The organism is Clostridium sp. (genome assembly GCF_050717635.1).
In the GTDB taxonomy this organism is placed as follows: Bacteria; Bacillota; Clostridia; order Clostridiales; family Clostridiaceae; genus Clostridium_AD.
Map to the genome: position 1 here is coordinate 115,343 of NZ_JBOITO010000013.1, position 115,343 is coordinate 230,685.

The 115,343-nt window shown below is 30.6% G+C and carries 107 protein-coding genes, 1 tRNA gene and 3 riboswitches (2 of these 111 running past the window's edge); of the genes, 74 read left to right on the plus strand and 34 right to left on the minus strand.

The window, feature by feature from the left end; genetic code table 11:
* The 8 genes from clpP to ACREWB_RS06535 form a co-directional block, all read left to right on the plus strand.
* Positions 1 to 517 carry the 3' portion of an ATP-dependent Clp endopeptidase proteolytic subunit ClpP gene (gene clpP, locus ACREWB_RS06500; RefSeq protein WP_291643603.1) on the plus strand. It extends 68 nt beyond the left edge of the window, so 517 of the gene's 585 nt are visible here — the last part of the coding sequence; its start codon lies beyond the left edge, outside the window; its stop codon occupies positions 515 to 517.
* Positions 518 to 536: 19 nt separating this feature from the next.
* Positions 537 to 1,829 carry an ATP-dependent Clp protease ATP-binding subunit ClpX gene (clpX, locus tag ACREWB_RS06505; RefSeq protein ID WP_431546650.1) on the plus strand — a complete coding sequence of 431 codons (1,293 nt, stop codon included), beginning with the start codon at positions 537 to 539 and terminating at the stop codon, positions 1,827 to 1,829.
* Positions 1,830 to 2,041: 212 nt separating this feature from the next.
* The gene (gene lonB, locus ACREWB_RS06510; RefSeq protein WP_431546651.1) at positions 2,042 to 3,724 is read left to right on the plus strand and encodes an ATP-dependent protease LonB; all 1,683 of its coding nucleotides are present in this window, start codon (positions 2,042 to 2,044) and stop codon (positions 3,722 to 3,724) included.
* Between the two features lie 206 nt (positions 3,725 to 3,930).
* On the plus strand, positions 3,931 to 6,264 hold the full coding sequence (gene lon, locus ACREWB_RS06515; RefSeq protein WP_431546652.1) for an endopeptidase La: 2,334 nt from the start codon (positions 3,931 to 3,933) through the stop codon (positions 6,262 to 6,264).
* Positions 6,254 to 6,850 carry a ribosome biogenesis GTP-binding protein YihA/YsxC gene (gene yihA, locus ACREWB_RS06520; RefSeq protein WP_431546653.1) on the plus strand — a complete coding sequence of 199 codons (597 nt, stop codon included), beginning with the start codon at positions 6,254 to 6,256 and terminating at the stop codon, positions 6,848 to 6,850. The genes lon and yihA overlap by 11 nt, the downstream gene beginning before the upstream one ends.
* Positions 6,851 to 7,124: 274 nt before the next feature.
* Positions 7,125 to 7,520: a hypothetical protein gene (locus ACREWB_RS06525; RefSeq protein WP_431546654.1), complete on the plus strand. Its 396-nt coding sequence runs from the start codon at positions 7,125 to 7,127 to the stop codon at positions 7,518 to 7,520.
* A 43-nt stretch (positions 7,521 to 7,563) separates the two neighbouring features.
* Positions 7,564 to 7,713, plus strand: coding sequence for a hypothetical protein (locus tag ACREWB_RS06530; protein WP_431546655.1), 150 nt, complete (start codon positions 7,564 to 7,566; stop codon positions 7,711 to 7,713).
* A 197-nt stretch (positions 7,714 to 7,910) separates the two neighbouring features.
* Positions 7,911 to 8,750, plus strand: coding sequence for a hypothetical protein (locus ACREWB_RS06535; protein ID WP_431546656.1), 840 nt, complete (start codon positions 7,911 to 7,913; stop codon positions 8,748 to 8,750).
* 116 nt (positions 8,751 to 8,866) lie between these two features.
* Here the strand turns inward: ACREWB_RS06535 and ACREWB_RS06540 are convergent, their stop codons facing one another.
* A complete protein-coding gene (locus ACREWB_RS06540) occupies positions 8,867 to 9,253 on the minus strand; it encodes a bactofilin family protein (RefSeq protein WP_431546657.1) in 387 nt (128 codons plus the stop codon).
* Positions 9,254 to 9,507: 254 nt separating this feature from the next.
* Positions 9,508 to 10,464 (minus strand): VCBS repeat-containing protein, encoded by a 957-nt coding sequence (locus tag ACREWB_RS06545; protein ID WP_431546658.1) that lies wholly within the window; start codon positions 10,462 to 10,464, stop codon positions 9,508 to 9,510.
* A 103-nt stretch (positions 10,465 to 10,567) separates the two neighbouring features.
* Between ACREWB_RS06545 and ACREWB_RS06550 the strand changes: the two genes are divergently transcribed.
* Complete coding sequence (locus ACREWB_RS06550) at positions 10,568 to 11,821, plus strand: ABC transporter substrate-binding protein (RefSeq protein WP_431546659.1); 1,254 nt, start codon at positions 10,568 to 10,570, stop codon at positions 11,819 to 11,821.
* A 52-nt stretch (positions 11,822 to 11,873) separates the two neighbouring features.
* On the opposite strand, the gene perR is transcribed toward ACREWB_RS06550, so the two are convergent.
* Positions 11,874 to 12,284, minus strand: a complete 411-nt coding sequence (perR, locus tag ACREWB_RS06555) for a transcriptional regulator PerR (protein WP_431546660.1) — start codon at positions 12,282 to 12,284, stop codon at positions 11,874 to 11,876.
* 171 nt (positions 12,285 to 12,455) lie between these two features.
* Between perR and ACREWB_RS06560 the strand changes: the two genes are divergently transcribed.
* The 14 genes from ACREWB_RS06560 to ACREWB_RS06625 all read left to right on the plus strand — a co-directional run bounded on the left by ACREWB_RS06560 (position 12,456) and on the right by ACREWB_RS06625 (position 28,321).
* Positions 12,456 to 13,832, plus strand: coding sequence for a PhoH family protein (locus tag ACREWB_RS06560; protein WP_431546661.1), 1,377 nt, complete (start codon positions 12,456 to 12,458; stop codon positions 13,830 to 13,832).
* A gap of 166 nt (positions 13,833 to 13,998) precedes the next feature.
* Entirely contained in the window at positions 13,999 to 15,024 is a 1,026-nt protein-coding gene (locus ACREWB_RS06565; RefSeq protein WP_431546662.1) for a phosphodiester glycosidase family protein, read from the plus strand.
* A gap of 28 nt (positions 15,025 to 15,052) precedes the next feature.
* Positions 15,053 to 16,081: a hypothetical protein gene (locus ACREWB_RS06570; protein ID WP_431546663.1), complete on the plus strand. Its 1,029-nt coding sequence runs from the start codon at positions 15,053 to 15,055 to the stop codon at positions 16,079 to 16,081.
* A gap of 222 nt (positions 16,082 to 16,303) precedes the next feature.
* The gene (locus tag ACREWB_RS06575; RefSeq protein WP_431546664.1) at positions 16,304 to 18,109 is read left to right on the plus strand and encodes a 5'-nucleotidase C-terminal domain-containing protein; all 1,806 of its coding nucleotides are present in this window, start codon (positions 16,304 to 16,306) and stop codon (positions 18,107 to 18,109) included.
* Positions 18,110 to 18,391: 282 nt separating this feature from the next.
* Positions 18,392 to 19,045: a site-2 protease family protein gene (locus tag ACREWB_RS06580; RefSeq protein WP_431546665.1), complete on the plus strand. Its 654-nt coding sequence runs from the start codon at positions 18,392 to 18,394 to the stop codon at positions 19,043 to 19,045.
* On the plus strand, positions 19,046 to 20,149 hold the full coding sequence (locus tag ACREWB_RS06585; RefSeq protein WP_431546666.1) for a sensor histidine kinase: 1,104 nt from the start codon (positions 19,046 to 19,048) through the stop codon (positions 20,147 to 20,149).
* A 112-nt stretch (positions 20,150 to 20,261) separates the two neighbouring features.
* Complete coding sequence (locus ACREWB_RS06590) at positions 20,262 to 20,894, plus strand: response regulator (RefSeq protein WP_431546667.1); 633 nt, start codon at positions 20,262 to 20,264, stop codon at positions 20,892 to 20,894.
* 112 nt (positions 20,895 to 21,006) lie between these two features.
* Positions 21,007 to 21,942 carry an ABC transporter ATP-binding protein gene (locus ACREWB_RS06595; RefSeq protein WP_431546668.1) on the plus strand — a complete coding sequence of 312 codons (936 nt, stop codon included), beginning with the start codon at positions 21,007 to 21,009 and terminating at the stop codon, positions 21,940 to 21,942.
* A gap of 26 nt (positions 21,943 to 21,968) precedes the next feature.
* Complete coding sequence (gene sagH / locus ACREWB_RS06600) at positions 21,969 to 23,096, plus strand: SagH family ABC transporter permease subunit (protein WP_431546669.1); 1,128 nt, start codon at positions 21,969 to 21,971, stop codon at positions 23,094 to 23,096.
* A gap of 1 nt (position 23,097) precedes the next feature.
* The gene (locus tag ACREWB_RS06605) at positions 23,098 to 24,255 is read left to right on the plus strand and encodes an ABC transporter permease (RefSeq protein ID WP_431546670.1); all 1,158 of its coding nucleotides are present in this window, start codon (positions 23,098 to 23,100) and stop codon (positions 24,253 to 24,255) included.
* Positions 24,256 to 24,391: 136 nt separating this feature from the next.
* Complete coding sequence (gene trmB / locus ACREWB_RS06610) at positions 24,392 to 25,045, plus strand: tRNA (guanosine(46)-N7)-methyltransferase TrmB (protein WP_431546671.1); 654 nt, start codon at positions 24,392 to 24,394, stop codon at positions 25,043 to 25,045.
* Between the two features lie 172 nt (positions 25,046 to 25,217).
* Positions 25,218 to 26,387, plus strand: a complete 1,170-nt coding sequence (locus ACREWB_RS06615) for a permease (protein WP_431546672.1) — start codon at positions 25,218 to 25,220, stop codon at positions 26,385 to 26,387.
* 48 nt (positions 26,388 to 26,435) lie between these two features.
* Complete coding sequence (locus ACREWB_RS06620) at positions 26,436 to 27,284, plus strand: TIGR03943 family putative permease subunit (RefSeq protein WP_431546673.1); 849 nt, start codon at positions 26,436 to 26,438, stop codon at positions 27,282 to 27,284.
* Between the two features lie 122 nt (positions 27,285 to 27,406).
* Complete coding sequence (locus ACREWB_RS06625) at positions 27,407 to 28,321, plus strand: transposase (protein WP_431546674.1); 915 nt, start codon at positions 27,407 to 27,409, stop codon at positions 28,319 to 28,321.
* Positions 28,322 to 28,643: 322 nt separating this feature from the next.
* Here ACREWB_RS06625 and asd read toward each other — a convergent pair whose 3' ends face one another.
* Positions 28,644 to 29,738, minus strand: coding sequence for an aspartate-semialdehyde dehydrogenase (gene asd, locus ACREWB_RS06630; protein WP_431546675.1), 1,095 nt, complete (start codon positions 29,736 to 29,738; stop codon positions 28,644 to 28,646).
* A gap of 266 nt (positions 29,739 to 30,004) precedes the next feature.
* On the opposite strand from asd, the gene speD reads away from it, so the two are divergent.
* The 11 genes from speD (at position 30,005) to ACREWB_RS06685 (ending at position 42,363) form a co-directional block, all read left to right on the plus strand.
* The gene (gene speD / locus ACREWB_RS06635; protein WP_431546676.1) at positions 30,005 to 30,820 is read left to right on the plus strand and encodes an adenosylmethionine decarboxylase; all 816 of its coding nucleotides are present in this window, start codon (positions 30,005 to 30,007) and stop codon (positions 30,818 to 30,820) included.
* A 320-nt stretch (positions 30,821 to 31,140) separates the two neighbouring features.
* The gene (locus tag ACREWB_RS06640) at positions 31,141 to 32,292 is read left to right on the plus strand and encodes a glucose-1-phosphate adenylyltransferase (RefSeq protein ID WP_431546677.1); all 1,152 of its coding nucleotides are present in this window, start codon (positions 31,141 to 31,143) and stop codon (positions 32,290 to 32,292) included.
* Positions 32,293 to 32,317: 25 nt separating this feature from the next.
* Complete coding sequence (gene glgD / locus ACREWB_RS06645) at positions 32,318 to 33,427, plus strand: glucose-1-phosphate adenylyltransferase subunit GlgD (RefSeq protein WP_431546678.1); 1,110 nt, start codon at positions 32,318 to 32,320, stop codon at positions 33,425 to 33,427.
* A 28-nt stretch (positions 33,428 to 33,455) separates the two neighbouring features.
* Positions 33,456 to 34,889, plus strand: coding sequence for a glycogen synthase GlgA (glgA, locus tag ACREWB_RS06650; protein WP_431546679.1), 1,434 nt, complete (start codon positions 33,456 to 33,458; stop codon positions 34,887 to 34,889).
* A 45-nt stretch (positions 34,890 to 34,934) separates the two neighbouring features.
* Complete coding sequence (locus ACREWB_RS06655) at positions 34,935 to 37,367, plus strand: glycogen/starch/alpha-glucan phosphorylase (protein WP_431546680.1); 2,433 nt, start codon at positions 34,935 to 34,937, stop codon at positions 37,365 to 37,367.
* A gap of 171 nt (positions 37,368 to 37,538) precedes the next feature.
* Positions 37,539 to 37,640: riboswitch (purine riboswitch) on the plus strand.
* Between the two features lie 84 nt (positions 37,641 to 37,724).
* Positions 37,725 to 38,246, plus strand: coding sequence for a xanthine phosphoribosyltransferase (locus ACREWB_RS06660; RefSeq protein WP_431547158.1), 522 nt, complete (start codon positions 37,725 to 37,727; stop codon positions 38,244 to 38,246).
* 473 nt (positions 38,247 to 38,719) lie between these two features.
* Positions 38,720 to 39,895: a 30S ribosomal protein S1 gene (gene rpsA / locus ACREWB_RS06665; RefSeq protein WP_431546681.1), complete on the plus strand. Its 1,176-nt coding sequence runs from the start codon at positions 38,720 to 38,722 to the stop codon at positions 39,893 to 39,895.
* A gap of 18 nt (positions 39,896 to 39,913) precedes the next feature.
* Positions 39,914 to 40,303, plus strand: coding sequence for an HNH endonuclease signature motif containing protein (locus ACREWB_RS06670; RefSeq protein WP_431546682.1), 390 nt, complete (start codon positions 39,914 to 39,916; stop codon positions 40,301 to 40,303).
* Positions 40,304 to 40,543: 240 nt separating this feature from the next.
* Positions 40,544 to 40,804, plus strand: a complete 261-nt coding sequence (locus ACREWB_RS06675; RefSeq protein ID WP_431546683.1) for a DUF3892 domain-containing protein — start codon at positions 40,544 to 40,546, stop codon at positions 40,802 to 40,804.
* 248 nt (positions 40,805 to 41,052) lie between these two features.
* Positions 41,053 to 41,901 carry a DegV family protein gene (locus ACREWB_RS06680; RefSeq protein WP_431546684.1) on the plus strand — a complete coding sequence of 283 codons (849 nt, stop codon included), beginning with the start codon at positions 41,053 to 41,055 and terminating at the stop codon, positions 41,899 to 41,901.
* A gap of 6 nt (positions 41,902 to 41,907) precedes the next feature.
* A complete protein-coding gene (locus ACREWB_RS06685; RefSeq protein WP_431546685.1) occupies positions 41,908 to 42,363 on the plus strand; it encodes a PadR family transcriptional regulator in 456 nt (151 codons plus the stop codon).
* A 93-nt stretch (positions 42,364 to 42,456) separates the two neighbouring features.
* On the opposite strand, the gene ACREWB_RS06690 is transcribed toward ACREWB_RS06685, so the two are convergent.
* From ACREWB_RS06690 to ACREWB_RS06700, 3 genes are all read right to left on the minus strand, one after another.
* Entirely contained in the window at positions 42,457 to 43,482 is a 1,026-nt protein-coding gene (locus tag ACREWB_RS06690; RefSeq protein WP_431546686.1) for a PTS sugar transporter subunit IIC, read from the minus strand.
* Positions 43,483 to 43,688: 206 nt separating this feature from the next.
* Positions 43,689 to 44,300, minus strand: a complete 612-nt coding sequence (locus ACREWB_RS06695) for a DUF4397 domain-containing protein (RefSeq protein ID WP_431546687.1) — start codon at positions 44,298 to 44,300, stop codon at positions 43,689 to 43,691.
* Positions 44,301 to 44,516: 216 nt separating this feature from the next.
* Positions 44,517 to 45,458: a magnesium transporter CorA family protein gene (locus ACREWB_RS06700; protein ID WP_431546688.1), complete on the minus strand. Its 942-nt coding sequence runs from the start codon at positions 45,456 to 45,458 to the stop codon at positions 44,517 to 44,519.
* 244 nt (positions 45,459 to 45,702) lie between these two features.
* Between ACREWB_RS06700 and ACREWB_RS06705 the strand changes: the two genes are divergently transcribed.
* From ACREWB_RS06705 to ACREWB_RS06730, 6 genes are all read left to right on the plus strand, one after another.
* On the plus strand, positions 45,703 to 46,251 hold the full coding sequence (locus ACREWB_RS06705) for a manganese efflux pump MntP (RefSeq protein WP_431546689.1): 549 nt from the start codon (positions 45,703 to 45,705) through the stop codon (positions 46,249 to 46,251).
* 17 nt (positions 46,252 to 46,268) lie between these two features.
* Entirely contained in the window at positions 46,269 to 47,729 is a 1,461-nt protein-coding gene (locus ACREWB_RS06710) for an aminoacyl-histidine dipeptidase (RefSeq protein WP_431546690.1), read from the plus strand.
* A gap of 212 nt (positions 47,730 to 47,941) precedes the next feature.
* On the plus strand, positions 47,942 to 48,367 hold the full coding sequence (locus ACREWB_RS06715; protein WP_431546691.1) for a Fur family transcriptional regulator: 426 nt from the start codon (positions 47,942 to 47,944) through the stop codon (positions 48,365 to 48,367).
* A 15-nt stretch (positions 48,368 to 48,382) separates the two neighbouring features.
* Complete coding sequence (locus ACREWB_RS06720) at positions 48,383 to 48,781, plus strand: DUF6762 family protein (protein WP_431546692.1); 399 nt, start codon at positions 48,383 to 48,385, stop codon at positions 48,779 to 48,781.
* Between the two features lie 109 nt (positions 48,782 to 48,890).
* A complete protein-coding gene (locus ACREWB_RS06725; protein WP_431546693.1) occupies positions 48,891 to 49,949 on the plus strand; it encodes an HD-GYP domain-containing protein in 1,059 nt (352 codons plus the stop codon).
* A gap of 64 nt (positions 49,950 to 50,013) precedes the next feature.
* Complete coding sequence (locus tag ACREWB_RS06730) at positions 50,014 to 51,021, plus strand: rhomboid family intramembrane serine protease (RefSeq protein WP_431546694.1); 1,008 nt, start codon at positions 50,014 to 50,016, stop codon at positions 51,019 to 51,021.
* Between the two features lie 43 nt (positions 51,022 to 51,064).
* Here ACREWB_RS06730 and ACREWB_RS06735 read toward each other — a convergent pair whose 3' ends face one another.
* Positions 51,065 to 52,822, minus strand: coding sequence for an ATP-dependent metallopeptidase FtsH/Yme1/Tma family protein (locus ACREWB_RS06735; RefSeq protein WP_431546695.1), 1,758 nt, complete (start codon positions 52,820 to 52,822; stop codon positions 51,065 to 51,067).
* A 307-nt stretch (positions 52,823 to 53,129) separates the two neighbouring features.
* Here ACREWB_RS06735 and ACREWB_RS06740 point away from each other — a divergent pair, with 307 nt between their 5' ends.
* From ACREWB_RS06740 to ACREWB_RS06755, 4 genes are all read left to right on the plus strand, one after another.
* Entirely contained in the window at positions 53,130 to 54,053 is a 924-nt protein-coding gene (locus tag ACREWB_RS06740) for a ribonuclease H family protein (RefSeq protein ID WP_431546696.1), read from the plus strand.
* 91 nt (positions 54,054 to 54,144) lie between these two features.
* A complete protein-coding gene (locus ACREWB_RS06745) occupies positions 54,145 to 54,321 on the plus strand; it encodes a YtxH domain-containing protein (RefSeq protein ID WP_431546697.1) in 177 nt (58 codons plus the stop codon).
* A 212-nt stretch (positions 54,322 to 54,533) separates the two neighbouring features.
* A complete protein-coding gene (locus ACREWB_RS06750) occupies positions 54,534 to 55,832 on the plus strand; it encodes a helix-turn-helix domain-containing protein (protein WP_431546698.1) in 1,299 nt (432 codons plus the stop codon).
* 25 nt (positions 55,833 to 55,857) lie between these two features.
* On the plus strand, positions 55,858 to 57,135 hold the full coding sequence (locus ACREWB_RS06755; RefSeq protein WP_431546699.1) for a helix-turn-helix domain-containing protein: 1,278 nt from the start codon (positions 55,858 to 55,860) through the stop codon (positions 57,133 to 57,135).
* A 51-nt stretch (positions 57,136 to 57,186) separates the two neighbouring features.
* Here ACREWB_RS06755 and ACREWB_RS06760 read toward each other — a convergent pair whose 3' ends face one another.
* The 3 genes from ACREWB_RS06760 to ACREWB_RS06770 are packed head-to-tail and all read right to left on the minus strand — an operon-like array spanning position 57,187 to position 60,485.
* Positions 57,187 to 57,912, minus strand: a complete 726-nt coding sequence (locus ACREWB_RS06760; RefSeq protein ID WP_431546700.1) for a type 1 glutamine amidotransferase — start codon at positions 57,910 to 57,912, stop codon at positions 57,187 to 57,189.
* A 35-nt stretch (positions 57,913 to 57,947) separates the two neighbouring features.
* A complete protein-coding gene (locus tag ACREWB_RS06765) occupies positions 57,948 to 59,306 on the minus strand; it encodes a MurT ligase domain-containing protein (RefSeq protein ID WP_431546701.1) in 1,359 nt (452 codons plus the stop codon).
* A 15-nt stretch (positions 59,307 to 59,321) separates the two neighbouring features.
* Positions 59,322 to 60,485 carry a CapA family protein gene (locus ACREWB_RS06770; RefSeq protein WP_431546702.1) on the minus strand — a complete coding sequence of 388 codons (1,164 nt, stop codon included), beginning with the start codon at positions 60,483 to 60,485 and terminating at the stop codon, positions 59,322 to 59,324.
* 119 nt (positions 60,486 to 60,604) lie between these two features.
* On the opposite strand from ACREWB_RS06770, the gene ACREWB_RS06775 reads away from it, so the two are divergent.
* The 6 genes from ACREWB_RS06775 to ACREWB_RS06800 all read left to right on the plus strand — a co-directional run bounded on the left by ACREWB_RS06775 (position 60,605) and on the right by ACREWB_RS06800 (position 68,011).
* Positions 60,605 to 62,236 carry a tetratricopeptide repeat protein gene (locus tag ACREWB_RS06775; protein WP_431546703.1) on the plus strand — a complete coding sequence of 544 codons (1,632 nt, stop codon included), beginning with the start codon at positions 60,605 to 60,607 and terminating at the stop codon, positions 62,234 to 62,236.
* 291 nt (positions 62,237 to 62,527) lie between these two features.
* A complete protein-coding gene (gene pckA, locus ACREWB_RS06780; RefSeq protein ID WP_431546704.1) occupies positions 62,528 to 64,096 on the plus strand; it encodes a phosphoenolpyruvate carboxykinase (ATP) in 1,569 nt (522 codons plus the stop codon).
* 195 nt (positions 64,097 to 64,291) lie between these two features.
* Positions 64,292 to 65,398: a transglutaminase domain-containing protein gene (locus tag ACREWB_RS06785; protein ID WP_431546705.1), complete on the plus strand. Its 1,107-nt coding sequence runs from the start codon at positions 64,292 to 64,294 to the stop codon at positions 65,396 to 65,398.
* Positions 65,399 to 65,732: 334 nt separating this feature from the next.
* Positions 65,733 to 66,830, plus strand: a complete 1,098-nt coding sequence (locus ACREWB_RS06790) for a 6-phosphofructokinase (protein ID WP_431546706.1) — start codon at positions 65,733 to 65,735, stop codon at positions 66,828 to 66,830.
* A 203-nt stretch (positions 66,831 to 67,033) separates the two neighbouring features.
* Positions 67,034 to 67,816 (plus strand): serine hydrolase, encoded by a 783-nt coding sequence (locus tag ACREWB_RS06795; protein WP_431546707.1) that lies wholly within the window; start codon positions 67,034 to 67,036, stop codon positions 67,814 to 67,816.
* A gap of 118 nt (positions 67,817 to 67,934) precedes the next feature.
* Positions 67,935 to 68,011 (plus strand) — tRNA-Ile (locus ACREWB_RS06800).
* A 71-nt stretch (positions 68,012 to 68,082) separates the two neighbouring features.
* Here the strand turns inward: ACREWB_RS06800 and ACREWB_RS06805 are convergent.
* A complete protein-coding gene (locus ACREWB_RS06805) occupies positions 68,083 to 68,961 on the minus strand; it encodes a ComEC/Rec2 family competence protein (RefSeq protein WP_431546708.1) in 879 nt (292 codons plus the stop codon).
* Positions 68,962 to 69,075: 114 nt separating this feature from the next.
* Between ACREWB_RS06805 and ACREWB_RS06810 the strand changes: the two genes are divergently transcribed.
* The gene (locus ACREWB_RS06810; protein ID WP_431546709.1) at positions 69,076 to 69,801 is read left to right on the plus strand and encodes a lysophospholipid acyltransferase family protein; all 726 of its coding nucleotides are present in this window, start codon (positions 69,076 to 69,078) and stop codon (positions 69,799 to 69,801) included.
* A 45-nt stretch (positions 69,802 to 69,846) separates the two neighbouring features.
* On the opposite strand, the gene ACREWB_RS06815 is transcribed toward ACREWB_RS06810, so the two are convergent.
* Both ACREWB_RS06815 and ACREWB_RS06820 read right to left on the minus strand, forming a co-directional pair.
* Complete coding sequence (locus ACREWB_RS06815) at positions 69,847 to 71,295, minus strand: NADP-dependent glyceraldehyde-3-phosphate dehydrogenase (RefSeq protein ID WP_431546710.1); 1,449 nt, start codon at positions 71,293 to 71,295, stop codon at positions 69,847 to 69,849.
* A 96-nt stretch (positions 71,296 to 71,391) separates the two neighbouring features.
* On the minus strand, positions 71,392 to 71,700 hold the full coding sequence (locus ACREWB_RS06820) for a hypothetical protein (RefSeq protein ID WP_431546711.1): 309 nt from the start codon (positions 71,698 to 71,700) through the stop codon (positions 71,392 to 71,394).
* A 59-nt stretch (positions 71,701 to 71,759) separates the two neighbouring features.
* On the opposite strand from ACREWB_RS06820, the gene ACREWB_RS06825 reads away from it, so the two are divergent.
* Positions 71,760 to 72,200: a hypothetical protein gene (locus tag ACREWB_RS06825; RefSeq protein WP_431546712.1), complete on the plus strand. Its 441-nt coding sequence runs from the start codon at positions 71,760 to 71,762 to the stop codon at positions 72,198 to 72,200.
* Between the two features lie 75 nt (positions 72,201 to 72,275).
* On the opposite strand, the gene ACREWB_RS06830 is transcribed toward ACREWB_RS06825, so the two are convergent.
* The 5 genes from ACREWB_RS06830 to ACREWB_RS06850 all read right to left on the minus strand — a co-directional run bounded on the left by ACREWB_RS06830 (position 72,276) and on the right by ACREWB_RS06850 (position 75,559).
* On the minus strand, positions 72,276 to 72,497 hold the full coding sequence (locus ACREWB_RS06830) for a DUF378 domain-containing protein (protein ID WP_431546713.1): 222 nt from the start codon (positions 72,495 to 72,497) through the stop codon (positions 72,276 to 72,278).
* An 81-nt stretch (positions 72,498 to 72,578) separates the two neighbouring features.
* Positions 72,579 to 72,962: an aspartate 1-decarboxylase gene (gene panD, locus ACREWB_RS06835; protein ID WP_431546714.1), complete on the minus strand. Its 384-nt coding sequence runs from the start codon at positions 72,960 to 72,962 to the stop codon at positions 72,579 to 72,581.
* A gap of 1 nt (position 72,963) precedes the next feature.
* Positions 72,964 to 73,809 (minus strand): pantoate--beta-alanine ligase, encoded by an 846-nt coding sequence (gene panC / locus ACREWB_RS06840; protein ID WP_431546715.1) that lies wholly within the window; start codon positions 73,807 to 73,809, stop codon positions 72,964 to 72,966.
* A gap of 65 nt (positions 73,810 to 73,874) precedes the next feature.
* Positions 73,875 to 74,702: a 3-methyl-2-oxobutanoate hydroxymethyltransferase gene (panB, locus tag ACREWB_RS06845; RefSeq protein WP_431546716.1), complete on the minus strand. Its 828-nt coding sequence runs from the start codon at positions 74,700 to 74,702 to the stop codon at positions 73,875 to 73,877.
* Positions 74,699 to 75,559, minus strand: a complete 861-nt coding sequence (locus tag ACREWB_RS06850) for a Rossmann-like and DUF2520 domain-containing protein (protein WP_431546717.1) — start codon at positions 75,557 to 75,559, stop codon at positions 74,699 to 74,701. Before ACREWB_RS06850 ends, panB begins: the two co-directional genes overlap by 4 nt.
* A gap of 312 nt (positions 75,560 to 75,871) precedes the next feature.
* Here ACREWB_RS06850 and ACREWB_RS06855 point away from each other — a divergent pair, with 312 nt between their 5' ends.
* From ACREWB_RS06855 to ACREWB_RS06870, 4 genes are all read left to right on the plus strand, one after another.
* Positions 75,872 to 76,294, plus strand: coding sequence for a hypothetical protein (locus ACREWB_RS06855; RefSeq protein WP_431546718.1), 423 nt, complete (start codon positions 75,872 to 75,874; stop codon positions 76,292 to 76,294).
* A gap of 160 nt (positions 76,295 to 76,454) precedes the next feature.
* Positions 76,455 to 77,351 carry a helix-turn-helix transcriptional regulator gene (locus ACREWB_RS06860; RefSeq protein ID WP_431546719.1) on the plus strand — a complete coding sequence of 299 codons (897 nt, stop codon included), beginning with the start codon at positions 76,455 to 76,457 and terminating at the stop codon, positions 77,349 to 77,351.
* A gap of 67 nt (positions 77,352 to 77,418) precedes the next feature.
* Positions 77,419 to 77,859, plus strand: a complete 441-nt coding sequence (locus ACREWB_RS06865) for a GyrI-like domain-containing protein (RefSeq protein ID WP_431546720.1) — start codon at positions 77,419 to 77,421, stop codon at positions 77,857 to 77,859.
* Between the two features lie 35 nt (positions 77,860 to 77,894).
* Complete coding sequence (locus tag ACREWB_RS06870) at positions 77,895 to 78,650, plus strand: YoaP domain-containing protein (protein WP_431546721.1); 756 nt, start codon at positions 77,895 to 77,897, stop codon at positions 78,648 to 78,650.
* A gap of 650 nt (positions 78,651 to 79,300) precedes the next feature.
* Here ACREWB_RS06870 and ACREWB_RS06875 read toward each other — a convergent pair.
* Together ACREWB_RS06875 and ACREWB_RS06880 are read right to left on the minus strand one after the other, a co-directional pair.
* A complete protein-coding gene (locus ACREWB_RS06875; RefSeq protein ID WP_431546722.1) occupies positions 79,301 to 79,519 on the minus strand; it encodes a hypothetical protein in 219 nt (72 codons plus the stop codon).
* 258 nt (positions 79,520 to 79,777) lie between these two features.
* Positions 79,778 to 82,801: a vitamin B12-dependent ribonucleotide reductase gene (locus ACREWB_RS06880; RefSeq protein ID WP_431546723.1), complete on the minus strand. Its 3,024-nt coding sequence runs from the start codon at positions 82,799 to 82,801 to the stop codon at positions 79,778 to 79,780.
* Positions 82,802 to 83,187: 386 nt separating this feature from the next.
* Here ACREWB_RS06880 and ACREWB_RS06885 point away from each other — a divergent pair, with 386 nt between their 5' ends.
* From ACREWB_RS06885 to ACREWB_RS06895, 3 genes are all read left to right on the plus strand, one after another.
* Positions 83,188 to 83,694, plus strand: coding sequence for a gamma carbonic anhydrase family protein (locus tag ACREWB_RS06885; protein WP_431546724.1), 507 nt, complete (start codon positions 83,188 to 83,190; stop codon positions 83,692 to 83,694).
* Between the two features lie 105 nt (positions 83,695 to 83,799).
* Positions 83,800 to 84,297: a free L-methionine (R)-S-oxide reductase MsrC gene (gene msrC / locus ACREWB_RS06890; RefSeq protein WP_431546725.1), complete on the plus strand. Its 498-nt coding sequence runs from the start codon at positions 83,800 to 83,802 to the stop codon at positions 84,295 to 84,297.
* Between the two features lie 20 nt (positions 84,298 to 84,317).
* Entirely contained in the window at positions 84,318 to 85,160 is an 843-nt protein-coding gene (locus ACREWB_RS06895) for a CvfB family protein (RefSeq protein WP_431546726.1), read from the plus strand.
* 54 nt (positions 85,161 to 85,214) lie between these two features.
* Here ACREWB_RS06895 and ACREWB_RS06900 read toward each other — a convergent pair whose 3' ends face one another.
* Genes ACREWB_RS06900 through ACREWB_RS06910 form a run of 3 tightly spaced genes read right to left on the minus strand, consistent with a single transcriptional unit; the run spans position 85,215 to position 89,007 of the window.
* Complete coding sequence (locus ACREWB_RS06900) at positions 85,215 to 87,878, minus strand: cation-translocating P-type ATPase (protein ID WP_431546727.1); 2,664 nt, start codon at positions 87,876 to 87,878, stop codon at positions 85,215 to 85,217.
* A gap of 55 nt (positions 87,879 to 87,933) precedes the next feature.
* Positions 87,934 to 88,470 (minus strand): chromate transporter, encoded by a 537-nt coding sequence (locus ACREWB_RS06905; protein WP_431546728.1) that lies wholly within the window; start codon positions 88,468 to 88,470, stop codon positions 87,934 to 87,936.
* Positions 88,471 to 89,007, minus strand: coding sequence for a chromate transporter (locus ACREWB_RS06910; RefSeq protein WP_431546729.1), 537 nt, complete (start codon positions 89,005 to 89,007; stop codon positions 88,471 to 88,473).
* A 204-nt stretch (positions 89,008 to 89,211) separates the two neighbouring features.
* On the opposite strand from ACREWB_RS06910, the gene ACREWB_RS06915 reads away from it, so the two are divergent.
* Complete coding sequence (locus ACREWB_RS06915) at positions 89,212 to 89,634, plus strand: YaaR family protein (protein WP_431546730.1); 423 nt, start codon at positions 89,212 to 89,214, stop codon at positions 89,632 to 89,634.
* 58 nt (positions 89,635 to 89,692) lie between these two features.
* Here ACREWB_RS06915 and ACREWB_RS06920 read toward each other — a convergent pair whose 3' ends face one another.
* The gene (locus tag ACREWB_RS06920) at positions 89,693 to 91,603 is read right to left on the minus strand and encodes an NAD(+) synthase (protein ID WP_431546731.1); all 1,911 of its coding nucleotides are present in this window, start codon (positions 91,601 to 91,603) and stop codon (positions 89,693 to 89,695) included.
* A gap of 513 nt (positions 91,604 to 92,116) precedes the next feature.
* Between ACREWB_RS06920 and ACREWB_RS06925 the strand changes: the two genes are divergently transcribed.
* Positions 92,117 to 92,554: an NfeD family protein gene (locus ACREWB_RS06925; protein ID WP_431546732.1), complete on the plus strand. Its 438-nt coding sequence runs from the start codon at positions 92,117 to 92,119 to the stop codon at positions 92,552 to 92,554.
* A 35-nt stretch (positions 92,555 to 92,589) separates the two neighbouring features.
* Positions 92,590 to 93,564 carry an SPFH domain-containing protein gene (locus tag ACREWB_RS06930; RefSeq protein ID WP_431547159.1) on the plus strand — a complete coding sequence of 325 codons (975 nt, stop codon included), beginning with the start codon at positions 92,590 to 92,592 and terminating at the stop codon, positions 93,562 to 93,564.
* A gap of 17 nt (positions 93,565 to 93,581) precedes the next feature.
* Here ACREWB_RS06930 and ACREWB_RS06935 read toward each other — a convergent pair whose 3' ends face one another.
* A complete protein-coding gene (locus ACREWB_RS06935) occupies positions 93,582 to 94,184 on the minus strand; it encodes a flavin reductase family protein (protein WP_431546733.1) in 603 nt (200 codons plus the stop codon).
* Positions 94,185 to 94,423: 239 nt separating this feature from the next.
* On the opposite strand from ACREWB_RS06935, the gene ACREWB_RS06940 reads away from it, so the two are divergent.
* The 3 genes from ACREWB_RS06940 to ACREWB_RS06950 all read left to right on the plus strand — a co-directional run bounded on the left by ACREWB_RS06940 (position 94,424) and on the right by ACREWB_RS06950 (position 98,499).
* On the plus strand, positions 94,424 to 96,790 hold the full coding sequence (locus ACREWB_RS06940; protein WP_431546734.1) for a YcdB/YcdC domain-containing protein: 2,367 nt from the start codon (positions 94,424 to 94,426) through the stop codon (positions 96,788 to 96,790).
* A gap of 101 nt (positions 96,791 to 96,891) precedes the next feature.
* Complete coding sequence (locus ACREWB_RS06945; protein WP_431546735.1) at positions 96,892 to 97,254, plus strand: hypothetical protein; 363 nt, start codon at positions 96,892 to 96,894, stop codon at positions 97,252 to 97,254.
* 312 nt (positions 97,255 to 97,566) lie between these two features.
* Positions 97,567 to 98,499: an alpha/beta hydrolase gene (locus ACREWB_RS06950; RefSeq protein ID WP_431546736.1), complete on the plus strand. Its 933-nt coding sequence runs from the start codon at positions 97,567 to 97,569 to the stop codon at positions 98,497 to 98,499.
* Between the two features lie 54 nt (positions 98,500 to 98,553).
* Here ACREWB_RS06950 and ACREWB_RS06955 read toward each other — a convergent pair whose 3' ends face one another.
* The 7 genes from ACREWB_RS06955 to ACREWB_RS06985 all read right to left on the minus strand — a co-directional run bounded on the left by ACREWB_RS06955 (position 98,554) and on the right by ACREWB_RS06985 (position 105,937).
* Positions 98,554 to 100,323 (minus strand): NADH-dependent [FeFe] hydrogenase, group A6, encoded by a 1,770-nt coding sequence (locus ACREWB_RS06955; protein WP_431546737.1) that lies wholly within the window; start codon positions 100,321 to 100,323, stop codon positions 98,554 to 98,556.
* A 21-nt stretch (positions 100,324 to 100,344) separates the two neighbouring features.
* Positions 100,345 to 102,240 carry an NADH-ubiquinone oxidoreductase-F iron-sulfur binding region domain-containing protein gene (locus tag ACREWB_RS06960; protein WP_431546738.1) on the minus strand — a complete coding sequence of 632 codons (1,896 nt, stop codon included), beginning with the start codon at positions 102,238 to 102,240 and terminating at the stop codon, positions 100,345 to 100,347.
* Positions 102,241 to 102,263: 23 nt separating this feature from the next.
* Positions 102,264 to 102,743, minus strand: coding sequence for an NADH-quinone oxidoreductase subunit NuoE family protein (locus ACREWB_RS06965; RefSeq protein ID WP_431546739.1), 480 nt, complete (start codon positions 102,741 to 102,743; stop codon positions 102,264 to 102,266).
* Positions 102,744 to 102,965: 222 nt separating this feature from the next.
* Complete coding sequence (locus ACREWB_RS06970; protein WP_431546740.1) at positions 102,966 to 103,997, minus strand: hypothetical protein; 1,032 nt, start codon at positions 103,995 to 103,997, stop codon at positions 102,966 to 102,968.
* Between the two features lie 91 nt (positions 103,998 to 104,088).
* Positions 104,089 to 104,451: an HsmA family protein gene (locus tag ACREWB_RS06975; protein ID WP_431546741.1), complete on the minus strand. Its 363-nt coding sequence runs from the start codon at positions 104,449 to 104,451 to the stop codon at positions 104,089 to 104,091.
* A 150-nt stretch (positions 104,452 to 104,601) separates the two neighbouring features.
* The gene (locus ACREWB_RS06980; protein ID WP_431546742.1) at positions 104,602 to 105,618 is read right to left on the minus strand and encodes a DUF2812 domain-containing protein; all 1,017 of its coding nucleotides are present in this window, start codon (positions 105,616 to 105,618) and stop codon (positions 104,602 to 104,604) included.
* Positions 105,611 to 105,937 carry a PadR family transcriptional regulator gene (locus tag ACREWB_RS06985; protein WP_431546743.1) on the minus strand — a complete coding sequence of 109 codons (327 nt, stop codon included), beginning with the start codon at positions 105,935 to 105,937 and terminating at the stop codon, positions 105,611 to 105,613. The genes ACREWB_RS06980 and ACREWB_RS06985 overlap by 8 nt, the downstream gene beginning before the upstream one ends.
* 289 nt (positions 105,938 to 106,226) lie before the next feature.
* Between ACREWB_RS06985 and ACREWB_RS06990 the strand changes: the two genes are divergently transcribed.
* The 7 genes from ACREWB_RS06990 to ACREWB_RS07020 all read left to right on the plus strand — a co-directional run bounded on the left by ACREWB_RS06990 (position 106,227) and on the right by ACREWB_RS07020 (position 112,358).
* Positions 106,227 to 107,720 carry a YjjI family glycine radical enzyme gene (locus tag ACREWB_RS06990; RefSeq protein ID WP_431546744.1) on the plus strand — a complete coding sequence of 498 codons (1,494 nt, stop codon included), beginning with the start codon at positions 106,227 to 106,229 and terminating at the stop codon, positions 107,718 to 107,720.
* Positions 107,713 to 108,549, plus strand: coding sequence for a YjjW family glycine radical enzyme activase (locus ACREWB_RS06995; protein WP_431546745.1), 837 nt, complete (start codon positions 107,713 to 107,715; stop codon positions 108,547 to 108,549). Before ACREWB_RS06990 ends, ACREWB_RS06995 begins: the two co-directional genes overlap by 8 nt.
* 192 nt (positions 108,550 to 108,741) lie before the next feature.
* Positions 108,742 to 109,200 carry a hypothetical protein gene (locus ACREWB_RS07000; protein ID WP_431546746.1) on the plus strand — a complete coding sequence of 153 codons (459 nt, stop codon included), beginning with the start codon at positions 108,742 to 108,744 and terminating at the stop codon, positions 109,198 to 109,200.
* A gap of 17 nt (positions 109,201 to 109,217) precedes the next feature.
* Positions 109,218 to 111,017 carry an oligoendopeptidase F gene (gene pepF, locus ACREWB_RS07005; protein WP_431546747.1) on the plus strand — a complete coding sequence of 600 codons (1,800 nt, stop codon included), beginning with the start codon at positions 109,218 to 109,220 and terminating at the stop codon, positions 111,015 to 111,017.
* 336 nt (positions 111,018 to 111,353) lie between these two features.
* Positions 111,354 to 111,656 (plus strand): DUF2089 family protein, encoded by a 303-nt coding sequence (locus tag ACREWB_RS07010; RefSeq protein ID WP_431546748.1) that lies wholly within the window; start codon positions 111,354 to 111,356, stop codon positions 111,654 to 111,656.
* A 1-nt stretch (position 111,657) separates the two neighbouring features.
* Positions 111,658 to 111,981 carry a hypothetical protein gene (locus ACREWB_RS07015; RefSeq protein ID WP_431546749.1) on the plus strand — a complete coding sequence of 108 codons (324 nt, stop codon included), beginning with the start codon at positions 111,658 to 111,660 and terminating at the stop codon, positions 111,979 to 111,981.
* A gap of 56 nt (positions 111,982 to 112,037) precedes the next feature.
* Positions 112,038 to 112,358: a hypothetical protein gene (locus ACREWB_RS07020; RefSeq protein ID WP_431546750.1), complete on the plus strand. Its 321-nt coding sequence runs from the start codon at positions 112,038 to 112,040 to the stop codon at positions 112,356 to 112,358.
* A gap of 119 nt (positions 112,359 to 112,477) precedes the next feature.
* Here the strand turns inward: ACREWB_RS07020 and lplA are convergent, their stop codons facing one another.
* Positions 112,478 to 113,458 carry a lipoate--protein ligase gene (lplA, locus tag ACREWB_RS07025; RefSeq protein WP_431546751.1) on the minus strand — a complete coding sequence of 327 codons (981 nt, stop codon included), beginning with the start codon at positions 113,456 to 113,458 and terminating at the stop codon, positions 112,478 to 112,480.
* Positions 113,459 to 113,665: 207 nt separating this feature from the next.
* Positions 113,666 to 113,769, plus strand: a riboswitch (glycine riboswitch).
* 3 nt (positions 113,770 to 113,772) lie between these two features.
* A riboswitch (glycine riboswitch) is annotated at positions 113,773 to 113,846 on the plus strand.
* Positions 113,847 to 113,936: 90 nt separating this feature from the next.
* On the opposite strand from lplA, the gene gcvT reads away from it, so the two are divergent.
* Positions 113,937 to 115,061 carry a glycine cleavage system aminomethyltransferase GcvT gene (gcvT, locus tag ACREWB_RS07030; protein ID WP_431546752.1) on the plus strand — a complete coding sequence of 375 codons (1,125 nt, stop codon included), beginning with the start codon at positions 113,937 to 113,939 and terminating at the stop codon, positions 115,059 to 115,061.
* On the plus strand, positions 115,062 to 115,343 hold the 5' portion of the coding sequence (gcvH, locus tag ACREWB_RS07035) for a glycine cleavage system protein GcvH (RefSeq protein WP_431546753.1). Its footprint extends 102 nt past the window's final position; only the first 282 of its 384 coding nucleotides appear in the window; it begins with the start codon at positions 115,062 to 115,064; its stop codon lies beyond the right edge, outside the window.

Genomic DNA, 115,343 nt, shown 5'->3' on the forward strand with positions numbered 1-115,343 from the left:
GTTATTAAAAGAAAGGATAATTTTTCTAGGAGAAGAAGTAAATGATGTAACTGCTAGCTTGATTGTTGCTCAATTACTGTATTTAGAGTCTGAAGATCCTGACAAAGACATTTATTTATATATAAATAGCCCAGGCGGTTCAATTACGTCAGGAATGGCTATTTTTGACACAATGCAGTATATAAAACCACAAGTTTCAACTATATGTACTGGTATGGCAGCATCAATGGGGGCTTTCTTATTGGCTGCTGGAGAAAAGGGAAAAAGATTTGCATTGCCAAACAGTGAAATTCTCATACATCAGCCACTAGGAGGATTTCAAGGTCAAGCAACAGATATTGATATACACGCAAAAAGAATTCTTAAAACTAAAGAATCATTAAATCGGATACTTAGTGAAAGAACTGGCCAAACAATTGAGAAAATTCAACATGATGTTGAAAGAGATTACTTTATGAGCTCACAAGAGGCTATGGAGTATGGATTAATAGATGAAGTTATAACTAAAAAGAAATAACATTAATTGAGGTGAAAATATGCCAAAGTTTGACGAAAAAAAACAATTGAAATGTTCCTTTTGTGGTAAAAATCAAGACCAAGTTAGAAGATTAATTGCAGGACCGGGAGTGTATATCTGTGACGAATGCATAGAGTTATGTTCTGAAATAATCGTAGATGAATTCCAGGGAGATGTAGAACTAGATTTAGGGGCAATACCAAAACCAGCAGAAATAAAAAAATATATAGACGAGTATGTAGTTGGTCAAAACCAAGCTAAAAAGTCTTTAGCTGTGGCAGTGTATAATCATTATAAAAGAATAAATTCAAATATTAACGAAGGTGATGTAGAACTTCAAAAAAGCAATATTTTATTGCTTGGCCCTACTGGTTGTGGTAAAACACTACTTGCTCAAACCTTAGCAAAATATTTGAATGTGCCATTTGCTATAGCAGATGCAACTACTCTTACTGAAGCAGGATATGTAGGAGAAGATGTAGAAAACATTTTGCTTAAACTTATACAAAATGCTGATTATGATGTAGAAAAGGCAGAAAAGGGTATTATATATATAGATGAAATAGATAAGGTTGCTAGAAAATCTGAAAATCCTTCTATAACAAGGGATGTATCTGGAGAAGGAGTTCAACAGGCATTACTTAAAATATTAGAAGGAACTACAGCATCAGTTCCACCACAAGGTGGAAGAAAGCATCCTCACCAAGAGTTTATACAGATAAACACAGCTAATATTTTATTTATCTGTGGGGGTGCCTTTGACGGGCTTGATAAAATCATAGAAAAAAGAACTAGAACTACATCGGTTGGTTTCGGAGCTGAAATAAGATCTAAAGAAGAGGTAAATATAGGGGAGTTATTGCAGTCTATAATGCCAGGAGATTTACTTAAATTTGGTTTAATACCAGAATTTGTAGGGAGACTTCCTATAGTAGTTACATTAGAAGCTTTAGACGAAGAGGCATTAGTGAAAATTCTTAATGAACCTAAAAATGCGCTGATAAAACAATATAAGAAATTATTTGAAATGGATAACGTAGAATTAGAGTTTGAAGAAGAAGCATTAAAAGCTATTGCAGAAGAGGCAATTAAAAGAAAAACTGGAGCTAGGGGACTTAGATCTATTATTGAAGATACAATGAAGGAGATAATGTTTGATATTCCTTCGAATGAACAGGTAGTTAAAGTAATAGTTAGCGATGAAACTATTAGAACTAAAACTCCACGATTAGTTTTAGCTGAAAATGGGAAAAGAGAGAAGTTGAAAATTCCGAAAAAGACTAAAAGTAAAAAAGGTATAGAAACAGCTTAGTAGTGATAATAAAAGACGGTATATATATTTTAAATATATATACCGTCTTTTATTATCATGTATGTAAGTATTGTGTATTATATGGAGTATAAAGAATATATTAAGTATAACTTGAGCATAATATCAGATGATACAACATTTAACAAGACGTTGTAATCTAATATTTGAAGGGAGGGTTAGTTTAATATATTAAATATTAAACTTCAAATAATATGACTATGCAATTTCTTATGGTAATACAACTTGTTTTTACAATAATAATTGGTTTGTATTTTTTTAATGCATTAAAAAGTCAGCAAAGTAGCAAGGGTACTTTTAATAAAGAAAGTAAAAAAGAAATGGAAAAATTAAGGAAAATGAAGAGCATATGCCTTACTGAACCACTTACAGAAAAAAGTAGACCGACAAGGTTCGAAGATGTTATAGGTCAGGAAAAAGGGATTAAGGCATTACAGGCTGCAATATGCGGTCCTAATCCTCAACATGTCATAATTTACGGACCACCAGGTATAGGAAAAACAGCAGCGGCTAGATTAGTGCTAGAGGATGCTAAAAAAAGAGAAAGATCCCCTTTTAATGCGGACTCTAAGTTTATAGAAATAGATGCAACCACCGTTAGGTTTGATGAGAGAGGGATAGCGGATCCCCTTATTGGATCTGTTCACGATCCAATTTACCAAGGCGCTGGACCACTTGGAGTAGCTGGGGTACCTCAACCCAAGCCTGGAGCCGTTACAAAAGCACATGGTGGTATTCTGTTTTTGGACGAAATTGGGGAATTGCACCCTATAGAAATGAATAAACTACTTAAAGTGTTAGAGGATAGAAAAGTATTTTTAGATAGCGCTTATTATAATGGAGAAGATCCTAACATACCACTTTATATAAAAGAGGTATTTGATGAAGGTCTTCCAGCTGATTTCAGGCTCATAGGTGCAACTACTAGAAGTCCAGAAGAAATAATGCCAGCAATAAGGTCAAGGTGCGTAGAAATTTTTTTTAGGCAACTGGCACCGGAAGAACTAGAGTTAATTGCAAAAAACTCAATAGATAAAATAGGACTTAAGATTTGTGAAAAAGCATTAAAACTTGTAGGTAAATATTCTGGGAATGGTAGGGATACTGTTAATTTAATTCAGTTAGCTAGTGGAATAGCTATTAATGATGAAAGAGATGAAGTAAGCATTGAAGACATTGAATGGGTCATAGAAAATGGGCAGTACTCGCCAAGGATAGAATCTAGGATAGCTGACACACCGCAAATTGGATATGTAAATGGTTTAGCGGTTTACGGTGCTAATATGGGAGCGGTAATGGAGATTGAAGCTTCTGCCAAAAAAATAAAACTTAGAAAAGGTGTGCTTAAAATTACAGGAATTATTGAGGAAGAAGAAATAAGTAGTAGCAATAAAAAACTAAAAAGAAAAAGTACAGCAAGGTCCTCAGTTGAAAATGTAGTTACGGTTCTTGAAAAGTATTTCAATGTAGATTGCGATGATTATGATATTCATGTAAACTTTCCAGGAGGCTCCCCTGTGGACGGACCATCTGCGGGTGTAAGTATTGCCACGGCAATATACAGTGCGATAAAAGGTATACCAGTTGACAATATGGTAGCGATGACAGGAGAAATATCAATTCATGGTAATGTAAAGCCTATAGGAGGCGCCAGTGCTAAGATTGCTGCTGCTAAAAAAGCCGGAGCTACAAAAGTTATTATTCCAAAAGACAATTGGCAGGATAGCTTTAAAACAATCTCAGATATAAAAATTATACTGGTGAGTAATATTACTGAGGTAATTCACGAAGCGCTTCTTCAGGATACAGCTAAAAACGTTTTAATTTCATTTGAGAAAGATGTGGATGTTCTAGCTGCAGAATCACTAAAGGTTTAAAATGAAGTAATCCCTATTTTATTATAGCGGATTACTTTATTAAATTTTATGGGTGCTACGAGAAAAAAGCATTGAGTTATATATGATACTTATGGATTTATGTCCACAAGTATTGAAAAATAATTGTATTATAGGTATACTATAGTAGTTAAACTATAAAAATATAGTAAAAGGCTACTAATTTAATATAGAAAAGAGGGAGAAAAATGGATAAAAACATAAAGCTTCTTCCGCTAATTCCACTAAGAGGTATGAGTATATTTCCATATATGGTATTGCACTTTGATGTTGGCAGAGAAAAATCTACACTTGCATTAGAAGAGGCTATGCTTAATAATCAAGAAGTTTTTCTGGTTTCACAAAAGAAGGCAAAAGTTGAAGAACCAGAAGAAAAGGATATATATAGTATTGGTACTGTTTGTAATATAAGACAAATATTAAAGTTACCAGGAGATACAATTAGGGTGCTAGTTGAAGGAATAAAACGAGGAAAGATTTTGGAATACAAAGATACGAATCCCTTTGTAATTGCAGAAGTAGAAATTATTGAAGATGAAGTTTACACGGAAGATAAGAAATGTAAGGCACTACTTAGAACTATTGATAAATCATTCGAAGAATATATAAACCTATCAGCTAATAATTTTCCGGATGCACTATTTAGTTTAGAAGAAACAGAAGAGCCAGGAAGATATTGTGACATTGTAAGTTCATATTTAATACTAAAGCCGTCTACAAAACAAGAATTACTTGAAACCTTAGTGGTTATTAAAAGATTAGAAAAACTACTATTTATATTGAAAAATGAGGTTGAAGTATTAAAAATAGAAAAAAAAATTGGAACAAAGGTTAAAACTAGAATTGATAAAATTCAAAAAGAATATTATCTGAGAGAACAAATGAAAGCTATACAAGAGGAATTAGGAGAAGATGACGAGAATAAGCGAGAAACAGATGAATATGAAATTAAAATAAAAAAATCAAAGCTTCCCAAAGATGCAAAAGAAAAGGCGATTTATGAACTAAATAGATTAAAAGGTTCAGGAAATTATTCTGCTGAAAGTGGGGTAATAAAAGCTTATTTAGATTGGATTTTGGTTCTACCTTGGAATAAAGCCACTAAAGATAATATAGATATTAACAAAGCTAGAGAAGTTTTTGGAGCAGAACATTATGGTCTTATGGATGTTAAAGAAAGAATAATAGAATATTTAGCAGTTAAAAAAATAAGCAAAACACTTAAGGGGCCAATACTTTGTTTGGTAGGACCACCAGGAGTTGGAAAAACATCTATAGCAAAATCTGTTGCAAATGCGTTAAATAGAAATTTTGTTAGAATGTCACTGGGCGGAGTGAAGGATGAGGCTGAAATAAGAGGACATAGAAAAACTTATGTAGGTGCAATTCCAGGTAGGATAATATATGCTATGAAACAAGCTGGATCTAAAAACCCACTGTTTCTACTGGATGAAATAGATAAAATGAGCGGGGATGCTAAGGGTGATCCTGCAGATGCGCTTCTAGAAGTTTTGGACAGTGAGCAAAATTCAACGTTTAGAGATCATTATCTAGAATTAGATTTTGATTTATCAAAGGTACTATTTATAACCACTGCAAATAAATTGGATACTATTCCAAGACCGTTATTGGATAGAATGGAAGTTATTGAGGTATCGGGGTACACTTCAGAAGAAAAATTTCACATTGCAAAAAATCATCTTATTGTAAAGATGTTAAAAGAACATAATATGCAAGAAGGTAAGATAAAATTTACAGATTCTTCAATAACTTGTATTATAGAAAGTTATACTAGGGAATCAGGGGTAAGAAATTTAGAAAGACAAATTGCTTCAGTTATTAGAAAGTCAATAACTGAAATGGTAGAAAAAAATATAGATAATGTTAATGTAGAGATTGAAGATGTTAAAAGATATTTAGGTGCTGTTTTATATACTTATGATAAGGCTGACAAGGAAGATTCAGTAGGTATAGTAAATGGACTAGCGTGGACTGAATACGGCGGGGTTACCTTGCTTGTGGAAGTCAGTGTTATGGAGGGAACTGGAAAGCTTCAGCTTACAGGGCAATTAGGAGATGTTATGAAGGAATCTGCTAAAGCTGGATACAGTTATGTTAGATCTAATGCACTTAAATATAATATTGATAAAGATTTTTATAAGAATGTTGATATTCATATTCATGTACCAGAGGGAGCAGTGCCTAAAGATGGTCCTTCAGCAGGGGTAACTATGATAACTGCGATGGTATCTGCCCTAACTAAGCAAAAAGTAAGGCATAACGTGGCAATGACAGGGGAGATTACCCTTACAGGAAGAGTCCTACCTATTGGAGGGCTAAAGGAAAAAGCATTAGCCGCATATAGAGCTGGTATTGATACAATTATAATTCCAAAGGATAATGAAAAAGATATACAAAAGATACCAGACAGTATTGTGGATAAACTAAAATTTATAATTGCAAATAAAGTAGAAGATGTACTTGAAAATGCATTAATTGGAGAGATAAATAATGGAAATTAAACAATCAGAATTCATAATATCAGCAGTAAAACCAGCTCAGTATCCAACAGATAATAGAGTAGAGTATGCTTTTATTGGTAGGTCTAATGTTGGTAAGTCATCATTAATAAATACTTTAACCAATAGACGTAAATTAGTTAAGGTTAGTGGTACACCTGGAAAAACTAGACTTATAAACTTTTTTTTAATAAATAATAGCTTTTATTTTGTTGATTTACCGGGTTATGGGTATGCCAAAGTATCTAAAACTGAACAAGCTAAATGGGGAAAGATGATGGAAGACTATTTAATTCAAAGACCACAACTTCAAAAAGTAGCACTACTTGTGGATTGCAGACGTAAACCTTCTAAAGATGATCTATTAATGTACGGATGGATTAAACATTTTGGATATGAAGTTGTAATAGTTGCTACAAAAAAAGATAAGTTAAACAGAACAGAGCTTATGAATGGTAATAAGCTAATAAGGGAAACGTTACAGCTAGAGCCAAGGGAAGAAATTATTAATATCTCATCGCTTAAAAAAACTGGTGTAAAAGAGCTTTTAGTCAATATGTTTGGAGATGATCAAGTCGAAGTAGAATAAATTTAAAAAAATAAAAATAGACCTACATTACAGTGCTAGATACTAGTATTTAGCACTGTAATGGGGTCTATTTTTTTTCGTCTACTATTAGATGTGAAAATCAAAAAATATTTTTGTTAAGGTATTTAGTTGAAAAATCTGTGTCAATTTATTTCTATCAGAATAGTATATATTAGAATACAAAAGAAGAATATTTTTAAATTAAGAGGTAAACTGAGGAAAATAAAATTAATGATGGTTTTTTATTTAAATAACCTATAAGGAGGGAAGTATAGTGGATATGAATGGCTTATTAAGTGGATTAGCTAGTGCTCAAGGCAACAAAGGTGGTAAAAGTTGTAACAACAACGGTAACTGTGGAGGCGGCTTTGGCGGAAATAACATTATCTGGATTATCGTTCTATTATTTCTAGTTGGTGGAGCCGGATTCGGAGGACAGAATGATGGTGGTACTGTATGTGGATGCGAAAAGAAACATGTGAAAGAATTATGTAGATGCGGATCAACTGGTAATGGTTACGGTGGACTCGGTGGCTTAGGTGGCGGACTTGGAGCAGACGGCGGCGGATTATGGATAATAATTATATTACTATTATGTTTCTGTGGCGGAAATAAAAACAAAGGATGTACTAACAATATTATAAACGTAGACTCTGACGAAGACTGTTAGTTAATTCATTAATTAAAATATGACTAAGAAGGGAGGATTTTATATGTCAAGATCAAGTAATAATTGTTGTTGTGAAAGTAAGCCCGTATGTTGTGGAAATAGCGGAAGCGGAGCAGGTTTTGGAAGTATATGGATAATAATATTGATAATTATACTTTGTTGTAATGGTAACGGCTTTGGTGGCAGATGCTAAGGATGGACAATAAATTTAATATTTAGTAAACAATGGATAAATAAATGTTAATTACCATAGAAAAGGTTAAATAACATTAGAACATGGCCATGAAATGGCGGTTTTAAATGTCAAAACGAAGAGGTTGTTGTTAGCTAAAAATTAGGGGGAGCTTAGGCGTGAGTTTAGGCTCTCCCATTAATAAATGAGGTGATAATATGTCAAAACACCATAGAAGCCATAGAAATGATATGAATAATGGAAATAACAATAATAACGGAAATAACAATAATAATGGAAATAATCAAAATAACAACCAGAATAATAACCAGAATAATAACCAGAACAACAACGGTAATCAGAACAATTCTGGCAACAATCCACTGGCACAATTGCTTAATGGAAATTCTGGAAACCCACTTATGGGATTACTAACTAGCTTTCTTTCAGGAAATAATGGTGGTGGCAACAACATGCTTGATGGGTTACTTTCCGGGTTAGGGGGCCAAGACAATAATATGTTGGGGAATTTACTGGGCAGTTTAGGTGGCGGTGGGCAAGACAACAATATGCTATCAAACCTTATGAGTAATTTAAATGGTGGAGGAAATAATCAATTTGATAACTCAATGAATAATTCGAATTCACAACCCAATAATACAAAACAAGCAAAAAAGTATACTACTAAAAAAGTCCCAACGGTTAATGATGAAAATAATGATATGCAAGATTCATATGAAGATCAGCAAGATAATCCCTTATCAAATATATTTTCAGGTATGGGTGAAATAGATTTAAGCCAAATCTCAAATATGTTATCTGGTTTAGACTTAAATAATTCCAATCTTAGTGATATGATAAATTCCATATCAAATGATAATTCATTTGTAAGCAATGATGTTGAATTTAAACATACGAATCCTAAAGAAAGAACACATAGTATTTTGAAAAATTTAGAGGATGAGGATATGGGACAGTTAATCTATATATTAGCTCATCTAGTAGATGATAATAAACTTGAAATGCTCAATAGAATTGTTGAAGAGAATTCTAATTAAAAATATTGAAGTTTCACTAATTGTGCATTTTTATTGAGGTGTATTGTGATGAAATTATGTTTTTAAAAGCAACACATAAATCGTAATTTATGTGCTGCTTTTTTATTCGTGATCTATTAATTGTCATCCCCATTATTTGGAAGAACATAAGTTATCATGGTACATTTTCCATCAAGGATTCCACCTTCAGAAATCATTAATTTTTTAACAGAGATATCTCCTTTTACATTACCACAATTTTCTATAGTTAATGTGTTTTTGCAAGTTATATTTCCATGGACTATTCCATGTATATATGCATTATTACATATGGTGTTACCTTTTACTTGCCCAGATTCACCTAGTACTATATCATCCTCCGAGAACAAGTCACCATCAATAGTACCATCTATTTTTAGTAGCCCATTTCCAGTTATAGATCCAATGATACAACACCCATCCCCAATTAAAGTTTCAATTCTATTCATATCTTTTTCTTTATTGCTATTACTATTACTAAACATATTAATTTCCCTCCAATTTTATATTTAATTAGGTTTCTAAATGATAATTTGTAGAAAAAAATTTAAATTATATTTTATAGTGAATAAAATTTAGCGAAAAGGTTAATATTATAAATGTAATCGGAGTTGAAATCTCCATTAGCATAAAATAAATTATTTTATGCGGACCCCCCCCCATCCCCCTTGGGACCGATAATACGGTCCCTTTTGTAATTATATAAAAGATGACAGCTTCCAAACAACCTAAAGATATATTATTTAATATCTATAGAGGTAATCATAAAGGTGGAAACGTTGTTATTATTAGGTATAAGTTTAAGAATTAATTCTATAGTATAGTTTTTTGTTTCTTTTACACTAGCGGTATTATTTCCTCTGAAATTTAAAGTCCATAGAATTTGACTTACATTACCGTCTTTATCCCAATTAGAGTCTTTGAAGACTGCATCTTGGAAGTTGAAGTATACTTTTCTGCTTGATAAATCTTTTAGTAGTGAAATGTCATTACCACTCAAACTAGATGCAAAAATATTTTTTGATATGCACAATTTTTCTGTAGGAAAGCTTGTCATAAGATTTATGAAACTAAGTATGGTATCCTTCCCCATAAAATTATAAATATAATTATAGTCAAAGGACTTTAGGCTATTTTTAATTAGAATATAACTGATAAAATTCATTTTGCCATCTTTAATATTTCCGGATAAAACTTTAGGAGTCTTATTATTCTTATTGTCTACAAAACCTAGAATATTATTATTACTACAAAAAATATCATCAAATTTTTCTCCATTCCAAAAGAATACATGTTGAATAGATTTATTATTTCGAGAAGATTCCTCTATAGAGGCCTGAGTAAATATTTCAGGCACACTGTTTCTAGATATGTCCATTAAAGTAAGCCTCATCGGCCATTGTGTATAATAATTACCTACAGTTTTAATTTTTTTAGAAGGTTCTAGATAATAGCTTTTATCTCCTGAGTTTATTTGAATATAATATTTATCTGCATCTGTTTTTATGTAAAGAATATCCTTAGTTCCATCTCCAGTTAAATCAGACTGCAACATTTTAGTTTCATCAATAATATTAAATGTGTTTATTGAGTTATTTGTAAAAACCAAAAAGAATCTTAATATTATAGCAAAGACAATAATTGCTAAGGCATAATAAATAAACTTCTTTTTTAGAAATACCACATGTAATTTCATATATTCCACCCCCATTAGATTATATGTAACAATTCTAAATTTAATTAATTTATCTAGAAAAAATTTAAAAAAATTTATATTTCTTAATATAATGAGGTGACTTGTGAAAAAAAAATTTAAATATATCCCAAGATTCTGTAGTGTTCTTATAGTTATGATTATGATGTTTACTCTTTCAGCTTGTAAATTCGGTAAAAAAGAAAAAAGCGAAAATCAAAAAAAAATAAACATATTTATGGACACAACTGATGAATATTCTTCCAAAGCAATTAAGTTTCTAATTGATGATTTTAAAAAAAATAACGCAGATGTTGAAATAAAATTAAATGACATACTAGGTGGTAAAAGTAATATCGTGGAGACTATTAATACAGGTACCGAGATTGATTTGATTTTTACTAATAGGAATACTATTATTGAACTTAGTAAAAAGGGTTTTTTAAGTGATTTAGAGAGTACTTATAAAAATCAAACTATAGGTGAAAGGTATTATGACATAATGTGTTCTTATGGTAGAGTAGGTGATAAATATTATGGTATAGGAGTTGTTCCATATTCTATTGAATTACTATATAATAAAGATTATTTAGAAAAATTAAAGATATCAAATCCTAATAATTTAGAACAGTGGCTAAAGGTTTTGAAGCAAATTAATGGTAAAGGAGTAAAAACTCCAGTAGTGTTAAACGATGACATGGGTGTTGATGGATTTTTATTTTCTTTAATAGCTAGTAAGACAATAAATATCCATGATCTTGAGGGGAATTATGATGGTGGTGAGGAACGTTATAAAAAATTAAAAGACATGCAAAAAATATTTAATGAATTTAACTCCTTAGTAAAAAATAATGGAATAGACGCAAATACATTTGAACTGGGGAATGAACAAAGTATTAATAATTTTAATAATGGTGATTCTCCATTATTAGTAGGTATATCTTATTATAATTCTAAACTTACCGGAAGTAACATTGGCATAATAGAGGATTATGATAATAATTCAAATTATGGATCTAATATACCTATTATAATTAATTCCTTATTGGGTATTCCGGTAAATGCAAAAAACATGGATAACGCAAACGATTTTATTAAGTATATATATAGTGATGAGGTTCAAGGTAGACTTGTTCAGAGTGGAATTATAAGTGGAAATAAACTTGCCAATAATAAAATAACAGGTATTGGGAAAATAATGGTTCAACATATGTACAAAGCTAATGATAATAGTATTCTTATATTATATAATGTACCTGATAAAATTAAAAATAGTGTGACTTTAACTATTAGAAAGATTTTAAGTGGTGAGTTTACTTCTAAAGAATGGGATGAAATATTAAAAGAATGTTATAAATAAATCTATAAACAAAAAAGAAGTATTTAAATATACTTCTTTTTTGTTTGATAAATTATTGTTTACAATTTTCACATAAACCATAAAAATATATTCTGCTTGTTAAAACTTCGTAGGTTGTATATTCTTTTACATCTTCAATTAAATTTGGAAAAGTTATACCTTCTACATCATCAACTTTGCCACAAGATATGCACTGTATATGAGGATGTGATTGCATATTACCATCATACCTAAAGCTACCTTCTCCTACATTAAGTTCTATTATGAGTTCTACTTCTACGAGTGTTTTTAGTGCTTTATAAATTGTAGCTAAACTCATAGTAGGATATGTTGGTTGTAGAGCTTTATAGATTACTTCTGCGGAAGGGTGCTCTTTAGTTGATTGTAGGTATTTATAGACAGCTATACGCTGAGGTGTAAGTTTTAGTTTTTTTTCTTTAAAAATTGTTGTTATGTTATTCATACACACCATCCTATAATTTAATTTGCTATAAAACTTATTATATAATAAAAACTATTACTTGTCAAAAGAAATAATCTATTTTCTATATGTATTTAAAATAATATTTGATTTTTAATTCATTTATTGATTAAGTAACATATATTAGTAATATAGAAAGGGGGAGCTTATATATTGAAAAAAACCTATGTATTAGATACCAACGTTATTCTGTATTCACCAAGCGCTATATTGTCTTTTGGCGATAATGATGTAATAATACCTGAAGTGGTGTTAGAGGAATTAGATAGTTTTAAAAAAGATAAGAGTGATTTAGGAGCTAATGCCAGGTATGCGGCTAGACTTATTGACAAACTTAGAAAGCAAGGGAAATTAAATGAGGGAATTGAGCTGGAAAATGGTGGAAGACTTAGAGTAGAAATGAATCATTACGATACCCCAATCCCTCCTTCTTGGAATAAAGAAAAAGCAGATAATAGAATAATACAGGTATGTAAAGGTCTTAAAGAACAAGGGGAAGATGTATGGCTAATAACTAAAGATATATTTCAAAGAATAAAAGCAGATGCCGTAGATATTAAAGTAGAAGATTTCTATGAAAAATTTGTACCAGAATACGATAATCAGTACACAGGCAGAATAGATGTTTTTGTATCCGCAGAGAAACTTCAGGAGTTTTACAGTAAAAAGGTTTTAGAAACTACTGATTTACTTAATTATGATGATAATTCAGAAGAATATACCACACCACTTTTATATACGAATCAATTTTTATTAATTCATTCAATGGAAAATCCTAAACAAACTGCACTTGGTAGATATGATGGTAAAAATGTAGTTCCACTTTACAATAAGGATAGCAAACCTTTAGGAGTTGTACCAAGAAATGTAGGACAGAGGTTTATGCTAGAAGCGTTAAGTATGGACGCAGTAAAAGCACCTCTTGTAATTGTTAAAGGACCGGCAGGAACTGCTAAAACACTATTTTCATTAGCTGTAGGGCTACAAAAAATATTAAATGATAATAGTGAGCATTATAGAAGAATTTTAGTCTGTAGACCAAATGTTACAATGGATGAGGATATAGGGTTCTTACCTGGTACGGAGCAAGAAAAAATAGCCCCATTTATGAGACCTATTTTTGATAATTTAGAGATACTTGTGGATTCTGATGAAAAGCAGCGTTACAAAAATGAAAAAGATTTATTAGATAAGATAAAAGATTTGTTTGATAGGAGGATTATAACTACTGAAGCAGTAGCTTACCTTAGAGGAAGATCTATAGTGAAAAATTGGGTAATAATAGATGAGGCACAAAATTTGTCTCCAAAACAAGTTAAAGCAATAATAACTAGAGTCGGTGATGGAACTAAGCTTATTCTTATAGGGGACCCTGAACAAATAGATCATCCTTTTCTCGATTCCAGATCAAATGGTTTGTGTTATGCCTCTGAAAAAATGAAGGGTAGTAGTTTGTGTTATCAGGTAACACTTAAATATGATGAATGTGAAAGGTCACCACTAGCATATGAGGCTTCAAAAAAATTATAAGTATATCAATGATGTAGAAGAGAGTATAAGAATTTATACTCTCTTTTGTATATATTTATTGCTTTAGTATTTTAAATAACAAAAATAACATTTAAATTGTGTTTAAATATACTGAGTTTTATTGTACAATGTTATAGTATCTAATATAATACTCAATAAAAAAAGGATGGAATATATGAAAAAAACAAAAGGAGTAAAAACTAAAAAAAGAAGTACAAGCAAGTTGGTTATACTATTTATTGTATTTGAATTGATTTTCACAGCCATTACAGGCCCATTTGTAGTTTATTATGGTCCTTTTAAAAATGTAAAAACTACTGTAGTGGGTGCAGCCATGACAACATATACGTTACAATGGTTAGTAACATCGTTTTTATCAGATGATAAAATAAAACAAATAATGAAGGATCAAGCAGTGGAAACTATAGTTCAAATAGATGACAAAGATTCTGGTATAAATGTAGAAAATGAAAATGATAATAGTATTGAAAGATATGATATAAAAGGAAAAAAATATAAAGGATATGTACTAGTAATTAGTGACCCAACTAGGATAAAAGTAGGATATAGCAGTAAGCTTGGAGAGGAAGGGCAATTAACTAGTGAAATTGCAAAAGCTAATGGTGCAATTGCGGCCATTAATGGTGGAGGATTTACAGATGCTGTGGAAGGATCACTTTGGACAGGCACAGGAGCAAATCCAGCTGGAATTATAATGGCTAATGGGAAAACTGTTTTTAATGACATTAAAAATGAAAATGCGAAAAAAAATGTTGTTGCATTAACTAAAGCTGGAAAGCTTCTAGTTGGTCCTCATAGCATTAAGGAGATGAAAAAAAGTGGAGTAACTGAAGCTGTATCTTTTGGACCAGCTTTAATAGTTAATGGGAAGAAAACTATAAACAATGGTGACGGTGGCTGGGGTATAGCCCCTAGGACAGCTATAGCACAAAGAAATGACGGATCAATAATACTATTAGTGATTGATGGTAGACAGGTAAATAGTTTAGGAGCTACTTTAAGAGAGGTGCAAGACCTATTATATGATGAATATGGAGCTTATAATGCTACTAACTTAGATGGAGGGTCTTCTTCTACATTATTTTATAATGATGAAATTGTAAATAATCCTTGTGATAGCCTAGGAGAGAGATCTGTACCTTCAATTATATATGTAGAGAATAGAGAATAAGATATTTTAAATTAAAGGAGAAAGCATTATGAAATGGATGAAAAGAATAAGTATATGGATAATAGTATCTTTATCTATACAAGGGTTAGTTCTCTTTTATTTAAATCAGTATTTTTCAACTGTTGATTCTAATGTGGTTTCAAAAAAGGTTGAAGACGATAAAAGTGATATAGTAAAGAATATTGATATTACAGTACCTAAAAATGCAGAAAATATATTAGTGTCCTATGATGCGAAATATTTATCATACTTTGAAAATGAGAAATTAAGAATTTCTAATTGTAAAGATGGAAGCATTAAAAATATAGAGGTTGAAGAGGGAAATAAAATCTCTTTTTATGAGTGGCTTCCAGATAGAAATAGAATGATTTTTGTAGAGAAAAAAAATAATGATGAATCTAGTGATTTAGTATTATATTCTTATGATATATCAAAAGGAGAAAAAGTAAAGATTAAAGATTTGGAATGGAATAATACAAAATCCGAAGTAGAAGATATACAGGTATCAACTTTAACAGGAGTTACTTACGTTAAGGGTTCAAATAGAGATGGGATAAGTAGAATATATAGATTTGATAGAATGGGAACTATGACAAAAATTAATACAATACCTAAATTTGTGAGTAATATTGAATTAGTTCGACGTGAAGATAAATTAGTGTACGAGGGATTAGTTTATAATTCAATATATGTTACGGGTCGTGAGCAAGCTATAACTATTAAAGATGTAGACAAGTTAACGTTAATCGGTACTGATGATGATGATAATGTTTACCTTGGAGAAATAAAAGATAATATAACAAGCAAGATATATTATGGACAAATATCAGACGATACTGACGAATGGAAAGATATTGATTTACAAAATCCATCTGAAAAAAAAGATCTATTTGTATCATCAGTAGGGAAAGTGTATCAAAATGATTCCTTAAGAGGAGTAGTAAAAGAACTTAAGTCTGGAATGTTAACTAGCTATAAAGGAAAATTATTGCAGCTATATACTAAAGGTATAGTAACTCTAGTAGGAAATAAAATATCTTTTGTTTATTTTAAATAGTTACAACATATTAAGTTTAAACTATGCCAATGGCATAGTTTTTGTTTTAGGATAAAATCTAAAAGTGCAAATAATATTCGTAAAAATTAATCGTTTACAATATTTTTCTTTATGATATAATAAATATATTAGCTTGTCCTAAAAATTTCATATTAATATATAATATTGATTAATATGAAAATTAAAGAACAAGTTTTTCATTAGATGAATGGAGGGGTTTATTTGTTTACTAAATTCAAGGGAAAAAAACTCACAGCATGGTTATTAACATTAATGATGGTTTTAACACTTATTTCACCAGTTAATGCTTTTGCGGTAGAAAACGATGAAATCAATACTACAGGCGGGAGGGAAGTAAATATACTTACTTTCAATGACTTCCATGGGGCTGTAGAGGCATCAGGTAAAAATTCAGGAATAGCTAAATTTGCAGGAGAAATAAATAAATTTAAAGCTGAGAATCCTGATACTATAGTAGTATCAGCAGGAGACAACTATCAAGGAAGTGCAATGTCTAATTTAACTTATGGAGCACCAGTAACTGATATGATGAAAGAAGTTGGTGTAGTAGCATCAGCAGTAGGAAATCATGAATTTGATTGGGGCATTGATAAAATAACTAAATGGGCACAAGATGGTGGGTTTAAATTTCTAGCTTCAAATATCTACGATAAAACCACTGATAAGCCAGTAAGTTGGGCTAAGCCATATATGATAGTTGAAAAAGGTGGACTTAAAATAGGCCTTGTAGGAATTGCAACTCCAGAAACGGCATATAAAACAAGCCCAGTAAATGTTAAAAACTTAGAATTTAGGGACCCAGCAGCGTCAGCTAAAGAGTGGGCTAAAGTTGCAAAAGATAAAGGAGCAGTTGTAGTTATTGCATTAACCCATTTAGGATCGTTCCAAGATAAAGAGGGTAAAATTACAGGAGAAGCAACTGACCTTTGCGGTGTTGAAAATATAGATGCAGTTATTTCAGCTCACACTCATCAAACAGTAAGTGGTATGGTTAAGGGAATTCCTGTAGTTCAGGCATATTATTCAGGAAGATCATTCGGAAGATTAACAATCAAAGTTGATGAGAAAGATAAAGTAGTAGGAATAGTACCTTCAGTAGATAACTTATATAAGAGAGCAGATACTTTAGTAGAAGATCCTACGGTAAAAGCAATTGCTGTTAAATATTCTACAGAACTAGAACCTATACTTGGCAAGGTTTTAGGAACAACAGATAAAGAATTAACTCATGATAAAACTACTCCAGGAACATCACTTCTTGGACAATGGTCAACAGATGTTATGAGAAAAGTAGCAGGTACACAAATTGGTATAACTAATGGTGGTGGACTAAGGGTTCCATTAGCTAAGGGAAATATTACAATGGGCAATATGTATAATGTTATGCCTTTTGATAATACATTAGTTACAATGAAACTTAAGGGTTCAGATTTAAAAAGAGTAATCGAAAATGGAATAGGAAATGCAGAAATTGGTTGGGTTCAAATAGGTGGTATTAAAGTCTACTATGACGAAAAGGCTGAATTTATGGATAGAATTTCGACAATGTTCTTAGAAGATGGAACTAAAGTTGAAATGGACAAAATTTATTCAGTAGTAACTAACGACTTTATGTTCACAGGTGGAGATAAATTTGACTTTACAGGTGCAATAGATGCAGTAGATACTATGACTCCAATAAGAGATGCATTAGTAACTGAATTAAAAGCAGTTAAAACTTTATCAGTTACAAACAATAACAATATTGTTTCAGGTGCTGCACCAGTGGTGGATGAAGAGTCAGTAGCACCAACAACACCAATAACACCAACAACACCAATAACACCAACAACACCAACACCAATAACACCAACAACACCAACAACTAGTAATGTAACAAATTTACCCCAAACAGGTGTAATGGTTGATACAAGTGTATTGGTAAATTTAGGAATATTAATAATGCTACTAGGGGCAGGTTATATAGTTGTAGAAAATGACAAAAAAAGAAGAAATGAAGCAGCATAATTAAAATTATATAATGTTACAAAAGACCTTATCTTTTTAAGATAAGGTCTTTTGTATATTTGAGATTATAGTAGTTATTATATTGCTTTTAAAAAACACACATACTTATAAGCTAAGTTTAATTGTTGCGAAATATTTGTAATAATTTATTATTTTATTTTAACAATTTACAATTTAAAATAGGAAGAAACTTTGTTATAATAGGTGTATTAAGTTTTAGGAAGAGTGTAATTATTAATTCATATAATTGTCAGTATCCTAGAAAAATAAAGGAGGTATAAAATGTTTAGTGGAGCAAGTATTCAAGATCTTATTTTGATGATACCAGCAATTTTAATAGCATTTACTTTTCATGAATTTGCACATGCTATTACAGCAGATAGGTTAGGTGATAAAACTCCCAGATTTCAAGGACGACTTACGCTTAATCCAATTTCTCATATTGATCCAATGGGATTTATTTTAATTTTATTGGTAGGCTTTGGATGGGCAAAACCAGTTCAAACAAACCCTAGTGCCTATAAAAATTATTATAAGGATGACTTAAAAGTTTCACTAGCGGGTCCAATGGCTAATTTGATTTTAGGTTTTGTATTTGCAATTTTAGCTATGTTATTTTTTAAATTTTCGCCGATTCAGGGTGCTTTAAATGGTGTTATTATAAAAATATTAGCACTTACAGGGTCTATAAATTGTTTATTGTTTTTTCTTAATTTAGTGCCAGTACCTGGTTTTGACGGGTTTCATATACTGAGGGACTTGTTTCCAAAGTTTTTTTACAATATATCAGATTCAATCACTAGGTATCAATTTCTAATATTTATAGCCCTAATATTACCTATACTACCTGGTGGAAATTCAGTATTTAGTTTAATTGTAGGAGTGCCAGCATCTAACCTGTTTTCATTTTTCATAAGTATTGCAGAGATGATTTAAATGGAAGGATGGATTATTCTTTATGAATTTTCTATTTTGACCTATTGTATAAGTAATTACTGTCAAAGTGGAATGAATAATTCCACTTTTGCTATACCTATGGTTTTATCTTATATTTGCCTTAAAGTATCTTATTATATATTTAGTAAATCTAAATATAAGGATATTATATTGACAGTTATTTTGATATTGGTAGTCTTTCAATACATTTATGTTTATAATTTAATAATACTGATTTTACCTATAAATATTTATATGTTACTGGAGAAAAAGAGGAAACACAGGTGGAGAATTGCAACGGCTATTATCATTAGTGCATATTTTATTAATTACGATATTTTACAGGAATATATGTTGGTAGCAGTATTGGGTTATTTAATATATACCTTAGTGAATACAAGTTTTAGTAAAATTCAAAAACTTACTGAAGAAAATGAGACATTAAAAAATAAAAATAGTATACTTTATAATAAACTAAATAAAGATGCACAGTTTCATATTCAACTTAAAGATATGTCACAGCTAGAGGAAAGAAATAAGATTGCCCAAGAAATCCATGATAATGTTGGACATGTCCTGTCTGGAGCTCTTATGCAGTTAGAGGCAGCTAAGCTTTTATTAGGTAGTGATGTACCAAAATCAAAATTAATCATTCAGAGCAGTATTAATGTACTACGTGAAGGCATGAACAATATAAGAAATACTTTAAAAAACATTAAGCCACCTTCGGAAGAATTAGGTATTAATAAGGTTAAACTATTAGTTAAAGAATTTTCTCTTAAGAGTGATATGAGGGCTAACTTTCTATACAATGGAACCATAGATAAAATAACCACAAGGCAGTGGAAACTTATTTATGACAACATTAACGAAGCTTTAACTAATGTTATGAAATATTCTAAAGCTTCAAAGGTTATTGCTAATATTGAAATTCACAATAAAATAATAAAATTAGAAGTTAAAGACAATGGAGTAGGCTGCAATATTATTATTAAAGGGTTAGGTATTGCTGGTATGGAGGAACGGGTAGAAAATGAAGGTGGACAGGTCATTGTAGATGGGACACAAGGCTTTTCTGTTATTTCACTTATCCCGATAGACTGAAATAAAATAGGTGGGTAGGTGGGGACGGTTAACAACTAATGAGAGTAATATGACATAATAAAGTGGATTTCAAGAAAATTATAATTAAGGCGGACAAATAAGGGGCTAGGGTATGGCAATAAATGTTTTGATAGCAGATGATGATATACTTATAAGAGAAGGTCTAAAAATCATACTTGGTTTGGATGAAGAATTTGAAGTGGTTGCTTCAGTACAAAATGGTTTGGAAGCCTTAGAGAAATGTAGGGCTGAACATATAGATGTAGCATTACTAGATGTTAGAATGCCGGTGATGAACGGAGTAGAAGCTGTAGAAAAAATAACTATAGAAACAACAACTAAAACACTTATTTTAACTACATTTGATGAGGACGAGTATATATTTAAAGCACTAAAAAATGGGGCAAGGGGATATCTTTTAAAAAATAATTCCCCGGAAAAAATAAAAGATGCAATTAAGACTGTATTTTCTGGAAATACGGTTATGCAAGATGGAATATTAGATAAGTTTACACAAGGATTTAAAAATCTTAAGCCTGAAATGATTCTAAAAGAATATAGTTTTACGCAAAGAGAAATTGATATAATAAAAGCTATCGCCGAAGGTCTTTGTAATAAAGAAATTTCCAGTAAATTATATATTTCACAGGGGACAGTTAAAAACTATATAACTTCTATTTTAAGTAAGACAGGCTTAAAACATAGAACGCAAATTGCAATATACTATTTAAAAGGTGAAATTTAATATAATATGACTTTAGTCATATAGAAAAGGTGACTTTCTTTACTTATTAAAGAGTCATTTTTTTTGTACAATAGAAATATAAAGAGTAAAAATTAATGAAGAGGTGTTATTTATGAAGATAGTTAAAATTGAAGGACTTACTAAAAAATTTGGGGATGTAACAGCAGTAGATAATATAAGCCTAAATATAGAACAAGGAGAAATTTATGGACTTTTAGGGCCTAATGGTGCAGGCAAGAGCACTATCATAAATATATTATGTGGATTACTTACAATGGATAAAGGTAAAATTGAGGTTTTAGGTAAAAATATTGAGAAAAGCTCAACTTATATTAAGCAAAATATTGGTGTGGTACCTCAAGAGATTGCTATCTATGAGGATTTAACGACTTATGAAAATGTTAAATTCTTTGCTAGTCTTTATGGTTTGAAGGGCTCCGAACTTAAAGAAAAAGTAGAAGAAGCTTTAGAATTTGTAGGGCTTTTAGATAAGAAAAAACAATATCCAAAGAGTTTTTCAGGTGGAATGAAAAGACGGTTAAATATTGCATGTGCTATAGCTCATAGACCAAAGTTAATTATAATGGACGAACCAACAGTAGGAATTGATCCTCAATCAAGAAATCATATATTGCAATCTGTAAAAAAATTAAATTCATTAGGATGTACTATAATTTACACTACGCATTATATGGAAGAGGTAGAAACTATATGCAAAAATATAGCTATAATTGACCATGGAAAAGTAATTGCGCAGGGGACCAAGGAAGAACTTAATTTTCTTGTTACGGATATAAAATATATCACGGTTACGGTTGACGACATAGTAGAGGTTAATTTAGATGAACTTAAGAAAGTAGCAGGAGTTGTGAAAATAGAAATTGAGAATAATAAAATCAAAATACAAAGTAAAAGAGATGTTACTAATTTGGACAAGATAATAATATTTTTCACTTCTAATAACATTTCTATTGTGAATATTGAAAATAAGAATCCTGATTTAGAGTCAGTATTTCTTACTCTAACAGGGAGGAAACTTAGGGATTAGAGCATATAATACTTAGGGGGATAGAAATGAAAATTTTTATTATAGCATTGAAGGAAATCAAGCAAAATTTACGAGATAAGCAAGGGTTAGCTTTAATGATAGCGTTTCCTATATTTCTTATGTGGATTTTAGGAACAGCATTGTCTGGTGATATGGATGAAAGTGCATATATGTTTGATAATACAAAGGTGGTATATTCTATTAATGGTGAGGGGCAGAGAGTAGAAGCTTTTGAACAGTTTTTAAATGAATCAGAAAAACTTGGTTTAAAAGCTGAAAGAATAGAAAATTATGAAAGTGGAATTAACAGCGCTACGGAGAACGAATATGCCTGCTATATATATTTTAATGAGATTGAAAATAAGATTAACCTTTATAAAAATGAAAGATATGATTTTGAAGCCGCATTTGTAGAAGTAGTTTTACAAGGTTTTGTTCAAAAATATAATGTTATAGCTGAAATAGCAAAGGTTAATCCAGCAGCTGTAGTGGAAGTTTTAAAAGAAAATACTGAAAAATATGTTAATGTAAAATCCATTGATAGAGAAAAACAGCCAAGAGCAATTGACTATTATGGAATAACTATGACAACTTTAATTATATTGTATGGTACGTTATATGGGGCTTTTGGCATTACAGCTGAAAGAACAAAGAAGACAGGAAATAGGATATTAATTTCTCCTACTAAAAGATTCCAATTTTTTATAGGAAAAAACATAGGAACTTTTGCAAGTTTAATATTTCAATTATTAATAGTAGTAATTTTCAGTGGGTTTATTTTAGGGGTAGACTTTGGGGATAGCCCAGGAGTAGTGTTTTTGATAATGGCATCTGAAGTATTTATGGCAATATCATTAGGAATAGGAGCTGCTTTTATTTTTAAATCTGAAGGAGTAATTTCGGGAGTATTAAATGCTATGATACCACTGATGATTTTTCTTGGTGGGGGGTATATTCCATTAGAACAGTTTAATAGCCATATTCTATTAAATATAGCTAAAGTTTCTCCAGTAAGATGGGTAAATAATACTATTTTCAAGGTAATATACAGTGGGGATTTTAACGATGTATTTACTACCATTTCTATTAACTTAATAACAGCCGCAGTGTTTTTAACTGTAGCCACATTGATGTTTAGAAAGGAGGGTGCATAACATGAGAAATATTTTTTTAATAGCTCAAAATACCTTTAAAATTATATTTAAGAAAAGATCTAACGTAATAGTATATATAGTATTACCTATAGCACTTGTTACAGTTTTCATGGGTATGCAAGGTTCTACTTCCAATTCTAAGGTATCAATGGGAATTATTAATAAAGACAATTCTCATATGGCAGGGGACATGCTTAAATACTTAGAGTCTACTAAAAAATTCAAAATTATACCTTTAGATGAAGATAATTTGGAAGAAAGTGTAGCAAGTGGAGATGTACAATTCGCAGTAATAATACCTGAAAATATGAAAGATAAAATATTGAAAAAAGATATAGATAAAATTGAAATAATATCTATAAGAGGTCAAGATACTACTGCATGGATTGAAAATTATATAAATATGTATACGAAAAATGTAATAGATATATCAAAAGCTGCTAAGGGGCAAGAAGAAATTTTTGATGAAATGTATGGTGGCTATTCAAAACAGAAATTTGTTCTCCAAAGTGAAATTGTAACAGATAGTACAAAAGATATTTCAAAGGGACAGGGAACAACTCAAAGTACAATGGGACTATTTATTTTGGTAATGTTAATAGGTGCAAGTACAACCTCCACATTAATTCTCAAAGAAAAGAGAGAAAGGACCTATCATAGGATATGTAGTTCGCCTGTAAGTTCAAAACAGTATATGATGGGGAATGTAATAGTGAATTTATTTATTGTATTTATTCAAATATCTGTAGTTCTGTTTTTAGCTACCGTGATTTTAAAATACAACACTTATATACCGGCAATGCAGTTATTAATTATATTAATGAGCTTTGGAACTGTTGCTGTATCAATAGGGCTTCTAATAGTTGTATTTTCTAAGTCTACTTCATCTGCGGGTAGTCTCTCTACCTTAATTATTACTCCTTCTTGTATGTTAGGTGGTTGCTTATGGCCAGTTTCTATAATGCCACCATTTCTTCAAAAACTATCAGATTTTATTCCGCAAAGTTGGGCGTTAGGGGCTATAAAGAAACTTCAAGAAGGAGCACAGTTTAGTGATGTATTAGGTGATATATTAATATTATTAGCTTTTGCAATTACATTTTTTTTAATTTCAGTCTATAAAATGAAAAAAGATAGAAGTGTTCAAAGGTTCATTTAAGGCGGGTAAAGCAAGGGACAGTTAACAACTAATGCTTATTATATTAAAGGATAAAGTTTATTTAGAAGCAATCCTGTGATATAATAAAAAAGTAAATTTCACAAAATTAATTTTTATAATACAAGGAGAGAATTATATGCGCCTAAGAAAAAAGTATTGGGCTAGACCAGAGCTAGAATCTAGCCAGATTGTTATAACAGATCAATATGCTCATAAAGGAAAATGGAATGAAATATTTAATAATAATAATGAAATACATTTAGAACTAGGCTGCGGAAAAGGTGGATTTATATCAGAGAAGTCTAAGCAAAATCAAAATACTAATTTTATAGGTATAGATTTAAAAGATGAGGTACTTGTATTTGCCCTTAGAAAAGTATTAAATGTAAGAGAAATTGAAGATTCAGAAGAGGTAAATGTAAAACTTATGCCACTAAACATAATGCTCATTGATGATGTGTTTGAAAAAGATGAGATAAGTAGAATCTATATAAACTTCTGTAATCCTTGGCCAAAAGAAAGGCATAATAAAAGAAGATTAACTCACACTAAATTCTTAACTAATTATAAAAAATTCTTGAAGCCTGGATCTGAAGTTTGGTTTAAAACAGATAATACAGAGTTATTTGAAGAATCGGTAGAATACTTTAAAGAATGTGGATTTGAAATATTATTTTCAACCTATGATCTCCACAAAAGTGATTTTAAAGAGAACATAGTTACAGAGTACGAAGCTAAGTTCTCAGAAATTGGTATGAAAACTATGTTTTTGCAGGCTAGGTTAAGGTAAACAACCAATAAAGTTATAAACAGAATTGTCCACACTAGAGCCGAAAATTTTGGTTTTAGTGTGGACAATTTTTATTTTCCTGTTCATTATCATGCAAGTGTCATAGTAAGAGACCTTAGATAATATAATGGTTTAGAATGTATAAATATTATTAGCGAGGGGTTGAACACTAATGCAGGAAAATAAAAGAACTTATGATGGTGAGATTATTTTAATAAAAACACTAGGTATCATCATTATCTTATTATTGGGTATGTATTTTATAAATAATACATATATTATTAAATTAGATTCAAGGGTTGTTAATGATTTTGCTACTATTTTTCTTAGTATAATACTTGAAGGTATCCCCTTTATTTTAATTGGAGCATTAGCTTCGTCTATAATTCAAATATTTGTATCAGAGGAAACAATTACAAGAATAATTCCTAAGAACAAATTTCTAGGAGTATTTATTGCTTCTCTAGTTGGTCTTGTTTTTCCAGTGTGTGAATGTGCTATCGTTCCTATAACTAGAAGACTTATTAAAAAAGGGGTACCTCTAAGTATTGCGGTTACATTTATGTTGTCTGTACCGATAATGAACCCAGTGGTTTTATTATCAACACACTATGCTTTTATGGGAATGTCATATATGGTAATAGCAAGAGCTATGTTTGGTATGATTGGTGCTATAACAATAGGTGTTCTTATAGGGTTACTCCATAAAGATAGCCCGTTTAAAGTGAAAAAAGTCAAAAGGTCTAAAAATAATATAATTGTGGCTGAGCATAATTCTGGACACCATATTGTACAAAATCCTAAAAATATAAAAATCATCAAAAATAAGCATAGTCATTTAGAGGAAAATCAAGCTGGTTGTTCTTGTGGACATGATCATAATCACAGTAATGCAGGCAATAGGTTTATAAGAAATATACAGGATATAATTTCGCATACAAGCGCAGAGTTTTATGACATAGGTAGATTTTTTATAATGGGAGTGTTCCTATCTACATGTATGCAAGTTTTTATACCAAAGGAATTTATTTTATCAATAGGTGGCGGTGTTTTATCATCCATAATAGTAATGATGGTATTAGCTTTTGTTTTATCAGTTTGTTCAGAAACAGATGCATTTATTGCTAGAAGTTTTTTAGGCCAATTTACTACTGGTTCAATTTTAGGATTTTTAATATTAGGTCCTATGATAGATATAAAAAATACCATTATGCTTTGTGGAAGTTTTAAAATAAATTTTGTAGCTAAACTTATTTTCCTTATAATTGCAATTTGTTTTATATTAGCAGTAATAGCAAATATATTTCCTATCGAGCTTCTAAGCAAGGGATTTAGTTTGTAACAATAAATAACAGGTATCTATTTACAGAGTCATTCAAGGAGGGAAAGAGTGAAAAGAAAGTTAAATTTGAATGAATTAATATGGTTTTTTATACTCGTGGGTTTTACTTATTATTTTTATATGATTATAAGTTCAAATAAAATAAATTTATATGTACATCCAAAAATGGTTAAGTACGCAAAGTTCGCATTATATTTTTTTATTGTTCTGACTATTTTTCAAGGAAAAAATATTATTAGTGTTAGAAAAAATAAGAAGTTAAAGAGTGGGTTTATTATGTTTTTAATTCCACTTACTTTAGGATTTCTATTTAAATCTGAAGGATTGAGTACTTATAATGTAATGAATAAAGGATTTTCACTAACTTCACAACTTAAAATAAATACATTGAAGCATAAACATATAACTTTAGATGATGGAACAGAGCTATGTGAGCATAATGATGATGAATACAGTCATTTAGTTGACGACGATTATCTGTTGTTAGAGGAACCCTTAGACAGTGTGGCAATAGTAAAAGGTGAAACTATAGATATGACTAGCGAAAATTTTATGAATTTTTATGAGAATATATATGGAAAGCCATATAATTATGTTGGCAGATCTATTAAAATGAAGGGTTTCATATATAAACAAAACAGACTTAACAAAGATGAATTTATATTGTCTAGAATTCTAGTAAGTTGTTGCAGCGCAGATGCACAGCTAGTGGGACTTTTGTGTAATTCTTCAAAGGCAGAAGTATTAACTGAGGGCACTTGGGTAAATATAGAGGGTACATTGGAGCAGCATGAATATAGAGATAATAAATATGGAGAAATTAATGTAATTCCAATAATTAAAGTAAATAAAATAGAACAAATTGAGGGGGAGAATAATGAGTATATATATAATTAAAATAGTGGGGGGTTAGGGCGGGGACAGTTAACAACTTTTAAAACTAATATCTAAGAATATGAATATCATTTCATTACATAGGAAATACTTTAAAGGAAAATCTATGTAAAGAGGTGTTTACTATGGCAAGAAGGGCAAGAGTAAAAGCAGGGGACGCTATATATCATATAATGTGCAAAAGCATAACTGAAGTAAGTTTATTTAGGGATGATGATGATAAGAAAAAGTATCTATCTCTTATAAAGAAATATAAAGAACTCTATGGTGTTAAAATCTACGGGTACTGCCTTATGGATAATCATGCACATTTATTAATTGATGTTAATGGCGCAGATATATCAAAAGTCATGCATGGAATAAATTTTTCTTATGCAATGTACTTCAATAAAAAGTACAAAAGAGAGGGACACCTTTTTAAAAATAGATTCAAAAGTAAAATAATAAAGGATAACAGATACCTTAAGACAGTATCATTGTATATACATAATAATCCAAAGGATATGAGTGAATTTAAAGATTGTCCTGAGGAATATGCTTTTTCTAGTTTAGGAATATACATTGGGAAAAAACGAGATCATTTCAAAATAATTGATTATGACTTTGTTATGGGCTTTTTTGGTAATAGACTTAAAGACGCAAGAAGAAATTACTGTAGAGGGATTTTGGGATGCAACAATGAAAAAATAAAAAATGAAATTGAATTTGAATATGAGAAATCCAAGTATATAAGTGAGAGGAAAATAATTATAAGAAATTTTAAAACTGAAGATATAATTGAATTTATAGCCTCCAAAATGAGTATACCAAAGGTTCTTCTACACATAAAATACAGTAGGAAGCTTGTAGCAGCAAGAGCATTAACTGTTGTTTTAATGAAGAGTCTCTGCAATTTAAGCGCTAGCGATATCTGTGGCATATTAGGAAATATTACACAGGGTAGAATATCAAAATTAAGTTCTATTGGTATAGAATTAATTAATTCAGAAACTAAATATGAAGATTTTATCACAGATTTTATTAAAATTTACTCTTGCTAATAATTAAAAATGTTGCAAATCCTAAAAAAACAAATAGATAAAAATACGATTAACTTATGTTAAATAAAAATTGGACAAGCATATAAAAAGTTATTTTATAAGATGAATAGACTAAAACAAATGCATTTAAAAGTGAAGAATTTTAAAATTCTATATAAAATTAGGGGGTGTGGCAAAGATAATTAGTTGTTAAACGTCTCTATCCCTATTCCTTCTCAATATTAGTGAAAAATCTTTTTTATTTCCATAGGAAATAAAAAAGATTTTGTAGTTTTATCAGAATATTTTAGCTCGTTTTATAACATAACATGATAAACAGTTGTTAACTGTCCCCGTTCTTATAAAGATACCCTTCAGCTAATAAAAGCTCAGCTGTAAGTACTGCACCGCCAGCTGCCCCACGTAGTGTATTGTGAGATAGGCATACAAATTTATAGTCAAATAAAGTATCTGCGCGTAGTCTTCCAATTGTTACTCCCATGCCTTTTTCAATATTTCTATCTAGTTTAGTTTGAGGTCTATCATTTTCCTCGAAGTAAGTTAGAAATTGCTCAGGAGCATTTGGAAGTTTTAAAAGTTGAGGCTTGCCTTTGAAATTTGCCCAATGTTCTAAAATAGCTTCTTTAGTTGGTTTAGTTTCAAAGGAAACAGAAACTGCAGCTAAGTGGCCATCTGACACAGGCACGCGAATACATTGAGCAGAGATTATAGGCTCCACGGCATTAACTATCTTATTGTTTTCTATATGTCCCCAAATTTTCATAGGTTCTTGCTCGCTTTTTTCTTCTTCGCCACCGATATAAGGTATAACATTATCCATGATTTCTGGCCAATCTGAAAATATCTTTCCAGAGCCTGATATTGCTTGGTAAGTACAAACTGATATCTTTGTAGGTTTATATTCCATAAGTGCATTTATAGCTGGAACATAACTTTGAATTGAGCAGTTAGGCTTAGCAACGATAAATCCCCTTTTAGTTCCTAAACGCTTACGTTGTACGTGAATCAATTCTAAATGATCAGCATTTATTTCTGGAATTATCATTGGAACATCAGAATATCCGCGATGTGCAGAATTATTTGATATCACTGGAGTTTCTGCTTTTGCATATCTTTCTTCTATTTCTCTTATTTCATTTGCAGGCATATTAACTGCACAAAAGACTAAGTCCACTTCGCTACTTATTTCCTCTACTTGATTTACATTTTTTATTACTATATTTTCAACACTTTCAGGCATAGGTACGTCTAGTTTCCATCTATTTTTTACTACTTCATAATAAGTTTTACCCACAGAGTTCTCACTAGCAGCAATAACAGCTATTTCAAAATATGGGTGATCATGAAGAAGCGTAATAAGACGCTGACCAACAAACCCAGTTCCACCTAATAAACCAACTTTTAATTTTTTATTCATTGTATTAATACCCCCCGATTAAATAATATATATTTGTGATAGAATATAAGTGCTATACTTATACTTATTCTTATCCAATCATTAAGTTAATAATAATAATAACTTATTTAAGAATTTCTATTATAGTTGATTATAATGGTAAAAAGTATATACTTCAAGTAGTTAATTGTATAAAATAGTTATGTATAATAAATTTATGGTATGATAACGAAGTTATAAGTTATATAATTTTTCTGGAAATATTCTAAAAGGAATGGGGAATTAAGTTGGATAAAAACGATAAAGACAAATTAAAGCTATATGGATTCAATAATTTAACAAAGTCATTAAGTTTTAATATTTATGATGTTTGCTATACAAAAACAGAGGAAGATAGAAAAAAATATATAGAATATATTGATGAACAATATAATGCAGAGAGACTAACAAAAATTCTTACTGATGTTACTGAAATAATAGGGGCCAGTGTACTTAATATTGCAAAACAAGACTATGATCCTCAAGGAGCAAGCGTAACATTACTGATTTCAGAGGAAGAAATACCTTTGTACCTAGTAGATTGTTCTTGTAATAGAGGGATTTTAACACCAATTCGTGAAAATATTGTGGGGCATTTAGATAAAAGTCATGTAACAGTACATACTTATCCTGAAAGTCACCCTCAAAATGATATAAGTACTTTTAGAGTAGATATAGATGTAGCAACTTGTGGGACTATATCACCATTAAAGGCTCTAAATCACTTAATAGCTAGTTTTGATTCGGATATTATTACTATAGATTACAGGGTTAGAGGTTTTACTAGAGATATGGATGGTAAAAAACACTTTATAGATCATAAGATTAGTTCCATCCAAAATTACATTGCTAAAGAAACTAAAGATAGATACAGCTTAATTGATATGAATATATATCAATCTAATATATTTCATACAAAAATGAAATTAAACGAACTAGAGCTTCCTAATTATCTGTTTGAGATTAAAGAGGAAGACTTAAGCCAAGATGAAAGATGTGATATTATACAGAAGTTGGAAAAAGAAATGACGGAAATATTTTATGGAATGGACATTCCTAATTAGCAATTGCCGTACTTTTGTAAAACATAAGAATAGAAAATCAATAAAGACCTCAGAAGAAAATTTATATTACTTCAGAAGTCTTTTTTTTATAAAAGGATTTTATAGCAGAATATATATTAAAATGAATTACATATTTTTCATTTTATTATGATTTTTATCCATTTATATGGTATAATTTAACCATATAATAAAATATTCTAACAAATGAAATTTAATTAAATTTAATTTTCAAAAATTAGGATAACACAATCTTTAAAATATTTAAAAAACTACTAGTAAGTAGGCTACATCAGTACAGTGGTAGAAAGGAGAAAACTAACATGATAAAAAAAGAATTAATAGCTATGATATTGGCAGGTGGTCAAGGATCAAGACTCAAACAATTAACAAAAATGATTGCGAAACCTGCAGTTCCCTTTGGAGGAAAGTATAGAATTATAGATTTTTCTTTAAGTAATTGTTCCCACTCCGATATAGACACTGTAGGAGTTCTTACTCAGTATCAACCATTGGCTTTAAATGCCCATATTGGAATAGGTACACCATGGGATTTAGACCGTAGAAATGGAGGAGTTAGCATGCTTGCCCCTTACCAAAGTGAAGATGGGGGGAATTGGTATAATGGCACAGCAGATGCTATTTATCAAAACACAAATTATATCGATAGTTATGATCCAGAATATGTGCTTATTTTATCAGGAGACCATATTTACAAAATGGACTATACGAAAATGTTAGATTATCATAAAGAAAAAGGTGCTGATGTTACTATTGCTGTACTAGAAGTACCTCTAGAAGAGGCTTATAGATTTGGAATGATGAATACTCGAAAAGACGATAGTATCTATGAATTTGATGAAAAACCATCAAAACCTAAAAGTAATTTAGCATCTATGGGAGTTTATATATTTAACTGGGCTGCTCTTAAACAATTATTAAAAGAGGACAACCTTGATAAAAATTCCAGTAATGACTTTGGGAAAAACATAATACCAAAAATGATAAAGAATAATCAAAAGCTATATGCATATCATTTTAAAGGATATTGGAGAGATGTAGGTACTATTGAAAGTTTTTGGGCAGCTAATATGGACATGTTAATTGATGATAATGAGCTCAATATATATGATACTAAGTGGAGAATATATTCAGTTAATCCAATCTTACCGCCACAATATATAGGGCCTCAGGCTAAAATTAATAACGTAATGCTCAATGAGGGTTGTACTGTTTTTGGAGAAGTAAATAATTGTGTGCTTTTTCATGGAGTGCATGTAGGTAAAAACACTAAGATAACTAATTCAGTTATTTTACCTAATACTAAAATAGGAAATAATGTGGTAATAGATAAGGCTATTATAGGAAGTAATGTTACTATAAGACGTAATTCTTGTATTGGTAATGGAGAAGATATTATTGTTATAGAAGAAGGAAAAGAGATTAAAGCTGATTCTAAGATATTAACTAACTAAATTATAAAATTAGCGGGGTGATAGTATGCTTAATAATTATATAGGAATATTAATGTTAAACGAGGAAGAAGATAATATTAAAAGTCTTACAAAAACAAGGCCTATAGCATCCATACCTATAGGTGGAAGGTACAGAGTTATTGATTTCGTACTTTCAAATATGGTTAATTCAGGTATTTATAATATAGGTATATTTACTAATACAAAATCTAGGTCTTTAGTGGACCATTTAGGTTCAGGTAAACCTTGGGATTTAGATAGAAAAATAAATGGTTTATTTTTATTCAATTTTACCTCTGAAAACTCACTTACAATGGATATAAATGCATTAAGTGATAATATGGAATACATTTATAGAACAAAGCAAGATTACGTAATTATATCTTCTTCGTATATGATTTGCAACATTGATTACAATGCGGCAGCTAAGTATCATGAGGAATCCGGATCTGATATAACATTATTATACAAAAAAACCAATAATGGTAAGAAACATTATTTAGATGCTAGTACTTTATATGTCGATGAGGAAAACAAAGTTCTAAGTATTGGTAGAAACAAGGGAGCGGAGGATAAACTAAATATATCTATGGAAATGTTTATAATGAAAAAATCCACTCTAATAAGTATTATAAACAAAAGCGTTCAGACGGGGTCTCATAGTTCAATAAAAACTGCAATATACGATAGTGTTAAAGAATATAATGTAAATGCATATGAGTTTAAAGGGTACCTCCAATGTGTAAACTCTATAAAAAATTACTATAAAATCAGCATGGATATGCTAAATGCTAAAGTAACAAAGGAATTATTTTTTAGCCATGGGTTAATTTATACTAAAGTTAAGGATGAGGCTCCTACAAAATATTTTGATGGATCCAATGTTAATAATTCCTTGATTTCTAATGGATGTATTTTGAAAGGAGATATCGAGAATAGTGTAATTTCAAGAAGGGTAATAGTGCAAGAAGGCGTAGAAATAAGAAATTGCATAATTTTTCAAAATTGTGTAATTAAAAAAGGTTGTAAACTAACCAATGTTATTATTGATAAAAATACAATTTTAAGTGAAAATACTGTGTTAAAGGGAGCTGTAGAGTTCCCAGTTGTAATAGAAAAAAAGGCTCATTTATAATAATTAATAAAATTAAGGGAGGTTTAGTATGAAAGTATTATTTGTAGCTTCTGAGGCTTATCCTTTTATAAAAACAGGAGGACTGGGGGATGTAGCATACGCACTACCTAAAGCCTTAAGAAAAATTGGAATTGATGCAAGGGTAATTATACCTAAATATAGTAGCATTCCATTACAATTTAAAAATTGCATGGAAACTATTGCTAGCTTCAATGTGACAGTAGGATGGAGAAATCAATACTGTGGACTACAATATTTGACATATGATGGTATACCTTATTATTTTGTGGATAATGAAGATTATTTTAAAAGATATGAAACATATGGATGTTATGATGATGGAGAGAGATTTTCTTATTTTTCAAAAGCAATATTAGAAGCTATAAAATATATGGGAGATTTTGTACCAGATATTATTCATTGCAATGATTGGCATTGTGGAATTGTCCCAGCACTACTTAAAGAACACTATAGTGAAGACGAAAGGTACAATAAAATTAAAAGTGTCTTTACTATACATAATTTAAAGTATCAAGGAATATTCTCGAAAGAAATATTAGGCGAGTTATTAAACTTAGATGACAAATATTTTTCAGATGAAGCTCTGAAATTTTATGATTCTGTATCCTTCATGAAGGGTGGCATTGTTTATGCAGATGCAGTAACTACTGTGAGTAAGACTTATTCAGAGGAAATACAGACGCCTTTTTATGGTGAATCATTAGATGGATTATTATCCTTAAAATCCGAAAGTTTATATGGTATAGTAAATGGTATAGACTATGAACTATATGATCCTAAAATTGATAAAAAAATCTTCTGTAATTATGATGTGAAAAGTAGAGCTCAGAAAGTGAAAAATAAATTGAAGCTTCAAGAGAAATTATGTTTTACAGTAAATAAAGACATACCAATGATTGGTATTATAACTAGACTCGTAAAGCAAAAGGGTTTAGATTTAATTGTGCTTAAGCTCCAAGAATTACTTAGCCTTCCTATTCAAATAGTGCTTCTTGGCAATGGGGATAGATATTATGAAGATATTTTTCAACATTATGCTTCAATATACCCAAGTAGGATATCAACAAACATTGTTTTTGATGAGAGTTTAGCACAACAAATATATGCTGCTTCTGATATGTTTTTGATGCCATCACTATTTGAACCTTGTGGCATTGGTCAACTTATAGCACTTAAGTATGGAAGCATTCCAATTGTTCGAGAAACTGGAGGATTAAAAGACACAATTATTCCATATAATAAATATACTGGTACTGGAAATGGTTTTTCTTTCACAAATTATAGTAGTGATGATTTATTAGAGGCCATAAATAAGGCTCTAGATTTATATAATGACAAAGAATCATGGGATAAATTAGTTCAAAGCGCCATGCTTTCAAACAATAGTTGGGAAAATTCAGCTAAAAACTATATGAATTTATATAATAATATAAAAAAATAAGTTTTTATGCATTTTAAATTACAAAATTACTAGGTGGTGAATGTTGTGGTTATCGATAAAAAAATATTTAAAGTAGATTATATAAAAAAATTACAAAATATGTTCGCAGAAGAGGCTGGAGATGCATCTACGCTACATCAATACTTTGCTTTAGGAGCATTAATTAAAGATTATTTTTCTAAACCCTGGATTGAAAGCAATAAGGAATATGGAAAAAATAAAGGGAAACAAGTGTATTATTTTTCTATGGAATTCTTAATTGGTAAATTATTAAATAGTAATTTAGTTAATTTGGGTATAAAGGATATATGTGAAAAGGCACTTAGTGAGCTAGGAATTAGTTTAAAAGATATGGAGAATATAGAAGTGGATGCAGGCCTTGGTAATGGAGGGCTTGGGAGGCTGGCAGCTTGTTTTTTAGACTCCATGGCATCTACTCAGATACCAGGTCATGGTTGCGGTATAAGGTATAAGTATGGATTATTTAAGCAAAATATAGAAGATGGTTATCAAGTGGAAGTACCTGATAATTGGCTAAAAAACGGAAATGTATGGGAAATAAGAAAAGAAAATAAGGCTGTAGAAGTAAGGTTCTCAGGGAATGTGTATTTATTGGAACAAGATGGAAAAATGAAAGTTATCCATGAAAATTATGAATCTGTAAGAGCGGTACCTTATGATACCCCAATAAAAGGGTATGATAATAATACGGTAAATACCTTAAGGCTTTGGAGTGCAGAAACTATGGAAGAAGATTTTGATTTTTCTTCCTTTAGTCAAGGGAATTATGCAAAAGCAGGTGAGGATAAGTATTCAGCAGAGGCTATTTCGCAAATTTTATATCCAGATGATAGCTACGAAAAAGGTAAATTACTAAGACTCAAACAAGAGTATTTTTTTGTAAGTGCTGGCCTTCAAAGTATTTTAAAAAGTTATAAAAAGACGCGACTTCCTATTAAGGAGTTTCACAAACATGTGGCCGTACAGATAAATGATACTCACCCAGCAGTAGCTGTGGCTGAACTAATGAGACTTTTAATGGATGAAGAAAATATGTATTGGGACGATGCATGGGAGGTTACAACTAAAACTATGGCATATACTAACCATACAATTATGTCAGAGGCTCTAGAGAAATGGCCTGTAGAAATGTTTAAAAAATTACTTCCACGTTCCTATATGATTATAGAAGAAATAAATAGGCGCTTTTGTAATGAAGTTTATCATAGGTACAATGGGGATTGGGATAAAGTGAACAAATTATCTATTATACATGGTGGATATATAAGGATGGCATATCTTGCTATTGTGGGAAGCCATTCTGTTAATGGAGTTGCAAAACTTCACACAGAACTTCTAAAGCACCAAGAATTGGTGGAGTTTTATGAATTCTATCCAGAAAAATTTAATAATAAGACTAATGGAATAACACATAGACGATGGCTATTAAATTCAAACCAAGAGTTATCAAAGCTTATAACAGAAACTATAGGCGACAAGTGGATAAAGTCTCCCAATAACCTTATTAAATTAATGGATTATACAAAAGATAGTGCTTTTCAAGACAAAGCATATGACATAAAAATAAATAACAAGATAAATTTTTCGAATTTTTTATTATCTAGTAGCGGAATTTCAGTGGATCCTAGTTCTATATTTGATGTTCAGGTAAAAAGGCTGCATGCATATAAAAGACAGCTTTTAAATGTATTTAATATAATGCATCTATATAACCAGCTTCGCGAAAATCGTAATCTAGATATAGTTCCAAGAACTTTTATGTTTGGTGCGAAAGCATCTCCAAGTTATTATATAGCAAAGCAAACTATTAAACTTATTAATACTTTAGCAAATAAGATAAATAATGATCCTATAGCTAAAGATAAACTTAAAATAGTATTTCTTGAAAACTATGGAGTTTCATTAGCGGAGAAAGTTATTCCTAGTGCTGATGTTAGTGAGCAGATTTCTACTGCATCTAAGGAAGCCTCAGGGACTGGAAATATGAAATTCATGATGAATGGGGCTATAACGGTAGCAACTTTAGACGGTGCTAACGTAGAAATATTTGAAGCGGTGGGAAAAGAAAATATTGTATTATTCGGGTTAACCTCAGAAGAGGTAATAGAATATTATAAGAATAGAAATTATAAGGCTAATGATGTTTATAATAGCGATGAAAGATTAAAGAACATAGTAGATCAAACCATAAATGGATTTTTAGGAACTCCAAGAATGGAATTCATGAGTATATATGATAGTTTACTATGCAACAATGATGAGTTTTTTGTACTTAGAGATTTTGATGCTTATGTAAATGCTCAAAGCGAAATTGATAGATTATATAGGCAAAAATCTATATGGCAACAAATGTCAATTACTAATATAGCTAACTCAGGTATATTTTCAAGTGACAACACTATAAAGCGTTATGCTAAAGAAATTTGGACCACACCTTCTGTTAGTATTAAATTATAATTAATCTTCATATTGAAAAGTGTACTGGATAATTGTCTAGTACATTTTTTGCGGTTATAGTCTAAATAGTAAAAAAAATGATGTTTTAGCGAAAAAATTTGTTGATATAGTAGAAAAAGTGTTATAGTATTACTATAATGAAATTAAACACGAACAGTTAGTAAGGTATGTAAAACTTAATATTCGTAAACTCATATATGCTTAGAAATATGGACTAAGCGTTTCTACTAAGTAGCCGTAAAATACTTGACTATGGGTGTTTTAATAAAAAAATAAAATAACTGAGTGAATAGTTATTTTTATTAATGATTTTTATTATAAACTCCCTATTTATTTAGGGGGTTTTTTAGTGCTCAAATCTTAAAAGTTGATAGTTTTTTGAATCATCAAATTGACATAGAGCTATTTAATGAAATTGGGAAGGAATTTAAGGAAAGATTCAAAAACGTGGAAATCACAAAGATACTTACAGTTGAAGCATCAGGTATAGGAATAGCATGTATTGCGGCTCAATACTTTGGTAACGTTCCTGTGGTTTTTGCAAAAAAACATGAAGCAGCTAATTTAGATGGAGATACTTATGAAACTGATGTGTTTTCCTTTACGAAAAACAAGAATTATAAAATAAGAACCAGTAAAAAGTACATAAAAGCAGAAGATAAAATTTTGATAATTGATGATTTTTTAGCAAACGGGAATGCAGCACTAGGACTTATAGAAATTTCACGTCAGGCTGGAGCCCACGCAGTTGGGGTGGGAATTGTAATTGAAAAAGCATTTCAAGATGGGAGAACTCGTATAGAAAATCAGGGAGTTAGATTAGAATCATTAGCAATTGTAAAATCTATACAAGATAATAACATAGTTTTTAAGGAATAGAAAAGAAAATTAATAACTATAAAGATTGTATGGTAATAAAATACTATGCAATTTTTTTATAGTAATTGAAAAAAATGTTAACTATGCCCATTAAATCAGTGCCATTTTTCAAATAAATGTTAATAGTACCTATTAATTATCATTTAATTACACTAATTTAGTACTTAAGGTTTAATTATGGCGCGTTTTAATATATAATAGGAATGGTGAGTAATTTAAGTAACCTATAAAAAAGAATCAAATAGTATTAAATGTGCTTAAACAACATAATATAGATAAGACAGTCAAGAGTGGCAAAAGTATTGCTATTTCAAAACTCTGTATTATTTTGTTATCTATCACAAAAACTACTATTTAAAATTAAACCAAGGCTTACATCCATTACCCTAAAAGGATACTGGTTTTACGTCTAAGTTTATAATAAACCAAACCTAGTTTTAATAATAATTACGCAATAGAAGGAGAGTATGTATATGACAACAGATAATAAAGAAGAAGTTTCAATGAATGATGTAATGGGTAATATAGAAGAATCTATGGTGAAGATCAACAGTGGGGACATTGTACGTGGAACTGTAATTTCTGTAAATGAAGAGGAAGTTCATGTAAACATAGGTTATATGACAGATGGAGTTATAACAAAAGAGGAAATATCAAATGAAAAAGAGATAAATCCTATAGATGTTGTAAAGGTTGATGATGAAATTTTCGTCTACATAATGAAAATTAATGACGGAGAAGGTAATGTTCTTTTATCTAAAAAAAGAGCAGATAATGTTAAAGTTTGGGATGAATTTAAAGAAATATTAGATGAAAACAAAACTTTAGAAGTAACAGTTAGTGACATAGTTAAAGGTGGAGCTACAGCTTATATTAAAGGAGTTAGAGCATTTATACCTGCATCACAAATGTCAGATGCTTATATAGAAAATCTACAAGACTTTAAAGGAAAAATACTAGAAGTTAAAATAATTGAATTAGATCTAGAAAAGAAGAATATAGTTTTATCTAGAAAAGTAATAGAAAAAGCTGAAAATGAAGTAAAAAAAGATATAGTTTGGAATGAACTTAAAAAGGGTGAAAAGAAAACAGGCGTTGTAACAAGACTTGCTAAATTTGGTGCTTTTGTAGATTTAGGTGGCATTGATGGTCTTATTCATGTTTCAGATTTATCTTGGAAAAGAGTTCAAGATCCGTCAGAGATAGTATCTGTTGGAGAAGAAGTAGAAGTTAAGGTTTTAGATTTTGATAAAGAAAAAGGAAGAATATCTCTAGGATTTAAAGCAGAGGAAGGAAATCCCTGGAATAATATATCAAGCAAATATAAGCCTAATGATATAGTAGATGGAACTGTTGTAAAAATAATGGATTTCGGTGCTTTTGTTCAACTTGCATCAGGAGTAGAAGGCTTAGTTCATATTTCAGAAATATCAGAAGACCGTATAGCAAACATCTCTGATGTATTAAAAGCTGGAGATGTTGTAAAAGTTAAAATTGGTGATATAAATGAAAAAGATAGAAGAATAAGCTTAAGTATTAAGGAAGCAGCTGATAAAGGTTTTGGAGATTTAGAAAAATTCAATCAAAATGAAGAAGGCATGACTTTAGGAGATTTATTTAAAGATAAATTCAAAGACTTTAAATTTTAATGTATGCAGGAAAAATTATTGTTAAAGTGTGAAATCTGTGGAAGTCCAGCTGATAAACATCATATAGTTTATAAAAGTAATGGAGGCATAGAATTTCCACTTAACTTTAGATACCTTTGTTCAAAGCATCATAGAGGAAAGTTTGGACCTCATAAAAATAGAAGATTAGATTTAGAATATAAACTCGATATGCAGAAGAAACTTGGGGATATTTTAATAAATGAATTTTATAATATTGAGGAATTAGTATCACTTCTTAATATAAATAAGGGTGTGATTATAAGACTTTTCAAGCAATATAAGTTAGATGATAAAGGCTTTAGAAAAGCGGATATTATCTTCAAACTTATGGGAAGTAAAAAATATGATGATAAAATGCTTTTAGAAATAGAATCTAAAAATTTTTAAATTTAGTATGAAAAGTTAGAAGCTATATGAGACAATATATTGTCTCATATAGCTTTTATTTTTTTAAAAATAACAACTCAATTTAACTTAGCTAATAAAACCTGTATAGTATAATAGTATTATTAATAATACATATAAATATTTCTCATAATAATTATAAAATTGGTAAGACTATATTTTATATGTTATTATACTTCGATTTTATAACATATTTAATTTAGTGTGAAAGGCAGTGTTATTTTGAATAAAAAAGAAAACTCAGCTCATATTATTACTAGAGTAGTTAAGGACAATGGAGGAGAAATCACAGCTTATGAATTTGAAAATGGAGATATTGTTTCAAAAGAACAAGCTGTAATGATGGCTAAGCAAGGAAGTATTAGTGGAGTTTCTACCTCGACTTCAAAAAAAGGTGAAGAATTTTTAAAAAGTTTACCTGATGGAAATAGGTCCAATAATTTAGACAGTTTACCAATTATAGATGATAATGAAATTTTTTAAGAAAAACACTAATATGTAAGTATAAAAAGAAACAGGGACAAATTTAATTTGTATCTGTTTCTTTTTATTTAGTTAAATTAGATGAATTAGTTGTTAACCGTCCCAATTAATAATAAATCTACAGGCGTTATGTATTATTTATTATTATTTGGATAAATTAAATATAAGTGGTTATAGATGTATCACTATTGATACATAAACGTTATAGTGATACAATAATAACATAATGTAATATAGGAGGAGTTAATTTGAGTAAAATAGCTTTAATAACAGATACTACAAGCGATTTAAATAAAGAAACCATAGAAAAATATAATATAAATGTACTACCCTTTAGGATTATCTATTCTGATAGAGAATATCTTGATAATGTAAATATTACATCACAAGAAGTTTATAGTAACATGGAAAAAGAAGTTCCTACATCCTCTTTACCATCAATGAAGGATATGGAAGAGTTATTTTTAAAATTGGAAGATGAGGGATATACTCATGCTATAGTAGTAACCTTATCTACAGGATTATCAGGTATATTTAATGCTATAAAACTTACAAGTGAAAATCATCCTAGTATCATTACTCACCTATGTGATTCACAATCGATTGCCCTTGGTGAGGGACTCATAGTAACAGAATGTGGAAGGCTAATAGAAGAAGGAAAGACTTTTGAAGAAGTTGTTTCGTCTATTCCCTCTATTAAGAAAAGAATCCACTTGTACTTTGTAGTAGGAACTCTAGAGTATTTAAAAAGAGGTGGAAGAATTGGAAAAGTTTCAGGCACTATAGCTGAGCTTCTAAACATAAAACCTATAATTTCAATTGACACAGATGGTAAGTATATTACCAGTGAAAAGGTTAGAGGTAGAAAACAATCTCTTAACAAACTTGTAGAGCTTACTAATAATATTTTAGATAAAAAGAAGTGTAAGGTTTATATAGTGCACGGCGATGCATTAGAAGAATCTAAAAAAGTAATGGAAAGTATACGTCCTCATCCAAACGTTACTTCCATAGAATTTGGTGGATATATAAGCCCTGTATCAGGAGTTCATAGTGGGCCAGGTTTAGTAGGAATGGTTTGCATAGAGGAATCTTAAATAAAAATGGATGATATAAAAAGTAGTGAAAATGAGATAGACATTAGGGCTGAAGAAAAAAGGCTATATGATGAATATAAGAAAAAACTTACACAGCTTCGAAAAGTTAAGAAAGAAAAAGAAGCAGTAGGGCAAGTATTTACAAAAGGATTACTACCTTTGTACGTGCTATATATTCTAAGTTTAGGCGAAACTAATGGGAATGATATATCTCACAAAATTGGAGACAGAACAAATGGTCTTTGGGTTCCTAGTACAGGCGGAATATATCCTCTTTTAAAAAGGTTAGAGAAGGAAAAATTGGTCATTGGTCATTGGAATGATTCTAAGAAAGCACAGAAAATATATAAAATTACTGGAGTAGGTGCGCAGCAATTAGAAAATAAAAAACATCTACTACAAGATAAAATTGAAGAGGCATTAGAAGTGTTTAAAATAATTTATAGTGATCTATATGATTAAAAAAGTAGCTGCAACTGCAGCTACTTTTTTGGTGCCACCCACGTGACAAGTGGCAAACACAAAGATGCCACTTGCCACGTGGGTGGCACCATTTTAAAGCTTAAGTTTTAAGTCACCTTCTCTTATCCATCCTTTCTTTCTCATCACTTCTGAAAAAAACAAAGTCAAAATAGCGGGGGCTATAAAGTGTAATAGTAAAATTTTTAAAACTATTACAGTGGTGGATTCGCTTCCTTGCATAACGGATAGGGTTCCAAATTGTCCTACGAGACCACTGGTACCCATACCTGAACCTATGGAATTATTTTTCATTGCAAAAATGGTGGTAGAAATAGGACCTAAAATTGCACCAGCCAAAGTAGGAGGTATCCATACTTGAGGACGTTTTATTATGTTAGGTACTTGTAGCATTGAGGTACCTAGTCCTTGGGACAATAAACCACTGAATTTATTTTCCCTGTAACTAGAAACAGCAAAGCCTATCATTTGAGCACTACAACCCACCGTAGCAGCACCAGCTGCAAGACCGGACATTTTTAGTGATATCGCTATGGCGGCACTACTAATTGGAGCAGTAAGGGTTAGACCCATTAACGTAGACACAGCAATACCCATAGGAATAGGCATAAGAGTTGTAGCTGAATTTATTACTGCGCCAAGGCTTGTCATAAAGACGGATATGTAAGGTCCAACAAATTTACCTGCTAAGCTTCCTGTAATAATAGTAACAATGGGAACAATAACGATATCAATCTTTGTTTTTCCCGAAACATAGTTTCCAAGTTCTGCACCAATTATTGCAGCAATGAAAGCTCCTACTGGCCCACCACCCATATACATATACCCGAAAGCACCAGTTGCAGCGGATGAAAACATTGCGAGAGGAGTAACTTTTAAGCCCCAAGCCACAGCTACACCTATAGCTGCGCCGACCACAGGTGATTTAGCTGAAATAATTTCTGTAAACTCTTTAAGAAAGGCTAGTCCAGGAACTTTTGATAATTGGCTTAGTATTAGTCCGATGATTAAGGATGCGAAAAGGCCTAATGCCATAGCACTTAGGGCATCTAAGAAATATCTTTTGAGGGCTTTTTTTACAACAATTTTAAACTTTTTCATGATGGTTCCTCCTAAAAAAATCATATTTATTATAAATTATAATAATATTATGTGCAACTACTATTATTTAAGTCAGTTACATATGTATATACCGGTGTATATACACATGCGACTAAAAATATTATAACATTTTCTTGCAAACACATCAATAAGAAAAATAAAAGTATAAAGCTTTTCAGCGTCTATACTTTTAAATATAATTCCAACTAATTTTTGTATAAATCTAAATAAGAACTACCATCAAGTGGAATTAGTGCTTGTAGACCTGGGGTACCATTAACTAAACCTATAGCATAGACAGTATAAAAACGACCTGGTTTTAGCTTAATATTAGGTACGTATAAAACAGTAGTTTTGGTGCCAGTAGGTTTAGCTTCTAATATATAGGTTCCAGCAGGTACTTTTATATAGTCGGTGAATTCTTTGTAACTAATATTCTTAAATAGAATTGTGCCATCTGGTAATACAATATCAACAGGTGGAGCATTTGGTGATAAATGAGCGAATTTAACGTAAGCCATATTGTTAGTTTCTGTAATTTTAGTTTCTGGAATAAGAAGTAAATCAATGTTTGCAAGTAAACCAATAGCTGCAACTGTATAAATTTTTCCTGGCGGAATAAAAATGTTTTTACTAAGTACAGGAGATGTTTTAGTACCAGCAGCATAGATTTTCACATTGTAATTTCCAGTTATAACCTCTATATAATCGGTGAAATCAGCATAGGCAAGGTTTTTAGCTTTTAGTATATCATTAATGTATACATCAACGGCAGGGGATTTAGGTGAAGCATGAAGAACTCTTAAATATGAAGTCATGGGCAGTCCTCTTTGTAGAGGATAAGGATTATAAATATTTTTTGGACAATAAAACATAAAGGGCTCCTTTTAAATATTTCTACTAAATTATTATATGGAGAAGAGTCTTAGAATGTTACTAGAAATAGCTTTGATATAAATAGAAGAGGAGCGATAGTTTTAAAACTATCGCTCCTCTTCTATTTATAAAAGTAATTTAACCTTTAATCAATGAAGTTAAAACATGTCTTTCTTATTAAGAAAAAAGACAACAAAAATACTAATAAGGCCAACTATTGCAACTACATACCAAAAGCCTAGTCCTGCACTAGTAACACCGAAGGGTATTCCAGTTACATTCATCCCAAATAATCCAGAAACCATATTAGGTATAGCCATAACTATAGTAATAGCAGCTAAAAATTTCATTACTATATTTAGGTTGTTTGATATAACAGATGCATATGCGCCCATAGTACCACTTAAAATATTACTATAAATAGTACACATCTCTATAGCCTGTCTGTTTTCAATAATAACATCCTCTAATACGTCTTTATCGTCATCATACCTTTGAAGAATGTCTAGTTTAAGCATTTTTTCTAAGGTTAGTTCATTTCCTTTTAAGGAAGTAGAAAAATATACAAGAGATTTTTCTAAAGCTAGTAATTGAAGGAGTTCTTTATTTCTTAAGGATTTGTGAAGTTGTTTTTCTACTATATAGCTTTTCTTATCAATTTGCCTTAGGTATATTAGATAATAGTTAGCAATTCTATATAATATTTGTAGCATGAATCTTGAACGCTTATAAGTGAAAAAGGAACCTATTTTTCCTTCTGTAAAATCTGACAATATTTTGCTGTTTTTTAAACATACTGTAATGATAACTTTGTCAGTGTGAATCATAGATATAGGATATGTATCATAGGTTAGTGAGTTATCATCCATGTCTGTAAAGGGAATATCCAGGATAATTAATGTGCAATCTTCTATGTCAATACGAGAGGTTTCCTCTTCATCTAGTGCAGCCTTTAAAAAATTCATAGGCACATCAGCCTTTTTTGATATAAATATTAATTCTTCGTCTGAAGGATCTATCATATTAATCCAACAACCGGGCTCTATATCATCGGATTTTATTAATTGTCCATTTTCTATGGTGTTATATATTGAAAGCATTGTGTAAAACCTCCTAGAGTAACTTCCTCTATATTATAGTCTATAAAATGCTCTCTATACAACTAATAATTAATAAAATTATTAGTTGTATAGAGAGTTAGGATATTAGCTCTTGGTTGACAAAATAGTTTGAATAATCGATAATGAAAAGTGAGAAGCTATACATGAGGAAATAGAAAATTGGAATAATAATAAAGAAATTAGACTAAATATATTGTAGAGTAATATTTTGGAAGGGACATTTATGGATATCTACCCATTATTTATAATTGCTTTAGCATTATCTTTAGACGCTTTTGGAGTAGCTTTATGCATAGGTTTAAATAATCAAACTAAAACTTCAAATAAGCTAGGATTTATTATTTCTTTCGGGTTTTTCCAATTTTTATTTTCATACATAGGTGCTTATTTTGGCATTCTCTTTAATACATACGTAGTATCAATGCCAAGCATAATTGGTGGTATGATTATTGCTTTAGTTGGGGTGCTTATGATTAAGGAAGGCTTTGAAAACAATGGAAAGTGTCCACTATTAAAACCTAAGATGTATTTTATTTTAGGTGTATCAGTAAGCATAGATGCAATGGTTGTAGGTTTTACCGTGTTAAATAATGCAACAAATGTTTTATTATTCAATAATACACTGTTTATTGGGGGTATAACTCTTGTAGTATCCACAATTGCGTTTATAATTTCTAAACATCTAAAAAAGATAGAAGTTGTAGGGAAATATGCGGACTACATTGGAGGAATAGTATTAATAATTTTTGGGCTAAGGATGATGCTTTTTTAAAAGGAAGGATGGTAAATATGTTAGAAAAATTAAAGGATTTAAAATCAGTTGAGGCATTTAAATATTTTAAAGAAATGAATAAGATTCCAAGAGGTTCTGGAAATGAAAAAGGGATAAGTGATTGGCTTTTAAATTTTGCAAAAGAACATAATTTAAAGGCTATCCAAGATGAGGCATTAAACATTATAATTAAAAAGCCTGGGACTAAGGGATATGAAAAATCGGAAATTATAATACTTCAAGGTCACATGGATATGGTTTGCGAGAAAAACAAAGATGCAAAGCATGATTTTTTAAAAGATCCTATTGAATTTATTGTAGAAGGAGATTTTTTGAGGGCTAATGGAACTACATTAGGTGCTGACAATGGTATTGCAGTAGCATTCGGTCTTGCACTACTTGCATCTGTGGATATTCCTCATCCACCAATAGAGTTATTAGTAACAACGGAGGAAGAAACAGGTATGGGTGGAGCTGGCGCGCTAGATCCTAAAAATTTAGATGGAAGAATATTAATAAATATAGATTCAGAAGAAGAAGGAAAACTTTTAGTAAGTTGTGCAGGTGGAGTAAGAGAAAAAATTAAACTTCCTATAACTTGGGATGAGGCAGATAAAAGTTTTGTAAATTGTGTGATAAGACTTGATGGATTAAATGGCGGGCACTCTGGCATGGAAATTAATAAAGGCAGGGGCAACGCTATTAAGCTTATGGGACGGTTCCTTATGGATTTAAAATCAGTAATGGGATTTAAAATAAATTCAATAACTGGTGGAGCTAAAAATAACGCAATTCCTCGTGATGCTGATGCTGTTATATTGTTTAGAAAAGATGATGAAGCAACAGTTACCAAGAAGTTGTCAGAGTGGAATGCTACTTTTAAAAATGAGTTTAATGATGTAGATCCAAACATTAGTTTAGTTATGGAAACATTAGACCCAAAGGTGGAAAAAACATTTTCTGATGACACAGCTACAAAAGCACTTCAATTACTTTTCCTAATTCCAAATGGTATTCAAAATATGAGCATGGCAATTGAAGGTTTAGTTCAAAGTTCAACAAACATAGGAGTTCTTACTACCAGTGGAGAAAATATGGAATTTGATTCTGCCATAAGGAGTTCTGTAAAGACATTAAAGAAAGCAATATGTGATGAAACTATAGTACTTTCAGAAATGGTAGGTGCAGCAATTGAATTTCAATCGGATTATCCAGAGTGGCAATACAATCCTAAGTCACGTATAAGGACAGTGCTAGAAAAAGTATATAATGATATTAATGGAAAAATGCCAGAAATATCAGCTATACATGCTGGCCTTGAATGCGGATTATTTAGTGATAAATTTGAAGGAAAACTTGACCAAATATCTTTTGGTCCTAATATTTATGATGTACACACGCCTAAAGAACATTTAAGTATATCATCTACAGATAGAATGTGGAATTACTTAGTAGCAATACTAAAGGAACTAAAATAATTAATTTACTTAATCAAGCTTAAGCTACTATATGTAGCTTAAGCTACTTTAGTGAATTTTTAAAAGGCTTCTACTTTTGTAGAAGCCTTTTGTATAAGATGTGATTAAACTAAAAAAAGTTGATGCTAACTTTTAATTCTAAGCATTGCTTGTATTTATCACCATATTGGGGTATATTATAATTGATATAAAAAAATAGTAAGGTGATATAAATGAATGTAATTTCATATCTGAAACAAAATAATATTAAGATTACTAAAGCAAGAAAAAACATATTGGAAATTATACTTTGCAGTAAAGAGTCAATAAATGCAAAGCTTATTTATGCTATCCTTGAAGAAGATGACATGAAAATAGATTTGTCCACCATATATAGAACACTAGATTTATTAGAAAGCAAAAGGATATTAAATAAATTTGATTTGGGTAATAATATGTACAATTATGCTTTGAATATTAATGCTCACAAACATATAATTATCTGTGAGTTATGTCATAAGGAAATGGTTATAGATTGCCCCATACCTCAAATAGAAGAGCAAATAAAAGCGAAGACAGGAATAACACTTACAGAAAGTCATGTATATTTAAAAGGAATATGTAAAGAATGCGAAAAATATAAGAAATATAAGAAATAAGGGATGGTGAGTTTTATGCAATTTTCTTCATTGGTACTAATGGAAATAGATAAAGAAACTAATCAATTTATTAGAGAGATGGGAAGCTATGAAACTTCTGAGGGAGCAGAATTTGTTACCAAGTTAAATTATTATGGAGAATTAATTAACTTGGTTTTTGATACACACACTGATGTGGAAGAGTGGCAATTTACAGCAATTTATGATTATTTTAATGAGGAAAAATTTAGATCTAAAGGTTACATTATTGAAGCTGTAGACGATGAATATAATCCAACCTGGGTAGTTAAGTTTAAGTATTCTACAGAGCATATGGTTGTTCGCGAAGCCATAATTGAAATATGTGAAATTATAAAGCAAGAACTTAAGGAAGTTTATGAAAAGATTAAAGATAAAGAAGAAGAATATAAATAAATACAACTATTGGTTTTGAATTTAACAAAAGCGTAGAATTATACATAAATATGTTGGAAATACATAAAAAAAATAGTATAATTTAATAAAAAGATTTATAGAGGTGGGTATGAGGCTTGAATTTATTAACAGAGTAAAAAGTGACGAAATTTTAGGAAGAAATATATTTACAGATGATGGGAGCATATTGCTAAGAACGGGAGTTAAATTAACAGATCAATATATCGAAAAACTTAAAGACTTAGGTGTTTTTTATGTATATGTAGAAGATGATAGATTAGCCGATATATCAATAGAAGATGAAAAATTAAGTGATTTAAAAGCAACAACCATGAAAAATATGAGTACAATAATGAAGAATGTAACTTTAGGAGATAGAAAAGGTACTAAGGATTCCTTAACAGTTGTGGAGGACTTAGTTAATTACATTATTGAGCTAGGTGATGTAAATAAAAGTTTATATGACATTCAAACTTATGACAACTATACTTATCTTCACTCTATAGATACTGGAATTATGTCGATTTTTTTAGGGCTTTCTATGAACCTTAAGGAAAGTGAACTAAAGGAATTAAGCATTGGTGCAATACTTCATGATATAGGTAAAACTAAAATAGACAATGACATAATAACTAAACCAGGGAAATTAACGGTTAGTGAATTTGATGAAATTAAGAAACACCCCGTTTATGGGAAAAACATGCTGGAAAAAAATTTTTCTATGTCTCTAGAAGTGTTGAAGGCGGTGGAACAGCATCATGAGAGAGTCGATGGCTATGGATATCCTTACGGACTTGCTAAGCACCAGATTTCTAAGTTTGCAAAAATAATTTGTGTTTGTGACGTTTATGATGCTGTCAGCAATGATAGAACTTATAGAGAAAAATTTAATCCTATAGATGCTTATGAGTTAATTTTAGCAGGCTGTGGGAATGCATTTGATGAAGAGGTAGTAAAAAACTTCAAACAGACATTTTCAGTATTTCCATTAGGTGTTTGTTTAAGACTATCCAACGGAGTGGAAGGATATGTAATTAAGCAAAATAAAAATTTTCCTGATAGACCTATAGTTAGAGTGCTTTATGAAGGTAAAACTAGGATACCAATTAAGTTTTATGAAATAGATTTGTTACAATGTAATAATATTGTGGTACAGGCAATAATTTAGTTGTTACCCTAACTATAGTTGGGGTAACAACTAAATTAATTATACCTGGAATTAGGAGAAAAACATGAAAGAAAAAAATATAAAAATAATTATGAGTGGTCTTGTTCAGCGATATGGGTATATATTAGAGGATATAAAAAGTGTGGATAGAAATTCAGAGCTTTGGACAGTGAGCAAAAATATTAACGGAGATGACCAACGATTAATATTTATGACTGAGCAGAGATTACAAGAGTTAATGCAATATGATATTCCAGAGGATAAAAACAATGTATATATACTGTTTTATGAAGACGGAATAAATGAGAACAAAGAGGAAGGGTCACCTTCGGTAAATAAAATATTAGATAAACCAACTATTAGGGTAGGGCTTAAAGAAAAAAAAGTAGAATATACTCCAAATGTAAATATGCAAGTAGTTAATGACCTAGCAGCAGTGATGAGTAATAATAATTTGCACATCGCTTCAGAAAAAATAAGTCTAAAGGATAAACCACTTATTACTATGGGCCTTATAGTTATAAATATTATAATGTATGTAATTACTGCATATATGACTTCTGTTTATGCAGGAGGGAGCATATTTAGTAGTGATACCAGAGTTTTAATCCTACTAGGGGCTAAGGTTAATGAGCTAATTGCCGGAGGCCAGTACTTTAGGCTTGTTTCTTCTATGTTTTTACATGGAGGACTTATGCACTTAGCAATAAATATGTATTCACTTTATGCCATAGGGCCAATGATTGAAAGAGTTTATGGAAAGAAAAAGTACCTTGTTATTTATTTTCTTTCTGGTATATGCTCATCTATATTTAGTTATTTGTTTTCGCCTAGTGTTTCTATTGGAGCCTCTGGTGCAATCTTTGGACTCTTAGGAGCGGTACTTGTCTTTGCAATTAAGTCTAAAGGAAAAACTGGAACTGGTTTTATAAAAAGCATTTTATCAGTTATATTTATAAATGTAATTATAGGAATTACTTTGCCTAACATTGATAATTTTGCCCATATGGGTGGACTTATTGGAGGAGTGATTATATCGTTCTTAGTTTCTTTTAAATCAGAATATAATTAAACAGACCGCCAAAGGTGAAAGAACCTTGGCGGTCTGTTTGATTTTAAGCAACAATGTTTTTTTTGATAGATATAATATTAGTTAAATCTTCATGATATATGGTTTCTTTCTGAATTAACAAATCTGTTATAGATTCCAAAGCTTCTTTTTCATCTATTAGCATATGTTTAACCTCTTCATATAATTCTGAAATTAAATTTTTACATTCTTTAAAGGCTGATTCTTGATTTGTAAAGCCTGAGCTACTTAGCTTATCCATAGTAAGTAGGCCTAGTGCTTCACCCATACCGTACTCTGTTACCATGGTTGTAACTAGTTCTGTACTTCTTTGTAAATCATTATAAGCACCAGTAGTTACATGATCCGATCCAAACATAATTTCTTCGGCTGCTCTACCACCTAAAAGTACCATTATTCTTTTCTTTAAATGTTCTTTGTTTTGATACAGTTTATCTTCGGGAATACTTAGGGTATAGCCGCCTGCACCTTTAGTAGTTGGGATTATAGTTACTTTAGATACTTTATCATTAGGCAACACTCTACAGGAGATTAGTGCATGTCCTGATTCGTGGAAGGCGGTAATTCTTCTATCCTCATCTTTAATATAATCTCTATGAACTTTTTCATAACCAGCTAGCATTATTGAGTAAGCTTTATCTAAATGTTCGTTTTCAATAAACACAGAATTATCTTTGCAGGCAAGAATCGCAGCTTCATTTGCTAAGTTTTCTAGCTTTGCACCTGAAAAATATGAGGTTTTGTGTGCCCACTGAAAATAATCAATGTCGTTAATAGGTTTATTTTTAAGGTGAAGTTTTAAAATTTTCTCTCTTGCAGATATATCTGGTAATGTGACTTCAATATGCCTATCAAAACGACCAGGTCTTAGTAGAGCTGGGTCCAACATATCGAGTCTATTAGTTGCTGCAATAATCATTATGCCTTCTGATTCATTAAAACCAGACATTTCTGTGAGTAGTGCGTTAAGTGTCTGATCTTTTTCATCAGAACCACCTCCGCCATTATCTCTTTTCTTACCAATAGCGTCAATCTCATCAATAAAGATAACTGCTTTTCCATGACTTCTTGCTTTTTTAAATAAGCTTCTAATCCTACCTGCACCAACCCCTACATATATCTGGACAAAATCAGAGCCCGATACTGCGTAAAAGGGTACATTTGCTTCTCCAGCTACAGCTTTTGCAAGCAATGTTTTACCCGTTCCTGGATCTCCATATAAAATTATTCCTTTTGGCATTCTGGCACCATAGGCGGAATATTTTTCGGGGTTCTTAAGAAAATCCACTACATCCTTTACACTATCTTTAGCCTCTTCATTACCTGCTACATTATCAAAGTTAAAACCTATATCAGCTACGGCAGCAACATCAAGATTAGTAGCTGAGAACATGCTTTTGGACTTTAGCTTTAAAGGTTTAAAAGTCATAATCCCAAGTACTATTAGTGATATTACAAGACCTACGATTGATGCTGTTTTATAAGGATTAGTTAGAGTTTGTTCAGAAACATTTATACCACTTTTTAATAAATTTTCTTTGAAACTATCAGTTCTTGGATTGTCTGTTTTATAAGTAGAACCATCTTTAAGTTTAACTTGAATTTTAGGAGAAGTTGTTACGTATACAGTTGAAATGCTTTTTGACGAGGCATCTTTAAGAAAATCTATGTATAGCTTATCTGCAGATACTTTAAGGGTATTGCTCACAAGGATGAGAAATACCAATGACAAAATTGCTGTAATAACAGGGAGTATAATATACTTGTTTTTAATTTTATTCATAAAAGAGAGGCAATTTAACTACTATGCCTACAATAGAGTTAGTAGAACATAGATATTGCCTCATTCACCATCCTTTCGCATATTTATTAAAGTACTACTGTAATTTATTTACTATGTTCAACAATTAACTTGGTGAACCAAAATCTTGTTGATGTAATATGAATACATTATAATATTTTTAAGAGGCCTTGTCCAACGAACCTCATATATTTTGGAAATGTAATTTATGTAAAAAATGCAATTGCTAAATTTGTTATTTGATGTATAATTTATTTATAGTAGATTTTAAATAAGGAGATTTGATAAAATGGGAAAGAAAGTCTATGCAATAAAAGAAGGTTTTAATGCTAATACCCATGAGAAAATAGAAAATAAAATAGTCAATACTTGGGCAGAGTGCTTAAAATATGTAAAGGGTGTAAAAGGAGTTAAATATAAGAGCTTTGAGGATGTTAATGAAGCAAAAAAATTCTTAAGTGATGCAGAAAATATATTAGATAAAAAAGATAATACTTATCCAGAAGATTGTCTTCATATTTATGTGGATGGTAGCTATAATTCCTCTACAGAAGAGTATTCTTATGGTGTGGTAGCTGTAAAGAATGATGTAGTTGTACATATAGAGAGTGGCAAAGGGAAGAGCGAATCAGCAAGGAATATAAGGCAAATAGCAGGGGAACTACAAGGGGCAGTAAAAGGGGTGCAATATGCGCTTAGAAATGGTGATAAGAAGGTAGTAATATTTCATGATTATGTAGGGATATGTTACCATGCTACAGGGTTTTGGGAAAGACGCGAAGAATCATCAAAGGAATATTATAAGGAAATGCAGGAACTAATGAGTAAAGGAATGGAAGTTATATTTGTTAAGGTTGACAGTCATACGGGAGATTTATTTAATGAACTTGTTGATGAAAAATGTAAAGAAAAATTAGGGATAAAATCAGATATGGTTGTAGAAAAATGGTTAACTGTAAATGTTATAAAGGTGACTTCGGAGCTTGTAAAAGAAGAAATTCTTAAAATAGCGCCTAAGGGTGAAAAAAACATAATTGTTATAAATTCTGTGGATAAAAAAAGTAAAGAGGAAATAGAAACATGTGAATTTAGTGAAATTGTTTTGAGTTATCATTTAAATCCACAAGATGTAAAAAACACAATTAGTAAACTAAGTAATAAAGAAAAAACAGACCTTATTATTTATTTGTTAGATGGTAATTTTCAAATGTAATTATATATAAAAAATACTATTATAAAAATACATTAATAACTTAAAAAATGCACATCCTATAAAGAATAAATAAAGAAAGGATGTGTAACTTATGCATAGTAGATTTGTATCAACAATTACAACTGCTGCTATAATTGGAGCAGTAGTAAGTACAATGTTAATTCCTAATATGGACAGAAGCACAAAAAGAAGAGTTAAAAAAACTGGGAAAATGGTAAAAAACATGGCAGAAGACATGTATGATAGCGTAAAGGATTATATTTTATAAGCAAAACTAAAAAACTCTAAGCTATATTAATAAATATATGGTTTGGAGTTTTTTAGTTTATTAATGGGAATTTCTAATCTCATTAATAAAAATTCAAATTTTAATTGAAATATTTTGCAGTTTTAAGGTAAACTATGTTATAATTGAATCAAAATTGTCTAAGATTGGTTATTAAAAACAATATATTACTATGCAGTAAAGGAAGAGTGATTATGGAAATATTGTCATTAGGAGAAAAAATCAAGAGAAAACGAAAAGAGCTTAATATGACATTAAAAGATCTTGCAGGGGATAGAATAACTCCAGGACAAATCAGTTTGGTTGAATCTGGGAAATCAAACCCTAGCATGGATTTATTGGACTATTTAGCAAGTACCTTAAATACATCCTCTGAATATTTAATGGAGTCAGAAGAAACTCAAGCTGAAAAAATATGTTTGTTTTATGAAAATATTGCAGAGGCACTTATTCTAAGCAGTGATTTATTACAGGCTGAGCAAAATATTGAAAAATCACTATACTACTCTGAAAAATATAAATTAGAACATAGAAAAGCTAGAAATTTATCTTTAAGAGGGGATATCTTTATGGCTAGGGATGAAATTGCGGCGGCACAGCAGGTTTTCTTATCAGCAAATGTAATTTACATTAAAAGAAATTTATATGAAGAAATAATTAGGACTTTTTTGAAACTTGGTAAAATAACACTTAAATTTAAAGGCTATCAGTCAGCTTCAAGCTATTTTAATCAGGCAGAAAAAGTTTTTATGGATAATGAAATGGCAAACGATTTTTTATTGGGAGAAATATACTATTATATAGGGTATACTTATTATAAATTAGAAGATATCGAAAAAGCTATAAAATATTCTTTTTTAGCTCAAGAAAAATTTAAACAAATAGATAATAAAAAAGATTATGCTAATTCTCTTTTATTACTGGCAAAGGAATATAATATAAAAGGTGATATTAAAAACGCTATAAAATATTCCAGGATTACTTTGAAAGTATTTTATGAAATTAATAATTTAACTTATGTTTCTGAGATAGAGAATAATTTAGGAAGATTATTTTATGAGTTCGACAACATGGAGCAATCATTTATACATTTAAACAAAGCCAAGGAGATCAGACAAAAAAGTAATGATTCAAAGTTAATACATACATTATCTAATATATGTGAAAATTATATCAAACTTAAATCGGTAGATAAAGCTAAGGAAGCTTTAGAAAATATTTTAGTATATATAGAACAGGGAAATTATAAAGTGTTGGACGAATATTATTTATTGAAATATAGAATAGATTTATTAGAAGCTAATATGTCTGAGGCAGAGAATACTTTGCTACAAGCACTTAATTTTGTAAAACAAGAGGAACGAATAAAAGAAGTAGCAGAGATTTCTATAATGCTAGGAAAGTTCTATATTGACAGTAATAGAAATAAGGAAGCGGCTAAATATTTAAATGAAGGTGTGGAGCTATTTAACAAACTGGGAATAATCAAGTAATTTAATCTGTGGATAGGTGATGAAAATGGAAATATTATCAACGGGAGAGAAGATAAAAAGGACTAGAGTGTATAAAGGTTTTACCCTCAGAGACTTATGCGATGACAAAATTTCAGTATCTAAAATGAGTTGTATTGAAAATAATAAGATTATAGCAGAACCTTGGGTACTAAAACTTATTAGCCAAAAATTAGATATAGATGTTGTGTATTTGAGTGAAAATGTAAAAGAACAAATTTATCAAAATATTGTGGCTTTAAGGAACGACGACGTGGAGGGTAACGATACTAAAAATGAAGATTTTAAAACTAGAGTATCTTATAACTTAGAGTTTGCTGAAAAATACGATTACTATGATTTAGCTATTGAATTAACCCATATGTTGTTTAATTTCTATTTAGATAAAAGAGACTTTGTGAATACTCAATTACTTACTGTTAAGTATTATGATTTATACTTAAAAACAACCATAGATGATAATAAGTTGAATTACTATATAGACGTGGCGAGACATTTATATGTAAAGGAAGATTATCTTCAAGCTTCTAGCTATTATTATAATGTTCGAAAAGACCTTACAGATAGTGAGAACCCTAATTATAAGAAATTAATTATAGTTACTTACAATGAGGCTGCTTGTAATATTATGTTGAAAAAGTATGAAGAAGCTTATGAAGTAGGAAAAAAATTATTAGATTTGTTAGAGTATGTGGATACAGAATTTAAATCAGCAGAGATATATCATATGCTAGCTATGTTATCCATAAGAATGAACAATGGGAAATTTGAGGAATATGAAAAAAAATCCTACATATTATATAAAGATAAGGATGCAAGTAAGGCCATGGCCATTTATAATTATGGATCCACGATGTTTGATTGTAATATGAAAGATAATGCAATTAAATATATTAAAAAGGGATTGTGCTTTTATCCTAGAGATAAAACGATGGGATTAGTTAGCTTTATGTTAGAGATTGTCAATGAACTTATTGAAAATGATGTATTAGATTTAGCACAGTCTATTTCTGATGAAGTTTTAAACTATGCAATTAATTTAGACGACATAAAATTAGTTGAAAAAAGCTATTATTATAAGGCTGTTATTCTAAATAAACAAGGAATGTCATCTAGTGCAGAGATGTATATGAATTTATCTTTAGATTCACTATTGAAATTTGGGGAAAAACAAGATATATATTCAAGATACTTAGAAATGGGCAGTATGTATCATAAACTAGGCAATGTAGCCGATTCTATAAAGTATTTTAGTTTTGCTATACAACTCGAAAAAAAGATGTAAGTTTTAGATTACACTAAACTTACATCTTTTTTTTGCATTAGGTTTACATAATTATTTAGAAGTCTCTCTATTAATGATAAACTCTTTGGCTTTAATTTCTAAGCTATCATCTAGAGAAGTTAAAGCCACCTCATTATATTTATTGTTTAAGGCTATTGTAAGGAGCCTATCTGCAAGCTCAGGATTTTTAGATAAAAGAGAACCATGGAAATAAGTGCAAAAGGTATTTTTATAAACACAACCCTCATAACCGTCTTCGCCGTTGTTACCATAGCCTACTTCAACTTTGCCAAGTGGTTTTAAATCATTAATATAAGTTCTGCCAGAATGATTTTCAAAGCCTACATAGGTTTCGTCAAAAGTTTCATTATGGATAACGGTGTTTCCGATGAAACGTTTATCTCCACCTTCAGTATAAATATCTAAAATACCAAGACCGCAAAGTTTTTCACCCTCAGGAGTAGTATAATATTTTCCGAGTAATTGATATCCACCACAAATGGCTAATAAGACTTTTCCGCTCTGTATATATTCATCTATTGCAGATTTTTTAAATTCTATTAAGTCAGGAGAAACTATAGCTTGTTCATAATCCTGTCCTCCTCCAAAAAACACTATGTCATAATCAGGTCCAGTAAAAGTATCACCCATAGATACATTAACTATGTTTACTTTTATATCCCTAAGTTCAGCTCTGTGTTTAAGTATTAAAATATTTCCTACATCCCCATATACATTCAATAAATCAGGATATAGATGACAAATATTAATTTCCATATTATTTTTCCTACCTCACTTTCTAATTTTATTTATTACCAAATCTTATCTATATAACCTTTAGTGTGTAAGAATTTTCTTAAATTTATCATAGCTGTATAAGTTGCGAGGATGTAAACTATTTCGCCGTCGCAAGCTTTGATTTCCTTAAGTAAGGCTTCTTCATCATTACATAGGAGAAAAGAATCAGAATTAAACCCTGCTACTTTAAGTCTTATTGCCATATCATAAAGACGGATGCCAGATATCATAATTTTGTTTATATCAAGGCTGGTTAATCGTTCAAAATTTACATCCCAAATCCAAGAAACATCTTTTCCATCTGCATAGTTATCATTTAAAAGAAGACATAAATTTAACTTTCGCGGGTCAAGGTTAATTGTATTTACAGCCTCGTCATACCCAGCAGGATTTTTAACTAATATTATTTTAATCTCCTTACCTTCAATATTTAAGGTTTCTTGTCTACCAAAGCTGCTAGCAACAGTTTTTAGACATTGCTCTATAGTATTATCTTCAAATCCTAATGATTTTGCTACTGAGTATGCACATAGAGCATTGTAAATATTGTAAGTGCCGGGCTGGTTTATATAATATGGCTTATTATTAATATGAACTGTAGAACCAGCGGTGTTTAAATCTATAATTTTATCTATGGAGTATGTAAGTTCTGGCCTTTTATATCCACATTTACTGCAATAGAAATCTCCTAGATGATTATAGGTAATAAAATTATATTCGTAAGGAGCTTTACAAACTTTGCAAAATTTAGCGTCTGCGTTAATATCTACAATTTTATTTTCGTTAATTTTAGTAGCAAAACCGTAGTATAATGTAGGATTTTTAAGGTTTAACTCTCCAAGTAAGGATTCATCTCCGTTAAGAACAAGAGTAGAGGTAGGAGACTTTTCTATACCTTCTAATATTTTCTTTAGTGTGGTATATACTTCACCATATCTGTCTAGCTGATCTCTGAATAAATTAGTTATAGTAATAATTTTAGGGCTTATATATTCAGTTAGAAATTTAACGTTAGCTTCATCTACTTCTATAACAGCAATTTTTTTTTCAGTAGCTTTTTTAAATGAATAATTTGAAATAAAACATGCAATTATGCCTGTATACATATTTGCACCGGTATTGTTGGTAATTACGGGCTTATTGCTTTCTTTTATTATGCTGTAAAGCATGCTTGTTGTGGTTGTTTTCCCATTTGTTCCGGTTATTAGTATAACATCATAATTACTAGCAATGGTCTTTAAAATATTTTTATCCAGCTTTAAGGCAACTTTACCTGGGAAATTTGTGCCACCATGAAATAAAAATTTTGATAATGTTATAATAAATTTTGAAATTAATATACTTAGTAATGACTGAAATTTTATTTTGAACACATCCTTTAGCTGTACTTAATTATTAGTATTGACATTTATATAGTAAAACTCATCACTTATTTTAAATTCTGAATTTTCTGAGAGTTTATTTAAGTAAGTCAGTAAGCTTAGTTTAGCCGGACCTTGTAGCGGTGTTGGACAATAGTCATTTTTGTAATCTACTGAAGATACACTACAGGGGATAACCCGTATACCGATAGAAGTTAAATCATTGTTAGTGAATTTTAAATTGCTCTGAAAAATAAAGGTTCTTTTGTCCGTTGGATTAGAATTGCCACCAAAGGCGAAATTGCCTAAACTGTAGGCGATAATTCTATTTTTATATTGTTCTATGCCTTGAATTACGTGGGGGTGGTGACCAAGTATTATATCTGCACCATTATCAATAGCAAAATGAGCGAGTTCTTTTTGCTGGTCTAGTGGATAGTACTGGCGTTCCATTCCCCAATGAAAGTTTATAACAACAACAGAATTAGTCTTTTTTAATTCTAAAATATCACTTTTTAATTTATCAAGAAATTTTTGGTCTAGGGACCAACCCCTGTAACCTAAGAAACCAAAGGACTGCTCTTTTATTTTGGTTAACCATTTTGAACCTTCTCCAAAATAGTTAATATTTTCATTTTCAAGGGCAAGTTTTGTATCTTCGAATCCCTTTTGTTTATAATCATAAATATGATTATTAGAAAGATTAACGCCTTCAATAGAGCCTAGGGTTAAGCTTTTGGCATATTCACTTGGAGCTTTGAAATTAAACTTCTTATCTGCCCTGTCGTTTGAGTCTGTAAAAGTTGTCTCTAAATTGGCAAGGGTAACGTCGTCTGCACTAAAAATGCTATAAACATTTTTAAATATATAAGAAAAATCATTGTTATGTTTTGTTACCATAGCTGGAAGACTACTGGCATAAGCAAAGTTGCTATCAGTTCCTATAGTACAGTCTCCTACAGAAGATAATAAAACTTCTGTATTTGTATCTTCTACTTTTGGAGTAGTCACGATCTTAGGGCTATCAGTGGCTATGGTTTTCTTTGGGGGCTTAGCTTTTTCCTCTTTTAGTATAGTTTGCTTTTCTTTAGCCTTATTTAAAGAAAAGGAAATAGTTTTAATTGCAACTAAGGCTAAAAGTACAGAAAAAAATAGGAGTAGCTTATATCTTTTTCTTTGTGACTTTTTCATAAAATCCCCCCAATCATTTAATAACTAATTATATTTTTAAGTCACTATAATTTTATAACATAGTTACATAAATGTCTAACATATTAAATCAAGAAAATATAAAAAGGGGTGAAATTAAGATGAAATTAGGTAAATTAATAATTTTGTTCGTTATAATTATAAGTATTACGATTATAACACAGAAAAGTAATGATTTTAGCAATTTAGTAGCGGAAGCTGAAAAGCATTATTACGCGCAAGAATATAATTTAGCTATTGAAAAATATGGTGTGCTTTCTGAAAAAGATGTGCGCTCACCAAAGTGGAATCTAAAGATAGCTGAAGTTTATTCTGTTATGCATGATTTCGATAATTCAACAAAATATATTGACCTTTCAAAACAATATAAGGAGGTAGATGCATCTTCATATAATCACATGGTTTTCACAGAACTTATGAATGGTAAATACGAACAAGCATTAAAAGATGGAAAGCTTGCATTAATTAAATATCCAAAAGACAATAGTTTGATAAAGACTATGTTTACTGTTTATATGGCAAATAATAAGATTGACCAGGCTAAAGGAATTATTTATGGGTATAATGTGGATGTGAAATCATCTTATGACACTGCTGAATATGCTAGAATGTTAATGCTTATAGGAAAATGGGAAGAAGGTTATAGTAAGTTAAAACTTGCCTTTGAATTAAATAAGGATGAATACAAGATATATGACGTCTTAGCACAAATATCTTTATACAATAAAGATCTTCTGCTTGAAAATATAACAGCCCTTTCCAAAAAGTATCCTAGTGATCTAGCTTATAAAATGTGGTTAGCTAAAATATATTCTCTAAGTATCGACACCGTAGATGAAGCAAAAAAAATAATATATGAAATTTCTAGTAAAGATATAGAAAACATGCAAATAAAATTAATAAAAGCTAATGTTTACAAAAACCTTGGCGATACAGAAGAATCCGATAAACTAATGGAAGATATAATTTCAGATAATCCAGACGATTACAGAGCTTATCATAGTGCGGGTTGGTATTATCTTTACAAGAGTGATTATGAGAAGGCTAGTGAATATTGCAATAAATCTATCAAAAGCAATAGCGATTACCCAGATAACTACGGGTTTTTAATGCCGGAAATATTAAAATATGGATCATCAAAAATAGCAGCAGAGCCTTATTATAGAACAGCATTATACAGTGAGCCTTATAATTATAATATAATGCTGAGCCTAGCAAATTATTATTGGCACACCTCTGATGATATTAATAAAGCACTAGAATACTTCAATTTTGCATCTGTTATTAAACCTTACGATGTGGAAATAAAATATAATATTGCACTAATAAATATTTTTGAGGGCAAAGGTGATGAGGCCATAGAAGTTTTGAATATATGTAGTAAACTAGATCAATCTGTGCCTAAATATCATAGAACCTTATCAACTATATACATAATGCAAAACAAAGCAGTTGAGGCTAAAGCAGAAATAGAAAGTGCTTATGATGCTGATGAGGAAGATATTTTGACCTTAAATAATATTGGTTGTTATTATATTAGTTTGGAACAAAATGTAGAGAGAGGACTATACAATATAACAAAGGCTTTTCAGGGGTTAAACGACTCTTGTGATGATTACACTAAAAAAGTTATTCTGGAGAATTATGATAAGGTTCAGAAGCTAAAACAAAGCTATGCTAAAGGAAAAGATAATGAAGAACTAAAAATTCCTGAATTTACTTTATTTTACTAGTAAATTAAAATATTTGTTAAACAAAAAAAACCGCCTAACAGCGGTTTTTTATTGTTAGTGGATATTAGTACAACACAAATAATATAAAGAGTATGCTGTATTAAAAATAATTTAGCATAATGAAGGAGAGTATTCATAAAAACAGCAATAAAAAAATATTATAATTTTTTTATTGCATTTTTATCAAAAAGTTGTAATATATTAATATAACAACAAAAATTAATATGTTCAATAAATATATTAATATGTTTAAAAATTAAAATAAAGATATTTGGTGATGGGGGTAAGATTATGGAGTGTCTAAAAGATTTAAACATAAAAACATCAAAAAGAATATACAGGAATTTACCTGTATCTGATTTAGTGTGTTTTGCTTTAAAAAGAGAAGAAGGAACTTTATCAGAAACCGGTGCTTTGGTTGTAAACACAGGGAAATATACAGGAAGATCACCTAATGATAGATTTATAGTTTCACAAGAAAGCGTTATTAATTTAGTTAATTGGGGAGATGTGAATTTACAAATTAAAGAAGAAGCATTTGATAATTTGTATAGCGAAATGCGTGAGTATTTAAGTGATAAAGACCTATTTGTATTTGAAGGTTATGTTGGTGCTATGAAAGAGTATAGACTACCAATTACAGTAGTAAATGAACTGGCATCACAGGCGCTACTCTCTGAACAATTATTTAGAAGATCAGATGAAATTATGAAAGAAATGCATAAATCGGAATTCACAGTAATTGCAGCACCTGGATTCAAGGCAAAGGTAGAAGAGGGGGGAGTAAACTCGGAAGCTTTTATTATAATAAATTTTGATAAAAAAATTGTGCTAATTGGTGGAACGCAGTATGGAGGAGAAATTAAAAAGTCTATTTTTTCAATAATGAATTTTTTATTACCGCAAAAAGGCGTATTTCCAATGCATTGTTCTTCTAATATAGGTAAAAATGGCGACACAGCAGTGTTTTTTGGCCTTTCTGGTACAGGTAAGACTACTTTATCATCGGATCCAGATAGAAGGCTTATTGGAGATGATGAACATGGTTGGTGTGATAGTGGAGTGTTTAATTTTGAAGGTGGATGCTATGCTAAGACTATAAAATTAGATAAAAACAAGGAAAGTGAAATTTATTCAGCATTAAAATTTGGTACACTGCTTGAAAACGTTGTGCTCCATGATGATAAGATGCCTGATTATGATGATGCTAGTTTAACAGAGAATACTAGGGCAGCATATCCATTAGAATATATTGAAAATGCTGAATTAAGCGGGATGGGAGGGCATCCCAGTACTATAATATTTTTAACAGCAGATGCTTTTGGTGCTATTCCTCCAATTTCAAAGCTTACAAGAGACGCTGCAATGTATCACTTTATTTCAGGGTATACAAGTAAGGTTGCTGGTACTGAACGTGGAGTCACAAAGCCAAAAGCCACTTTTTCATCTTGTTTTGGCGAACCTTTTATGATAATGGACTCTTCAGTTTACGCAAAACTTTTAGGGGAAAGAATAGATAAACATAAAACTGAGGTGTTTTTGGTGAATACAGGTTGGATTGGCGGTGGGTATGGTGTAGGTACAAGAATGAAACTATCTTATACAAGAGCTATGGTAAAAGCAGCTCTTGAAGGTAAACTTAAGGAAGTACAATATACTATTCATCCAATATTTAATGTGGCTATACCTAGTACAGTTCCAAATGTTCCTTCAGAAATATTAAATCCAGAAAATACTTGGGCTGATAAAGATGAGTATTTGCTAACAGCTAAAGCCTTAGCTTCCAAATTTTCAGAGAACTTCAGTAAATTTAAAGGAATTAAGGAAAACATAATTGTGGCTGGACCTATAACACAATAATAAAAAAATGATAATATATAATATATACCCTAGAGTAGAGCTCTAAAAAATGCCTGCACTAGGGGTATTTTTATGTAATTTATGTTATAAATATGATATACTTAATGATGAAATAATATTCATTAAAAATATATAACGCTTACTAAGTATTAGTAAAATTTTGTTGTCTAAATAAGAAATTTAAAAGGGGGATATATGAAAAAGAATAATGTTCTTTTTAGAATTTTAATTTTAACTATTATAATAGCAGCCGTAATTCTTTGGAATTTTAAATTTAAAAATGCTATTACACAAGAAGGTCTAATAATTACTAAGTGGGATAATTTTTATAGTGGAGATAATATTCATTTTTATTACTTAAGCCCACAGAATGAAAATTTATTAAAGCTTAAAGTTAAATATGGATTAAATAACATTATAGATAATAAGGCCGATGCACTGGATAACTCCATAAAGATTATGAAATTTATCAATGGGAAGGTAAAAGCAAAAAGTACATCTATGAGTAGTGATAAAAACACCTTGCAAATAATGGAAGTGGCTTTTGGCGGAGGTGAAATATCAGATAGTGATTACGTAGCCATGTATGAAGAATGTTTAGCTTCTGTTGGAATTAAAGCGCGGCGTGGGATACTTAGAGGCACTGATAATAAAATTAAAGGTAAATCATATTTTAATGTATGTGAGATATGGAGCGATAAATATAAAAAGTGGATAATGATAGATGGTGTCAATGGATATTATATGCAAAAGGATGGAATTCCACTTGGAGCTGTTGAAACAATAAATACTGGAATAGAAAAAGTGAAAATTTATGATCTTAAAGATACTAGTAAATACATAAAAAGTATGAAAAATTACTATGAAAGTTATAGTATATATGTAGATAATAATAAATATGGTGAGTTAAAAAGTAATTCCCAAATTACTTATTTGAAAGACAAACAACTTCCTAAAATAGAAACAAAGGAAGGCTTTACTCAACCTACTATTTTTGTTAATAGTCCAAAGGTATTTAATATTTCTCCGGAAATAAAATATGAGGATACGGGTAATGATAAAGTTGCCACTTTAATATTTGCAAAGAGAGATTTAAAAGACGATACAAAAGAAATACAAAACTTTACTGTTGGAGCATTTATTAATAGCTACATGCTCACAAATTATTTCATAAGTGTTAATGGTTCCGATTATATTAAAGTAGATACTTTTTTTGAACTGCAAATTATTGAAGGAATAAATTCTATTAAATTATCACAAGATGGTAAAAATGTATCTAAAGAAGTAGTCATAGAAAAATAAATATGAAAGTTTTTGCTATTTATAGGATAATTATTCGTTTGGTATTGCTATTTTTAATTAAATTTGGTAGTATTTTAATATAAGTTGTAATCTTCTGTTAATTAAAGGGCGAAATTCTTTTTCTCGATTGCGATGAATGATTTAAGTTAATATGATACAAAATGTAGTATTATTGTATTTGAATATCTATTTTATATGCTATAATATGCTATATTTTCTTTATTGAGCTATTCTATTTGTGAAAAGTTGAGAATATTTCATTAATAGCACCGTATCATTTATATTTTATACTGTAGGGTGTATAATATAGCAAATAGAGTTTGGGGGTATGTATATGTCACATAAAATAAAAAAAATAGGTGTACTAACTGGTGGAGGAGATTGTCCAGGACTTAACGCTGTCATTAGAGCAGTTACTCGTAATGCAATTTTAAATTATGGTTATGAAGTAGTCGGTTATAGATTTGGATACAGAGGACTATATAGAAATGAAACTATGCCACTCACTTTAGAAGCGGTATCAGGAATTCAACATAAAGGTGGAACTATATTGTATTGTTCTAACAAAGACAATTTGTTTGATTATACTGTTGAAGAAGACGGTGTAATGGTTAAAAAAGACGTGTCAGATGTAGCAGTTGAAAATATGAGAAAAGAAGGTGTAGATGCTCTAATAGTTATTGGTGGAGATGGTACCCTTACAAGCGCTAGGGATTTCGGAAGAAAAGGTGTTAAGGTAATAGGAGTTCCAAAGACTATAGACAATGATTTAGCTTCTACAGATTTTACTTTTGGATTTAATACTGCAGTAGGAGTTGCTACGGAGGCCCTTGATAGACTTCACACTACAGCTGAATCACACCATAGGATAATGATTCTAGAGGTAATGGGAAGAAATGCAGGGTGGATAGCGCTAGAATCTGGAATTTCAGGGTCAGCTGATGTAATATTAATACCAGAAATAGACTTTGATATTAATAAAGTTCTTAAAAAGATTGAAGAGCGTGAACAAGAAGGAAAATTATTTAGTATCATTGTTGTGGCAGAAGGTGCAAAAGAAAAAGGTGGAGATGTTGTAGTTAGTAAAATAGTTGCAGATAGCCCAGATCCAATAAGACTAGGCGGAATAGGTAATAAATTAGCTTATCAACTAGAAGAGATTGTAAATGACCATGAAATCAGGTGCACAGTACTGGGTCATATTCAAAGAGGTGGAATAACATCATCTTTTGATAGAATGCTAGCTACAAGGTATGGAGTAGCCGCTGTAGATCTAATTAGTGAAGGCAAATTTGGAAATATGGTTAGTCTTGTAGGCAATAAAATATCTTATGCACATTTAGAAAATGTTATAGGAGATACTAAAAATGTAAATCCTAGTGGAGAATTAGTTAATGTTGCAAGGAAGATCGGAATTTCATTTGGTGATTAACAAATTTTTTTTGAATTTTGATAAGGTGTGGTTATTCTCATATTTTTAGAGTTTGAGAAGGCCACATTTTCAAACTATGTTAATAATATTTTAGCACCCAAGGTGGTGATTTAATAGCCCAAATTAGTATAGTTTACAAATATGGAGGACAACAATTAATGATTGTTATCTATTTTAAAGACAAGCCAGGAGGATATTATATTATGAAAGTAATAAAGAAATACTTAGATACAAGAGAAGGGACTTACAGTTTTTATTTTGAGGAAATAAATAGTGGATATCTTTATGGTTTTAATGAGAATAAAGAAATGTTATCGGCTGGATGTATAAAGTTGCCATTAGCTATGGTACTTCTAAAAGAGGTACAAAATGGAACAATAGAATTACAAAGCAAAATCAAAATTGAAGAAAATGATAAAATACAAGGTTCAAATGGTATAATACATGAATTTGCTTGTAAAGAATATTCGCTATTTGAATTATTAATAGCAATGCTTATGCAAAGTGACAATACCGCAGCAAACAAAATAATTGAAATTTTAGGTATGGATCGAATAGGTGAAATGTTCAAGGAGATGGGACTTAAAAATACAAATTTGAAAAGGATTACAACTAAGGTTAGATTAGGTAAGGATGAATTAGAAAATACCTCTTCTAGTTTAGACTTAAGTAAGTGTTTTAAATTATTATATCTAAAACAATATTTAAATGAAGAAAACAGCAATTTGCTTATAAATATATTAAAAAAACAACAACGTACAAATAAAATACCTTTTTATATACCAAGGGATATTCAAGAGAATATTGCAAATAAAGGTGGTAGCTTTGAATGTGTTGAAAATGATAATACATTAATTATGATTCCAAAAGGAAATTTTCTTTTTACTGTAATGGCTAACAACTTGCCTAATAATGTTTATGGCATAACGACTATATCTAGGGTGGGAAAGATGATATGGGATATTATTGATAAAGATTGGAATTAAGTATAGGTTATGTAGGGTATTCTGTTATTAGAATATCCTACAATAAAATTTGGCTTTTGATGGAGTAGGAAAGTGTTGACAACTAGCAAAATTGGCATTATAATTATGAGGATATTATGGGTCTATAGCTCAGCTGGTTAGAGCGCACGCCTGATAAGCGTGAGGTCGATGGTTCGAGTCCATTTAGACCCACCATCTTATTTTCGGTATAAAACAAAAGAACTAGGGAACTAGTTCTTTTGTTTTATAGGGAATTATAAAATTTTTTAATTTTCTTCAAGCTTATTTATATTTGTACCATCACTTATGAGTATAATATTTTTGTCTAAATCAGTTCTATAGATAATACAATTTAGATTTTTGAGTTTATCTATGGTTTCTTTGTTTGGATGGCCATAAGTATTATTTGATCCGCAGCTTATAACTGCAATCTTTGGACGAACTGCATTTAGAAATTCCGTTGAGGTTGATGAATTGCTGCCATGATGTGCAACTTTAAGTACCTGAGCTTTTAAATCATAATCACTATTTAAAATTTCTTGTTCGCTTATGGTTTCTATATCGCCGGTAAATAAATAAGTTGAGGTTTTGTAAGAAATCTTTATAGCACAAGAGTAATTATTAGTTTCCTTGTAGACTTTTTTATTGGGTGATAGAATAATACAGGTAGTATCAGGGCCTAAATCTAAAGTAATATTAGGTTTAGCTACTATTATATTGAGATTTTTATTTATCAAAGCTCTGATCATATCTTTAAATTCTTCTGAGGAAGAGGTAACTTTTGGGGCTATAAATTCGCCTACCTCAAAGGTTTTAATTATGCTAGCCATACCGCCTATATGGTCTTCATGGGGATGGGTTGCAATTATATAGTCAAGCTTCGCAATGTTATTGTTTTTTAAATACCTAATTACACCCTCTTTGGAGTCACTGGGGCCACTATCAATTAATAAGTTTTTATGGTTTACTTGGATAAGAATACAATCACCCTGTCCTACATCAATAAAATGAGTGACGATATTATTTTCTAAATTTAAATTAGTTTTTATAGTAGATTTATATTTTATAATTATAAAAACAAGAATTGTGATTAGAACTAAAGCAACGCAAATTGTGGTATATTTTAAAACTTTTTTCTTTTGCATAAGATTTATCTCCCATATAATATTTGAAGTATATAAATGATTTTATCCATTATGCGAAAAATATATCAATGTCTAGAAAAAAAACAATGATTTTAAAATGAAAGGAGTATAGATATGAGAACTATATATTTTTATTTATGTCTTACTATTAATTTAATATGGATAGATTTTAAGAAATTAAAATATAATAACATGAGAAAACATAATACTAAAGTAGAGATAAAAGATTATTTATATAAATTAGTTACAAATTGGTCTAATTATGTACTTAAAATTGCGGGTTTAGATTTAACGGTGGTAGGGAAAGAAAATGTACCAAATGTACCTTGTGTTTTTGTGGGAAATCATCAAAGTAATTTCGATATACCAGCGATACTAGCTAATACTAATAGACTCACTGGTGTGATTGCTAAAAAAAATATGGAGAAAATACCAATAATGAGTTATTGGATGAGAAAAATTCATTGCGTGTTTATGGATAGAGAGAATCCTAGAGAGGCATTAAAGTCAATTTCAGAGGGTATTGAAAATTTAAAAGATGGATACTCTATGCTTATCTTTCCAGAAGGGACTAGAAGTAGAAGTAATAATATGGGAGAATTTAAGAAAGGTAGTATGAGGCTGGCGATAAAGGCTGGAGTGCCAATTGTTCCAATAACTATTTACGATACTCACAAAGCAATGGAAGGTAATGATGGGAAAATAAAAAAGGCTAATGCTAAGATTATAATAGGTAAACCTATATATACAGACCATATGTCTAAGGAAGAAAAAGCAAACATAGGAGAAACAGTAAAAAGTATAATTCAATACAATTTAGATAAAGAAAGAATAGGCTAAAAACTAGTTTTATAAATAGTGTATTTTTTTTTATGGGAATTAGTGTTATGGATTTATTAGGAGCACTGTAGATTTTAACCTAGTCATAGCTTCAATACTATATCTTATACCTTGAGTACCCATGCCAGAGGATTTTGTTCCGGAAAATGGAAAATGGTCAGGGCCTCTTTCGGGTTTATTATTGATCTGGACGGTACCTACCTCTAGTTTACTCGCAATATTAAAGGCGTCATCTATATTTTTAGTGTAAACAGAAGACTGAAGGCCATATTCAGATTTGTTAGCTATGTCTATAGCCTCGTCAATATTATTAACTCTAATTACTGGGAGTACAGGGCCAAAGGGTTCTTCCCAAGCCAGGCGCATATCTGTAGTAACATTATCAAATAAGGTAGGGTAAATCAAATTTTTTTCTCGCTTGTTTCCACATAGTAAAGTAGCACCTCTCTTTATAGCATCATCAATGAGCTCTTGAATGTAGTCCGCAGCTCTATTATCTATGAGTGGAGTTATCTCGCAATTATTTTCTGGGTTTCCTACTTTTAGAAGTTTAATATTTTTGATTAAAGCTAAGATTAGGGCATCTGCTATATCATTCATAACTAAAACTCTTTTAACAGCAGTGCATCGTTGTCCTGAATAGCTAAAAGCCCCGGTAACAATGTCACTAGCAGCACATTCAATATCTGCATCGCTTAAGATTATAGCAGCATCTTTGCCACCAAGCTCCATAATTATAGGCACCATACCAGCAACCTTAGCTATATGTTTTCCTACCTTGGTACTTCCTGTAAAATTTATAAAATTAATATCACTGTGGGTTACCAAATAATCACCGATTTCAGAACTTTTGCAGGTTATTGTGTTTAGTACTCCATTCGGAACACCTGCTTCATGAAATAGTGCTACTAGATGAAGCGAGCTAATGGCTCCTTGAGTTGAAGGCTTTAGAATAACACTGTTTCCGCCAATTAGGGCTGGGGCAATCTTTGAGGCAGAAAGATTAATAGGATAATTAAAAGGCGATATTGCAAGGACTACACCTACTGGTACTTTAGTTACAAAGGATATTTTATTTTTTTTGAAACCTGGGAAATTATCTGCACCTATAGTTTCACCTTCTAAATGTTTACCAGCATCTGCAGTAAATCTAATAAAATTTGCAGTTCTTTTTATCTCAGCAATACAGGAGTTTTTATCTTTAGCTATTTCCACTTGCATAATGGAGGATAAATGATCAATGTTTTCATCTAGTAGCGTAGCACATTTATGCAAAACTTTAGCACGAGAGCTAATAGGCATATCTGCCCAAGCGTTTTGAGAAACTTTTGAATTTAAAATCACAGTATTAACTTGTTCTTTACTCATAGCTGGGATTTTACCTATTAAACTGTTGTCCACAGGAGAGAATATGTCTATAGTATTAATAGATGTAATCCATTCACCATTCATCAAATTTTTGTAATTTTTATCTTGGCACATACCTTCAAACAAAAAATCACCTCGCTTTAAAATTGTATATTTATATTTACTTTAGTATAGTATTAACCAAAGATAAGTATATTATTGATTCAAATGTAGAAATGATACTTAATCGTGTCTTTTGGTTATAATATTTTGAATTATAGATATTTTAGCTTGTAATGATTTATTTTCTGCTTGTAAAGTTAATATGGTTTTTTCAGCTATTTTATTTTTATTATGTTGAATATTTAAAATTTGCTGTAATTCTCTGTTTATATTCATTTTTTCTTTGATAATTGGTTTGTAAATTTTGCTTAAAGTAAAATTTTTATTGATTAAAAAGTATATTTTATTATAAAATGAAATCAGATATAATTTAGTTTTTTTATTTATGTATTTTATGTTGCTACTAATTCTATTTATAAGTTCATTCATACATAATCACCTCAATTACATTTTACATATATAATACTAGGAAAGGCAAGGTAATAATAATGGATAGAGATAGTAATAATTATTATTTAACTGCGGTGGAAAATAAAATTAATAAGTTGAACTACAAGAAAGAGCAATATGAACTAAAATTAACCAAAGAAAAAGAGATTTTGAAAAAAAATAATTCTGATATAGAAAAGTTAAAATTTGAAAAAGATATTTTGCGAGATGGATACAATAGTCTACTAGAATTACTTCAGAGTGATGGAATGATTTTCGAGATGAATTTTAGCCAATATAAACCTCACCAGTGGGAAAATTTATTCTTAGTTAAAACAATAAGAGGATATGAAATTCAAACTAAAGCAGGCAGTAATTTAATGATGTTAGATAAAAATATTTCAAAAATATTAAAAGATATAAGTAAAAGAGATTCCTATAGTCTAATTGTTATAAGAACCACAGATAAAACTGCTTTGGTTCAGTTAAGATTTAAATAAGAAATTGTTACAATGAAAAAGAAGCTAAATTTGAAATTTAGCTTCTTTTAACAATGTGAAATATTTACTTAGAAATTATTTAACTTCAGTTGTATCTCTGTCTCCATATCTGCTTTTTCCTAAGAAGGATAAAGAGTATAGTCCACAAATACCAACTAAAGCAAATATTATTCTAGTAAATGCAGTACCTGTTCCAAATAAGCTTGATACTAGGTCAAATTGGAAAAATCCGATTAGTCCCCAATTCACAGCTCCTATAATAACTAATACGAGTGCAGTAATGTCTAATGCTCTCAATGTATACATCTCCTTTTTATAAAGTTTTCAGTATTATTGTTTGCAATTTTTAAAAAATTATTACTGCTTTTTAAAAAAAAATTATTTAATTTCTCCATGTATCTCATAATGTGTTATTTCCTTTATAATATTAGTGTCATCAACAAATATTACGGTAGGTTTAAACGCTCTGGCTTCTTCTTCGCTTATTTGGCAGTAAGTCATAATTATTATTTTATCCCCAGGTTGTACACATCTTGCAGCGGCTCCATTTATACACATAACACCACTACCTGCATTCCCACAAATGGCATAGGTTTCAAACCTTTCTCCATTGTCGATGTCTACTATTTGAACCTTTTCATATTCTATAATATTTGCGCTATCCATTAGAGATTTATCAATTGTTATACTTCCCACATAATTTAATTTAGATTCTGTTATAATTGCTCTGTGTATTTTAGACTTTAGCATAGTTAAAATCATATTAGTCCTCCCATGTAAAGTTATCTATAAGTCTTGTTTTACCAAAAAACACTGCTATAGCAACAAGTGTAGATTTATTAATATGTTCGATAGAATTTAGTGAAAAAGCGTCTACAACTTCTATATAATCAATTTTAGCTAAAACTTCACTTTCAATTTGTTTTTTAATAATTTCTTTTAAAAGGTGGGCAGATTTTTGGCCAGAGTGTAAGAACTCTTTACCTTTAGTTAAACTTTTGTTTAAAATAAGTGCAGCGCTTCTTTCTTTTGATGATAGATAAGCATTGCGTGAACTTTTTGCAAGGCCATCTTCCTCACGTACAATAGGGCAACCGATTATTTTTATATCAATATTAAGGTCTCTTACCATTCTTTTTATTACAGCTAACTGCTGGGCATCTTTTTCGCCGAAATAAGCACTATCTGCAGGAATTATATTAATGAGTTTTGAAACTACCGTACATACTCCATCAAAATGAACGGGTCTTTTAGCACCACATAATCCACTTGTAAGTTCTCGTACGCTGATATTTGTTACAGCATCTTCCCAGTACATTTCTGAAACTTCAGGTGCAAAAATTAAACTGGCTCCTGCATTTTCACAAACAACACTATCTCTTTCTAAATCTCTTGGGTAAGAGGCTAAATCTTCACCAGGACCAAATTGTATAGGATTTATAAATATGCTAACTACAACTTTTTCATTTTCACTACTAGCACGTTTTATGAGACTTTCATGACCTGCGTGTAAAAATCCCATGGTAGGGACTAAGGCTATGCTGTAGCCTTCTTTTTTCCATGCTTTTACCTGATTTCGAGCTTCTTCAATAGTTTTTACAGTATACATTTTTTACAGACAAAATAAAATATTATTAAATATATCTTATTTTATCAGGTTCACTTCCCTTCAAGTTAATATAATTTATTTAAAATTTCATCATCCATTTTAAAACAGTGTTCTTCGCCTGGAAAAGTACCCTGCGCAACTTCTTTAATATATGATTTAAATCCGTCTCTCATAAGTTCTCCAACGTTTGCGAAGTTTTTTACAAACTTAGGTTTAAATTCTGAGAACATATTTAGTATATCTTGATATACTAAAATTTGGCCGTCACAGCCACCACCAGCACCTATTCCAATAGTTGGGATAGATATTTCCTTTGATATTATGTCTGCCAGCTTTGATGGTATACATTCGAGTACAATAGCAAACGCGCCTGCTGCTTCTATATTTTTAGCATCTTCAATAATTTTTTTTGCAGAAGTAATATCTTTACCTTGAACTTTAAAGCCAGAAAACATATTAACGGATTGAGGAGTTAAGCCAATATGACCCATTACAGGGATTTGAGCTTTGACTATTGCACTAATTTGCGGGCAAACTATAGCTCCACCCTCAAGCTTAATTGCTCCTGCTCCAGCTTCTTGTATAAATCTTCCCGCATTTTTAACGGCATCATAAATAGAAGCTTGATAAGACATAAAAGGCATATCAGAAACTAGAAGGGCGTTTTTGGTGCCTCTAGCAACTGCTTTAGTATGATGTAACATATCATCCATAGTGACGCTTAAGGTGTCCTTGTACCCTAAGCAAACCATGCCTAAGGAGTCTCCTACTAAAATTCCATTAACACCACATTCATCAATGAGCTTTGCCATGGAATAATCATAAGCCGTAAGCATTGTCAATTTTTCACCGGATTTTTTTGCGGATATAAAAGTTGAAATAGAGTTTTTCAATTTGTTATCCCCCCTTGCATTTCTAAATATTCTTTAAGCTTGTTATAGTCATTATTTTTATGCTTTTGTTCTGATAGTGATAGTAATTTTAGTGATAAATTTTTGTATAACGTTACATCTTCTTTTGGAATAGCACTCATATGTTGTTTTATTGTGCCTAAATCATTTCTTTCAACAGGACCAGTTAGTGCATTTATAAAGCCAGTGGTTTTTATATTATCAATATTATTTTGGATCAAAGGCAATAATGCTTCTAAAGCATCATTTTCACTAAGCCCACACTTACACAAGTAACTGCATCCAGTATTAATTAAAGATAATACAAGATTAGATACTGTGACATTAGCTAAGTGGTAAAGTGCCTTATTATTACTATTAATAATAAAAGTTTTATTTCCTAGTGAATGAAAAAAATCTTCAATTTCATTCATATGAGCTTCTGGTCCTTCTATAGAAAAATATGCATTTTGTAAAGTTTTATAGGAGTTATATTTATCGTAAAAAGCGAAAATAGGGTGAATTGAGTATGCGAGTGCATCTGAATTGTTTATATTTAAAAAAATGCTAGAGGTTAAAGAGCCACTAGTATGACATATTATTTTATTAGTTAAGTTAAACGTTTTTAATTTCTGCCAAACTTTAATGATTGAATCATCAGGAGTTGTAATGAAAATTATTGTACTGTCCCGTACCAAACCATTAATGTTTTTGTAAGCTTTTGAATTAGTAAACTGAGATGCTTCTATAGCGTCTTTATATAAATTACTATAGTATCCCGATAAACTTATTCCTTTCACGGAAAAATATTTTCCAAGGGAAAATCCTACCTTTCCACTTCCGATAAAGCCTATAACCATAATATCGCCTCCAATTTTATACAGTCTAAAAGATACCTCAAATATCTGAGGGTGGGAGACTCCTGTATAGCTGTCTCATTCATAAAGATATGAGCAGAAATTTAACTAAAAATAATAGTTTAAACAATTAGGTGCAGTTCTTATTAGATACTACCCAAAGATATTTTAGCATATTTTTTTTTCTAATACAAATATAAAAATATAAATTATCGCATAAACTATTGATATAAAGTAAGAAATGTTTGATAATGTATAGAGTAGGTTCATTTACCATAGTAAAATAAATGGAACTTATAGGAAAGAGGGGATTAAGTGGATATATTTATTGCAATACTTAAAATTATAGCGGGTTCAATTATTATGCTTGTAATCTATAATGTTTTAAAAGCTTATGTGTTACCTAAGATTAAAGTCAATAAGTGGATAGTTCTTGCAGTAGCTATAGTAGTATTTATCGTGCCTATGCTCATGTTGCCTAACATGCATGTAGTTGTAAGGACTTATGTAATACCAGGAATAGTTGTTATCTTGCTTTTATGGTTTATGGATTTATCAGGCTTTATAAAAAAGCCGAATGTTTCTAAAACAAATTATACAACTACGAGTAATAAAAAAGACAAAAAGAAAGACATAGTAATGAGGCCTAAGGCTAAACCGAATAGAGTTAAGAACAATGTTGTAATTAGTCCAAAGGATGAACCGAAGGGTGTTAAGAACAATAAGAAAAGAAAATAATTTTTAAAGGAGTATAAATTTTAATATAAAATTTATACTCCTTTTTTAGTGCCTTTTTGAAAGCTCATAAAGGCAGGGCCTAGAGTAGAGGCTTTCAAAGCTTTTATAATATGACTGGATGGTGTCATATTATAAGTGTATACTAAAGTAGGGTGATAAGATGCAAATTAACCGATTATTCGAAATTGTATATATCCTGCTTGATAAAAAAATAGTAACGTCTAAGGAGCTTGCAGAGCGATTTGAAGTATCAACAAGGACAGTTTATCGTGACATTGAAACGCTATCCTCTGCGGGAATCCCTGTATATATGAGCAAAGGTAAAGGAGGAGGGATTTCTCTTTTATCTGATTTTGTGCTTAACAAAGCTGTTTTAACTGAGAAAGAGAAAGCGAATATTATATCTTCTTTAAAGGCTGTAAGTTCAGTTAATCTTAGTGAATCAGATACTGCACTTGAAAAACTAAGCAGTTTATTTGGTGAAACTAATACAGACTGGATTGAGGTAGATTTTACATCTTGGTATAATGAAGAAGAAGAAAAAGAGCTGTTTTGTAACTTGAAATCTGCAATACTGAGTAAAAACACCATTTTATTTTCGTATTCTAGCGGCAAGGGTGAAAATATAAAACGTCAAGTTTATCCTCTAAAACTGTGTTTTAAAGGGCAAAGCTGGTATTTGTACGGATACTGCAAAATAAGGTGCGATAATAGATTTTTTAAGTTAAGACGAATAAAATCGTTATCGGTTCTCGATGAAACTTTTCATAAACGACCACCCGCACAAGTGTTTAGCAAAAAAAATATATTCAAAGAAGATTTTATTACACTAACGCTGAAACTTTCAAAAGAGATGACTTATCGTATATATGATGAATTTAGCACATTTGAACAGCTTTACGATGGTAGTTTTATTGTAGAAATTATTTTTCCAAAGGGAGATTGGATTTTTAACTATATCACTTCTTTTGGCGAGAATTGTGAAGTGTTATCTCCTGAAGAAGTTAGACTTGATGTGAAAGCAAAGCTTCAAAATATTCTCAAAAACTATTTATAATATGACATACAGTTGTCAGAGTGAGTGTCGTATAATAGCCTTATCAAACAAATGGAGGTTATTAAAAATGAATTATGAAATGGTGTATTTAGAGCAAAAAACAGTTGTCGGTGTTAGTGCAATTACTAGTAACAGTGATCCTAAAATGAGTGAAATTATTGGTGGACTTTGGAAAAAGCTATATCATGGTGGAGTGAATGCTGCAATCAAAAATAAAATTAATGAGTACGCTATTGGACTTTATTCTGATTACTCAAATGGAAAGTATTATGTGACAGCAGGCAATGAGGTTTCCAAACCAGAGAATGATGAACTGGTTGTAAAAATTATTCCAGCAGGAAAATATGCAAAGTTTTCAGTACACGGAAACATGGAGAAAGTAGTTGCGACGGCTTGGGGCGAAATCTGGAAAATGGACTTGAACAGAAGTTTTACTGGAGATTTCGAGGAATATCTTAACAGCGATTGGGAGAATGCAGACATTGATATTTACATTGCATTAAAATAAAATCCGATTTAGGGGTGTGAAAGGAGTGTGATAACATGGAGATTATAACATTAACAAAGGATAATCTGGAAAAGGAACATATTTGCTGTGCTATTTCAAATAACGAGCATAGTCAAGTAGCTTCTAAGAAACAGTGGATTTCAGAGCGTTTTGATGACGGTCTTGTCTTCAAAAAATGCGATGTGCGGGGGAAATGCTTTATTGAGTATATTCCAGCCGAAAAAGCGTGGGTACCTATCGATGCTGATGGTTATATGTTTATAAATTGCTTTTGGGTATCAGGACAACTCAAAGGTATGGGTAATTCTAATCTGCTTTTGGAGGAATGCATAAAAGATAGCAAAGAAAAAGGGAAATTAGGACTTGTTGTTCTTTCCTCAAAAAAGAAAATACCTTTTCTATCCGATCCTAAATATTTGAAATACAAAGGATTTCTTCTTGCTGATACATCGCAACCATTTTATGAACTTTTATATTTACCTTTTAAAGAAAATATATCGGTGCCGCAGTTTAAACCTCATGTGAAATTACCACAAATTATAGAGCAAGGATTTGTGGTGTATTACTCAAATCAATGTCCTTTTACAGTTAAGTATGTTCCACTTATTGAAAATGTGGCAAAGCAAAAAGGAATTCCGTTTAAGTGTATTCTCTTTGAAACAACGGAGCAAGCACAAAATGCTCCTGCTCCGTTTACCGCATATAGTCTGTTTTACAATGGCGAATTTTTGACAAGCGAAATACTGTCAGAGAAAAAGTTTGAAAAGGTATTAACTGAAAAGGGTTTGTAAGAAATTCAACGGGCCCCAATAGGCATAGGTATGAGGTTGAATATAATCTTTATTATATTATAAAAATGAAATTAATATTATCTTATTATTTTAGCTAGCTAAGTTATTAAAATTTAATTTTGAAATATCTTCGTACATTTGTATGAACCAGTCATTTAAATTATCGTTTTCTAAATAAGAATTAGTGTTTACGAAAAACTTGCTAGTAGTATCTAGAACTATTTGATAAATCAAGATTTTCCCTTGTAAATATGCCTTGTCATTATTAGTTAATTCCCTGATTGTACTTTTTATAATTTAAATATACTATAGATATTAAAACTAATATTAATATAGCCACATTACCAATAAAAAATTTAAGCCTAGAAGTTGCTATCACTAATATCCCCCTTCTCGTATTAAATAATACAAGATAATTATATCATTATGTTGTACTGGAAACCTCCTCGAAATAACAATAATAAGCCAATATATAAAACTTCCTCCTTTCATAGATTAGATAAAGTTCTTTTAAAAAAGTTTCACTTTTTTTTTACTTTTTTAATTTTTTATCTAATCTATATAAGGGGTAACGCCAACATTGTCAATGTTGGCGTTACCCCCATAGGCAAAAGTGGGTACTGCTCTTTAATGTCTACTACCTCATCAGATCAATTGAAATGAAAAAGGGCGGCAGATTCTAATTTTGATAGGACATGATGTTCTCTGCTGGTTATATATCCCATAGTACGGCTTGCTTTACCTCTAGTTGGTACACTTCTAACATTTAAAAAAGGAACATATTCAGAGCTGCTTTTTTCCCATAATCTATTTTTAATATAGTCTTTAACAAATTTGATTCTAAGTTTATTTGAATTATATCTACCCATAATTATTTCTCCCATACGGTTTTAAATATTTTAATAATAGATTGTTAAAAATAAAACCCTCTGGAGTTTTATCCAGAGGGTAAAATACACAATTACTAAAATTTTTTAATTACAGTAACTTCATACTTATTATGCCGGTTTAAATGAATAAATATGTAGTTTTCAAAACAATAGGTAGTTGTTCTAGAACAGTACTTAGTTGTTGCAGAACACAACTGAGTTGTATGTTTACTTAACAAACGAATATTAAGGTAGGGCTTAGCTACACCCCGTAGTAGTTCCGCAGTCCAAACAAACCTTGCAAGTACCACTTTTAACAAGTCGAGTACTTGAACAATGAGAGCAGGTTTCAGAGTATAATCTTTCACCTTTAGGTTTTTCTGTGGTATCAGAACAAGATGTAATATCCTCTTCCGCTATGCTAGCTGAAATTTCATTCTCATCACCCATTAGTGGATTTTTAGGTATATTATTTCCGTATCCTTCAGGCTTAACTTGACATCTACTATAGTCACCTAGTTCTATGTCGATAATCTTGCTAATTAAATCAGAAATAGAAGAAACTGATTTAATATAAGGATGTTTTTGTACAAAGCCATAAGGTTCGAACTTTTGTCCTCTAAGCATTTTAGATATATCTTCTGCGGGTACATGATATTGAAGCATTACTGAGATTGATTTTGAAAGAGAATTAAGTAGCCCAGTAATAATTGTTCCTTCCCTATCTGTTGTTATATATATTTCAGAGATTTGTCCATCTGAACGCCTATTCACTGTAGTATAGACTTTTACGTCATCAATTTGAGCAGGATGAGTCGTGCCATAACGTATTCCAATTGGTTTTTCTCTTGTAGAATGATTAGTTATTTCATGTAGTGACTTTGCTTTATCTAAAAGATCTTTGTAAGATAAATCTTCAAGTAATAGTTCTTTATCCTCAGATAAAGAAGTGTTTAGTGGTTGACTTGCCTTTGAGCCATCTCTATATAATGCGATACCTTTAACACCTAGCTTCCAAGACCGTAATATAACTTCTTTGAAGTCTTCAATAGTAGCAGTTTTAGGTAAATTTACAGTTTTTGATATAGAACCAGATATCATTGGAGTTATTGCTGCCATCATTAGAACATGTCCCATATAAGTAATATATCTTTTTCCGCTACCGCATTTGTTTGCTGTATCGAATATAGATAAATGTTCAGGTTTTAAATGTGGAGCGCCCTCGATTTTACCATCAATAATTTTTTCGTATTCAAAGCCATTTTCATTAACTTTTTCTTTTCTTAAAATATAGTGAAGAATATCATTTGTTTCATCCTCTGAGTACCCTAGGCCAATTAAAGAATTCTTAATTACAGGGTTTACGATGGTCATATATCCACCACCAGATAATTTCTTGTAGATAAAATGGCTGAAATACGGTTCTATAGAGGTTGCACCACAATCCATGGCAAAAGAAATAGTGCCAGTAGGAGCTATAACTGTAACTTGAGCATTTCTAAAACCATATTTTTCTCCACTACTCAATGCTTTTGACCAACAATTTTTAAGGGTTTCACTTATATAGCCTAGTGAGTTATTATTTAAAATATCGTGATTGACTTTTATAGGTTCATAATTTAAATTTTCATATTTACTACTTAGTGCTCCGGCTGCTCTAGCATGGTTTCTTATTACTATCTGCATATGGTCTTTGTTAATTTCATATTTTTCAAAAGGAGCTAGTTCTTTTGCCATAAGTGACGATACATAATAAGACTGCGCAGTCATTATTCCAGTTAGCGCGGAAGCTATATTTCTAGCATCTTCTGAGTCGTAAGGGTGACCCATTACCATAAATAAAGAAGATAAGTTTGCAATTCCAAGGCCTGTAGTTCTAAATAAATAAGTTTTTCTTGCTATATCTTCAGTTGGAAACTGGCCCCAATGTATTGAGGATTCAAGAACTAATTGAATAAGTCCTATTAAATGTACATATCCTTCTATATCAAATTTTTTAGTTTCAGCATCGTAAAATTTATGAATATTAATAGATGCTAAGTTACATGAAGTATCATCTAAAAATGCATATTCTCCACAAGGGTTAGTTGAATTAATTCTATTATGTTTAGCATTAGCTATTCCATCTTCTCCAGATGGACAAGTGTGCCAAGCGTTAAAGGTGTCATCAAACTGAGGAGCAGGGTCAGCACATAGCCAAGCAGATTTGTTAAGGGTATCCCATAGAGTCTTAACCTCTATATCTTTATTAACGGAAGAGTCTGTTCTACCTTTAAGAGTAATAGTTTGTTTAGGATCTTTTGAAAGGTTATCCACCTTAGTCATAAACTCATTTGATAATCTTATAGAGTTGTTTCCGTTTTGTCCAGATACAGTTTCATAAGCTTCTCCCTCAAAATTACCATCATAACCCATTTTAGTCAGAGCACGTACCTTATCTTCTTCTTTAGCTTTCCAGGTCATAAATTCCATTATTTCAGGGTGGTTAATATCAAGACATAGCATTTTAGCTGCACGTCTTGTAGTTCCGCCAGATTTTATTGCACCAGCATTTCTATCAAGGCCTTTTAAAAAGCTCATAAGGCCTGAAGATATACCGCCACTTGATAAACATTCACCTTTACCTCTTATGGAAGAGAAATTAGTTCCTGTTCCAGAGCCACCTTTAAATAATTTGGTTTCCGTTACATACTGCTCAGAAATGGAGTGTTTGCCAAGTAGTTTATCTTGAATTGAGAGAATAAAGCAAGCTGAAGCTTGAGTCCTTGTATAAGCATCTTTGCTTTTAACTATTTTTTTCTCTTTTTCATCATAATAAAAATTATTTAATGAACCGCCTTCTATACCATAGGATAGGTTAAGGCCTGTATTAAACCATTGAGGAGAATTTGGAGCAAACATTTGATTTAAGAATGCATATGTTAATTCATCATAAAGGATGATTTTTTCTTCTTCAGATTTAATAATAGTCTCAGAAATCAAGGCTTCACACCAAAAATTAACAAGCCTGTGAGAAACCATTTTCATACTATTTTCATAACCTTCTTTAGTTGGAACACCAGATTTTCTGAAATATTTTGAAGCAATAATATCACAAGAATTTTGTGAGTAATGTTCTGGAAATTCCAAATCCTTCATATCTACAAGTATTTTATTAGTCTTATGGTCTTTTAAGATAACATCTACCTTTTTCCAATTAAACAAATCAAAAACAGTTTTAGTCTTATCCACTTCCAATTCTTTTGTGTAAAATCTTTTAATTAAATCTTTTATTTCCGTCATAATAAATACTAGTTTAAAAAAACTAGTATATTCACCTCCTGTTTATTTACCTATGGTCTAAAAAGTTATAAATTATGTAAAATATACTTTCTATATGTTGATACTACTAAATTAAAATATTCAGCAGTTATTTAAATTGTGCCTATGTGCTAATGTAGTATAACACACACAATATGTAGTAAGCATAAATAAATTTGCAACTATATATGGTATTATATAATTAAAAACAAATAATATCAATATTAAATATGGATTAAATAAATTAATAATATATCGTATTATTGTTGAATTTATATAGTATTTGTGCATAATAAAAAAATAGTTATATGTTATATTGTATAATAGATAGATGATACTTATAATTTTAAAAGAGGAGACGGAAACTTATGATACATCAATTTCAGGGGCAGATACCTCATGTATACACAAATTCATTTATTGCTAGCAGTGCAGACGTTATAGGGAATGTATTTATAGGTGAGCATAGTAATATTTGGTTCGGAGCAGTAATTAGGGGGGACGAAGATTCTTTGCATATAGGGAATTATACAAATATTCAAGACAATTCCACGATTCATAATGACGATGGGTTTCCAGTTGTTATTGGTGATTATGTTACTATTGGGCATAATTCTATAATACATGGTTGTAAAATTTCAAATAATACTTTAATTGGTATGGGTAGCACTATACTAAATGGAGCGGAAATAGGGGAATATACTATAATAGGAGCTGGAAGCTTAGTTACTATGGGAAAGAAAATACCATCAGGTGTTCTTTGTATGGGAGTACCGGCAAAGGTTATTCGTAGGCTAACTATAGAAGAAAAAGAAAGCATAAAAAAATCTGCGGAGCATTATGTAGAGCTTTCAATAAAATATATTGTTTTATAAATTATTTTGTGATTTAAACTATTAATTTTAAAAATAGCTTTTAATTTCATCCGTTTTTAACTACAATAGAAGGGGAGACTTAGTGTTTTTTTAGGAGTGAGAAAAATGATTAAATTAAATGGAATAGAAAAGATGACAAATGAGCAGAAATATAAGTATATGCTTATTGCTTTAGAGGGTCAGCTTAGCTCAGAAAAAAATGACTTAGCAAACATATCAAATGCTACGGCAATTATCAAAGCAATTATGGATAAGTTAAATTGGGTAGGATTTTACATACTTCGCGGTAATTCATTGGTCCTTGGAACCTTTCAGGGTCTTCCAGCTTGTAATAGAATAGAAATAGGTAAAGGGGTCTGCGGAACAGCAGTAGCGCAGAGGAAACTTCAGCGTATAGAAAATGTGAATGAATTTCCAGGACATATTGCCTGTGACTGCGCGTCAAAATCAGAAATTGTTATACCTATAATTAAAGATGGTGTAATTCATGGAGTTTTAGATCTAGATAGCCCTGAGATTGGAAGGTTTACGGAGCTTGAAGAAAAATATTTAACACAATTTGTTTTAAAACTTAATAAATATATAGATTGGTCAAAAGTTTAAAAAAAGGTAGGAGATTGTATATGATAAACATAGGAGATATTAATAGTTTAAAAGTAGTTAGAAGAGCAGAATTTGGATACTATTTAGATGCAGAGACAGGAAACACTAGTGATGATGTATTACTTCCCATGAAAAGCACTTTAGGTAGAGGGCTTAATATTGGCGAGGAAGTTGAAGCATTTATCTACAGAGACACAAGTGATAGATTGATTTCAACCCTAAAAAAACCACTTGCAAAGGTTGGCGATTTAGCTTACCTTAAGGTAGTCGATATTACTGAAATAGGAAGTTTTGTAGAAATAGGTTTAGAAAGAGATGTACTTGTTCCTTTTAAGGAAGAGAATTATAAATTAGAAACAGGTAAAAAATATCTTTTTTACATTTACTTAGATAAGACTGGGAGAATAGCGGCCACTACATTTATTGATAGGTATTTATATGATACAGATTCTTATGATATTGATGATGAAGTAGAAGGTACGGTATATGGGATTCAAACCAATGGTACTGTAATGATGGCTATTGATGATATTTATAGAGCGGTTATTTTAAGAAATGAGAATTATAATAACATAACACCTGGAGAAAGATTAAAAGTAAGAGTTAAAAAATATTATGAAGATGGTAAAATGGACGTGACAACAAGAAAACCAAGACTAGAAGAAAGAGATGAAGTTGAAGATCAAATATTAGAATATTTAAAGACATGTAATGGGTCCATGCCGTACAATGATAAGAGCTCCCCTGATGATATAAAGAAAACATTTAAAACCAGTAAAAATGCCTTTAAAAGAGCATTAGGAGGACTTATGAAAAGTGGTCTAATCCATCAAGATGAAGAAGGTACTAAATTAAATAATTAAATAAGTATAAAATAGTAAAAGTCTGATGAGTTAATTCATCAGACTTTTACTATTTTATATATTAGATGATCTACGTTTAAATATTTTCACTATTTCGTTAAATAGTAATGGCATCAATGCAAGAATGGTAACAAAGCCCCAATCCATTAAACTTAAATCGTGAACACTAAAAGCGTTTGCGAAAAATGGTATTGTTATTATAAGGTCTTGTAATACTATACCAAAAACTATAGCTCCGATTAAATATTTATTTGAAAATAAACCTATTTGGAATATGGACTTTTTACCGTTTCTCATATTTAGTGAATGAACTAGTTGGGAAACGCTAAGTACTACAAAAGCCATAGTTTGTGCATGTTCTAGTGCATCTTTTGAAAGATTTTCAGGGAATAGTGGGAATAAACTAGTGTCTCCACTATAATATTTAAAACCTACTACAAATGCTGTTAAGGTTAGTATACCTATTAAAGTTCCGTTAAGAAGTAAGTTTAAGAGTTCACCCTTAAATAAACTATCCTTTGGATTACGTGGTTTATACTTCATTACGTCAGGGTCACCAGGATCTACACCTAAAGCCAGTGCTGGAAGTGTATCTGTAATTAAGTTAATCCACAAGATATGGATAGGTCTAAGTGGCGTAGCCCAGCCTAAAAGTATGGCAAGGAATAGTGCTATAATTTCTCCAATATTACAAGAAAGGAGGAATATTATAGTTTTCTTAATGTTTGTGAAGATGTTTCTTCCTTCTCTTATTGCAGAAACAATAGTTGAAAAGTTATCGTCTACAAGGATCATATCAGCAGCACCTTTAGCTACATCTGTACCTGTTATACCCATGGCTACACCTATATCTGCCATTTTAAGTGATGGTGCATCATTTACTCCATCACCAGTCATTGATACAATATTACCTTTGGCTTTAAGTGCCTTTACAATTTTAACTTTATGTTCTGGGGAAACTCTTGCAAATACTCTTATATTATCAATTTTATTACTTAGTTCTTCCTCAGACATTTTATCCAGATCAGACCCAGACATAACGGCTAGAGGATCTTGAGTAATATTTAGTTCTTTTGCTATAGCAAAAGCTGTGTTTTTATGGTCGCCAGTTATCATTACAGTTTTTATTCCAGACTTCATGCATTCAGAAATAGAATCCTTAACTACAAGTCTTGGGGGATCTATCATACCTACAAGGCCAATAAGTATTAAATCACTTTCTAGTGAATCAATATCCACATGAGAGCTAGGTATAACTTTATAAGCTGCGCCAAGAACTCTTAGTGCATCGTCAGACATATTATAGGAAGCAGCTAATATATCTTCTTTGATTTTTGGCGTGATATCTATTATAGTGCCTTTAATATAAGCCTTACTACAGAGCTTTATAAGATTATCAATAGCACCTTTTGTCATTACATAAAATTCATTATTATATTTATTTACAGTAGACATTAATTTTCTATCTGATTCAAAAGGAACCTCTGAAGTTCTTTTATGATCTTTTTCTAATTCATCTTTAAATATGTTATAGTTGGCGCCAGCTACGAGTAGAGCAATTTCAGTTGGATCACCGGTTTTTGAGTTTTTAGAATAAGTGGCATCATTACATAAAACGAGATTTTCGAGGAGGAGCTTATGGCCATTGTCATCTATATTTAAGTTATCTATATTAGATAACGAACCATCTACATAGAATTTTGTTACAGTCATTTTATTTTGGGTTAATGTTCCTGTTTTGTCTGAGCATATAATATTTACAGAACCCAGTGTTTCAACGGCAGGTAATTTTCTAACAATAGCATTTTTCTTTATCATTTTTTGAACACCCATAGCAAGAACTATAGTTACTATTGCAGGAAGACCTTCAGGGATGGCAGCAACTGCTAAACTTATAGAAATAAGTAACATTTCTAAGAGATCCCTTTGTTGAAGAACACCAACTAAAAACATAAGAGCGCATATAAGGAGTGCACCTATTCCTAGGTATTTTCCAAGCTGGGCTAGTTTCTTTTGAAGAGGGGTCTCATTGTCTACTTTTTCATCTAACATTTTAGCTATTTTACCTATTTCAGTATTCATTCCAGTAGATACAGCTATACCTACACCTCTACCATAGGTTGCAAGTGTAGACATGAAGAGCATGTTCTTTTGATCACCCAGAGGGATATCTTCGCCTTTTAATACTAGATTAGCGTCTTTATCTACTGGTACAGATTCTCCCGTAAGCGTTGATTCTTCAATTTTTAAATTAGCTGTCTCAATAAGTCTCATATCGCAAGGAACATACCTTCCAGCGTCAATAATAATAATATCGCCAGGTACAACTTGCTCAGAGGAAATTTCTTTTAACTCTCCATCTCTTTTAACTACAGCATGGGGTGTAGATAATTTTTTTAGCGCATCTAGAGCTTTTTCTGCTTTGGATTCTTGAATAATTCCCACTGTAGCATTAATAAAGATTACAATTGCAATTATAATTGAGTCACTTATTTCACCTAGAAGACCTGATATTATTGCAGCTGCAAGTAAAATGTAAATTAAAATATCATTTAATTGGGCTAAAAAAAGAGCTAATAGAGTTTTAGGTTTTTTGCTTGCTAATTTATTTAATCCGAATTTATCTATTTTTAGTCCTGTTTCTTTTTGAGAAAGTCCTGTTACTGGATTAGTGCCTAATTCTTTTAAAACTTCCTCAATGGTTTTATTGAAAAACATGAATATCACCTCACATTTAGTATTTGTTATTATGATGTATTTTATTATATGATAGTTAAATAGGTATTAAACCATAAAATATAATACCTAAGAGGGCTGAAATCGCTATTACTAAAATTGGGTGAAGTTTATTCGTAAGTAGTAGTACCAAAACTATGATTCCAATTACTACACTTTTAATGTCTTTATAAGATTCGCGTCCTAGGGACATGAATACGGAGATTATAAGACCAATAAGAGCAGGTCTCATACCTAATAAGGCCGCTTTGAGGATATATGATTCTTTGAATTTTAACATATAGTGATTAGCTATGGAAACTAATACAAAGGAAAATGAAATTACACCTAAGGTTGCAGAAACACTACCTAATATACCAGAAACTTTGAAACCTACAAAAGTAGCTGAGTTTATAGCTATAGGGCCTGGAGTCATCTGGGATATACCTATAATATCAATAAACTCTTTAAAGGTAATCCATTTATTATTTGTTACAATTTCTCTTTCGATAAGAGGAAGCATAGCATAGCCACCTCCAAAGCTAAAAGCACCTATTTTTATGAAGGATAAATAAATTTTAATTAGAATAGACATTTACTTCACCTTCTTTCCAAGAAATATAACTCCATATAAGCCAGATAAAAGTATAACTATTACAGGGTGTACATTTAGAAACAATATACTTACCAAGGAAACTATAATTATAATAAGATTTGCATAACTTTTCTTTAGTGATTTGGATAAGCTTACCACAGCTATTAGTATAAGCATTGGTACTGCTGCAGCAATACCTTTAAAGACTAAATCTACATAATAATAATCCCTAAATTTCATAAAAAAAACAGCAATGCATAATATTATAAAAAAAGAGGGTAAAACAACTCCAAGTAGCCCAATGATAGCTCCCAGGAAACCGCTAATTCTATAACCAATAAATATGCTGCTATTAACAGCTAGTGCACCAGGGAAGGTTTGGGAAATAACAATTATATCTACAAAATCTTCTTTAGAAATCCACTGTTTTTTATTTACAACTTCAATTTCTATTAGTGGTATCATTGCGTAGCCACCGCCAAAAGTAAAAGCTCCTATTTTAAAGAAGGTCCAAAACATAGTTAATATTTTTTTCACAAAATCACCTCTAAATGTTAAATTTTCAGTCTACATATATAATATTTACCATGTAATTATACTGTTATTAAAAAAGAATGGCAAATATTTAAATAAAAATAATTAATTTCACATAAAGTTCGATATAATAGATATAAGTAAATAAATATTTAAATGAAACTTTTAGAATAATTAATATAGATATACTATGAGAGGGAAAAAATTATGGAAATATCAAGATCTAGAAGAAATTCACCTTTAGTAACAGATAAAAAAGCTGTATCTAGTAAAATGGATTTTTCTCAAAATTTTAGTTTTGCCAGGCAACAAAAGTCAGAACAGCAACTTAAGGATATAATGGATGATATAAAAAAGAAAGGAAACAGATTATGCATTACAAAATGCTTTGCAGATGTGAAAGCATACAAAAACTTAATTAGGGAATATTTGGAATCTGTTTTAAAACATATGTATGAGGTTAAAAAGGATATTAGCTTTTGGCAAACACAATACTTTATAACGGTGGATACTGTGGATACAAAACTAGAGGAACTTACGCAATTGTTACTCAGTGGCGAGAAAGAAAATCTAGACATAGCAAATACCGTTGATGAAATATCGGGACTTATTGTAGATATTTATAAGTAAAAAAAGTATATATATTCTGTAAAGGGTGATTTACAAAATATATGTACTTTATTCTGTCCTAAATGAAAGAATTAAAACTAGCATCTGAAGGCATTCTAAGATCGCCTCTAGGGGATACACTTATAGTTCCGACTTTGGGACCATCAGGTAGAGCTGAACGTTTAAACTGTTGAGTGAAAAATCTTTTTATAAATTTATCTAACCATTTGATTATTTCTTCTTCTGTATAATCATCTTTAAAAGCTTCTTTAGCTAAGAATAATATTTTATCCCGTGAGGCTCCTTGTTTCATAAAATAGTAAAGGAAAAAATCATGTAGTTCATAAGGGCCTACGATATCTTCCGTTTTTTGAGCTATTTTACCATTTTTATCTTTAGGTAAAAGTTCTGGACTTACAGGAGTATCAAGGATATCTAAAAGTATATCGGTTACTTCTTTAGAAGCTTCGTTATCTGCTACATATTTAACTAAATATCTTACTAGTGTCTTAGGAATTGAGCAATTTACAGAGTACATAGACATATGGTCTCCATTATATGTGCACCAACCTAAGGCAAGTTCAGATAAATCTCCTGTGCCGATTAGTAGCCCACCTTCTTTATTAGCAAGGTCCATAAGGATTTGTGTTCGTTCTCTTGCTTGAACATTTTCATAAGTTACGTCATGTTTTTCTACTGGGTGATTTATATCTTTAAAGTGTTGAAGACAAGCATCTACTATATTTATCTCTCTAAAATCTGTACCTAAATTTCTACATAAGTTTATTGCATTCATATAGGTTCTGTCTGTAGTTCCAAAACCTGGCATAGTAACAGTAACAATATTTTTTATTGGTATTTTTAATAAGTCAAAGGTTTTAACTATAACAAGCAAGGCTAAAGTTGAATCAAGTCCACCTGAAATACCAATTATAGCTTTATCAAGTCCAGTAAATGAAAATCTTTTTGCTAGAGCTGAGGATTGAATATTAAAAATTTCATTGCAACGTATTTCACGCAGGTGAGGATTCGATGGAACAAAAGGATGCTTATCAATCTCCCTATCAAAAATTCCATAATTTAAGCTTGAAAACTCAAAAGGAATCTCTTCTACCATAAAACCGCATGTAGAATTACTATTTTGAAAACTAGTATTTTTTAATCGTTCACTATTTAATTTATCCATATCAATAATGGAAGTAATAATTTCATTTTCTCTTTGAAATCTACTGTTTTCTTTTAGAAGTAATCCGTTTTCACTAATTAAAAGATGGCCGCTGAAAAGTAAATCTGTAGAGGATTCAAAAACACCAGAGGAGGAATATAAATAAGCACACATACATTTAGCGCTTTGAGATGAAATCAAGGATTTTCTGTAATCAGCTTTGCTAACAAGTTCATTAGAAGCAGATAAATTAGCAATTATATTTGCACCTTGAAGAGCTAAATAGCTGCTTGGAGGTATAGTTACCCAGAGATCCTCACAAATTTCAAAACCAAATTTAATATTGTTACAGGTGAATAATAAATTTGTTCCGAAAGGGATACTATTTTCAAAAGAAAGATTTACAGTTTTGTTTACAAGGCCAAGACCTTCAGTAAACCATCTCTTTTCATAGAACTCAGAATAATTAGGAATATAGCTTTTTGGTACTATTCCTAAAACGCTACCATTAAATATTACATAAGCACAATTGTATAGACAATTATTATAATAAAGTGGGGAACCTACAGCAATTAATATATCTTTGCTTTTAGAAAACTCACAAAGAGATTTAATGGCACTTTCGGATTTTTGGATTAATGTACTTTGTAGAAATAAATCTGCACAAGTGTATGCTGTTATAGAAAGCTCTGGGAAAACTATAAATTTTGATTTTTCGTCTAAAGCTTTTTCAATACAATTTTGTATGTTGTGTAAGTTAAATTCTATATCTGCTACATTTACAATTGGACAAGCAGCAGAAACTTTTATAAAAGAAGTTTGCAAACTAATTCACGACCTTTCTTTGTTTTTAAATATAGTATATGTGAAATTGATTTTTATAACAAAATATTTAATAAAATTATATCATTATCTTAACTTTATTAGTAGGGACGGTTAACAATTATTTTAATTAGTTGTTAACCGTCCCCAATCTTTTTCAAATCTTTTCCGAACCTTTTCCAAAACATTTTGAAACCTGTAAGATTTATATTATCTAATTATTCTGATATTTTTATAAAACTTTGAAATAATGAGATAATGAGAGTAAATGGAGGATAAACTATGTACAAGTCAGTAAAAGGTATGCAATAACTTATAATAGGCTTAAACAAACCTTTATTAAGTATAAAATATACTATATAATAAATTAACAACATAAAAAGTTCCCAGTGTAATATTATTACATTAAAATAGTATTATAAAATACAAAAAAGATATATAATAAAAGTGGGAACTAGGAATACTATAAATAGTAAGAGTTTATGATATTAGTTAATATTTGAAAGGGGGTACAATATGTACAACATGGACTGGATGGTATTGGTATTTTGGATAGCAGTGGCATTAGCGGCACTATATATTGACATTACGACTAGCAGTTTTTTGTTTATATGGTTTGCTATAGGTGCAATTGCAGCAATAATCGCTATGGTGTTTGGTGGATCAGTAGTTACTCAAACAATTGTCTTTGTTTCTATTAGTGCAGCGTTTATGGCTGTTGGATACCCAATAGTAAAGAAAACTATAAAGAAAACTGTAAAAAAGACATTGACTATGGAACAAGGATACGTCGGGAAAGAGTTTATAATAACAAATGATATCGATGTAACAGGAAAAGCTAAGTTTCAAGGGATTTATTGGACAGTAAAAAATGTAGGGAAACCTGTAAAGAAAGGCGACTCAGTTCAAGTTATTGGTTTAGAAGGAAATAAATTATTAATAGCGAAAGTATAAGATTTATTAAAATTTAAGGAGGAATTGTAATGGATATGGGACCAATTATTGGATTGTTTTTATTATTAATAGTAGTTATTATTATTATATCAGCTATTAAAATTGTTAATACTGGGTCAGTGATGTTAGTAGAAAGATTTGGTCAGTTTCAAAGGGTGCTGGAGCCAGGTTGGCATTTAACAATTCCATTTGCAGATTTTGTTCGTAGAAAAATTTCTACAAAGCAGCAAATACTAGACATACAACCACAGAATGTTATAACTAAAGATAATGTTAATATATCAATTGATAATGTTATATTTTATAAGGTAACTAACTCAAAGGATGCAGTGTACAATATTGAGGATTATAAATCAGGTATAGTGTACTCAACTATAACTAATATGAGAAATATTGTGGGAGATATGACACTGGATGATGTATTATCAGGAAGAGACAGAATAAATTTAAGACTACTTGAAATAATCGATGAAATTACTGATGCTTATGGAATAAAAATATTGTCTGTAGAAATTAAAAATATTATTCCACCATCTGAAATTCAACAAGCTATGGAAAAACAAATGAGAGCAGAGAGAGATAAGAGAGCGTTTATTCTTACAGCAGAAGGTGAAAAACAAAGTCAAATTGAAAGAGCAGAAGGACATAAGCAAGCTCAGATATTAAATGCTGAAGCAGAAAAACAAGCAAATATAAGACGAGCAGAAGGAATGAAAGAATCTCAACTTCTTGAAGCAGAAGGTAAGGCTAAAGCTATATTAGAAATTGCAATCGCTGAAGCAGACGCAATAAGAAGAATAAATTCAGCTATTATAGAATCAGGTACAAACGAAACAGTAATAGCATTAAAACAAATTGAAGCACTTAAAGAGATGGCAAAAAATCCAGCTAATAAACTTATACTTCCCAATGAAACATTGTCAAGTTTAGGTAGTATATCTGCTATAGCTGAAATGCTAAAAATGACTAAGAATGTTGAAAATAAACCATTAGAAAAAAAATCAATATAAAAAGAAAGCCTGAGCGATCAGGCTTTCTTTTTATATTTTGAATGTGTTTTATTGTTTTTTTTCTGAACCGAATATCCAAACTTTCCTAGTGGTTTAGAATTAACACTAAAATATTCACCGTGGGAATAAGTTATAAGATCTGCTTTTTCAAAATGAATTTTTCCGTTAGTATCTATTAAATTATTATCCACATGGGTATTAACAATTTCAGCCAAAAATAAATCGTGGGTACCCAGTGGTGTAACGCTTTTAACTACACATTCTAGAGATATTGGGCACTTAGAAATTAAAGGAGAAATTACATCTTTGCTGTTTTCAGTAGTGAAATTCATTTCACTTATTTTATCTATTTGCTTCCCAGATCGTACACCGCAGTAATCAACTTCTCTAACCATTTTAGAATTAGGGAGATTTACTACAAAGTCACCACTTTCTTTTATGTATTCGTATGAAAGCCTTTCAGGTCTTATGGCTACAGTTATCATTGGAGGTTTAGTACAAGCCATTCCTATCCATGCTACTGTAAAAACATTTATTTTTCCCTCTTTGTTTTTTGAGGTAATTAATACTACAGGAACAGGATTTAACATTGCACTTCCTTTAAAAATAGTTTTTGTCATATATTTTCACTCCTATATCTTTAACATATCTAGTTAGAGTATTTATTTTGATTAATCTCAACTATTATACAATACCTTATAAGATTTATAAAGTTATGAATTCAAATTAGAAGTATTTACTAGAAAAAAGTAAAAATATAAATAATTTTTGATAGTGTAATATATATATAAAAATATTAATAAAATTAAAGATGTAATATACATATATAATTATTATATATTGAAAGGCAGGAATTATTATGAATAGGAAAAAAATATTTTCAATATTATTGGCATCAACATTAACATTTACTAGCATAACTTCAACGTTTGCGAAAACTATTACTAATGCTCAACCTCAATCACAAGTTATCTCAACTGTAAACACAAACCCATCCCCAAACACAAACATTGCAGTCGATGCACTAAATGTAACAAATGTAGCCAATGCAACAATTAGTAAAGAAGAAAAGAATGTTAAAATAACAAAGGAAAAAGCAAAAAAAATTGCAAAAGGGATAATAAAAACTTATTTTAATACAGAAATAGATGAGAGTAAATTTAATACGACAAGTAATTTTAACACATCAAATTATAATGGGATTCAGAGTAGCTTTTGGGATATTAATTGGGATATGTATAATATATCAAAAAATATTAACATTAGTGTTACCTTAAATGCTGAAACTGGTGAAGTTATTGGAGCAAACAATTTTGAACGTAAGACAAATGAAGAAAATACAGTTTCAACAATAACCGCTAAGCAAGCAGGGGAAATTAGTGATAATTTTGTTAAAAAAATTCAACCTAAAAAGTATATTGAATCTATTAAAAAAGATATCAATAATTCAGGGTATTACGGACCACCTAATTATAATTTTAACTATGTAAGTAAAGTTAATGGCATAGAATTTGATGGCAATTATATTAATATAGAAGTTGACGGGGTAAAAGGTAAGGTAGTTTCTTACTATACTAATTGGGATGCGAATTTGAAATTCCCAGATATTAAAAAAACAGTAGATTCTAAAACAGCAGTTGAAGCTTTTAAAACAGAAGCTAAAATGTCTTTGAAATACATGGCTTTTGCACAAAATTATAAATATTTTGAAAATAAAAGAGAGGTAAAATTATTATATGTTCCAGAATACAGTAAAGGGAATATGTTAGATGCTAAGGATGGTAAGTTTATGGACCCCTTTAATAATGGTAACGGAAGTGTAATAAAAGACTTAAATAAGAAAGATAAATCAGACTTTTATAATAAAGTAAAAGTGGTTACCGTTAGGAAAAAGGCAATAGAAGAAGATGAAGCAGAAACTATAATAAAAAGATTTATAGATGCGATTTATGGTAAGGACTATGTAATTCAAGGGTTATCATATCAAGAAAATATTGAAGGCTCTAGTAGTCCTAGTAATAAAACTTGGAATGCATCTTTTAATAAGGGAGAGACAGGAAAATACAACGAAGGTGGGAATATATCAATAGATGCTTTAACTGGAGGAATAGTAGACTTTTATAAATATTCTAATGAAGAGTATAATGGTAGTGAAAAATTTGAAGCTAAATTATCTTGGGATGAAGCATATGCTAAGGCACTTGATACAGTTGCAAAATATTATCCGGACAAAGTAAAACAAATAAAAACAGAGCAAATTCATTATAACTCTAGTGATTACGATAAAATGGCGGAAAGAAATCATTATTTCAACTTTACAAGATTAGAGAATGGTATAGAATTTAATGAAAACAGTGTTAATGTTGGTTTCAGCGCTGTAACTGGCGATATGAATAGTTTAAATTGTAATTGGGATAGAACCATTAAATTCCCAGAAATTAAAAATGTCATCAGCGTGAAAAATGCAAGTGATTTAATGTTTAGTAAGTATAAACCAGTGCTGGTCTATACACAAATAAATAAAAGTACTAATATAAAAAAACCGGAATTAGAAATGAAACTTGCTTATAAATTAAGTGATAACAAAGGAATATATGAGTATACAAATATTGATGCTCTTACTGGTAAATTATTAAATTACAATGGTGAAAGTGTCGATCAAAATGTAGAGTTGTTTAAAAAACAAATTAAAGGAAGTAAGGCAGAAAGAGAGTTAAGTATATTAGCATCTAAAGGATTAATAGATACTGCTGATTTTAAATTGAACAAAAAAATTACACAAATCGATTTAATTAAAATGCTAGTAAATGTAAGAGGGTATACACCATATATGGCAGAAAAAACTGCAGAATTAAAATTTTCAAATATTTCAAAGTCCAATGTAAACTATAAGTACCTGCAAATGGCAGTATCCTATGGAATAATGGAAAACTCAGAGGGAAAATTTATAGGAGATAAATTAGTTACTAAAGAAGAACTAGCTAAAACTTTAGTTAAATATACTAACTATAGTAAATTGGCTGAGCATAGTAAATTGTTTAAAGTTAGTTATAAAGATGCAACTAAAATAAGTAAGGACAATTTAGGATATGTTGCGATTGCAGAGGCTTTAGGATTTATAAAAATAGAGAATAATGAGTTTAAGCCAAAAGAAAATGTAACAATAGAACAATTAGCTGTAGGTGTATATAATGCATTTAATAACATAAGAAATACACAATACTAGAATAAGGATAAGGAACGGTAGTGCATATATTAATAATAATTTTTGGAGAATATGATATAATATAAGTACTAAGAGTAATAAACATAGGTATGGTGATAATTATGACAATATTAGGTGAAATAATATATGAAACTGGGAAAATAGTTGGGAATACTGCTGAGTATAGTATTAAAAAAACAGGAAGTATTATATCTACTATAGCAGAAATTTCAGGTAAGAATAAATTAGCGCAAAATACAGTGAAATATAGTACAATTGTCTCTAAAATGGTTGGGAAAACTACAAAAATAACCGCAGCAGTAACCGCGGTGCTAGTAGATAAAACTATTGATGGTACTGTTAATGCAGTAAAATATATTGCTGAAAATGCTGTAGAAACCAGTGTTAAAGTTTATGGGCAGTCAGATAAATTCTATGATGAAGATAAATATATAGAAGCTGATTATATAATTATAGATGAATAGTGTATAATATGTTAAAAAATATACTTTAGTGTAGTATTAGAATTTAAAAAATTTACTTTGCAAATATATATTTTAGTGTTATAATTTATAACGAGAGTAAATATGAAATATAGCTATGAGAAATGAGAGCCACACTAATGAATCTATGAATAATAGATTTATACGGTGTGGTTTTTTGTATTTTAATTCTAAAACTAAAAACAGTGCAAATAAAACTAAAAAATAGTGAATATAAGGTATAATTAATATGTGTGATATTTTTAGTTTACTATAAAGTTATTATTACAAATTAATAAATAGGGGGATTGGGTTATGAGAGCAGAAAACTTTACTTTTGTGGATGAGAGTGATTTAACTATATTTGTATACAAATGGTTACCGGATGAGAATGTGAAAGTTAAGGGTATAATTCAGATAGCACATGGGATGGCAGAAACAGCAGTAAGATATCAAGGGTTTGCAAATGCCTTAACGAATGAGGGGTTTATTGTTTACGCCAATGACCACAGAGGACATGGGAAGACTGCTGGTGCAATTGAAAAACTAGGAGACTTAGGCGAAGATGGTTTTAACTCAATGGTTGAAAATATGCATGGACTAAATAAAATAATTAAAGAAGAAAATTCTAACTTGCCTGTACTCTTATTTGGGCATAGCATGGGATCTTTTTTAACACAAAGATATATATGTTTATATGGAAGTGAATTAAGGGGTGCAATTCTTTCGGGATCTTGTGGAAAGCAGGGAATTATTATAGATATAGCTAGACTAATAGCTAAAGGAGAAATTCGAAAAATAGGAAGAAGTGGCAAAAGTAACAAATTAGATAAATTATCTTTTGGGAGCTATAATAATTCTTTTAAGCCAAATAGAACAGCTTTTGATTGGTTGTCTAGGGATAACAAAGAAGTGGATAAATATATAGCGGATCCATTTTGTGGAACGGTTTTTACAGCAGGTTTTTTTTATGACTTTTTAGGTGGGATTAAGAGTATAGCGGATAATACGCAAATTAATAGAGTTCCAAAAGATTTACCTATATATATTTTATCTGGAGATAAAGATCCAGTAGGAAAAAATGGCAAGGGTGTTTTAAAACTTTATAATACTTATAAAGAACATGGAATCGTGGATTTAACTTATAAACTTTATAAAGATGGAAGACATGAGAGTCTTAATGAAATTAATAAGGAAGAAGTGATTTTAGATATAATAAAATGGCTTAATTTGCATGTGAATATGTAGTTTAATAAAAAAAGAGGCGATGACCTAGCCATCGCCTCTTTTAAATTTGATGTTTTATTTCCTAGGTTCATAGTTTTTCATTTTTTGATACTTACGATTAACATAATGAGTATGGAGTAAATCTTTAGCTTTTTCTCCATAAGGTTCTCCTAAGTATTCATTATAAAGCTTTAGAATAGAGGGGTTTTCATGAGATTTTTTTATGGCTTTATTTTTATCTTCTTTATATATAGCATCTATTCTCTTTTGGAGTATATCACTATTACCGTAAATATAGGGTTGCCCACCACCACCAATGCAACCACCTGGACATGCCATGATTTCGATTATATGATAGGTAGATTCACCACTTTTTATGGATTCAAGTAGTTTTCTTGCATTACCTAGCCCATTGGTTACTGCTACATTTACGTTCATGTCTTTTATCTTAATAGTTGCTTTTTTAGTACCTTCAAGTCCTCTAATCGAGTGGAATTGTAACGCTGGACCAGTTTCACCTGTAATCCACTCATAAGCAGTACGGACAGCGGCTTCTAAAACTCCACCAGAAGCTCCGAAAATAACTCCAGCTCCGGTGGATTCTCCTAATGGATCATCAAAATTACCATCTTCTAAAGAGGTAAATTCAATACCCGCCTCTTTAATCATTTTTGCCAGTTCCCTAGTGGATATTACAATATCTACATCTCTTAAATTATCATGCTTTAGCTCATCTCTAGCTGCTTCATATTTCTTTGCAAGGCAAGGCATAACAGATACTACTATCATTTTTCTTGGATCAATATTCATTTTTTCTGCAAAATATGTTTTGGCTATAACTCCAAACATTTGGTGAGGCGATTTACAAGTTGAAGGAATATCTAGCATTTCAGGGTAGTCATGTTCTAACATATTTATCCATGCTGGGCAGCAGCTTGTGAGTATAGGGAGTGTACCACCATGTTCTAGCCTATGTACAAGTTCACTAGCTTCTTCCACTATAGTTAAGTCAGCTGCAAAGTCTGTATCAAAAACATAATCAAAACCTAGAGCACGCAAGGCAGATACCATTTTACCAGTAACTAGAGTGCCAGGTTCTAAACCAAAGGATTCTCCAAGAGCAGCTCTTATGGCCGGTGCAGTTTGTACTACCACAATTTTATCAGGGTCGGCTATAGCGTCCCATACATCGTTCATGAAATGTACTTCTGTTAATGCTGCAGTTGGGCATACAGCAACACACTGGCCACAGAAAGTACAGTTGGTTTCAGCTAAGGGTGCGTTAAAAGCAGGGGCTACATTGGTTATAAAACCTCTGTTAATTCCAGACAGTACATTACAGGTTTGAACTTCATTACACATAGTTTCACAACGCCGGCACAAAACACATTTGTTTAAGTTTCTAATAATAGAATAACTTGAGTTGTCTACATCATAATGGGACATTTTACCTTCGTATTTAATTTCTCGAATGTCAAGCTCTGCAGCAAGCGATTGAAGCTCACACTGAAGATTTTTCTCGCATAATAAACATTCTTTAGGATGATTAGATAGAAGGAGCTCAACTATTGCTCTACGTGATTTTATAGCCCTAATAGAATTTGTTATTACAACCATTCCATTAGTTACAGGAGTGGAACATGCAGGAGCTAAATTCCTACGTCCTTCCACCTCTACAACGCATACTCTGCAAGAGCCAGGGTCATTTATAGTTCTGTCATCATGAAGCTTAAAGTGACATAGTGTTGGTATATGAATATTAAGGCTTTCTGCAGCAGTTAGTATAGTAGTACCCTCTGCTGCTTTAGTTTCTATACCATTTATAGTTAAAGTTACTGAGTTCAAATTTATCACCTCTCTTTTGTATTACTTTCGTATTATGGCATTTACAGGGCATACTTCATAACATGAACCACATTTAATACATCTATTCTGGTCAATAATATGTAGCTCTTTAACTTTTCCACTTATACAGGTAACGGGGCAAATTTTAGCACATCGGGTACAACCTATACATTTATCTGTAATGTCATACATTAACAAGTCTTTACATACTCCAGCAGGGCAGTGATGATCTTTTACGTGAGCATTAAATTCCTCTTCAAAATACTTTAAATTACTTAGAATGGGATTTGGAGATGTTTGGCCAAGACCACAAAGGGAAGTATCTTTTATAATTTTACCAAGTTCCCGTATATTAGATATATCTCTTTGTGTAGCAGTACCTTTTGTTATTTTTTCGGCTATTTCGTACAGTCTAGTATTTCCTATTCTACAAGGAGTACATTTACCACAGGACTCTTCTAAAGTAAATTGAAGATAGAATTTTGCAATATCCACCATGCAATTATCTTCGTCCATTACAATCATTCCACCGGAGCCCATCATGGATCCTATGGAATTTAGGGATTCGTAGTCTATGGGCGTATCTAAAAGTGAGGCAGGAATGCATCCGCCAGAAGGTCCGCCAGTCTGAACTGCCTTGAATTTACGTCCATTTTTAATACCTCCACCAATATCATATATGATTTCACGGAGTGTAGTTCCCATTGGAACTTCGACGAGTCCCACATTATTTATTTTTCCTGCAAGAGCGAAAACTTTAGTTCCTTTAGAAGTTTTTGTTCCTATAGAGCTAAACCACTTTGCGCCATTATTTATAATTGCAGGTATTAGGGCGAAGGTTTCTACATTGTTAACGGAGGTTGGTTTATCCCAAAGACCACTCTGAGCTGGGAAGGGAGGCTTGTTAGTTGGTTCGCCACGATATCCTTCAATAGACTGAATAAGAGCAGTTTCTTCTCCACAAACAAAGGCACCTGCACCATATTTTAAGTACACATCGAAGTTAAAGTTAGTTCCTAAAATATTGTTACCCAAAAGACCATACGAGCGGGCCTGATTAATAGCTATTTTAAGTCTATCAATGGCTAAGGGATATTCAGCTCTTATGTATATGTAACCAATAGAGGCACCTATAGAGTATCCAGCGATAGCCATGGCTTCTAGTACGCTGTGAGGATCACCTTCTAGTATGGAACGATCCATAAAAGCACCAGGATCTCCTTCATCTGCATTACATATAATATACTTTTGATCTGCTTTATAGCTCTTAGCAAAAGACCACTTTTTACCTGTAGGGAAACCACCGCCTCCACGTCCACGAAGCCCAGAATCAGAAATTAGACCAATAATATCATCTTGGGACATGGAAGTAATCACTTTACCAAGCGCCATGTAACCTTGTTCAGCAATTGATTCTCTTATATCTTCAGGATTAATAAGACCGCAATTTCTAAGTGCAATTCTGTGTTGTTTTTTATAAAAGGACATTTCATCTTGCCTTTTAACCTTTTGCTTTAGAGTTGGTTCTTCGTATAATAACCTTTCGATTACGTTACCTTTAAGTAAATGTTGTTGTACTATATCCTCTGTATCCTCAGGTTTTACTTGAATATAAAACACATTATCAGGGTCTATTTTAACAATAGGACCTTTTTCGCAAAAACCAAAACAACCGGTTATATGTACTTTTACTTCTTGGCCCAGGCCTGCTTCTTTAATTTTTGTATTCAAGTTATCAATAATAAGTGCACTATCAGAAGACTGGCAACCGGTTCCACTGCAGACTAATATATCACGGTTACATCTAGTGTGTTCCACACTTAATTCCTCTTTATGAGAAAATTTTCTAAGGCCTAATAGTTTAGTGAAATCCTCATGAGCTTTTGCAAGTTCCTTAAAAGAATTTATTTTATTCAAGGTTAAATCCTCCTCACTTATTTTTAATCTGAGTACTCTTCTAAAATTTTAATTACATCATTGGTTTTAAAATGACCATAAACTTTACCGTTAACAGTCACCACTGGAGCAAGTCCGCAGGCACCGATGCATCTAAGAGTTTCGATAGTATATTTTTTATCCGGTGTAGTTTCTCCAGCAGATATTTTGAGCCTTCTTTCAAATTCACCTAGTATATCTGCTGCTCCTCGCACAAAGCAAGCGGTTCCAGTGCATACATTTATAACATATTTACCTCTAGGAACCGTAGTGAAGTATGAGTAAAAAGTTACAACTCCATATACTGAAGCAGTAGGTACATGCAATTTTTCTCCAACAAAATCCTGAACTTCATCAGGCAGGTAGCCAAATATTTGTTGCGCCTTATGTAAGACTTCAATTAGAGAGCTACGGTCATTAGGTACAGTTTCTATAAAATCTTCTAACTTTATAAATTTTTCATTAGACAAGTTTTCTGAGCACACTATATAAGTCTCCTTTCTATTTTACAGGGTATACAATAATTATTAATCTCAAGAAAATATTAGGTAAACACCAATTACTAGTATTTCCAATATGTAAGAAAATATCCTAATGAAAATAATTAAAGCCTCACTTTCTGTGAGGCTTACGAGAATTTTATATTTACAAAAGAAGAAATTCTAAATAGTATTTAGGATGTATGGAGAGAAAAACGGGCTTATCATTTAAATGGTTATTAGTTCTTCCGGTATTTGCATGAACCATGAGAACAATTCAACATCAATGCTACCATTAAAATCTTTTTCTACTGGTTTAATCATGTCTGTTCGACTTTCAAATCCATTAGTTCCAAGTTTTTTGTCCGATGTAAAACACATACCGAATGAAGAATCTTTACGTATTGGTCTTTCATCCAAGTATTCTTTGGAATAAAAGTTGAGTTGCACATTATTCTCGCTTTCATATTCAAGCATGGCTAAGTTCATTCCTTTTGGACAAATTTCACCCAGATTATTTAGATAGTCCTCTTTCATTTGAGCAATCTGTTCTTTTGGAAAATTTGGCATACGCTCATGCTTAAAAATACGATTTGCATCTTCCCAGATATCATAATGCTCTATTTTATCAATATAATAAATGTGGTTTTTCTTTTCTATAGAGTCGTAGAAATGAAATTTAGTACCTTTTTCTATTTCACCGAAATTTAAGCGTATTGGCTGATTTATTAGAACCTGCTTACACTCTGTACTAATTTTTAAAGTAATATCTAATTTTTTTGACAAATCTATTGTAGGAAACTTTTCGCTTTCATTTTGCACATAAGTTGCTATAACTATATTAGCTAAATTAATTTCATCCCAATTTGTTGTAACCATTCCATTATCGATAAAATGCTGTAGTTGCATATACCCTTTATAATCTATATCACACATAGGACTTGCGCTTGAAGATATAAATGTCAGCTTATGATTTTGAATCATTATTTCAGATATATAGATATTTGGCGGAGAATTTATTTCTTTACTAATATTATTAATCATTTCATCACGGTTGGAGGTGTAATCTGTTTTTTCTTCTAAATCTATTCCTTCATAAGTTGCGCAAGGCAATTGATACATTGCCCATAATACATTCCTGTGTTCTTCAGAAGTTATAGAAATTAGCTGGACGTCAATGCCCCTGATTTTTACAGCTTTATTCAAGAAAATTTCTTTGATAGGTAAAAGCATATTTTGTTTTAAATCTTTTAAAAGCATAGTTTATCTCCTTTATCAAATATAAATAGTATTTTAAATATAGCAAAATAATAATGGAAAAGAAGAGGTTCTATATGTAACTTATATAGGTTTACATATGGTTAACCATACCTAAAATAAAAGAAATGACCCATATAATCCATGCAAACGAGCTATATTTGTAGAATTGACTTAACAAGTTTTTGTTTTTTTTATTTAATATAATTATAGAGCAAATGGCATTAATTAGCATAAGAACTAATGCAATATATCCCAATATACCATGTAAATTAATTGTATTCTTACTTCCAGAAAGATTATACATTATAATAGTACTAGCCAAATCAAAAATGAAGCCTATACAAAACATAATGGTATGCCAACGCAGCAAAGTTTTTTGTTTAAATTCATTTAAAATAGAAATCGTATAAATAATAAATGCTAAATTTATTAAAATCACTGAAAAAACTAACATTTTTTATTCCTCCTAAAAAATGAGATAATGGTAATGAACATATAAATTAACTTTATACTATAGTAAAGTTACTACACTACTATTATTACACTTTATAGAATAAATTGGAAACTAAATATATTTTCCCGAGTATGAATAAATACATTATTATTATGGGAATATATAAAATGCAATACACCAAACATTGTTTTTTGCATGCTTTATTATATGACTATTATCAGAGTATAAAGCTGGCTTTTCATCTGAATATTCTTTTCCCCATAATGTAGTTTTTGTAAAGCTTGAAAAACTTGTAAATAACATTTTCCACCCGTTAGACTTATGAATTTCAAAATAGCTGTCATTTACAGTGATTTGAAAATCTGAAGAATATTTAACGTTTCTTGGTTCGCCCTTCATAATGTAAAAAGTAGTACCTAATCTGCTCATTCTATATAGGTTATAACCCTTAAGTTCCATGTTTTCAAGCCATTCTTCTGTTTTATCAGGAGAATAAAACCAACCTAGTTTAATTTTTTTGATAGCTTTTCTATCTTTACGTAATTTTCTTTCTGTTTTATAATCTATTATTGTATCTTTAGGTATTGTTAAGCTTAGATTTAAATCTGATCCATTTTCTATATGAAGCTTTCTATCTGATTTATTAAGTTTTATCATAATGTAAATTAATAATATTAGAACTAATAAAATTAATGTCATTGATAATTTAGACCCTGGCATATAAGTAACATTGTAAGAATTATTGTGAAAATTAAAAAGTAGCTCGGTAAGCATAAGCATTGGCATAATTGACATCACCAACCACAACGTCAATAATGTACCTATAGAGTATTTTATAGTACGACTTCTATTTAGTAAATTTTCTCTTGAAGGATGTATTTTTATTTGAGATTCATCAGTTTCATTTGCAAGTATGGTCCATTTTGACTTTGAGCAAACACTATGCCAGCCGCTATTTAATAATGAATGTGAATCAACATTAATCCCCTTTTTATGGCGACAGATTCTATAGGTTATTTTTATTAGTTCACCTTTTTCAAAGGCAAATACTTTACTCACAGCCTTAAAATTTTTTAGGTAATAGCCTTTAGCTGACATTTTACGTAACCAATTTTCAGTTTCTATAACATCTAGACTCCAAAATGGTCTAAAAACACTCTTACTCATAAAAATCCCCCTCAAATCTTATTGCATTTTCATAAATTTCTTTTATTCTCTCTATTTCCGCAAGAATAAGTTTTTTTCCTATTTCAGTTATTTCATAGATAGTACGCCTTTTTTCATCGGAAAAAATTGAAATTACTCCCTTATTTTGAAACTTTGTAAGAGTTCCATAAACAGTTCCTGAACCTAACTTAATTTTACCATTTGTAATGTCATCAACATGTTGTATTATTGCGTAACCATGTCTAGGTTCCGTTAATGATAATAAAATATAATAAGCTGTTTCAGTCATAGGTAGGAAAGTTTTAAATAACTTATCCATATAAACACTCCTTATTTGTTTTAAGTCTAGCTATGACATGTCACGATGAGACATATCATAGCTAGACTATATCATATTAAAATAGTATTGTAAATATAAAACATGTTTTACATGATTTTATTTTACTTATGCTTATTAAAAAAAAATATTAATTGTGAGAAAAAATATTTGCATAAACATAAGTTCCGATATAAAATATATTTAACAGCATATAATAAATTCACATACTTATATGTTAAACAACCCATTTGAAAATGAGGTTAAAATAATTTAAATGGATGGTGTTATAATGAACAACATTTTAGAAATTATTAAAAATGGGACCTTGACTTATGAGCAAAAGGTACTTACTCTTGCAAGAGTTGCAGAAGACAGTATAGACGTTCTAGACATTAGTAAGGAGACTCAAAAACTTCGTGACGAGGGAATAATCTGTGATTTATTTGAAGGTCATGCTCCATATAGGCCTAGGTATATAGTACCTGATTACGAGAAGTTTATGAAAAACGGAAGTGAATTTTTAGGACTTACGGCGCCGATGGATATTTGGGAGGCTACAAATAGTTTATTAATATTATACAGACATGTACCGTCAATTACTTCATTCCCAGTCTATATAGGAAATATAGATAGTCTTTTAGAACCATTTGTAATAGATGAAAAAGAGGCTTTCCATGCCATAAAATTATTTTTAACACATATAGATAGAACTATAACAGATTCCTTTTGCCATGCCAATATAGGCCCAAAAGATAGTAAGGCTGGAAGACTAATATTAAGAGCGGAAAGGGAGCTTCAAAATGCAATTCCCAACCTAACTATGAAATATAGTACATCTACACCAGATGATTTTGCTATTGATGCAATTAATACTGCTTTAATAACTGCAAAACCAAGTTTTGCCAATCATGAAATGTTTACTGAAGAGTTTGATGGAGATTATGCTATAGCAAGCTGTTATAATGGTCTAACTATAGGTGGTGGAAGTTATACATTATCTAGATTGAATCTAGCTGGACTTTGCATTAAGGCAGAAAATATAGATGAACTTATAAATGTTATTTTACCGGATGCAGTAGAGAAAATGGTTGGTTATATGAAAGAGAGAGTTAGATTTATAGTGGAGGAAAGCGGGTTTTTCGAGACGAATTTCCTAGCAAAAGAGGGGTTAGTTAGTAAAGGTAATTTCACAGCCATGTTTGGTATGTTTGGACTAGCTGAATGTGTAAATCATTTTATTGATGCATCTAAACTGGAGAATAGATTTGGACACGGTGAGGTCGCAAATAATTTAGGTTATAGAATTATTGAAAAATTAGAAGCTGAGGTTAATAAATATAATGACCCTAATTGTAGTATATTTGGAGGGAGATATTTATTGCACGCTCAAGTTGGAATTGATTCTGATATGGGAATAAGCCCAGGATGTAGAATTCCAATTGGAGATGAACCTGAACTTTTACAGCATATAGTAGAGGCGGCTAAATTTCATAAGTTCTTCCCTTCAGGAATAGGCGATATATTTAATTTTGATAGCACTGTTAAAGCTAATCCGCAATATGTGTTAGATATTATTAAAGGGGCCATTAAGCAAAAAATGAGGTATTTTTCAGCATATTCTACTGATTGTGACGTAATAAGAATTACTGGATATCTTGTTAAAAGATCAGAGATGGAAAAATTACAAAAGGGAAAGCAGGTATTACAAGATACAGTAGCACTAGGACTTGGAGCAGCGCAAAACCAAAGGGTACTAGATCGAAAGATAAGAAAAAATGATTAAGGGATTAGTAAATCGAATTATACCTTTTAGCTCTGTGGACGGGCCAGGAAATAGGACAGCTATATTTTTGCAAGGTTGTAATTTCAACTGCTCTTATTGTCATAACCCAGAGACTATAAATGTCTGTAATAATTGCGGTGAATGTTTAAGTGCTTGCCATTACAATGCTCTTAAAATTAAAGCTAATAATGTTGTGTGGGACCCTAAGGCTTGTAGTAAATGTGATGAATGTTTAAAGATTTGCAAGAGAAACAGTTCACCTAAAGCACTTAATGTGACTGTAGATGAAGTTATCGGGGAAATAAACAAGAATAGTTCTTTCATATCTGGAATTACAGTTTCAGGTGGAGAGTGCACCCTACAAAGTGAGTTTTTAACAGATTTATTTAGAGAAGTTAAAAAGATGGGTTTAACATGTTTTATAGATACTAATGGGTCGGTGCCCTTATGGGAACATAAGGAACTAGTGGATGTTATGGATATGGCAATGGTAGATATAAAATCTTATGATAACGACGAGCACATGAAACTTACGGGCATGGGAAATGCTACTGTTATAGAAAATGTAAAATATTTAGCTGAGATAAATAAAATTTATGAAATTAGAACGGTTATTGTGCCAGAAGTTCTCGATAACTATAATAATGTAGATGAAATTAGTAAACTTCTGGTGAGCTTAAATCCCAATATAAGATATAAACTCATAAAATATAGGCATATTGGTGTACGAACTGATAAAATAAATAGTTACACGCCTGTGGATGAAACTATGAAGAAACTGGCCAGGATAGCGGAGAATAATGGTTGTAAAAATGTAGTTGTAGTATGAATATATAAACTAAAAAAACTCACAATATTGTGAGTTTTTTTAGTCTATAGATTTACTGTAAATTATATGATAATATAGTTATAATATGTTATTTTAAAATTCATAATTTATTTAAAAATACTGGGAATACTATAACTTTAACAAAGCATATGTTTATTTTATGGTTTGATTTATTAAAATAGGGAGGTAGGGATGAAGAGAGTATATCGATTATTATTTGGTCTACATATATTTGTAGGAATAGGTGGGATGATGGGAGGCCTAGCAGCCATTACTAATCCTGATCAGCCGCTTGGAGTACCAATTGAGATTTTAAAAAATTCACCATTTAGTAATTTTCTCATACCTGGAATTATCTTATTTACTATAATTGGTCTTGGGAATGTTATTAGTGCTTATATGTTTCATTTCAATTCAAAATTTCAAGGGTATATAAGTAGCGTTTTTAGCTTTGCTTTAGTCATTTGGATTATAGTACAATGCATAATGCTTAGTACGATTGTCTTCTTACACAGTTTATTTTTTACAATCGGATTAATTCAGGCTGGTTTATCATTGATTATTTTGTTTGAGCAGCATTTGTTTCCAGCAAATTTAATTTTAAAATGTTATAAAGGAATAAATAAGAGATTTAGTGAAATAAATTTATAAAGAAAGAAGGTATTTTAATGAATGAAGTAAAAAAGCTTAAGACTAGAAATGAAATACAAAGTATGTTTAAGTGGAAAGTTGATAAGATGTATACAAATTCTGCAGCATGGGAAGAGGATTTTAAAATATTAAAACTCAAAGCTCCCAAAATGGAAAGTTTTTCAGGAAAACTTGGAATGGCTGAAGACTTATTATTATTTTTAGAAAGCAATGTAGAAATTGAAATGCTTTTAGATAAACTGCTAGTATATGCTCATTTAAGAGGGGACGAGGATACAGCTAAGGCAGAGTTCCAAGTGCTTAAAAATAAGATTGATGCTTACGGCGCAGAAGTTTCAAGTGTCACATCATTTTTCGTTCCTGAATTATTATCATTAAAAGATGGAGCTGTAGATGAGTCTATTAAAAGACTTCCAGCACTTAAGCTATATGAATTCTATTTAAGAGATATTTTAGATCAAAAGCCTCATATATTAAGTGCAAAAGAAGAAAAACTTTTAGCTTCCGTTAGCGATTGTTTAAATGCACCAGGAAATATATTTGGAATGCTTACAAATGCAGATATGACATTTCCAAGTATAGTGGATGAAAGTGGTAATGAGATTGAATTAACAGAAGGAAATTATAGCAGTTTTATAAAATCAAAGGATAGAAGAGTAAGAAAAGATGCTTTTGAAGCATTATTTAAGACTTATAATGGGTTTAGAAATACTTTAACAACTTCCTTAACATCTTCAATTAAGAACTTTATATTTAATGCAAAAACAAGAAATTATTCCTGCGCATTGGAAAGCTCACTTAAACCCAATAATATTCCACTGGAGGTTTATAGTAATGTTGTGGATACTATAAATAACAATTTATCATCCCTTCATAAATATATAAGCCTTAAAAAGAAGCTGTTGGGCCTTGATGAAATGCACATGTATGATCTATATGTTCCAATGGTTGATGCGGGGGAAGATCATATTGAGTATGCCGATGGTGTTAAAATTGTATTAGAGGGTATAAGTCCACTAGGAAAAGAATATTTAGATATATTCAAAGAAGGAATTAGTGAAGGTTGGGTAGACGTATTTGAGAATAAGGGTAAACGCACGGGGGCTTATTCCTGGGGATGTTATGATAGCATGCCATATGTACTCTTAAATTATAATTATAAGTTGAATGATGTATCTACTCTTGCTCACGAAATGGGGCATTCTATTCATTCTTATTATTCAAAGAAGAATCAACCTTATATATATTCACATTATGAATTATTTTGTGCAGAAGTAGCATCCATAACTAATGAATGCCTATTAATAGATTATTTAATTAAAAACGAGACGGATAAGAAAAAAAGGCTGTTTTTAATAAATCAACAATTAGAGGGAATAAGGACTACAGTGTTTAGACAATGTATGTTTGCAGAATTTGAAAAAGTAACTCATGAAAATATTGAACAGGGTAATCCATTATCACCAGAGGATTTATGTAAAATATATCATGATTTAAATGTTAAATATTTTGGGCCAGAAATGGTGGTAGATGATGGTATAGATATGGAATGGTCTAGGATACCGCATTTTTATAACGATTTTTATGTGTATCAATATACTACGGGGTTTGCAGCAGCTAATTCTTTCAGTAAAATGATTGTTTGCGAAGGGGAAACTGCTGTAGAAAGATATAAGGGATTCCTAAAAAGTGGTGGAAGTGACTATCCAATAAATTTACTTAAAAAGGCAGGGGTAGATATGTCTACGCCAAAACCTTTAGAGGATACTATAAGAAGGTTCGATGAATTATTGGAGATGCTAGAAAAAGAAATTTAAGAAGATATGAAATTCCGCCTGGATGACTTGCAATATGAGTTCGAAAATTGGTATTTTGTGTGATATTCGCATTAATTCTGAATACTATGTACTGTGTAACAAAGGTATAAAATAAAACAAAAATAAATGATTAATATAAAACACAGGTGGAAATTTCCACCTGTGTTTTTGCATATAAATATATAAACTATCCGTTAGGTATTCATTAAAAGTGTAGTATGTAAAAATATAATAATTTCTAAAAATATGCTTTACTTTAACAATGTTAAAGGTTATACTTAATATTGTTATAATATATATTAAATATATTGCAAATAAAGTTGCGGAGTGATGATAATGCCAATAGATGTAGTTCCAGAATGGTTAGCCACATTAGATGATGAAGATTTAAGTTTTATCAAGAAATTTATAATGTCCTCAGGGTCATTAAAAGAAATTGCAGGTATTTATGGGGTTACTTATCCAACTGTAAGACTTAGATTAGATAGAGTAATTCAAAAAATACAAATATCAGAGGATATTACAAACGAGCCTTATGTTTCACTAATAAAGAAATTAGCACTAAATGAAAAATTAGATTTTGATACTGCTAAGATTTTAATATCGGAATACAAGAAAACAAAGGGGGAACTGATTTAAAATGATGAAATTATTAATCTTTATTTTAACATGTATATTACTTTTGGTAGGTCCTGTTATTCTACAAATATTCTTGTCAAAAAAAGAGAACAAAAGGCTTGGCCTAATATTACCAATGATTAGTTTTTTATTTTCTATTATGATATTAATAATGTTGCCTTTAATGGGTGGCTTATCAATTGTTGAAAAAATAGTGCATGTTCTTGTGACATTGTTTGTAAGCAATATTCCAACTATTATTTTACTTGCTATATATTTCGCTTGTCGTGAAAAATTTAAAAAGAGTAAAGAAATAGATAAAATGAATATTCAAGATTTAGAGTGATTTTTTAGCTATAAATGGAATATATATATTTGAGTTTTAATTAGGGGGAATTTAGATTGAAGGAAAAAAAGATTATTCATTGTGAAAAGTGTTGTGGAGAAATTACTGATATTGATGATTTAGTTGTAACAAATAGTTTTTTATCAATTTTTCCATATCATGAAAAATGTTTTGTAAATGAGATAAAGGGGTTATCTTCAATATTTGTAGGAAACACACCAATAAATGGAACGATGGGCAATGTAAGTACAATACTAGCGGTAATAGTTGGTGTTATTGTATTATTTATTCAAGAACTTCGTTATATATCAGTTATATCATTGCTGGTTTTGTGTATAAGATTCTATTCATGGTTTCAATATGAGCGTCATTTATAATATAGTATAGGGGTAGTTAATATAAAACATGCATAAAAACATAAAAGTTACATGGAAATTCATGTGACTTTTATGTTTTGTAGAAAAAACCTTAATATATAACCATTAGTTTAAGATGTTTAAAACATACAGCTTAAAATATCATCGATATTTGCATTGGAAAAGTAATCTGAGATGTTAAAGGTGGAAAGCACTTTTTTTACCTCAGACTCTACGTGATTTACACCTATAAGTTTAGATTCTATATCTGATACATCAACTTTACTAAAGAAATCTCCATAAATCCGAATTGCTTTTATTATCCCATGATCTACTTCCATATTACATTCAACAGTTCCAAATGGAAATTTCTTTTCATTTGTGAAATTATATTTTGGAGAATGACCAAAATTCCATTCCCAAGTGGAGTATTTTTCCTCGCGGAGTTTATTTATATTACATAAATCATAGTCATTAAATTCATATAAGGAGGCTGAACTATCTTCTGTAATAATGAAGTTCATAATTAAGGCTTCAAAATCCATGATAGATAAAGGCTCCTTTAAGTGTGAACTTATATTGGTTACCCTGCTTATTACGGATTTAATGCTCTTATCTTGAAATTTAAGAGGTTTAGCTTGTAATGCTTTTGATAAATTTGAAATATCTGATGAGAAAAGTAAGGTGCCGTGATGTAGGACTCTGTTTTTATAATTATATTGGGCATTGCCTGAAAATTTTTTACCTTCGATAGTAAGATCATTTCGACCACTAAATTCTGCATTTATGTTAAGTGATTTTAAAACATTTATAATTGGCAAGGTGAATCTTCTGAAATTATTAAAATTTTCGTCACTATTATTTTTAATGAAAGTAAAGTTTAAATTGCCTAAATCGTGAAAAACAGTGCCTCCACCAGATAATCTTCTTACTACGGAAATATTATTTGCCTCTATGTATTCCAGGTTAATTTCAGATAGAGTATTTTGATTTTTTCCGACTATTATAGCGGGCTCATTACGCCAAAGCATGAAGCAATCCTCTTTAAATTCCTTTAGTATATATTCTTCTACAGCCATATTAAAATAGGGATTTACATTTGTATTATTTATAATAATCATGAGAGGCCTCCTTATTTGTTGGATTCCAAAATATAAAATGAAATGTATATTGATTGTAGTATATCTGAAAAGTTAGAATTATGAAACATAAAAATTTTAGCGTTAGTATAAATAACTTTGTGTATTATATATCAATTATTGAAAACGTTTAAGCGATGTAGTAGAATGTAATTAGAAGATTACTACGTATAATTATATATTATTCAAGTGATAATATCGAGAGATATCCATTCAGGGATAGCCGAAGAAGAAATATAGAAAATAGTCAGTTTTCTATAGAAGCTTTCAGGCAAACATATCGATATTTGATGAGACTCTGGAAAGACCAATTGTGGTCACCGTAGGAGCAATACTTGTAAAGTAGAAACTCTCAGGTAAACATACAGGGATATAGTGGCATGATTTTATTATCATGCCATTGTATCTCTTTTTTAAATTCTTATTAAATGTAGTTAACAAAAATGGGAGGGAAAGTATATTGGAAAATTTAAAGAAAACACATTTACACAATACTTACAAACAATACGGTGGAAAACTAGTTGAATTTGGTGGATGGGAAATGCCAATACAGTTTGAAGGGATAATTAGTGAACATGAAGCTGTTAGGTGTGATGCTGGACTTTTCGATGTTTCGCATATGGGAGAAGTTGATATAAAAGGTTCGGACGCATTCGAATTTGTGCAAAATTTAGTTACAAATGATATAGCGGTACTTAAAGATAATCAAATACTATATACTTTTATGTGCTATCCAAATGGAGGAGTGGTTGATGATCTTTTAGTTTATAAATATTCTGCGGAACATTATTACCTGGTAATAAATGCAGGCAATATAGAAAAAGACGTTAAGTGGATGATTGATAATAAAGGAGTATATAATATAGAAATTATTAATAGTTCTGATGCAGTTTCTGAAATTGCTATTCAAGGACCGAAGGCACAAATGATACTCCAAAAGATAACGGATTTAGATTTAAATGAAATTAAGTTTTTCTACTTTAAAAGGGACGTTTTGGTAGATGGTGTGAAATGTCTTATTTCTAGGACGGGGTATACAGGCGAGGATGGATTTGAAATATATACTTCGAATGGACAAATAGAAAAATTATGGCATAAACTGCTTAACATAGGTCAGGAAGATGGGCTTAAGCCTACAGGTCTTGGATGTAGAGATACTTTAAGATTTGAAGCAGCACTACCTCTATATGGCAATGAATTATCTCAGGATATTACGCCACTCGAAGCGGGACTTGGATATTTTGTAAAGCTTCAAAAACCTAATTTTATAGGGAAAGAAGCTCTATTAAAGCAAAAGGAACAAGGACTTAAAAGGAAATCAGTAGGGTTTGAAATGAAAGAGAGAGGTATTCCAAGACATGGCTACGAAGTTAAAGCTCATGGAGAAAAAATTGGAGTGGTAACAACTGGATACTTATCCCCTACATTAAAGAAAAATATAGGGCTTGCTCTAATAGATTATAAATACTCTGAATTAGGCACAGAAATAGAAATTATGGTCAGAAATAAACCATTAAAAGCAGAAATAATAAGTAAAAAATTTTATAAAAAAAACTATAATAAATTAAAATTAGGAGGAATTTAAATGAAAACATTGAATGAATTATTTTATAGTAAGGACCATGAATGGGTAAAAGTTGAAGGAGATAAGGCATATATTGGGATTTCTAATTATGCACAACATTCTTTAGGCGATATTGTTTTTGTTGAACTACCTGAAATAGATGCAGAAATTACATGTGGGGATGTTTTTGGGGTAATTGAATCTGTTAAAGCAGCTTCAGATATGTATACTCCAATAAGCGGAAAGGTCTTACAGACAAATGAGGACATAATAGATAATCCGGAATTAGTAAATGAGGATTGT

Bases quoted from the DNA above. Each gene is read 5' to 3' on its own strand.
- ACREWB_RS06775 (WP_431546703.1), top strand. From the start codon at position 60,605: ATGAAATTAGGTAAATTAATAATTTTGTTCGTTATAATTATAAGTATT.
- ACREWB_RS06985 (WP_431546743.1), bottom strand. From the start codon at position 105,937: ATGGATAAGTTATTTAAAACTTTCCTACCTATGACTGAAACAGCTTAT.
- ACREWB_RS06880 (WP_431546723.1), bottom strand. From the start codon at position 82,801: ATGACGGAAATAAAAGATTTAATTAAAAGATTTTACACAAAAGAATTG.
- ACREWB_RS06895 (WP_431546726.1), top strand. From the start codon at position 84,318: ATGATAAACATAGGAGATATTAATAGTTTAAAAGTAGTTAGAAGAGCA.
- lonB (WP_431546651.1), top strand. From the start codon at position 2,042: ATGACTATGCAATTTCTTATGGTAATACAACTTGTTTTTACAATAATA.
- ACREWB_RS06530 (WP_431546655.1), top strand. From the start codon at position 7,564: ATGTCAAGATCAAGTAATAATTGTTGTTGTGAAAGTAAGCCCGTATGT.
- ACREWB_RS06595 (WP_431546668.1), top strand. From the start codon at position 21,007: ATGAAGATAGTTAAAATTGAAGGACTTACTAAAAAATTTGGGGATGTA.
- ACREWB_RS06995 (WP_431546745.1), top strand. From the start codon at position 107,713: ATGATTAAGGGATTAGTAAATCGAATTATACCTTTTAGCTCTGTGGAC.
- ACREWB_RS06850 (WP_431546717.1), bottom strand. From the start codon at position 75,559: ATGGTTATAGGCTTTATCGGAAGTGGAAAGGTAGGATTTTCCCTTGGA.
- ACREWB_RS06570 (WP_431546663.1), top strand. From the start codon at position 15,053: ATGAAATGGATGAAAAGAATAAGTATATGGATAATAGTATCTTTATCT.
- ACREWB_RS07000 (WP_431546746.1), top strand. From the start codon at position 108,742: ATGAAGAGAGTATATCGATTATTATTTGGTCTACATATATTTGTAGGA.
- ACREWB_RS06640 (WP_431546677.1), top strand. From the start codon at position 31,141: ATGATAAAAAAAGAATTAATAGCTATGATATTGGCAGGTGGTCAAGGA.
- ACREWB_RS06585 (WP_431546666.1), top strand. From the start codon at position 19,046: ATGGAAGGATGGATTATTCTTTATGAATTTTCTATTTTGACCTATTGT.
- ACREWB_RS06950 (WP_431546736.1), top strand. From the start codon at position 97,567: ATGAGAGCAGAAAACTTTACTTTTGTGGATGAGAGTGATTTAACTATA.
- ACREWB_RS06975 (WP_431546741.1), bottom strand. From the start codon at position 104,451: ATGTTAGTTTTTTCAGTGATTTTAATAAATTTAGCATTTATTATTTAT.
- ACREWB_RS06940 (WP_431546734.1), top strand. From the start codon at position 94,424: ATGAATAGGAAAAAAATATTTTCAATATTATTGGCATCAACATTAACA.
- panD (WP_431546714.1), bottom strand. From the start codon at position 72,962: ATGATTTTAACTATGCTAAAGTCTAAAATACACAGAGCAATTATAACA.
- ACREWB_RS06535 (WP_431546656.1), top strand. From the start codon at position 7,911: ATGTCAAAACACCATAGAAGCCATAGAAATGATATGAATAATGGAAAT.
- ACREWB_RS06730 (WP_431546694.1), top strand. From the start codon at position 50,014: ATGAAAGAAAAAAATATAAAAATAATTATGAGTGGTCTTGTTCAGCGA.
- lon (WP_431546652.1), top strand. From the start codon at position 3,931: ATGGATAAAAACATAAAGCTTCTTCCGCTAATTCCACTAAGAGGTATG.
- ACREWB_RS06700 (WP_431546688.1), bottom strand. From the start codon at position 45,458: ATGCTTTCAATATATAACACCATAGAAAATGGACAATTAATAAAATCC.
- ACREWB_RS06685 (WP_431546685.1), top strand. From the start codon at position 41,908: ATGGATGATATAAAAAGTAGTGAAAATGAGATAGACATTAGGGCTGAA.
- ACREWB_RS06590 (WP_431546667.1), top strand. From the start codon at position 20,262: ATGGCAATAAATGTTTTGATAGCAGATGATGATATACTTATAAGAGAA.
- ACREWB_RS07010 (WP_431546748.1), top strand. From the start codon at position 111,354: ATGCCAATAGATGTAGTTCCAGAATGGTTAGCCACATTAGATGATGAA.
- pckA (WP_431546704.1), top strand. From the start codon at position 62,528: ATGGAGTGTCTAAAAGATTTAAACATAAAAACATCAAAAAGAATATAC.
- ACREWB_RS06980 (WP_431546742.1), bottom strand. From the start codon at position 105,618: ATGAGTAAGAGTGTTTTTAGACCATTTTGGAGTCTAGATGTTATAGAA.
- ACREWB_RS06785 (WP_431546705.1), top strand. From the start codon at position 64,292: ATGAAAAAGAATAATGTTCTTTTTAGAATTTTAATTTTAACTATTATA.
- ACREWB_RS06790 (WP_431546706.1), top strand. From the start codon at position 65,733: ATGTCACATAAAATAAAAAAAATAGGTGTACTAACTGGTGGAGGAGAT.
- lplA (WP_431546751.1), bottom strand. From the start codon at position 113,458: ATGATTATTATAAATAATACAAATGTAAATCCCTATTTTAATATGGCT.
- ACREWB_RS06605 (WP_431546670.1), top strand. From the start codon at position 23,098: ATGAGAAATATTTTTTTAATAGCTCAAAATACCTTTAAAATTATATTT.
- ACREWB_RS06805 (WP_431546708.1), bottom strand. From the start codon at position 68,961: ATGCAAAAGAAAAAAGTTTTAAAATATACCACAATTTGCGTTGCTTTA.
- ACREWB_RS06710 (WP_431546690.1), top strand. From the start codon at position 46,269: ATGTTAGAAAAATTAAAGGATTTAAAATCAGTTGAGGCATTTAAATAT.
- ACREWB_RS06615 (WP_431546672.1), top strand. From the start codon at position 25,218: ATGCAGGAAAATAAAAGAACTTATGATGGTGAGATTATTTTAATAAAA.
- ACREWB_RS06930 (WP_431547159.1), top strand. From the start codon at position 92,590: ATGGGACCAATTATTGGATTGTTTTTATTATTAATAGTAGTTATTATT.
- ACREWB_RS06870 (WP_431546721.1), top strand. From the start codon at position 77,895: ATGGAGATTATAACATTAACAAAGGATAATCTGGAAAAGGAACATATT.
- sagH (WP_431546669.1), top strand. From the start codon at position 21,969: ATGAAAATTTTTATTATAGCATTGAAGGAAATCAAGCAAAATTTACGA.
- asd (WP_431546675.1), bottom strand. From the start codon at position 29,738: ATGAATAAAAAATTAAAAGTTGGTTTATTAGGTGGAACTGGGTTTGTT.
- ACREWB_RS06715 (WP_431546691.1), top strand. From the start codon at position 47,942: ATGAATGTAATTTCATATCTGAAACAAAATAATATTAAGATTACTAAA.
- ACREWB_RS06540 (WP_431546657.1), bottom strand. From the start codon at position 9,253: ATGTTTAGTAATAGTAATAGCAATAAAGAAAAAGATATGAATAGAATT.
- ACREWB_RS06695 (WP_431546687.1), bottom strand. From the start codon at position 44,300: ATGACTTCATATTTAAGAGTTCTTCATGCTTCACCTAAATCCCCTGCC.
- ACREWB_RS06860 (WP_431546719.1), top strand. From the start codon at position 76,455: ATGCAAATTAACCGATTATTCGAAATTGTATATATCCTGCTTGATAAA.
- ACREWB_RS06885 (WP_431546724.1), top strand. From the start codon at position 83,188: ATGATACATCAATTTCAGGGGCAGATACCTCATGTATACACAAATTCA.
- ACREWB_RS06750 (WP_431546698.1), top strand. From the start codon at position 54,534: ATGGAAATATTGTCATTAGGAGAAAAAATCAAGAGAAAACGAAAAGAG.
- ACREWB_RS06900 (WP_431546727.1), bottom strand. From the start codon at position 87,878: ATGTTTTTCAATAAAACCATTGAGGAAGTTTTAAAAGAATTAGGCACT.
- yihA (WP_431546653.1), top strand. From the start codon at position 6,254: ATGGAAATTAAACAATCAGAATTCATAATATCAGCAGTAAAACCAGCT.
- ACREWB_RS06945 (WP_431546735.1), top strand. From the start codon at position 96,892: ATGACAATATTAGGTGAAATAATATATGAAACTGGGAAAATAGTTGGG.
- ACREWB_RS06625 (WP_431546674.1), top strand. From the start codon at position 27,407: ATGGCAAGAAGGGCAAGAGTAAAAGCAGGGGACGCTATATATCATATA.
- ACREWB_RS06825 (WP_431546712.1), top strand. From the start codon at position 71,760: ATGGATAGAGATAGTAATAATTATTATTTAACTGCGGTGGAAAATAAA.
- glgA (WP_431546679.1), top strand. From the start codon at position 33,456: ATGAAAGTATTATTTGTAGCTTCTGAGGCTTATCCTTTTATAAAAACA.
- ACREWB_RS06760 (WP_431546700.1), bottom strand. From the start codon at position 57,912: ATGGAAATTAATATTTGTCATCTATATCCTGATTTATTGAATGTATAT.
- ACREWB_RS06580 (WP_431546665.1), top strand. From the start codon at position 18,392: ATGTTTAGTGGAGCAAGTATTCAAGATCTTATTTTGATGATACCAGCA.
- ACREWB_RS06905 (WP_431546728.1), bottom strand. From the start codon at position 88,470: ATGTCTATTCTAATTAAAATTTATTTATCCTTCATAAAAATAGGTGCT.
- trmB (WP_431546671.1), top strand. From the start codon at position 24,392: ATGCGCCTAAGAAAAAAGTATTGGGCTAGACCAGAGCTAGAATCTAGC.
- ACREWB_RS06745 (WP_431546697.1), top strand. From the start codon at position 54,145: ATGCATAGTAGATTTGTATCAACAATTACAACTGCTGCTATAATTGGA.
- ACREWB_RS06690 (WP_431546686.1), bottom strand. From the start codon at position 43,482: ATGAAAAAGTTTAAAATTGTTGTAAAAAAAGCCCTCAAAAGATATTTC.
- glgD (WP_431546678.1), top strand. From the start codon at position 32,318: ATGCTTAATAATTATATAGGAATATTAATGTTAAACGAGGAAGAAGAT.
- ACREWB_RS06925 (WP_431546732.1), top strand. From the start codon at position 92,117: ATGTACAACATGGACTGGATGGTATTGGTATTTTGGATAGCAGTGGCA.
- ACREWB_RS06810 (WP_431546709.1), top strand. From the start codon at position 69,076: ATGAGAACTATATATTTTTATTTATGTCTTACTATTAATTTAATATGG.
- ACREWB_RS06970 (WP_431546740.1), bottom strand. From the start codon at position 103,997: ATGCTTTTAAAAGATTTAAAACAAAATATGCTTTTACCTATCAAAGAA.
- ACREWB_RS06740 (WP_431546696.1), top strand. From the start codon at position 53,130: ATGGGAAAGAAAGTCTATGCAATAAAAGAAGGTTTTAATGCTAATACC.
- ACREWB_RS06820 (WP_431546711.1), bottom strand. From the start codon at position 71,700: ATGAATGAACTTATAAATAGAATTAGTAGCAACATAAAATACATAAAT.
- clpX (WP_431546650.1), top strand. From the start codon at position 537: ATGCCAAAGTTTGACGAAAAAAAACAATTGAAATGTTCCTTTTGTGGT.
- ACREWB_RS06875 (WP_431546722.1), bottom strand. From the start codon at position 79,519: ATGGGTAGATATAATTCAAATAAACTTAGAATCAAATTTGTTAAAGAC.
- ACREWB_RS06705 (WP_431546689.1), top strand. From the start codon at position 45,703: ATGGATATCTACCCATTATTTATAATTGCTTTAGCATTATCTTTAGAC.
- ACREWB_RS06565 (WP_431546662.1), top strand. From the start codon at position 13,999: ATGGAATATATGAAAAAAACAAAAGGAGTAAAAACTAAAAAAAGAAGT.
- perR (WP_431546660.1), bottom strand. From the start codon at position 12,284: ATGAATAACATAACAACAATTTTTAAAGAAAAAAAACTAAAACTTACA.
- ACREWB_RS06720 (WP_431546692.1), top strand. From the start codon at position 48,383: ATGCAATTTTCTTCATTGGTACTAATGGAAATAGATAAAGAAACTAAT.
- ACREWB_RS06990 (WP_431546744.1), top strand. From the start codon at position 106,227: ATGAACAACATTTTAGAAATTATTAAAAATGGGACCTTGACTTATGAG.
- ACREWB_RS06735 (WP_431546695.1), bottom strand. From the start codon at position 52,822: ATGAATAAAATTAAAAACAAGTATATTATACTCCCTGTTATTACAGCA.
- ACREWB_RS06770 (WP_431546702.1), bottom strand. From the start codon at position 60,485: ATGAAAAAGTCACAAAGAAAAAGATATAAGCTACTCCTATTTTTTTCT.
- ACREWB_RS06865 (WP_431546720.1), top strand. From the start codon at position 77,419: ATGAATTATGAAATGGTGTATTTAGAGCAAAAAACAGTTGTCGGTGTT.
- ACREWB_RS06755 (WP_431546699.1), top strand. From the start codon at position 55,858: ATGGAAATATTATCAACGGGAGAGAAGATAAAAAGGACTAGAGTGTAT.
- ACREWB_RS06915 (WP_431546730.1), top strand. From the start codon at position 89,212: ATGGAAATATCAAGATCTAGAAGAAATTCACCTTTAGTAACAGATAAA.
- ACREWB_RS07015 (WP_431546749.1), top strand. From the start codon at position 111,658: ATGATGAAATTATTAATCTTTATTTTAACATGTATATTACTTTTGGTA.
- rpsA (WP_431546681.1), top strand. From the start codon at position 38,720: ATGACAACAGATAATAAAGAAGAAGTTTCAATGAATGATGTAATGGGT.
- ACREWB_RS06725 (WP_431546693.1), top strand. From the start codon at position 48,891: ATGAGGCTTGAATTTATTAACAGAGTAAAAAGTGACGAAATTTTAGGA.
- pepF (WP_431546747.1), top strand. From the start codon at position 109,218: ATGAATGAAGTAAAAAAGCTTAAGACTAGAAATGAAATACAAAGTATG.
- msrC (WP_431546725.1), top strand. From the start codon at position 83,800: ATGATTAAATTAAATGGAATAGAAAAGATGACAAATGAGCAGAAATAT.
- ACREWB_RS06545 (WP_431546658.1), bottom strand. From the start codon at position 10,464: ATGAAATTACATGTGGTATTTCTAAAAAAGAAGTTTATTTATTATGCC.
- ACREWB_RS06795 (WP_431546707.1), top strand. From the start codon at position 67,034: ATGAAAGTAATAAAGAAATACTTAGATACAAGAGAAGGGACTTACAGT.
- ACREWB_RS06935 (WP_431546733.1), bottom strand. From the start codon at position 94,184: ATGACAAAAACTATTTTTAAAGGAAGTGCAATGTTAAATCCTGTTCCT.
- panC (WP_431546715.1), bottom strand. From the start codon at position 73,809: ATGTATACTGTAAAAACTATTGAAGAAGCTCGAAATCAGGTAAAAGCA.